This window comes from Anoxybacillus andreesenii, assembly GCF_030813005.1.
GTDB lineage: Bacteria > Bacillota > Bacilli > Bacillales > Cytobacillaceae > Robertmurraya > Robertmurraya andreesenii.
This window is the reverse complement of record NZ_JAUSTU010000009.1, coordinates 1-115,343: the sequence shown is the minus strand read 5'-3', so window position 1 is coordinate 115,343 and position 115,343 is coordinate 1. Positions and strand designations below refer to the sequence as shown.

122 protein-coding genes and 1 other annotated feature (1 of these 123 running past the window's edge) are annotated in these 115,343 nt (G+C 40.3%); of the genes, 25 read left to right on the top strand and 97 right to left on the bottom strand.

Annotation, left to right across the window (positions count from 1 at the left end):
* The 38 genes from carB to bshC form a co-directional block, all read right to left on the bottom strand.
* On the bottom strand, positions 1-1,899 hold the 5' portion of the coding sequence (gene carB / locus J2S07_RS11110; protein WP_307150467.1) for a carbamoyl-phosphate synthase large subunit. It extends 1,314 nt beyond the left edge of the window; 1,899 of the gene's 3,213 nt are visible here — the first part of the coding sequence; the start codon lies at positions 1,897-1,899; its stop codon lies off the left edge, out of view.
* On the bottom strand, positions 1,878-2,981 hold the full coding sequence (locus J2S07_RS11105) for a carbamoyl phosphate synthase small subunit (protein WP_307150466.1): 1,104 nt from the start codon (positions 2,979-2,981) through the stop codon (positions 1,878-1,880). The genes carB and J2S07_RS11105 overlap by 22 nt, the downstream gene beginning before the upstream one ends.
* On the bottom strand, positions 2,978-4,264 hold the full coding sequence (pyrC, locus tag J2S07_RS11100) for a dihydroorotase (RefSeq protein WP_307150465.1): 1,287 nt from the start codon (positions 4,262-4,264) through the stop codon (positions 2,978-2,980). The genes J2S07_RS11105 and pyrC overlap by 4 nt, the downstream gene beginning before the upstream one ends.
* Complete coding sequence (locus J2S07_RS11095; protein ID WP_307150464.1) at positions 4,227-5,159, bottom strand: aspartate carbamoyltransferase catalytic subunit; 933 nt, start codon at positions 5,157-5,159, stop codon at positions 4,227-4,229. Before J2S07_RS11095 ends, pyrC begins: the two co-directional genes overlap by 38 nt.
* Before the next feature lie 172 nt (positions 5,160-5,331).
* Positions 5,332-6,645 (bottom strand): uracil-xanthine permease family protein, encoded by a 1,314-nt coding sequence (locus J2S07_RS11090; protein ID WP_307150463.1) that lies wholly within the window; start codon positions 6,643-6,645, stop codon positions 5,332-5,334.
* 215 nt (positions 6,646-6,860) lie between these two features.
* On the bottom strand, positions 6,861-7,403 hold the full coding sequence (gene pyrR, locus J2S07_RS11085) for a bifunctional pyr operon transcriptional regulator/uracil phosphoribosyltransferase PyrR (protein ID WP_307150528.1): 543 nt from the start codon (positions 7,401-7,403) through the stop codon (positions 6,861-6,863).
* Positions 7,404-7,593: 190 nt separating this feature from the next.
* Positions 7,594-8,505, bottom strand: coding sequence for an RluA family pseudouridine synthase (locus J2S07_RS11080; RefSeq protein ID WP_307150462.1), 912 nt, complete (start codon positions 8,503-8,505; stop codon positions 7,594-7,596).
* Positions 8,477-8,971 carry a signal peptidase II gene (gene lspA / locus J2S07_RS11075; protein WP_307150461.1) on the bottom strand — a complete coding sequence of 165 codons (495 nt, stop codon included), beginning with the start codon at positions 8,969-8,971 and terminating at the stop codon, positions 8,477-8,479. The genes J2S07_RS11080 and lspA overlap by 29 nt, the downstream gene beginning before the upstream one ends.
* Before the next feature lie 71 nt (positions 8,972-9,042).
* Positions 9,043-9,330 (bottom strand): hypothetical protein, encoded by a 288-nt coding sequence (locus J2S07_RS11070; RefSeq protein ID WP_307150460.1) that lies wholly within the window; start codon positions 9,328-9,330, stop codon positions 9,043-9,045.
* 205 nt (positions 9,331-9,535) lie between these two features.
* Positions 9,536-12,301 (bottom strand): isoleucine--tRNA ligase, encoded by a 2,766-nt coding sequence (ileS, locus tag J2S07_RS11065; RefSeq protein ID WP_307150459.1) that lies wholly within the window; start codon positions 12,299-12,301, stop codon positions 9,536-9,538.
* A 66-nt stretch (positions 12,302-12,367) separates the two neighbouring features.
* Positions 12,368-12,601: a binding site (T-box leader), on the bottom strand.
* A 43-nt stretch (positions 12,602-12,644) separates the two neighbouring features.
* A complete protein-coding gene (locus J2S07_RS11060; RefSeq protein WP_307150458.1) occupies positions 12,645-13,157 on the bottom strand; it encodes a DivIVA domain-containing protein in 513 nt (170 codons plus the stop codon).
* A 98-nt stretch (positions 13,158-13,255) separates the two neighbouring features.
* The gene (locus J2S07_RS11055) at positions 13,256-14,029 is read right to left on the bottom strand and encodes a YlmH family RNA-binding protein (RefSeq protein ID WP_307150457.1); all 774 of its coding nucleotides are present in this window, start codon (positions 14,027-14,029) and stop codon (positions 13,256-13,258) included.
* Between the two features lie 66 nt (positions 14,030-14,095).
* On the bottom strand, positions 14,096-14,359 hold the full coding sequence (locus tag J2S07_RS11050) for a YggT family protein (protein ID WP_307150456.1): 264 nt from the start codon (positions 14,357-14,359) through the stop codon (positions 14,096-14,098).
* A 6-nt stretch (positions 14,360-14,365) separates the two neighbouring features.
* Positions 14,366-14,809, bottom strand: a complete 444-nt coding sequence (locus tag J2S07_RS11045; protein WP_307150455.1) for a cell division protein SepF — start codon at positions 14,807-14,809, stop codon at positions 14,366-14,368.
* A gap of 10 nt (positions 14,810-14,819) precedes the next feature.
* Positions 14,820-15,491, bottom strand: a complete 672-nt coding sequence (locus tag J2S07_RS11040) for a YggS family pyridoxal phosphate-dependent enzyme (RefSeq protein ID WP_307150527.1) — start codon at positions 15,489-15,491, stop codon at positions 14,820-14,822.
* Between the two features lie 5 nt (positions 15,492-15,496).
* Positions 15,497-16,315 carry a peptidoglycan editing factor PgeF gene (gene pgeF, locus J2S07_RS11035; RefSeq protein ID WP_307150454.1) on the bottom strand — a complete coding sequence of 273 codons (819 nt, stop codon included), beginning with the start codon at positions 16,313-16,315 and terminating at the stop codon, positions 15,497-15,499.
* A 75-nt stretch (positions 16,316-16,390) separates the two neighbouring features.
* Positions 16,391-16,654, bottom strand: a complete 264-nt coding sequence (locus tag J2S07_RS11030) for a YlmC/YmxH family sporulation protein (RefSeq protein ID WP_307150453.1) — start codon at positions 16,652-16,654, stop codon at positions 16,391-16,393.
* Between the two features lie 84 nt (positions 16,655-16,738).
* The gene (sigG, locus tag J2S07_RS11025) at positions 16,739-17,518 is read right to left on the bottom strand and encodes an RNA polymerase sporulation sigma factor SigG (RefSeq protein ID WP_307150452.1); all 780 of its coding nucleotides are present in this window, start codon (positions 17,516-17,518) and stop codon (positions 16,739-16,741) included.
* 171 nt (positions 17,519-17,689) lie between these two features.
* Positions 17,690-18,409, bottom strand: coding sequence for an RNA polymerase sporulation sigma factor SigE (sigE, locus tag J2S07_RS11020; protein WP_307150451.1), 720 nt, complete (start codon positions 18,407-18,409; stop codon positions 17,690-17,692).
* Between the two features lie 60 nt (positions 18,410-18,469).
* Positions 18,470-19,399, bottom strand: a complete 930-nt coding sequence (spoIIGA, locus tag J2S07_RS11015; RefSeq protein WP_307150450.1) for a sigma-E processing peptidase SpoIIGA — start codon at positions 19,397-19,399, stop codon at positions 18,470-18,472.
* Between the two features lie 213 nt (positions 19,400-19,612).
* The gene (gene ftsZ, locus J2S07_RS11010; RefSeq protein ID WP_307150449.1) at positions 19,613-20,749 is read right to left on the bottom strand and encodes a cell division protein FtsZ; all 1,137 of its coding nucleotides are present in this window, start codon (positions 20,747-20,749) and stop codon (positions 19,613-19,615) included.
* A 143-nt stretch (positions 20,750-20,892) separates the two neighbouring features.
* Positions 20,893-22,176 (bottom strand): cell division protein FtsA, encoded by a 1,284-nt coding sequence (ftsA, locus tag J2S07_RS11005; protein ID WP_307150448.1) that lies wholly within the window; start codon positions 22,174-22,176, stop codon positions 20,893-20,895.
* 137 nt (positions 22,177-22,313) lie between these two features.
* Positions 22,314-22,664, bottom strand: a complete 351-nt coding sequence (locus J2S07_RS11000; RefSeq protein WP_307150447.1) for a small basic family protein — start codon at positions 22,662-22,664, stop codon at positions 22,314-22,316.
* A gap of 2 nt (positions 22,665-22,666) precedes the next feature.
* On the bottom strand, positions 22,667-23,395 hold the full coding sequence (locus J2S07_RS10995) for a DUF881 domain-containing protein (RefSeq protein WP_307150526.1): 729 nt from the start codon (positions 23,393-23,395) through the stop codon (positions 22,667-22,669).
* 168 nt (positions 23,396-23,563) lie between these two features.
* Positions 23,564-24,265 (bottom strand): DUF881 domain-containing protein, encoded by a 702-nt coding sequence (locus J2S07_RS10990; protein WP_307150525.1) that lies wholly within the window; start codon positions 24,263-24,265, stop codon positions 23,564-23,566.
* Complete coding sequence (locus J2S07_RS10985; protein WP_307150446.1) at positions 24,240-25,109, bottom strand: cell division protein FtsQ/DivIB; 870 nt, start codon at positions 25,107-25,109, stop codon at positions 24,240-24,242. Before J2S07_RS10985 ends, J2S07_RS10990 begins: the two co-directional genes overlap by 26 nt.
* A gap of 90 nt (positions 25,110-25,199) precedes the next feature.
* On the bottom strand, positions 25,200-26,108 hold the full coding sequence (gene murB / locus J2S07_RS10980) for a UDP-N-acetylmuramate dehydrogenase (RefSeq protein WP_307150445.1): 909 nt from the start codon (positions 26,106-26,108) through the stop codon (positions 25,200-25,202).
* A gap of 49 nt (positions 26,109-26,157) precedes the next feature.
* The gene (gene murG, locus J2S07_RS10975; RefSeq protein ID WP_307150444.1) at positions 26,158-27,249 is read right to left on the bottom strand and encodes an undecaprenyldiphospho-muramoylpentapeptide beta-N-acetylglucosaminyltransferase; all 1,092 of its coding nucleotides are present in this window, start codon (positions 27,247-27,249) and stop codon (positions 26,158-26,160) included.
* A 125-nt stretch (positions 27,250-27,374) separates the two neighbouring features.
* Positions 27,375-28,475 (bottom strand): stage V sporulation protein E, encoded by a 1,101-nt coding sequence (gene spoVE, locus J2S07_RS10970; protein ID WP_307150443.1) that lies wholly within the window; start codon positions 28,473-28,475, stop codon positions 27,375-27,377.
* 172 nt (positions 28,476-28,647) lie between these two features.
* Positions 28,648-30,000 (bottom strand): UDP-N-acetylmuramoyl-L-alanine--D-glutamate ligase, encoded by a 1,353-nt coding sequence (gene murD, locus J2S07_RS10965; RefSeq protein ID WP_307150442.1) that lies wholly within the window; start codon positions 29,998-30,000, stop codon positions 28,648-28,650.
* Positions 30,001-30,975, bottom strand: coding sequence for a phospho-N-acetylmuramoyl-pentapeptide-transferase (gene mraY / locus J2S07_RS10960; protein ID WP_307150441.1), 975 nt, complete (start codon positions 30,973-30,975; stop codon positions 30,001-30,003).
* 153 nt (positions 30,976-31,128) lie between these two features.
* The gene (locus J2S07_RS10955; protein WP_307150440.1) at positions 31,129-32,592 is read right to left on the bottom strand and encodes a UDP-N-acetylmuramoyl-L-alanyl-D-glutamate--2,6-diaminopimelate ligase; all 1,464 of its coding nucleotides are present in this window, start codon (positions 32,590-32,592) and stop codon (positions 31,129-31,131) included.
* 125 nt (positions 32,593-32,717) lie between these two features.
* Complete coding sequence (locus tag J2S07_RS10950) at positions 32,718-34,688, bottom strand: stage V sporulation protein D (protein ID WP_307150439.1); 1,971 nt, start codon at positions 34,686-34,688, stop codon at positions 32,718-32,720.
* A gap of 90 nt (positions 34,689-34,778) precedes the next feature.
* Positions 34,779-36,941 (bottom strand): penicillin-binding protein, encoded by a 2,163-nt coding sequence (locus tag J2S07_RS10945; RefSeq protein WP_307150438.1) that lies wholly within the window; start codon positions 36,939-36,941, stop codon positions 34,779-34,781.
* Positions 36,941-37,306, bottom strand: coding sequence for a cell division protein FtsL (gene ftsL, locus J2S07_RS10940; RefSeq protein ID WP_307150437.1), 366 nt, complete (start codon positions 37,304-37,306; stop codon positions 36,941-36,943). Before ftsL ends, J2S07_RS10945 begins: the two co-directional genes overlap by 1 nt.
* 38 nt (positions 37,307-37,344) lie before the next feature.
* Positions 37,345-38,277, bottom strand: a complete 933-nt coding sequence (rsmH, locus tag J2S07_RS10935; protein ID WP_307150436.1) for a 16S rRNA (cytosine(1402)-N(4))-methyltransferase RsmH — start codon at positions 38,275-38,277, stop codon at positions 37,345-37,347.
* A gap of 34 nt (positions 38,278-38,311) precedes the next feature.
* Positions 38,312-38,743: a division/cell wall cluster transcriptional repressor MraZ gene (gene mraZ / locus J2S07_RS10930; protein ID WP_307150435.1), complete on the bottom strand. Its 432-nt coding sequence runs from the start codon at positions 38,741-38,743 to the stop codon at positions 38,312-38,314.
* Between the two features lie 139 nt (positions 38,744-38,882).
* Entirely contained in the window at positions 38,883-40,517 is a 1,635-nt protein-coding gene (gene bshC / locus J2S07_RS10925; protein WP_307150434.1) for a bacillithiol biosynthesis cysteine-adding enzyme BshC, read from the bottom strand.
* A 48-nt stretch (positions 40,518-40,565) separates the two neighbouring features.
* On the opposite strand from bshC, the gene J2S07_RS10920 reads away from it, so the two are divergent.
* On the top strand, positions 40,566-40,727 hold the full coding sequence (locus J2S07_RS10920; protein WP_307150433.1) for a hypothetical protein: 162 nt from the start codon (positions 40,566-40,568) through the stop codon (positions 40,725-40,727).
* Between the two features lie 173 nt (positions 40,728-40,900).
* On the opposite strand, the gene J2S07_RS10915 is transcribed toward J2S07_RS10920, so the two are convergent.
* From J2S07_RS10915 to J2S07_RS10900, 4 genes are all read right to left on the bottom strand, one after another.
* Positions 40,901-41,290 (bottom strand): DUF3397 domain-containing protein, encoded by a 390-nt coding sequence (locus tag J2S07_RS10915; protein WP_307150432.1) that lies wholly within the window; start codon positions 41,288-41,290, stop codon positions 40,901-40,903.
* A gap of 1 nt (position 41,291) precedes the next feature.
* A complete protein-coding gene (locus J2S07_RS10910) occupies positions 41,292-42,191 on the bottom strand; it encodes a 2-dehydropantoate 2-reductase (protein WP_307150431.1) in 900 nt (299 codons plus the stop codon).
* 117 nt (positions 42,192-42,308) lie between these two features.
* Positions 42,309-43,844: an acyl-CoA carboxylase subunit beta gene (locus J2S07_RS10905; protein ID WP_307150430.1), complete on the bottom strand. Its 1,536-nt coding sequence runs from the start codon at positions 43,842-43,844 to the stop codon at positions 42,309-42,311.
* Positions 43,845-43,875: 31 nt separating this feature from the next.
* Positions 43,876-44,088, bottom strand: a complete 213-nt coding sequence (locus J2S07_RS10900) for a biotin/lipoyl-containing protein (RefSeq protein WP_307150429.1) — start codon at positions 44,086-44,088, stop codon at positions 43,876-43,878.
* A 197-nt stretch (positions 44,089-44,285) separates the two neighbouring features.
* Between J2S07_RS10900 and J2S07_RS10895 the strand changes: the two genes are divergently transcribed.
* Positions 44,286-44,759 carry an N-acetyltransferase gene (locus J2S07_RS10895; protein WP_307150428.1) on the top strand — a complete coding sequence of 158 codons (474 nt, stop codon included), beginning with the start codon at positions 44,286-44,288 and terminating at the stop codon, positions 44,757-44,759.
* Between the two features lie 63 nt (positions 44,760-44,822).
* On the opposite strand, the gene J2S07_RS10890 is transcribed toward J2S07_RS10895, so the two are convergent.
* The 4 genes from J2S07_RS10890 to J2S07_RS10875 all read right to left on the bottom strand — a co-directional run bounded on the left by J2S07_RS10890 (position 44,823) and on the right by J2S07_RS10875 (position 47,203).
* Entirely contained in the window at positions 44,823-45,449 is a 627-nt protein-coding gene (locus tag J2S07_RS10890; RefSeq protein ID WP_307150427.1) for an RsfA family transcriptional regulator, read from the bottom strand.
* Between the two features lie 115 nt (positions 45,450-45,564).
* A complete protein-coding gene (locus J2S07_RS10885; protein WP_307150426.1) occupies positions 45,565-46,323 on the bottom strand; it encodes an enoyl-CoA hydratase/isomerase family protein in 759 nt (252 codons plus the stop codon).
* Positions 46,324-46,416: 93 nt separating this feature from the next.
* Positions 46,417-46,590: a 50S ribosomal protein L32 gene (rpmF, locus tag J2S07_RS10880; RefSeq protein WP_009791160.1), complete on the bottom strand. Its 174-nt coding sequence runs from the start codon at positions 46,588-46,590 to the stop codon at positions 46,417-46,419.
* Between the two features lie 82 nt (positions 46,591-46,672).
* Positions 46,673-47,203, bottom strand: a complete 531-nt coding sequence (locus tag J2S07_RS10875) for a YceD family protein (RefSeq protein ID WP_307150425.1) — start codon at positions 47,201-47,203, stop codon at positions 46,673-46,675.
* 162 nt (positions 47,204-47,365) lie between these two features.
* On the opposite strand from J2S07_RS10875, the gene J2S07_RS10870 reads away from it, so the two are divergent.
* Entirely contained in the window at positions 47,366-48,607 is a 1,242-nt protein-coding gene (locus J2S07_RS10870) for a nucleotidyltransferase (RefSeq protein ID WP_307150424.1), read from the top strand.
* A 6-nt stretch (positions 48,608-48,613) separates the two neighbouring features.
* On the opposite strand, the gene J2S07_RS10865 is transcribed toward J2S07_RS10870, so the two are convergent.
* Positions 48,614-49,642: a SepM family pheromone-processing serine protease gene (locus tag J2S07_RS10865; protein WP_307150423.1), complete on the bottom strand. Its 1,029-nt coding sequence runs from the start codon at positions 49,640-49,642 to the stop codon at positions 48,614-48,616.
* A complete protein-coding gene (locus J2S07_RS10860) occupies positions 49,643-50,428 on the bottom strand; it encodes a patatin-like phospholipase family protein (RefSeq protein ID WP_307150422.1) in 786 nt (261 codons plus the stop codon).
* Positions 50,429-50,647: 219 nt separating this feature from the next.
* Here J2S07_RS10860 and spoVV point away from each other — a divergent pair, with 219 nt between their 5' ends.
* Positions 50,648-51,868 (top strand): dipicolinic acid transporter SpoVV, encoded by a 1,221-nt coding sequence (spoVV, locus tag J2S07_RS10855; protein WP_307150421.1) that lies wholly within the window; start codon positions 50,648-50,650, stop codon positions 51,866-51,868.
* A 40-nt stretch (positions 51,869-51,908) separates the two neighbouring features.
* On the opposite strand, the gene coaD is transcribed toward spoVV, so the two are convergent.
* The 3 genes from coaD to J2S07_RS10840 form a co-directional block, all read right to left on the bottom strand.
* Positions 51,909-52,394 (bottom strand): pantetheine-phosphate adenylyltransferase, encoded by a 486-nt coding sequence (gene coaD / locus J2S07_RS10850; protein ID WP_307150420.1) that lies wholly within the window; start codon positions 52,392-52,394, stop codon positions 51,909-51,911.
* 47 nt (positions 52,395-52,441) lie between these two features.
* Positions 52,442-52,996 (bottom strand): 16S rRNA (guanine(966)-N(2))-methyltransferase RsmD, encoded by a 555-nt coding sequence (rsmD, locus tag J2S07_RS10845; protein WP_307150419.1) that lies wholly within the window; start codon positions 52,994-52,996, stop codon positions 52,442-52,444.
* Between the two features lie 446 nt (positions 52,997-53,442).
* Positions 53,443-54,864, bottom strand: coding sequence for a stalk domain-containing protein (locus tag J2S07_RS10840; protein ID WP_307150418.1), 1,422 nt, complete (start codon positions 54,862-54,864; stop codon positions 53,443-53,445).
* 146 nt (positions 54,865-55,010) lie between these two features.
* Here J2S07_RS10840 and J2S07_RS10835 point away from each other — a divergent pair, with 146 nt between their 5' ends.
* A complete protein-coding gene (locus J2S07_RS10835) occupies positions 55,011-55,400 on the top strand; it encodes a DUF7147 family protein (protein WP_307150417.1) in 390 nt (129 codons plus the stop codon).
* A 32-nt stretch (positions 55,401-55,432) separates the two neighbouring features.
* Here the strand turns inward: J2S07_RS10835 and J2S07_RS10830 are convergent, their stop codons facing one another.
* The 7 genes from J2S07_RS10830 to J2S07_RS10800 all read right to left on the bottom strand — a co-directional run bounded on the left by J2S07_RS10830 (position 55,433) and on the right by J2S07_RS10800 (position 59,449).
* Positions 55,433-55,708: a YlbG family protein gene (locus J2S07_RS10830; RefSeq protein ID WP_307150416.1), complete on the bottom strand. Its 276-nt coding sequence runs from the start codon at positions 55,706-55,708 to the stop codon at positions 55,433-55,435.
* A gap of 213 nt (positions 55,709-55,921) precedes the next feature.
* Positions 55,922-56,365 carry a YlbF/YmcA family competence regulator gene (locus tag J2S07_RS10825; protein ID WP_307150415.1) on the bottom strand — a complete coding sequence of 148 codons (444 nt, stop codon included), beginning with the start codon at positions 56,363-56,365 and terminating at the stop codon, positions 55,922-55,924.
* A 61-nt stretch (positions 56,366-56,426) separates the two neighbouring features.
* Positions 56,427-56,846, bottom strand: coding sequence for a hypothetical protein (locus J2S07_RS10820; protein ID WP_307150414.1), 420 nt, complete (start codon positions 56,844-56,846; stop codon positions 56,427-56,429).
* A 134-nt stretch (positions 56,847-56,980) separates the two neighbouring features.
* Positions 56,981-57,223 (bottom strand): YlbE-like family protein, encoded by a 243-nt coding sequence (locus J2S07_RS10815; RefSeq protein ID WP_307150413.1) that lies wholly within the window; start codon positions 57,221-57,223, stop codon positions 56,981-56,983.
* 5 nt (positions 57,224-57,228) lie between these two features.
* Positions 57,229-57,639 carry a YlbD family protein gene (locus J2S07_RS10810; protein WP_307150412.1) on the bottom strand — a complete coding sequence of 137 codons (411 nt, stop codon included), beginning with the start codon at positions 57,637-57,639 and terminating at the stop codon, positions 57,229-57,231.
* A gap of 142 nt (positions 57,640-57,781) precedes the next feature.
* Positions 57,782-58,753 (bottom strand): CAP domain-containing protein, encoded by a 972-nt coding sequence (locus J2S07_RS10805; RefSeq protein WP_307150524.1) that lies wholly within the window; start codon positions 58,751-58,753, stop codon positions 57,782-57,784.
* 261 nt (positions 58,754-59,014) lie between these two features.
* Positions 59,015-59,449 (bottom strand): CBS domain-containing protein, encoded by a 435-nt coding sequence (locus tag J2S07_RS10800; RefSeq protein WP_307150411.1) that lies wholly within the window; start codon positions 59,447-59,449, stop codon positions 59,015-59,017.
* A gap of 240 nt (positions 59,450-59,689) precedes the next feature.
* On the opposite strand from J2S07_RS10800, the gene J2S07_RS10795 reads away from it, so the two are divergent.
* On the top strand, positions 59,690-60,049 hold the full coding sequence (locus tag J2S07_RS10795; RefSeq protein ID WP_307150410.1) for a YugN family protein: 360 nt from the start codon (positions 59,690-59,692) through the stop codon (positions 60,047-60,049).
* A gap of 69 nt (positions 60,050-60,118) precedes the next feature.
* Here J2S07_RS10795 and J2S07_RS10790 read toward each other — a convergent pair whose 3' ends face one another.
* From J2S07_RS10790 to coxB, 6 genes are all read right to left on the bottom strand, one after another.
* Positions 60,119-60,586, bottom strand: coding sequence for a DUF420 domain-containing protein (locus tag J2S07_RS10790; protein WP_307150409.1), 468 nt, complete (start codon positions 60,584-60,586; stop codon positions 60,119-60,121).
* Between the two features lie 207 nt (positions 60,587-60,793).
* On the bottom strand, positions 60,794-61,693 hold the full coding sequence (gene ctaG, locus J2S07_RS10785) for a cytochrome c oxidase assembly factor CtaG (RefSeq protein ID WP_307150408.1): 900 nt from the start codon (positions 61,691-61,693) through the stop codon (positions 60,794-60,796).
* A 104-nt stretch (positions 61,694-61,797) separates the two neighbouring features.
* On the bottom strand, positions 61,798-62,130 hold the full coding sequence (ctaF, locus tag J2S07_RS10780; protein ID WP_307150407.1) for a cytochrome c oxidase subunit IVB: 333 nt from the start codon (positions 62,128-62,130) through the stop codon (positions 61,798-61,800).
* Between the two features lie 3 nt (positions 62,131-62,133).
* Positions 62,134-62,763 (bottom strand): cytochrome (ubi)quinol oxidase subunit III, encoded by a 630-nt coding sequence (locus tag J2S07_RS10775; RefSeq protein WP_307150406.1) that lies wholly within the window; start codon positions 62,761-62,763, stop codon positions 62,134-62,136.
* Positions 62,763-64,631, bottom strand: coding sequence for a cytochrome c oxidase subunit I (gene ctaD, locus J2S07_RS10770; RefSeq protein ID WP_307150405.1), 1,869 nt, complete (start codon positions 64,629-64,631; stop codon positions 62,763-62,765). Before ctaD ends, J2S07_RS10775 begins: the two co-directional genes overlap by 1 nt.
* 31 nt (positions 64,632-64,662) lie before the next feature.
* A complete protein-coding gene (gene coxB, locus J2S07_RS10765) occupies positions 64,663-65,733 on the bottom strand; it encodes a cytochrome c oxidase subunit II (RefSeq protein ID WP_307150404.1) in 1,071 nt (356 codons plus the stop codon).
* An 897-nt stretch (positions 65,734-66,630) separates the two neighbouring features.
* Here coxB and J2S07_RS10760 point away from each other — a divergent pair.
* Positions 66,631-67,608: a COX15/CtaA family protein gene (locus tag J2S07_RS10760; RefSeq protein WP_307150403.1), complete on the top strand. Its 978-nt coding sequence runs from the start codon at positions 66,631-66,633 to the stop codon at positions 67,606-67,608.
* 43 nt (positions 67,609-67,651) lie between these two features.
* On the opposite strand, the gene pyc is transcribed toward J2S07_RS10760, so the two are convergent.
* The 3 genes from pyc to J2S07_RS10745 all read right to left on the bottom strand — a co-directional run bounded on the left by pyc (position 67,652) and on the right by J2S07_RS10745 (position 72,860).
* Entirely contained in the window at positions 67,652-71,092 is a 3,441-nt protein-coding gene (gene pyc / locus J2S07_RS10755) for a pyruvate carboxylase (protein ID WP_307150402.1), read from the bottom strand.
* Positions 71,093-71,258: 166 nt separating this feature from the next.
* Positions 71,259-72,464: an FtsW/RodA/SpoVE family cell cycle protein gene (locus J2S07_RS10750; protein ID WP_307150401.1), complete on the bottom strand. Its 1,206-nt coding sequence runs from the start codon at positions 72,462-72,464 to the stop codon at positions 71,259-71,261.
* Positions 72,465-72,578: 114 nt separating this feature from the next.
* Positions 72,579-72,860 carry an Fpa/YlaN family protein gene (locus tag J2S07_RS10745; RefSeq protein ID WP_307150400.1) on the bottom strand — a complete coding sequence of 94 codons (282 nt, stop codon included), beginning with the start codon at positions 72,858-72,860 and terminating at the stop codon, positions 72,579-72,581.
* Positions 72,861-73,041: 181 nt separating this feature from the next.
* Here J2S07_RS10745 and J2S07_RS10740 point away from each other — a divergent pair, with 181 nt between their 5' ends.
* Positions 73,042-73,539 (top strand): peptidyl-prolyl cis-trans isomerase, encoded by a 498-nt coding sequence (locus tag J2S07_RS10740; protein WP_307150399.1) that lies wholly within the window; start codon positions 73,042-73,044, stop codon positions 73,537-73,539.
* 231 nt (positions 73,540-73,770) lie between these two features.
* Here J2S07_RS10740 and J2S07_RS10735 read toward each other — a convergent pair whose 3' ends face one another.
* The gene (locus tag J2S07_RS10735; protein WP_307150398.1) at positions 73,771-75,102 is read right to left on the bottom strand and encodes a PhoH family protein; all 1,332 of its coding nucleotides are present in this window, start codon (positions 75,100-75,102) and stop codon (positions 73,771-73,773) included.
* 179 nt (positions 75,103-75,281) lie between these two features.
* Between J2S07_RS10735 and J2S07_RS10730 the strand changes: the two genes are divergently transcribed.
* Positions 75,282-75,887 (top strand): YhcN/YlaJ family sporulation lipoprotein, encoded by a 606-nt coding sequence (locus J2S07_RS10730; RefSeq protein ID WP_307150397.1) that lies wholly within the window; start codon positions 75,282-75,284, stop codon positions 75,885-75,887.
* A gap of 55 nt (positions 75,888-75,942) precedes the next feature.
* On the opposite strand, the gene J2S07_RS10725 is transcribed toward J2S07_RS10730, so the two are convergent.
* A complete protein-coding gene (locus J2S07_RS10725; RefSeq protein ID WP_307150396.1) occupies positions 75,943-76,398 on the bottom strand; it encodes a pyridoxamine 5'-phosphate oxidase family protein in 456 nt (151 codons plus the stop codon).
* A 186-nt stretch (positions 76,399-76,584) separates the two neighbouring features.
* Here J2S07_RS10725 and J2S07_RS10720 point away from each other — a divergent pair, with 186 nt between their 5' ends.
* The gene (locus tag J2S07_RS10720; RefSeq protein WP_307150395.1) at positions 76,585-76,785 is read left to right on the top strand and encodes a YlaI family protein; all 201 of its coding nucleotides are present in this window, start codon (positions 76,585-76,587) and stop codon (positions 76,783-76,785) included.
* An 89-nt stretch (positions 76,786-76,874) separates the two neighbouring features.
* Here J2S07_RS10720 and J2S07_RS10715 read toward each other — a convergent pair whose 3' ends face one another.
* The 3 genes from J2S07_RS10715 to typA are packed head-to-tail and all read right to left on the bottom strand — an operon-like array spanning position 76,875 to position 79,350.
* Positions 76,875-77,162: a hypothetical protein gene (locus tag J2S07_RS10715; protein WP_307150394.1), complete on the bottom strand. Its 288-nt coding sequence runs from the start codon at positions 77,160-77,162 to the stop codon at positions 76,875-76,877.
* A gap of 11 nt (positions 77,163-77,173) precedes the next feature.
* Positions 77,174-77,485: a YlaH-like family protein gene (locus tag J2S07_RS10710; protein WP_307150393.1), complete on the bottom strand. Its 312-nt coding sequence runs from the start codon at positions 77,483-77,485 to the stop codon at positions 77,174-77,176.
* 26 nt (positions 77,486-77,511) lie between these two features.
* The gene (typA, locus tag J2S07_RS10705; protein ID WP_307150392.1) at positions 77,512-79,350 is read right to left on the bottom strand and encodes a translational GTPase TypA; all 1,839 of its coding nucleotides are present in this window, start codon (positions 79,348-79,350) and stop codon (positions 77,512-77,514) included.
* Between the two features lie 198 nt (positions 79,351-79,548).
* Here typA and J2S07_RS10700 point away from each other — a divergent pair, with 198 nt between their 5' ends.
* Positions 79,549-79,734, top strand: coding sequence for a YlaF family protein (locus J2S07_RS10700; protein ID WP_307150391.1), 186 nt, complete (start codon positions 79,549-79,551; stop codon positions 79,732-79,734).
* 31 nt (positions 79,735-79,765) lie between these two features.
* Here J2S07_RS10700 and J2S07_RS10695 read toward each other — a convergent pair whose 3' ends face one another.
* Positions 79,766-80,560, bottom strand: coding sequence for an inositol monophosphatase family protein (locus tag J2S07_RS10695; protein WP_307150390.1), 795 nt, complete (start codon positions 80,558-80,560; stop codon positions 79,766-79,768).
* Positions 80,561-80,754: 194 nt separating this feature from the next.
* Positions 80,755-80,949 carry a YkzI domain-containing protein gene (locus J2S07_RS10690; protein ID WP_307150389.1) on the bottom strand — a complete coding sequence of 65 codons (195 nt, stop codon included), beginning with the start codon at positions 80,947-80,949 and terminating at the stop codon, positions 80,755-80,757.
* A gap of 188 nt (positions 80,950-81,137) precedes the next feature.
* Between J2S07_RS10690 and J2S07_RS10685 the strand changes: the two genes are divergently transcribed.
* A complete protein-coding gene (locus J2S07_RS10685) occupies positions 81,138-81,758 on the top strand; it encodes a YktB family protein (protein WP_307150388.1) in 621 nt (206 codons plus the stop codon).
* Between the two features lie 47 nt (positions 81,759-81,805).
* Here J2S07_RS10685 and J2S07_RS10680 read toward each other — a convergent pair whose 3' ends face one another.
* Positions 81,806-82,075 carry a UPF0223 family protein gene (locus J2S07_RS10680; protein WP_307150387.1) on the bottom strand — a complete coding sequence of 90 codons (270 nt, stop codon included), beginning with the start codon at positions 82,073-82,075 and terminating at the stop codon, positions 81,806-81,808.
* A gap of 181 nt (positions 82,076-82,256) precedes the next feature.
* Between J2S07_RS10680 and J2S07_RS10675 the strand changes: the two genes are divergently transcribed.
* Together J2S07_RS10675 and J2S07_RS10670 are read left to right on the top strand one after the other, a co-directional pair.
* The gene (locus J2S07_RS10675) at positions 82,257-83,726 is read left to right on the top strand and encodes an aminotransferase class I/II-fold pyridoxal phosphate-dependent enzyme (protein WP_307150386.1); all 1,470 of its coding nucleotides are present in this window, start codon (positions 82,257-82,259) and stop codon (positions 83,724-83,726) included.
* A gap of 193 nt (positions 83,727-83,919) precedes the next feature.
* Positions 83,920-84,036 carry a GapA-binding peptide SR1P gene (locus J2S07_RS10670; RefSeq protein ID WP_307150385.1) on the top strand — a complete coding sequence of 39 codons (117 nt, stop codon included), beginning with the start codon at positions 83,920-83,922 and terminating at the stop codon, positions 84,034-84,036.
* A gap of 63 nt (positions 84,037-84,099) precedes the next feature.
* Here J2S07_RS10670 and J2S07_RS10665 read toward each other — a convergent pair whose 3' ends face one another.
* Entirely contained in the window at positions 84,100-84,399 is a 300-nt protein-coding gene (locus tag J2S07_RS10665) for a DUF3055 domain-containing protein (RefSeq protein WP_307150384.1), read from the bottom strand.
* Between the two features lie 257 nt (positions 84,400-84,656).
* Here J2S07_RS10665 and J2S07_RS10660 point away from each other — a divergent pair, with 257 nt between their 5' ends.
* A complete protein-coding gene (locus tag J2S07_RS10660) occupies positions 84,657-85,091 on the top strand; it encodes a DUF1885 family protein (protein WP_307150383.1) in 435 nt (144 codons plus the stop codon).
* A 35-nt stretch (positions 85,092-85,126) separates the two neighbouring features.
* Here J2S07_RS10660 and J2S07_RS10655 read toward each other — a convergent pair whose 3' ends face one another.
* On the bottom strand, positions 85,127-85,948 hold the full coding sequence (locus tag J2S07_RS10655; protein ID WP_307150382.1) for a polysaccharide deacetylase family protein: 822 nt from the start codon (positions 85,946-85,948) through the stop codon (positions 85,127-85,129).
* Between the two features lie 467 nt (positions 85,949-86,415).
* Here J2S07_RS10655 and J2S07_RS10650 point away from each other — a divergent pair, with 467 nt between their 5' ends.
* Positions 86,416-86,790 (top strand): small peptidoglycan-associated lipoprotein, encoded by a 375-nt coding sequence (locus J2S07_RS10650; protein ID WP_307150381.1) that lies wholly within the window; start codon positions 86,416-86,418, stop codon positions 86,788-86,790.
* Positions 86,791-86,861: 71 nt separating this feature from the next.
* Here J2S07_RS10650 and lpdA read toward each other — a convergent pair whose 3' ends face one another.
* From lpdA to J2S07_RS10625, 5 genes are all read right to left on the bottom strand, one after another.
* Positions 86,862-88,274: a dihydrolipoyl dehydrogenase gene (lpdA, locus tag J2S07_RS10645; protein WP_307150380.1), complete on the bottom strand. Its 1,413-nt coding sequence runs from the start codon at positions 88,272-88,274 to the stop codon at positions 86,862-86,864.
* 3 nt (positions 88,275-88,277) lie between these two features.
* Positions 88,278-89,567 (bottom strand): dihydrolipoamide acetyltransferase family protein, encoded by a 1,290-nt coding sequence (locus J2S07_RS10640; RefSeq protein ID WP_307150379.1) that lies wholly within the window; start codon positions 89,565-89,567, stop codon positions 88,278-88,280.
* 102 nt (positions 89,568-89,669) lie between these two features.
* Positions 89,670-90,647 carry an alpha-ketoacid dehydrogenase subunit beta gene (locus J2S07_RS10635; RefSeq protein WP_307150378.1) on the bottom strand — a complete coding sequence of 326 codons (978 nt, stop codon included), beginning with the start codon at positions 90,645-90,647 and terminating at the stop codon, positions 89,670-89,672.
* 3 nt (positions 90,648-90,650) lie between these two features.
* Positions 90,651-91,760 carry a pyruvate dehydrogenase (acetyl-transferring) E1 component subunit alpha gene (pdhA, locus tag J2S07_RS10630; RefSeq protein WP_307150377.1) on the bottom strand — a complete coding sequence of 370 codons (1,110 nt, stop codon included), beginning with the start codon at positions 91,758-91,760 and terminating at the stop codon, positions 90,651-90,653.
* Between the two features lie 433 nt (positions 91,761-92,193).
* The gene (locus tag J2S07_RS10625; protein WP_307150376.1) at positions 92,194-92,862 is read right to left on the bottom strand and encodes a YkyA family protein; all 669 of its coding nucleotides are present in this window, start codon (positions 92,860-92,862) and stop codon (positions 92,194-92,196) included.
* Between the two features lie 223 nt (positions 92,863-93,085).
* On the opposite strand from J2S07_RS10625, the gene def reads away from it, so the two are divergent.
* The 3 genes from def to rnjA all read left to right on the top strand — a co-directional run bounded on the left by def (position 93,086) and on the right by rnjA (position 96,032).
* Positions 93,086-93,640, top strand: a complete 555-nt coding sequence (def, locus tag J2S07_RS10620) for a peptide deformylase (RefSeq protein ID WP_307150375.1) — start codon at positions 93,086-93,088, stop codon at positions 93,638-93,640.
* A 508-nt stretch (positions 93,641-94,148) separates the two neighbouring features.
* Positions 94,149-94,361, top strand: a complete 213-nt coding sequence (locus J2S07_RS10615; RefSeq protein WP_307150374.1) for a DNA-dependent RNA polymerase subunit epsilon — start codon at positions 94,149-94,151, stop codon at positions 94,359-94,361.
* A gap of 3 nt (positions 94,362-94,364) precedes the next feature.
* On the top strand, positions 94,365-96,032 hold the full coding sequence (gene rnjA, locus J2S07_RS10610; RefSeq protein ID WP_307150373.1) for a ribonuclease J1: 1,668 nt from the start codon (positions 94,365-94,367) through the stop codon (positions 96,030-96,032).
* Positions 96,033-96,132: 100 nt separating this feature from the next.
* Here the strand turns inward: rnjA and J2S07_RS10605 are convergent, their stop codons facing one another.
* From J2S07_RS10605 to J2S07_RS10570, 8 genes are all read right to left on the bottom strand, one after another.
* A complete protein-coding gene (locus J2S07_RS10605) occupies positions 96,133-96,795 on the bottom strand; it encodes a potassium channel family protein (protein ID WP_307150372.1) in 663 nt (220 codons plus the stop codon).
* Between the two features lie 136 nt (positions 96,796-96,931).
* Positions 96,932-97,387, bottom strand: coding sequence for a TlpA family protein disulfide reductase (locus tag J2S07_RS10600; RefSeq protein WP_307150371.1), 456 nt, complete (start codon positions 97,385-97,387; stop codon positions 96,932-96,934).
* Positions 97,388-97,432: 45 nt separating this feature from the next.
* Positions 97,433-97,981: a peroxiredoxin gene (locus J2S07_RS10595; protein ID WP_307150370.1), complete on the bottom strand. Its 549-nt coding sequence runs from the start codon at positions 97,979-97,981 to the stop codon at positions 97,433-97,435.
* 378 nt (positions 97,982-98,359) lie between these two features.
* Positions 98,360-99,481: an N-acetyldiaminopimelate deacetylase gene (locus J2S07_RS10590; RefSeq protein WP_307150369.1), complete on the bottom strand. Its 1,122-nt coding sequence runs from the start codon at positions 99,479-99,481 to the stop codon at positions 98,360-98,362.
* Between the two features lie 58 nt (positions 99,482-99,539).
* Positions 99,540-100,244 (bottom strand): 2,3,4,5-tetrahydropyridine-2,6-dicarboxylate N-acetyltransferase, encoded by a 705-nt coding sequence (gene dapD, locus J2S07_RS10585; protein WP_307150368.1) that lies wholly within the window; start codon positions 100,242-100,244, stop codon positions 99,540-99,542.
* A 90-nt stretch (positions 100,245-100,334) separates the two neighbouring features.
* The gene (gene ccpC / locus J2S07_RS10580; protein WP_307150367.1) at positions 100,335-101,219 is read right to left on the bottom strand and encodes a transcriptional regulator CcpC; all 885 of its coding nucleotides are present in this window, start codon (positions 101,217-101,219) and stop codon (positions 100,335-100,337) included.
* Between the two features lie 67 nt (positions 101,220-101,286).
* Positions 101,287-101,727: a cyclic-di-AMP-binding protein CbpB gene (gene cbpB, locus J2S07_RS10575; protein ID WP_307150366.1), complete on the bottom strand. Its 441-nt coding sequence runs from the start codon at positions 101,725-101,727 to the stop codon at positions 101,287-101,289.
* A gap of 181 nt (positions 101,728-101,908) precedes the next feature.
* Positions 101,909-102,145, bottom strand: coding sequence for a YkuJ family protein (locus tag J2S07_RS10570; protein ID WP_307150365.1), 237 nt, complete (start codon positions 102,143-102,145; stop codon positions 101,909-101,911).
* Between the two features lie 190 nt (positions 102,146-102,335).
* On the opposite strand from J2S07_RS10570, the gene J2S07_RS10565 reads away from it, so the two are divergent.
* Entirely contained in the window at positions 102,336-103,286 is a 951-nt protein-coding gene (locus tag J2S07_RS10565; protein ID WP_307150364.1) for an MBL fold metallo-hydrolase, read from the top strand.
* A gap of 28 nt (positions 103,287-103,314) precedes the next feature.
* On the top strand, positions 103,315-103,557 hold the full coding sequence (locus J2S07_RS10560; RefSeq protein WP_307150363.1) for a glutaredoxin family protein: 243 nt from the start codon (positions 103,315-103,317) through the stop codon (positions 103,555-103,557).
* Between the two features lie 193 nt (positions 103,558-103,750).
* On the opposite strand, the gene fadH is transcribed toward J2S07_RS10560, so the two are convergent.
* The gene (fadH, locus tag J2S07_RS10555; RefSeq protein WP_307150362.1) at positions 103,751-104,515 is read right to left on the bottom strand and encodes a 2,4-dienoyl-CoA reductase; all 765 of its coding nucleotides are present in this window, start codon (positions 104,513-104,515) and stop codon (positions 103,751-103,753) included.
* Between the two features lie 179 nt (positions 104,516-104,694).
* Here fadH and J2S07_RS10550 point away from each other — a divergent pair, with 179 nt between their 5' ends.
* A complete protein-coding gene (locus J2S07_RS10550) occupies positions 104,695-105,576 on the top strand; it encodes a metallophosphoesterase (protein WP_307150361.1) in 882 nt (293 codons plus the stop codon).
* A 67-nt stretch (positions 105,577-105,643) separates the two neighbouring features.
* Here J2S07_RS10550 and J2S07_RS10545 read toward each other — a convergent pair whose 3' ends face one another.
* Positions 105,644-107,752: a sensor domain-containing protein gene (locus tag J2S07_RS10545; RefSeq protein WP_307150360.1), complete on the bottom strand. Its 2,109-nt coding sequence runs from the start codon at positions 107,750-107,752 to the stop codon at positions 105,644-105,646.
* A 268-nt stretch (positions 107,753-108,020) separates the two neighbouring features.
* Between J2S07_RS10545 and J2S07_RS10540 the strand changes: the two genes are divergently transcribed.
* Positions 108,021-108,485 (top strand): YkyB family protein, encoded by a 465-nt coding sequence (locus tag J2S07_RS10540; RefSeq protein WP_307150359.1) that lies wholly within the window; start codon positions 108,021-108,023, stop codon positions 108,483-108,485.
* Between the two features lie 44 nt (positions 108,486-108,529).
* Here the strand turns inward: J2S07_RS10540 and J2S07_RS10535 are convergent, their stop codons facing one another.
* Positions 108,530-109,435 carry a chemotaxis protein gene (locus J2S07_RS10535; RefSeq protein ID WP_307150358.1) on the bottom strand — a complete coding sequence of 302 codons (906 nt, stop codon included), beginning with the start codon at positions 109,433-109,435 and terminating at the stop codon, positions 108,530-108,532.
* 219 nt (positions 109,436-109,654) lie between these two features.
* Positions 109,655-110,086, bottom strand: a complete 432-nt coding sequence (locus tag J2S07_RS10530; protein WP_307150357.1) for a universal stress protein — start codon at positions 110,084-110,086, stop codon at positions 109,655-109,657.
* A gap of 159 nt (positions 110,087-110,245) precedes the next feature.
* Here J2S07_RS10530 and J2S07_RS10525 point away from each other — a divergent pair, with 159 nt between their 5' ends.
* Positions 110,246-111,403: an aminotransferase A gene (locus J2S07_RS10525; RefSeq protein WP_307150356.1), complete on the top strand. Its 1,158-nt coding sequence runs from the start codon at positions 110,246-110,248 to the stop codon at positions 111,401-111,403.
* A 29-nt stretch (positions 111,404-111,432) separates the two neighbouring features.
* On the opposite strand, the gene J2S07_RS10520 is transcribed toward J2S07_RS10525, so the two are convergent.
* The 3 genes from J2S07_RS10520 to J2S07_RS10510 all read right to left on the bottom strand — a co-directional run bounded on the left by J2S07_RS10520 (position 111,433) and on the right by J2S07_RS10510 (position 114,389).
* A complete protein-coding gene (locus tag J2S07_RS10520; RefSeq protein WP_307150355.1) occupies positions 111,433-112,311 on the bottom strand; it encodes an NAD(P)-dependent oxidoreductase in 879 nt (292 codons plus the stop codon).
* A gap of 93 nt (positions 112,312-112,404) precedes the next feature.
* A complete protein-coding gene (gene ptsP, locus J2S07_RS10515; protein WP_307150354.1) occupies positions 112,405-114,123 on the bottom strand; it encodes a phosphoenolpyruvate--protein phosphotransferase in 1,719 nt (572 codons plus the stop codon).
* On the bottom strand, positions 114,123-114,389 hold the full coding sequence (locus J2S07_RS10510) for a phosphocarrier protein HPr (RefSeq protein ID WP_307150353.1): 267 nt from the start codon (positions 114,387-114,389) through the stop codon (positions 114,123-114,125). Before J2S07_RS10510 ends, ptsP begins: the two co-directional genes overlap by 1 nt.
* Positions 114,390-114,718: 329 nt before the next feature.
* On the opposite strand from J2S07_RS10510, the gene J2S07_RS10505 reads away from it, so the two are divergent.
* A complete protein-coding gene (locus J2S07_RS10505) occupies positions 114,719-115,099 on the top strand; it encodes a hypothetical protein (protein ID WP_307150352.1) in 381 nt (126 codons plus the stop codon).
* The last annotated feature ends 244 nt before the right edge of the window (positions 115,100-115,343 follow it).

Genomic DNA, 115,343 nt, shown 5'->3' with positions numbered 1-115,343 from the left:
CTGAACAACGACCCCGATGGGCTTCTCTATATCGATAATGTGCATCACATCTTCAATCGTTAGTGGCTCAAAGTAGAGCTTATCAGAAATACTAAAGTCGGTTGAGACTGTTTCAGGATTGTTATTAATGATAATCGCTTCATAGCCTGCTTCCTTAATTGCCCATACGGCATGAACTGTAGAGTAGTCAAATTCAATTCCTTGTCCGATCCGAATTGGCCCGGAGCCAAGGACGACAACACTTTCACGCTCAGTCACAACCGATTCATTCTCATCCTCATATGTTCCATAGTAATAAGGTGTTTCCGATTCAAACTCTGCGGCACATGTATCCACCATTTTATAGATTGGAACAATTGAATTCTCCTTGCGCCAATCGTATACTTCTCTCACGCTAGCATTCCACAGATCTGCTAGAACACGATCAGCAAAGCCCCTTTCCTTCGCTTTTCGTCCAACTTCCAAATGGAACGGATTTGCCGCAATCTCCTTTTCAAGGGCTACTATCTTCTCCATCTTATGAAGGAAAAAGAGATCAATTTGGCTCCATTCATGAAGGGTATCGATGCTGACCCCTCGTCGTAACGCTTCCCCGATATAGAATAATCGTTCATCACCGGCTTTGCGGATGCGTTTTTCGATGAGGTCGTTATCAATCTCCCCTGCATCCTTTAATGCTAAGTGGTAAACTCCCGCTTCAAGTGAACGAATCGCTTTTAAAAGGGATTCTTCAAAGGTGCGCCCAATCGCCATAACCTCACCTGTCGCCTTCATTTGTGTTCCTAATGTACGATTAGCGGAATCAAATTTGTCAAAGGGCCAGCGTGGAATCTTAGTAACGACATAATCTAGGGCTGGCTCAAAGCAAGCATAGGTTTTGCCAGTGACCGGGTTCATCATTTCATCCAATGTGAGACCGACAGCAATTTTCGCTGCGAGCTTTGCAATTGGATAGCCTGTCGCTTTTGAAGCAAGGGCAGATGAACGGCTGACCCTTGGATTCACTTCGATGATGTAATATTGATAGCTATTTGGGTCGAGGGCTAATTGAACATTACAGCCACCTTCAATTCCGAGAGCACGAATAATTTTTAGAGATGAATTTCGAAGTAGCTGATATTCACGATCGCTTAATGTTTGACTTGGTGCAACGACAATCGAATCACCCGTATGGACGCCAACCGGGTCAATGTTCTCCATATTACAGACGACTATGGCATTATCGTTCGCATCTCTCATAACCTCGTATTCGATCTCTTTGAAGCCTGCTATGCTTTTTTCAAGGAGACATTGTGTTACTGGACTATATTTTAATCCGCTTTGGACAATTTCAATGAGTTCCTCTTCGTTATGACAGATACCGCCACCTGTCCCTCCTAATGTGAATGCAGGACGAACAATTACAGGGTAGCCTACTACCTTGACAAACTCATAGGCTTCCTCAAGATTATGGATGATTTCACTTTCTGGGACCGGCTCACCAAGCTCGTTCATGAGGCTACGGAAGAGATCGCGGTCCTCTGCCTGCTCAATGGCGGACAGCTTTGTTCCGAGAATCTCTACGCCACACTCCTCAAGTACGCCCGATTTCGCTAACTCAACAGCCAGGTTCAGCCCTGTCTGTCCACCTAAGGTTGGGACTATTGCATCAGGGCGTTCCTTACGAATAATTCGACTGACGAACTCAAGTGTAAGTGGTTCAATATAGACGACATCCGCCATTTCTGTGTCGGTCATGATGGTCGCAGGATTTGAATTCACAAGGATGACGCGATAACCCTCTTCTTTAAGAGCGATGCACGCTTGTGTTCCAGCATAATCAAATTCTGCCGCTTGACCGATGACGATGGGTCCAGAACCGATGACTAGGATACTGTTTATATCTGTACGTTTTGGCATTCGTCTACACCACTTTCCTTAGATTCTATTAAGCTCAAAAATTGGTCAAATAAATCATTAGCATCCTCTGGTCCAGGCGATGCCTCTGGATGATACTGCACCGTAAATGCAGGGTAATCTTTATGCTTCAGTCCTTCGACCGTCCCATCATTTAAGGCGATATGTGTAACCTCAAGGCATGTTCCCTCGATCGATGCCTCTTCTACAGTGTACCCGTGATTTTGTGAAGTCAAAGCAATTTTTCCAGTTGCAAGGTCTTTCACTGGATGATTCGATCCTCTATGACCAAACTTCATTTTTTCTGTATTCGCCCCACATGCAAGAGCAAAAAGCTGGTGTCCTAAGCATATCCCGAAAAATGGTACTTTGCCGAGGATCCCTTGAATCATGCTAATTGCTTCTTTCACATCTTTTGGGTCTCCAGGTCCGTTAGAAAGCATCACACCATCAGGACTTAAATTCATAATATCCTCCGCTGTCACATTATAAGGAACAACAATGACATCGCAGTCACGCTTATTCAGCTCTCTCAAAATCCCATGCTTCATTCCATAGTCAACAAGGACAACCCTTTTCCCACGGCCTGGGCTCGCATATGGTCTTTTTGTGGATACCTGCTTTACCTGATCAGTTCTTATTTCGGTTGCTTGAAGGCGCTCCAATACACTTTCCACATCTTCATCCATGCTTGCAAATGTGCCTTTTAGCGTTCCGTATTTCCGAATTATCCTTGTAAGCTTTCTTGTATCAATCCCAGCAAGTCCTGGGATGCCCTTGTTTCGCAAGTACTCATGCAAAGAAAGCTCATTTCTCCAATTGGAGGGGAAATCGCAGGCTTCTTTAACAATCAGACCATGGATCGCCGGGGTTATCGATTCAAAATCATCGCGATTAATTCCATAATTTCCGATTAATGGATAAGTTAATGTTACAATTTGTCCACAGTAGGAAGGGTCGGAAAGAATTTCTTGATAGCCTGTCATTCCAGTATTAAAAACAACCTCTCCAATTGTCGTATGTTCACTTCCAAATCCCTCACCAATAAAAACAGTTCCATCCTCCAAGACTAATTGCCTTTTCATGCCTTTACACTCTCCCTGCTCCATGCAATTTTTCCTCCAACCATTGTTAGCACTGGCCAGCCTGCACATTCCCAACCACCAAACGGTGTATTTTTTCCTTTAGAGACAAAGGACTGAGGATCAATTGCCTCAACATGCTTTAAATCGATTAGTGTGAGATCCGCTTCTTTTCCTACTGAAATTGAGCCATTGGGCAAACCAAACACCTGAGCAGGCTTTTCTGTTAAAAAGTCTACTAATTGCTTCAAAGTGATTAACCCTTTTTTCACAAAATGAGTGTATAAGAGCGGGAATGCCGTCTCCAAGCCCACGATTCCAAACGGAGCAAGTGCCATCCCCTCTGCCTTCTCTTCTGCAGTATGCGGCGCATGATCAGTTGCAATCATATCGATGGTCCCATCCAACAAACCTTCGATTAAGGCTTCGCGGTCAGCAGCACTCCTAAGGGGTGGATTCATCTTGTAATTCGGGTCAAGTCCTGGAATATCATCCTCACATAATAAGAGATGATGTGGAGTCACTTCAGCCGTCACTTTGATCCCCGCCCTCTTAGCATCCCTTACGACACGGACCGATTCCTTCGTACTAATATGGCATACGTGATAATGGCAATTCGCTGCTTCTGCTAAAAGAACATCTCTCGCGATATGTACCGATTCACAAACAGATGGAATTCCATTAATACCATGACTTCTCGAAAAATTCCCTTCATGTACAGAGCCTTTATTGATCAAAGTGTTTTCCTCGCAATGGGCCACAATCGGCATATCAATTTCGGCTGCCCGCTTCATCGCCGCAAGCATCATAGAGGCATCCTGCACACCAACACCATCATCAGTGAAAGCAAAGGCTCCTGACTCCTTAAGTTCCTCAAAGTTAGTCAATTCCTTTCCAAGCTCGCGTACTGTAATAGAGGCGTAGGGTAGAACACGAACTACAGCAGTTTCTTCAATTCTTTTTTGCAGCCACTCCATTTGCTCCTTTGTATCAGGAACGGGTCTTGTATTTGGCATTGGCGCAACCGTAGTAAAACCGCCCTTTGCCGCGGCAAGGGTCCCCGTCGCAATCGTTTCCTTCTTCTCCCCACCTGGCTCGCGGAGATGAACATGGACATCAATAAAGCCTGGGGCAATCAAAAGTCCCTTTGCGTCAATGGTTTCGTCCGCTTTTACTGTTATTGACTTTCCAATTTCTTGAATGATCCCATTGTCTATGAAAATATCAGCCTCTTTAAGATTTCCTTCATTAGTAAGCAACTGACCATTTTTGATGATGATGGACATGTTCATTTCCCCCTTTTATTAATGCTCTCTTCAATACTGCCATTCTTACAAATACACCATTCTCCATCTGCTTAAAAATTCTAGAACGCTCACATTCTACCAACGTATCGGCAATCTCGACATCCCGATTGACTGGTGCAGGATGCATGATGATGGAACCAGGCTTCATTTGTTGCTCTCTTTCTTCTGTTAGCCCATATAACAAATGATAATTCTCTTTAGAGAAGCTCTCTTCTTCTCCATGCCGCTCATGCTGAACGCGGAGCAGCATGACCACATCTGCTGTTTTAGTTGCCACATCAATATCCTCATATGTGCCGAAATCTATTAAGCTCTCATCGAACCACTTCTCTGGACCAGAAAAAACAACCTCCGCACCTAACCTCTTAAGTACAGACGCATTGGACCGTGCTACCCGACTATGTCGGATATCTCCGATGATGGCCACCTTCAAACCGATGAAATGGCCAAATTCCTGCCTGATGGTGAGTAAATCAAGAAGGGACTGTGTAGGATGATGTCCACAGCCATCTCCAGCATTCAATATGGAGAGATTCACTCTTTCCGTCAATTCCATAAAATAATTGTCGATGCTGTGACGTATCACAACCGCTCCTACACCAATGGATTCCAATGTTTTCACCGTATCGTAAAGCGTTTCTCCCTTTAACACACTTGAAGCATTTACCTCAAACGGAATGACCTGTAATCCCAGCCTTCTTTCCGCAACCTCAAAGCTGCATTTCGTTCTTGTACTCGGTTCAAAAAACAGGTTTGCTACAAATGTCTGTTGTTCCGGCTGCCATGCTGCTCCTTCGGAAAAAGCTTGAGCTTCATCCAAAATTTCTCTAATCTCTTCGATGGGTATATCCGTTGTAGTTAATAAATGCTTCATGAGAGAAACCCTCCTTTTTGATAAAAAAAGCACCCTGACATGAATTCAGGGTGCAGTTAATAAACATCGGCAATGTAGAAGAAATGCATCACACATCCCCTTCTCCATTTGCCAACCTATTCAACACCCTTATAAATCTCTCTGGATTTACTTAAAAGGTTATTTCGTGTTTTTAAGCTACATGGTCTTCAAACTCTTCATCCGACAAGCCGCTATTCTTGTCACGACCAGGGAGAACGAGATTCAGAATGACACCTACAATGGCAGCTAGAGCCATTCCTTCAATGCTCAAACTTTCAGTCACCCGGAAGGCTGCTCCGCCTATCCCAAGCACTAAGATAACAGATGCAATGACAAGGTTTCGGTTGTTGCCAAAGTCAATGTTGTTCTCCACTAACATTCTTAGTCCACTTGAAGCGATAATCCCAAATAACAGGATTGATATTCCACCTAGAACTGCTGTTGGAATCGTTTGGATTAAAGCCATAGCTGTTCCGATGAAGGAGAACAAGATAGCAATGATTGCTGCGCCTAAGATAACATATACGGAATATACTCTTGTAATCGCAAGTACCCCAATATTTTCACCATACGTTGTTTTTGGAGGTCCACCGATAAACGCACTGACAAGGGTTCCTAATCCATCCCCAATAATAGAACGGTGAAGACCTGGGTCTTTAATATAGTTGCGACCCACAACCTTTCCTAATACTAACTGGTGACCAATATGCTCTGAAATTGTCACTAGTACAATTGGAACCATGGCTAGAAAAATGGTGGAGCTTAGATTAAAATCATAGTCAATCCCAGGAATCAAGAATTCAGGCATTGCAAACAGCTTTGCTTCTTTTACCTGTGTGAAATCGACAATTCCAATGATTGCGGAGTAAATATAGCCAATAATGAGGCCAAGCAATATCGGCATTGCACTTAAGATGTTCTTGAAGTAAACCGTAAAGATAATGGCTGAGAAAAGCGTTACTAGAGCGGCAGAGAAGTGCAGGAAGCTGTACTCTCCATTGACATTCATCGCCATATCTACAGCTGTTCCTGATAATCCTAAACCAATTACCATAATTACTGGTGCCACCACAATCGGTGGTAAAAGGCGCATCAGCCACTTATATCCTGTCTTCCAAATAATCAAGGATACAATTCCGTACGTGATTCCCACGGCCATTGCTCCAATCATGGCATTTCCAGGGTTAACACTCATCCCGTTATCATCCAAACCACCTGCTGCAATCAAAATTGGTGCGATAAAAGCAAAGGATGAGCCTAGATAAGCTGGAACTTTGAACTGTGTAATTAGCAAAAAGATAATCGTTGCAATCCCACTTGTTAGGAGAGCAATTGCTGGGCTTAAGCCTACTAGCTTAGGCACCAGGATGGTTGAGCCAAACATCGCAAACATATGCTGAAAGCTTAGTGTAATCGCTTGTGTAACCGTTGGTTTATCGTTAATATCAAGTACTGGTCTATTCATTTCGCATCTCCCTATTTTTATCTCTTTAGGAGAAATGGTAGAGTGTGGTCACTTTTACCAATTCCCTTTATTAGCCTCACTGGACTAATTTTAAAAGGTGAATCTTTTTATAAAGTTAATCCTTATGCCGCCTTCTGTGTATGGGTTCACTTCGTTGCTCATCCCGAGCAAAACACGTTCACTCCATACACAGAAGGCTAGAATCAACACTGCACTTATTTATCATAAATACTTACTTGTTCATTTTCATCAATTTCTACTAATTCAACGACAATCTTTTCTGAGCTTGATGTCGGAATGTTTTTTCCAACATAATCTGCTCGTATCGGAAGCTCTCGATGTCCTCTATCTACTAAAACAGCAAGCTGCACAGAGGAAGGTCTACCAATGTCCACTAAGGCATCAAGTGCTGCACGGACTGTTCTTCCTGTATATAAAACATCATCCACTAAAATAACCTTTTCGTTGGTGATTTCTACAGGAATATCAGATCCCTTCACTAAAGGCTCTTCATTCTCGGTTAATTTGGTTAAATCGTCGCGGTATAATGTGATATCTAGTTCTCCAACAGGGATTTGAGCACCTTCGATTTGTTGTATGCGCTCCGCTAATCGCCTTGCCAGGAAGATTCCCCTTGTTCGAATACCAACTAAGACGCAGCCTTCTATGCCTTTATTCTTCTCAATGATTTCATGAGCTATTCTTGTCAATGCCCTGCGTATCGCCTGCTCATCTAATACAACAGCCTTTTTTGTCATTTCTTCACTTCCTCTCAAAAAGTCCATTAAAAAATCCTCTCACCAAGGGCGAGAGGATAGACGAATCCATACTTAATGTAAGATGGGCATAAAAATCCCAGCTCACTATCCGTTTCCTTCTCAGCCTCTCTGGACTGTTTTTAAAGGACTTATTAAACTATAGTCATCTTAATTCACTGCGGAGCCTTTGTCAATGATTATTTCGCAGCTTGTCCAATAATTCGACAAAGTACTTTGGAAGCGGGGCTTCAAATTCAAGATATTCCTTCGTTCGAGGATGCTCGAAGCCCAGAACTCCTGCGTGCAATGCCTGCCCGTCTAGATCTAAAGTTTTTCGGGGGCCATATTTTGGATCCCCTGCAAGCGGATAGCCAATATACTTCATATGAACCCGTATTTGATGGGTTCTTCCTGTTTCTAACTGACATTCCACGAAAGTGAAATTCTGAAAGCGTTCCAGTACCTGAAAATGTGTAACCGCATGCTTGCCATTATCTACAACCGTCATGCTTTGTCGATCTTTCGGATCACGAGCGATTGGTGCGTTGATCGTTCCATAATCATGGGGAATATTTCCGTGAACAAGAGCCCGATATTTTCTTGTTACCGTCTTTTCTACAAGCTGATTAACAAGGCTTTCGTGGGCCAAGTCATTTTTCGCAACCATTAATAGACCAGATGTGTCTTTATCAATTCGGTGAACAATCCCTGGACGGAGTACCCCATTAATCCCAGATAGATCCTTGCAATGAGCCATTAGCCCATTAACAAGGGTCCCTGTCAAATGACCAGGGGCAGGATGCACAACCATTCCTTTTGGTTTATTCACAACGACTACATCCTCATCCTCATAATAAATATCGAGATTCATTTCCTCTGGAATCACATCTAGCACTTCAGGCTCTGGGATTAGAATCTCAATAGCATCATTCATGCTGACCTTATAATTTGTCTTAACTGCTTTTCCATTGACAAGGATATGGCCTTCTTTAATCCATGCCTGTATCTGTGTTCTCGACCACTCTTCATTCAAAGAAGAAAGCACCTTGTCAATTCTTTGACCAGCCTCTTCCTCAAGAATGATGTGTTCCTTTTTCTCCATGGGACTTCTCCTTTGCTTGTCGCTCTTCGCGAAACATTTGTATCATTAGTAATGCAACCCCTACCACCAGGCTTGAGTCCGCCACATTAAAAATAGGAAAATCATAGCCAAAAATATATGTATTCACAAAGTCAACCACTTCTTTACGGAAAACCCGATCAATGAAATTTCCGATGGCTCCACCAAGCATTAAGCCAAGAGATACACCTAGCAATCCTTTTCCTTTTGCAAACTTTGCCATATAATAGACTATTCCGATAATAACAATAATGGTAATGACATAGAAAAACCACATTTGTCCTTGTAGAATTCCCCATGCGGCTCCTCGGTTTCGATGGGAGGTAATGTATAGGAAATCCTCAATCACCTTAAAGCTTTCCCCTATTTCCATATTTTTCACAATCAACCATTTTGTCCATTGGTCCAATGCAATAATGAGCAGTGCAATTATGTAATAAAAAAACACAAAGGTAACCTCCAGCTCCAGCGTAATTGTTACCTTTGCATTTTAGCATACTACACATAAAAACGATAGCATCATGAAAAAATCGGTTTACAATAATACCTGTTGATTTCATTCACATCTTCTATGGATTTAATTGTTGGAACCATGTATAAATAAGCATCAGGTATAAGTTGTCCCGAAAACTCACAAAGTCCAAACTTACCTGCTTCGATTTTCTCTAAAGTTTCTTCGATATCCTTAAGTTCTTCCTCAACTATAGGCGCAATCTCTGGTGAACATTTTTCATGTATAAGACTTTCCAGTAATTCGTTTTTGATCGTACGGAGTTCTGAATAGAGCTTTTGTAGGTTGGCTTCCATATCTTAACCTCCGTGTTCAATTTTGTTTTAGATTTTGTTTTCACTTATTATCTCCGAAGGTCATTTTCTGACACAGGAAAACATTTGACATTGAGCACAACGATTTACGGACCTGGAATAATCCCCCTATAATCTATTATATAAGAGCATGACTAAAGATGTTAAAAACCCTCCGGACAGACGTGTCGGAGGGTTTTGTTTTATCCTAAATATGATAATGTTCTTTTACTATATGGGCACAACGAGGACATACTGTTGGATGATCCTGATCCTGTCCAACCTCAGTTGTCACAACCCAGCAACGTTCACAGGTTTCACCTTCAGCCTTTGAAACCACAATCGCAGCTGTATCCAGCTTAAGCGCTTCTTCAGGTGCCCCTTCGTAAGTACCAGCAACCTCAAAGCCAGATACAATAAAGATTTGCTGTAGATTCTCAGAGATAGAATCGAGCAAGTCCTTTGTCGCTTCGTTTACGTATAGGCTAATTTTTGCCTGTAACGACTTACCAATTACTTTGGCATTTCTCGCTTCCTCTAATGCCTTAAGAATATCATCACGAAGTTCCATAATTTTTGTCCATTTGTCAACAAGCTGCTCACTATTAGATAATTCCTTGAAAGTAGGCATATCGGTTAATTGAACACTTGCCTCTGTAACGTTTGGAATGTATCCCCAAACCTCATCAGCTGTATGAGGAAGAATAGGAGTAACAAGCTTTGTTAGTACGACCAAGCATTCATAGAGTACAGTTTGAATAGCCCTGCGCTCTTGATTATTTTCCGCTTCAATGTATAAAACATCCTTGGCAAAGTCTAGATAGAAGGCACTTAGATCAAGTGTACAGAAATTGTTAATCGCATGATAAATCGCTGAATATTCATAGTTTTCATAAGCATTGAGCACATTTTTAATCAGGCTATTTAATTTTACTAAAATAAACTGGTCCACTTCTCTTAAGTCTTGATATGCGACCTTATTGGTCTCAGGGTTAAAATCTGCAAGGTTACCGAGTAAGAAGCGGAATGTGTTGCGGATTTTGCGGTACACCTCTGCCACCTGTTTAAGGATCGCATCTGATACCCTCACATCTGCCTGATAATCAACAGAAGCAACCCACAGGCGTAAAATATCGGCGCCAAGCTGGTTCATGACCTTAGCAGGTAAAATCGTATTTCCAAGTGATTTACTCATTTTTCTACCTTCTCCATCAAGAGCAAAGCCATGGCTCAGCACTCCCTTATAAGGTGCCTTACCTGTGACAGCAACAGCTGTTGATAAAGAAGAGTTAAACCAGCCACGATACTGGTCAGAGCCCTCTAAATAAAGGTCTGCGGGACGCTGTAGGTCCTCTCTTTCCTCTAATACAGCTTGATGGGATGAACCGGAATCAAACCAAACATCCATAATATCGGTTTCTTTCGTGAAAAGACCATTTGGACTTGACTCATGGGTAAAGCCTTCTGGCAGTAAATCCTTCGCTTCACGTTCGAACCAGACATTTGAACCATGTTCACGGAATAGATTTGAAACTTGCTCGATAGTTTCGTCCGTAATGATTGGTTCACCATTCTCACCGTAGAATACAGGAATTGGTACGCCCCATACACGTTGACGAGAAATACACCAATCGCCACGGTCTCTTACCATATTGAAAAGTCTTGTTTCTCCCCAAGCAGGTACCCATTTCGTTTCTTTAACCGCTTCAAGAAGCTCGCCCCGGAAATCCTTAATGGAAGCAAACCATTGAGCGGTAGCACGGAAGATGACCGGCTTTTTCGTTCTCCAATCATGCGGATAGGAGTGGGTGATAAAATCTAATTTTAACAAGGCTCCAACCTCTTGAAGCTTTTCCGTAATTGGCTTATTCGCAGTGTCATAGAACAAACCCTCGAAACCTTCCGCTTCGCTTGTAAAGACCCCTTTATCATCCACTGGACTTAGGACATCAAGGCCATATTTCTTTCCAACAAGGAAGTCGTCCTCCCCATGTCCTGGAGCCGTATGAACACAGCCTGTTCCTGCATCAGTCGTAACATGCTCGCCAAGCATCACAAGAGAATCTCGATCATAGAGAGGATGTTTGGCAACAATATACTCTAACTCAGAACCCTTAACTGTTTTTAAAACAGATGGATTTTCCCAACCAAGTTCTTTTGCTACAGTCTCCAAAAGGTCTTTTGCGATAACATATTTCTTCCCGGAAGCCTCAACAACAACATAGTCTAAATCACCGTGTACCGTAATTCCTAGATTCGCTGGAATCGTCCAAGGAGTTGTAGTCCAAATGATAATTTGCGTATCAGTATCTAATACATCTTTGCCATCCTTTACATCAAATGCCACATAAATGGATGGAGAGCGTTTGTCCTTGTACTCAATCTCCGCTTCAGCAAGCGCCGATTCACTGGATGGAGACCAATAGACAGGCTTAAGGCCTTTATAGATATAGCCCTTTTTCGCCATTTCACCAAAAACCTTAATTTGCTGGGCCTCATATTCTGGCTTTAACGTAATATAAGGGTTTTCCCAATCTCCTCGAACCCCGAGGCGTTTGAACTGTTCGCGTTGGTTATTAATTTGCTCATTAGCATATTCTTCGCAAAGCTTGCGGAACTCCGCAACAGAAAATTCTTTTCTTTTCACACCTTTATTTGCTAACGCCTGTTCGATCGGAAGTCCATGTGTGTCCCAGCCCGGAACATACGGAGCATGGTATCCGCTCATCGATTTAAAACGAACGATAAAGTCCTTCAAAATTTTATTCATTGCATGACCCATATGAATGTCGCCATTTGCATAAGGAGGTCCATCGTGTAAGACGAACATTGGGCGCCCCTTTGTTCGATCCTGAACCGCTTGATAAATGTCCATCTCTTTCCATTTTTCCTGAATCTCAGGTTCCCTCTTTGGCAGGTTGCCACGCATTGGGAATTCCGTTTTTGGCATTAACAATGTGTCTTTATAATCCATTTCCTTTCCTCCTAAAAAACTCTCTTACTATTCTTGCCAATAAAAATAAAAAACCTCCTCATCCCAAAAAGGGACGAGAAGGTTTAAATCCCGCGGTACCACCCTAGTAGATAGAAAAATCTATCCGCTCAATAAAATTCGTAACGTGAATGACTCGCCAAAGCCTAATAGCAATGTAATTACGTTCAGCCCGGTACTCAAGGGTGATCTTCCAATCCTTCATCTACGTCGAACTCCCACCATCTTCGACTCGCTAAAGTAGTACCAGAAAAATTGTACTGTCCCTCTCATTGTATTAATTATCATTATAATACCGTATTATATGCTTTTTCGGTCTTTTACGTCAAGCTAGGGAATCTTCTTCTGCAGATTTTAACTCGGATGCATCGACCTCATATTGTAGTAAATGATCCCAATCATCATTATTCAAAAGGTCTAGCTGTGCTTCAATTAGCATCTTAAATCTCGTGCGGAAAACCTTCGATTGCTTCTTCAGATCCTCTATTTCAAGGGCAATTTTCCGGGCTTTAGATAATGATTCATTAACGATTCTATCAGCATTTTTCTCCGCTTCCTTGATGATCAGCTTTGCTTCCTTTTGCGCATTTCTCTTCACTTCTTCAGCTGCTTCCTGTGCGATCACAATCGATTTATTCAAGGTTTCCTCAATGCTAGAGAAATGGCCCAGACGTTCATTCAAATCATTGAGCTTTTCCTCCAGCTCTTTCTTTTCACGGATAATAATTTCATAATCCTTAATCACTTGATCAAGAAATTCGTTTACCTCATCCTCATCATAACCACGGAACCCTTTATTAAATTCCTTGTTATGTATATCTAAAGGTGTTAATGGCATAAGGCCACCTCCAAAATTATTATAATCCTATGTATTTTCGATTATATGCAAATATTCGACATAACCATAGCTTTTCCTGCATATTTTTTTAATTTCCCCTATTTTTGTTTCCCAGCCACAATCCGCCATTTATCCTTCTTTGTTTTCCCTTCCAAAGAAACAAGCTTGGCTCTCCCATAGCCACGGACGGAGAGAATATCCGCCACATCACAGATAAATCCGGAATTCTCGATGGTTGTCCAATTCACCTTCACAAGCCCATGCTTAATATACTCCTGAGATTTCTGCCTGGAAATATTGAAGATTGCTGATATGACCGCATCTAATCGAAGCGATGAAACTGTAGCTGACAGCTCAATCCAGCTATCACTTACAAGAATCCCCTCTGTTAAAGGAACTTCCTTCAGAGTAACGGAGGCACGTCCAATTTTTGTGAGCTGAAGCTGAATATAATCACTAACCTCTTTTCCCACCAAAAACTGCACACGCTCATTCTTGACGAGGATATCGCCGAATTTCCCTCTCTTTAATCCTAATGACATCAGACTTCCAAGAACCTGAGGATGTTCAATCGTGATAAATTTCGCTGGATAGTCAACTTCAAATAATTGAATTTGAAAATCACTTTCCTCGACGGTGTAATAGTCAGGGAAAATAAGGGCTCTTTTTCGTTCATTTGAAACAAGCCCACCAGAAAAATCAACCTTAACATCTGACTGCGTACCGATGATCGTTTGAACAATCTGCTGCTCCCTCGGGTCTAGGAAATCGGTGAGCTTGGGGCTATAAGAATTCTCCACATATTCCTTCCATTCTAGAACTTGATCGATAAAGTCATGCTCTTCACTGCGGAAATGCTGATAAATATTCATTTCATCACCCTTAGAAAGTAAAAAAGGGGAGTCAAATTGAGCCCCTTTTTTCAATCATTCATAATCTTAAATTACCCATCTAAACACTTGCTCTAGCCCATATCCAGCGAAACGTAAAACCAATATCGCCACAATCGGAGAAATATCAATCATCCCAATCGGCGGGATAATTCTACGAAAAGGCTCTAAATAAGGTTCACAAATTCTTGTCAAAAATTGTCCTATTGATGTTTCTCTTGCATTTGGGAACCAGGACATCAAAATATAGATAATGAGCGCCCATGAGTAAATATAAATTAGGTTAAACAGTATAGAAAAAACAAATCCCATGTGAAGCTACCACCTCGAATCTTCAAAATCTGTTTCTTGGAGTATTTGTGAAATACTTCCAGATACCTCCACGTTATCTGGAGTACAAAGGAAAATATCAGTACCAATTTTCTGAATATCGCCACCAATCGCATAAACCGTTCCACTTAGAAAATCAACAATCCGCTTCGCCTGATCGCGATCAATTCGCTGCAGGTTGACGACAACGGCACGGCGATTCTTTAATTGATCCGCAATATCCTGTGCCTCTGCATATACACGCGGCTCCACTAAAACAACCTTGGATGACTTCTGCACACTTTGCAGACTCACCACATTCTGTTTTTGCACTGCAGGCTGATGCTTCTGTGATCTCGCAGGTGGCACCTCTTCCTCATACATTTCTTCATCATCATAATCATATTCATCATCAAGAAAAAAGAATGTCTTTATTTTAGACTTAAGACTCATCCTTACACCTCTATTCACCGACTAATGCGGTCCCGATTCGAACCATTGTTGCACCCTCTTCGATGGCAATTGCAAAATCATTGGACATCCCCATAGAAAGTTCAAGGCATGGTGCATAGTCCAAATTCAGCTCTTGTATTTCCCTCTGCAAATTCTTTACAGTTCTAAAGCAATCCCTCAGCACCTGCTCATCATTCGTGAAGGGTGCCATGGTCATTAAACCAACTACTCTTATTTTTGAAAAATCATTCAGTTCTTTAATAAACGGAAGTACTTCTTCTGGAGCAAGCCCATGCTTCGATTCCTCTTCAGATGTTTTCACCTGTACAAAACAATTGAGCGGCTGATTTGCCCGTTTATTAATTTCCTTTGCCAAGGATAATCGGTCCAATGAATGGATATAATCGACCTTGTCAATGATGTTCTTGACCTTCCTAGTTTGGAGGGAGCCGATAAAATGCCATGTAGGCTTGTCCCCAAGCGCCTCCCACTTTACCTGAATTCCCTCTTCCCGGTTTTCACCAAGATGAGTGATCCCTGCTTCTAGTGCTTCTTTTGCTCGCTCGATCGAAACATATTTCGTTACAGCGATAATTGTTATGTCATTTGGATTGCGACCCGCTTTTTCACAGGCCTCCGCAATTTGTTTGTTAATTTGAGTAAGATTATCTGTGACTTGCATCTGAACTATTGCAAATCCTCCTTCCAAGCAAGAAAGCTCATCATGCGACCAGTTTTTCCCTTATCACGCCGGTGAGAGAAAAATTGTTTTTCTTGGCAGCTGGTGCATAAATCTGATACTTGAATATTTTCTTCCTTAATACCTGCCTTCATCAAAATCAAGCGATTTGCTTCTTTTAAGTCAAGCTGGTATTGATTGCCACTAATTAGATTATATGGTTTTTCTTCGACATCTTCTAGTCTATTTTGAACAAATTTGATAACGTAGTCGTCCACTACATAACAATTTTCGCAAATTGATGGACCAATCACAACAAAAATGTCTTCTGCTCTTATATTCTCTTCCTCAAAGACACGAATCATTTCGCTTCCTATCCCTTTAACAGTGCCCTTCCAGCCCGCATGTGCTAGACCAATTGCATGAGCTTTTGGCGCATAAAAGTATAAAGGCACACAATCAGCATAACACATCGTTAAAAGGATGCCAGATTCCTTTGTGAAAAACCCATCTGTGCCTTTGAAGGAATCTGAGTATGATGTCGCTCCTCTTCCTGCGTCTTCCACTGTGACCTTCATGATCCTTGCATCATGAGTTTGCTCGGCAGCAATCCAGCGATTTAGGGGGAAGTCAAGAAGCTCCGAAACTATTTTTCGATTATGTAAAACGGAATCGGGAGCATCATTGACATGGTATCCTAAATTTAAGGTAGAAAAACCCCCCTCGCTTCTCCCACCATTCCTCGTTGTAAATCCAGCCACTAGATGATCTTTCATCCAGTCCTCAATTAGATAAAATGATTCATTCTTTAAAAAGAATGGCTCCATGTTTTGTACCCTCATTCTGTTTTTATATAGTGTAACACAGAAGACACTTTCCTCACAGTAAAACTAATTTAAATTCTATTCTTCAATATATTTGATTTCCGCTATATCTTTATAACGAACTAGGATAACATCCTCTCCTACCTTGAGAATATTTTTCCAAGAGATCGTAACTTCTTCGTCTCTTCCAAATAGACCGAGCACTTTCCCAGTGCCTGCAATAATAATCGCTTCGATCTTACCCGACTTTAGATTAATGTCTACATCTGAAATATTTCCTAGTTTTTTTCCATCCGATATATTGATAACATCCTTCATTTGAAACTCAGAAATTCTAACCATCACGATCAACCCCCATGATTTCTCTTAACTATGTATATGAGAGATGGGAGTTGAAAAATGAATAAAGCTGCCAAAAATGGCAGCTTAGCTCTGTATATGTTTATTCATTTGTTTGATGGCAGCCTTTTCTAGACGAGATACTTGGGCTTGTGAAATTCCAATTTCCTCTGCCACTTCCATTTGTGTTTTTCCTTGAAAAAATCTTTTTCTAAGAATGAGTTTTTCCCTTTCGTTGAGTCGTCTCATCCCTTCCTTTAAGGCAATTTCTTCAATCCAATTAATATCCTTATTCCTTTCATCACTGAGCTGGTCCATCACATAGATCGGGTCTCCGCCATCATTGTAGATCGGTTCAAACAAGGATACAGGATCTTGAATCGCATCTAGAGCAAAGACGATTTCTTCATGGGGAACATCGAGCACCTTGGCGATTTCTACAGCCGTCGGTTCCTTTGAAGTCTCACTCATTAATTTTTCCCTCACCTGCAGTGCTTTGTAAGCAATATCTCTGAGTGAGCGTGATACACGAATAGGGTTATTATCCCGTAAATAGCGTCTAATTTCTCCAATAATCATCGGAACAGCATAAGTAGAAAACTTTACATTTTGACCTAAATCAAAGTTATCAATTGATTTCATCAGACCTATGCAGCCTACCTGGAATAGGTCATCAACAAACTCGCCCCGATTATTAAAGCGTTGAATCACACTTAAGACGAGACGTAAATTCCCATTGACGAGTTTCTCACGTGCGGTAGTATCCCCATTTTGCATTTCTTTGAAGAGCTTTCGCATTTCTTCATTCTTTAATACTGGGAGCTTTGATGTGTCTACACCGCATATTTCAACTTTATTTCGAGTCAATTCTTTTCCCTCCTCATAGGAGTTGCTGTACAAAAAACAGTATCTCCTTGAAGAGGAAAAATATGCACCTTGCACCAAGTGGAAGAGTGTCGAAAGTTGTCGGAAAACAGATAGAAATCTGATGTCGATTGAGTTAAATATCAATAAAAATTTTTTACAGAACTGGATCCATTAGACCATTTTATTAAATTCTTTCTTCAATCGTTTGATGATCCGTTTTTCCAGGCGTGAAATGTAGGACTGGGAAATACCAAGCATATCTGCGACGTCCTTTTGTGTCTTTTCCTCCTCGCTGCCAAGACCAAATCTCAACTCCATAATTTGCTTTTCCCGATCAGAGAGCTGATGGAGTGCTTTTAGGAGGAGCTTTTTATCCACCGTTGCCTCTAGATTTTTCGTAATGATATCCTCCTCTGTCCCCAACACGTCGGATAAGAGAAGCTCGTTCCCATCCCAATCAATATTTAAAGGTTCGTCAAAAGATACCTCCGACCTGATTTTATTGTTTCTTCTTAAGTACATCAGAATTTCATTTTCAATGCATCGTGAAGCATAGGTAGCCAGTTTGATCTTCTTTTCTGGATTAAATGTATTGACGGCTTTAATGAGGCCAATGGTTCCAATGCTAATCAAGTCCTCAATATTGATTCCAGTGTTTTCAAACTTTCTAGCAATATAGACAACGAGACGCAAGTTTCTTTCAATCAAAATTGATCTGGCTGCCTTATCACCATTAGGCAGCTTTTGCAGCAATACTTCTTCTTCTTCCTTCGATAATGGAGGAGGGAGAGCTTCGCTTCCACCGATATAGTATATTTCATCCGTTTTTAGACGCAATTTTATTAATAGCTTATACCAATAGTATGATAAGCGAAGTTTAAGTTTTTTCATCTGTTGTCCTCCTTCAAGACTTTGTCAATTTATTAAGCTGTTTTAGCAAAGAGCCAATTATTAACCTACTTTGATCGTTGTTTGATAAGTTCCTGTTAACATTTTAGGATGAACAATACATTGGAAAGCATCGTCAGAGGAGAGCTGTTGGCTCGTAAAACAAACAAGTCCTTTGTCCACAGCCCATGCTTTATCTTTGCTTCTAATGAAAATTTCATCTGGCTTAATGCCGATTACAAGCTGATGCTCCTGTCCAACGACCTTATAAGGAATAATGCGCATCCTCTTTTCCCAATTTAACTCAAGTGTCCTTTTTCCTAGAATAATATCTTCACTATTACCTCCGAGCTGAATAAGCGCTTCAGGTAATTTTTCTATTTTATTAATTGAAACAAACATAACCGGCATTTTGGAGATAGGATCATAGAGCTGGTTTCCGCTGTCTATAAGTCCTTTGAAATTCAATTCATACTCGTCGATCTTTATGATAACATCAACAATTTGCTCATACTGAATCTTCGTAACCTCCATTTTCTCCAATGTTGACTTTGAAAAATGCCAGGCTAAAGGAAAACCAATAAACACAAACAACCAGCTAATTGGGTCGCCAAAACCATGAATACTTTTTAAAGCAACATCCGTTGCCAGTTTGAAATCAAATTGAATAAAATAATGGACTCCTATTATTGCACCCCCGGTCAGAAAAGTAACAAGATAGAGGGTCATTAAACCACTTAAGAAATAAGACAACCTTTTATATCCAAAGACAGCAAGCACCATAAGGAACGAAAAAAATAATTTTGACATTGGATGGTTGGAATAGGTATGTAATGGAGTAATCGTTAATAAAATGATGATTGAGCCGGTAAATCCACCTAATATAAGTCTCGGAACCTTGATCCTCCTCTTTAAAAGAATTGCCGTTAAATACAAGAGCAGGGTGTCGAACAGGAAATTGAGTGCCCAAATGACATCCAAATAGATCGTCAACCGCTCTCCTCCTTTTTGTACATTGGAAATCTATCAATCCGTTACGAAAAAGTATAGCGTACATCCATTATGAAAGTGTGTCACTTCTTGAAATAAAAAAGCAGTAATTTTCACATATTCATTCGGATTTTGTCATTTTTTCATCATCAGCAAAAACAGAGGAATTAAAAAAGCATGACCCAGTTGGATCATGCTTTTTTCTTATTTATTTCTCTATTGTCTTCTACGGTTACGGTTTCTTAGGAAAGTAGGGATATCTAATGTATCCTCCTGCTGTGTTACCGTTCTTACTTGTTCAGGTGCTTCTTCCTCTCTACGGACCTCTCTGCGTCCCTTATCATAGGAAGGTGATTTGACCTGTCCCATCGTCGGTCTTAAGTTCTTCGGCTGAGCGACTTCCTCATTAAAACCTGTAGCAATGACCGTTACAACAATTTCATCTTTCAAATCTTCATTGATAACTGAACCAAAAATCATGTTGACTTCCTGGTCTGATGCTGTCGCAACAATATCAGCTGCTTCTTGAACCTCATATAGGCTCAAATTGGAGCCACCTGTAATGTTCATTAGAACACCCTGAGCACCATCAATGGATGTTTCTAGAAGTGGGGAAGAGATCGCCTTCTTCGCAGCATCAGCTGCACGGTTTTCACCTGAGGCAACACCAATCCCCATAAGAGCTGACCCTTTATTAGACATTATCGTCTTAACATCGGCAAAATCCAGGTTAATTAGTCCAGGCACAGCAATTAAATCTGAAATTCCTTGAACCCCTTGACGTAATACATTATCAGCTTCACGGAATGCCTCTAGCATTGGTGTGCTCTTATCTACAATTTCAAGCAGTCTATCATTAGGTATGACAATCAATGTATCTACTGCTTGCTTCATCGCTTCGATTCCACCTGCCGCTTGAGTGGATCGCTTTCTTCCCTCAAAGGTAAATGGACGAGTGACAACCCCCACAGTAAGTGCGCCTAAATCTCTCGCAATTTGAGCGATGACTGGAGCAGCACCTGTTCCGGTTCCCCCACCCATTCCGGCTGTTACGAACACCATATCCGCTCCTTGTAAGGCTTCTTCAATCTGTTCCTTGCTCTCTTCAGCCGCTTTCTTACCGACCTCCGGGTTCGCACCAGCTCCAAGCCCACGGGTTAGTTTCCCACCAATTTGCATTTTCACCTCAGCCTTTGAAAGGTTCAAAGCTTGAGCATCTGTATTAACGGCAATAAATTCAACACCTTGGACCCCGTGTTCAATCATCCGGTTTACCGCATTATTTCCGCCTCCACCGACGCCGATTACTTTTATAGTTGCTAATGAATCTAAATTTGTATCAAATTCCAACATCACAAATCCTCCTAATTCGTCGATATTCCTGATGACTGTTCTCACGATTTCGGTTAATGCAATGATCCTAATGTCGACCATTTCTCTATCAAGTAAAATAATTGAACTAGTTTCATAGCATTAGGTTTCTAATAATATTCTAATTATTCAAAAAAGTAACCAAGGAATTTCTTTACTCTTGATGTAATTTTTTCATCTGGTTGTTTTTCCGCTTTTGCTTTTGTTTGTGATTGCTTTGGCACCCTTTTTTCTTTCATCTCATGAATTGCAGGTTGACTACTTAAGCTTCTGCCCTGTATTTTTGCATTCTTATAAGCAAATTTAATCAAGCCAACCGCAGTTGTATATTGGGGCTCTCGTACACCAATATAATCAGGAATAGCAATACGAACTCGATTTTGAAAAATAACTTGAGCCAATTCTAGTATTCCACCAGTGTTCGCAACTCCTCCAGTTAAGACATATCCACCTGGTAAATCATGAATTCCCAATCGCTTAATTTCCTCTTGAATCAAATCAAAAATTTCTTCCATTCTAGCTTCAATAATATCAGCAACCTCTAATTGACTAAATTGTTGATGCTGATCGCTGCCAATGATTGGGACGCTAAAAATCTCCTCTTCTGAAGCTAGATCATAAAAGGCATGTCCATGTTTGAGTTTGATTTTTTCCGCATCCTCCGTCGACGTACGAAGCCCAATGGATAAATCCTTCGTAAGATGGTCTCCCCCGAGTGGAATCACACTGGTTGCCTTCAAGAACCCATTTTCAAAAACAGCAATGGAGGTAGAACCTCCGCCGATATCAACTAGAGCAACTCCCAAATTCTTTTCGTCCTTTGAGAGAGCAAAAGCTCCAGCTGCTAGTGGTTGTAGAGAAATATCTAATATTTCGAGACCTGCTCTTTCTACACATCGCAATGTGTTATGTAATACTGTCTTTAATCCTGTAATGATTGTTCCTTCCATTTCAAGACGAACACCGATCATCCCTCTTGGGTCCGTGATCTCATCTAAACCATCTACAATGAATTGTTTTGGTATACAATCGATGATTTCACGTTCTGGAGGAATAGATACAACCTGCGCTGCATCAATCACTCTTGTAATATCGTCATTTGTTATTTCACGATTTGCACTTGAAACCGCCACTACCCCATGACAAGGCTGGAGATGAACATGGTTTCCTGTAACACCGACAATCACTTGGGTAATTTCCATCCCTATCATTCTTTCAGCCTGTTCCACAGCCCTTTTAATAGAATGAACGGTTTCATCTATATCAACGATAGAGCCTTTTCTTAAGCCTTCGGATTTTACATTACCTACTCCAATAATATTCAAAGCATCATTGACCATTTCCCCAATGATGACTTTTACACTGGATGTACCGATGTCAAGACTTACATATATGTCGTTGCTGTTCATTCCCACTGGCACCTCCTCTTAAGCAATTCAATTTACAGAACAACAAACATTTAATATTAATTTATTTATATTAATTGTCGTTTCCTAAAATTATTCGGCAAAATTGATATTTTCCCTTTTAATAAAATCAATTTTTTCTAATTTTCTCGTTTAGTTGACCATTTCGTTAATAATATTCTGCGGATCACTGCAATGTTCTGGAATAACCTTACCCCAAAAGCAAAGACTGCTGCTAAATACAAGTCTACACCAAGATGGACACCTAGAAAAGCTAAACTTGCAGCCAATGCAATATTAAAGAAAAACCCAGAAACAAAGACTTTTTCATCGTATATATTCTGAAGATAAGCTCTGATCCCGCCAAATAGCGTGTCTAAAGCTGCCAGGATAGCGATTGATAAGTAGTTTGAATACTCATCCGGTATGCTAAAATCGCTCAATAGACCTAAAAAGACCCCTATCAAAAGTCCTAGTAACGGAAGCCACATTTCTAACTTCCTCCTTTATCAGCTTTCACTGACTCAATATTTCTAATTCGAATCGCATCCTCATACGCAGGAACTGATATTTTCATTTCAGGTTGTTGCACTTTAACTTGTAAATTGTCGATAAAAAATTCTTCGACAGCTTTTGAAACGATCATTCGATTGTATAATTCTTTTGCTGATTGGAAATCCTCCGTTACAACCAATACTTCCAAGGGGAAGGCCCTAAGCGAACGGCCATTTATTTTTGCTTCACCGGCAATTTCTCTTATGACTGTTGTATTAATGACTCTTTGACCACCGATGGAGACGTGCTTCGCTCCATACATATTTAATTCATTTAAGAGCCTTCTTAGCAAATCAGGAGATAGAGTGGCCTCCACATTTTCCAAAACCAAAGCCTCATCTATTCGGCTTATGACGAGCTTCACCCCTGGCCCAGTTACTTCTGTCAATCCCGCTTCTTCCTTCAGTTCCTCCAAGGTTTTGCGTAAGGTTTGCTCTCGTCCTTGTTTTCGAGAATGTTCATATTCAGAAATTTTCGTTTCATTCGATCTAATTTCCTTGATCAAATTTGACTGCAGCTCCATCTCCTTCTTCAAATCCTCTCTCAGCTGCCACGTATCACGCGTATCTCGAACCTCAGGCTGCTTGACCGAGTGGAATTGAATGGCTAGCATGAAACCAATGATCATTAATATCAATGTAAAGCTCATTACTTTTTTATTGCCCACCAAATCACCTAACCTTCTATTATTGTGGACAAGAATTCAATTCTTAACATTATTGATATCCAGCCTTATATGTGTGCGTGAACGTGTTTTATTCGGTACGAATAACTTAATGAACGGACACATATAAGGCGGTATAAAAGCAACAATATAGTTTTAAAGAAACTTGTTCTAAGAACCAAGAATAGGGTCAAGAATAATTTCATCATTTTCTTCTAGCTTGAAGGTAATGTTCTCATTCACAAGCATGTCCTTTACTCCACCAGTAATGTTCAATGCAGAGGATAATATGTCTGGGTCACCAATCGCAGTTATGACGAAAGGGGCTGGATGAGGATTTCCATCGACCTCAATGACAGGTCCATTACAAACGATGTACGAGTTATGTGAAAGCCTCTGGCCATTGATCGCAACAGCAGTTGCACCAGAAACATACAGCTCATTAATAACATTGAACACATGATGCTCATGAACAATGTAATTGTTGATATTTTCTTCACGTGGATCATATTGACCATCCTCAAGAGTAACGGTAACTCCCTTGCCTTTTACCTTAACCTTGCCAAGAAAAATCCGGTATTTTTCAGCGTCTTCAGCAAGATTAAAAAATACTTGCTCCTCCTGAGACAGATCTTTTTCGATTTCCAGTAATTTGTTTTGTTTTTTATTCAACTCTTTTTGTAGCTCACGGTTCGTTTCCTCTTGGGCGATTAATTGATCCCGGAGCTTGACATCACGTTCCCACTGGCTATTCGAAATCGTTTCCGGTTGTTTTTTTAGCGTAATTTGATAGGAAAAAGCGATCATATATCCCAAAACCAAACAAACCAAGGAGAGAATGACATGCCTACCTCTCTTCCTCATTGTTATCATTCTCCTCATTAGCATCCTCTAACTGATAGGGTCTGAAATACGGTCCCAATTCCATGTCGATAACCCCTTTTACATTTGGATCGAGCTGACTGACGATCGCCGGGTAATGAGCCATTTTTTCAGCAAAGCTTCTAATGGTAGCACTGACCTCAAACCCATCATTCATATAGAGGGTAATATGTAATTTATCCGTTTCTTTTGGAGTATGATGAATTTCGGAAATTGAATTTAACACCTCTGTTGGGAGTTGATTAAGCGCAGCAATCATCTCCTCGGTTGCTTCCCCCCCAGAAAAGCCCATAAGAACAGGTGAATTTACCGGGATCGTACTTGTTTCCTGCTTCAGAATTTCTCCATTTTCAAGAATTGGCCAAAAAACCCCATCTTTCATCATATAGGCGATCCTGTCCCATTCCTTTATCGTAATTAAGAAATTATTAGGAAACTCCCTCTTTAATTTGGCTGATTTAACCTCTGATAATGCTTTTAGCTTAGTTGCTATTTTCTTCTTATCAATTCTCCAAATATTGGTTTGTTTTGTTAAACCCGTTTGAGCAATCAATTGATCTGTTGTATAAGCCTTATTTCCAACAACCCTTATCTTATTTACATGGCTTAAAGGTGACTGGAAATAAACAACACAACTGATCAAAGTAAAAAACAGAAGCAGTAAAAAAATAAGTCTCTTATTCGCTTTTCTCCTTCTTTGTTGTTTAAGCTTAGGAACCCGATCCTCAAGCGATACGATCTTTCCTTTTCCCAATCCCTTCACCTCGATTTCCCTGAGCCAAGTATTATCCAAAAATAATATTATAAAAGAGAAAACAACGGCACGAACACTCATGCCGTTATTCCTCCTGTTTATCCAGAAAATATGTGATCTCTAGTGATATATTATACCATAAAATTTGGCAGAAGTAAGGAAAAAATAGACTTATTTGCGGCCAATTATTTCCACTTCTGTCTCCATTTTGATTTGTTTGCTTTCATAGATTTTATCCTTTACAAATTGGATCAAATTAAGAACATCTTCTGCCGTTGCACCACCGTTATTAACGATGAAATTCCCATGCATTTCCGAGATCTTTGCTCCACCAATTGAATACCCCTTTAAACCCGCTTCTTCAATAAGCTGACCAGCATAATTCGGCAATGGATTTCGAAAAATACTACCTGCACATGGAAGATTCCACGGCTGTGTCACTTTACGATAATCTTTATTCTTCTTCATTTCCGCCTGAATGCTCTCCCTGTCTCCTTCAGTCAGTTGAAAGACTGCACGAACAACGACCCCGGGGCGTTTTTTCTGTAGGACGGACGTTCGATAGGAGAATTCCATTTCATCATTGCTCAACCACTCCAGCTCGCCGTTTTCAAATAAGACAAGAGCCTTTGACAGGATTCTCGAAATATCTGAGCCATGTGCACCAGCATTCATATAGACTGCACCACCTACAGACCCGGGGATACCGCTAGCAAACTCCAATCCTGAAAGTCCCTTCTTGCTAATTGAGGTTGCCAATGCAACTAATGAGTAACCACTATCCACTGTTAATTCTGTCCCATTTAATTCAAACTGATCTAGGCCAGACCCCAGTTTGATCACGATGCCTTCGATGCCCCGATCGGAAACGAGTAAATTTGAACCTCTTCCAATTGCTCGCCATGGCACATTATACTGCCGAATAAGCTCCATCGTTTTTTGTAAATTTTCAACCGATGACGGCTCCACAAAGATATCTGCTGGTCCACCAATTTTTATGGTGGTATGATTCGCAAGCCGCTCGTTTTCTTTTACATTGCCTACATTCAGTTCTTTCAGCTTCGATATAAGCTCGTTCATGTTGACCTCCCTTTCATACTTGGGTTATTTAATTGTATGTTGACGTGGACTAATTTGCTAAATCAATCATCACCTGATAGAGTCTCCCAGCTGCGTCACGTACTCCAAGATCCTCCGCTGACTTCTTCATGGATTGAAGCAAATCCTCATCCATGAAAATTTTGTCAATTTCCTCGACGAGCCTTTTACTTGTTAAATCCTTCTCAAGTAAAAGACGAGCAGCACCATGTTCACTTAAGGATCGGGCATTTTTTTCTTGATGATTATTTGTTACGTAAGGACTAGGTATTAATATGCTCGGAATTCCGAGGGCAGTTAATTCAGCAAGAGTCGTCGCTCCAGCCCGGGCTACTGTTAAATCAATTCCTGCCAGAACCTCAGGCATATTGTGGACAAACGGCTTAATAACAACATTATGAGGGCTTCCGACTAGCTCTACTTCCTTCTTCACGGCATCAAAGTGGGCATCCCCTGTAACATAAAGTACCTGATATGGCTTTCCACTAAATTCCGAGAAGGATTTGATTACCGCTTCATTGATCGGCCTTGCCCCCCTGCTCCCCCCAAAGATCAACACAGCAGGTACATCGAGCCTTAAGCCCACTGATTCTCTTCCTTGCTTTCCATCCTGGTTCAACACCTCAGATGCACGTGGGTTCCCTGTAAATACCACCTTCTCCTTTGGAAAGAAGCCCTCTGCCTCTTTAAAGCAAATCGCAATTTTATCGACGTAACGGCTTAAAAATTTATTAGTTAATCCAGGAATGCTGTTTTGCTCGTGAATAATCGAAGGAATACCTAGCTTGGCAGCCGCATAAACAACGGGACCACAAACATAACCCCCAGTACCGATAACAACGTCAGCATTAAATTCCTTCAACAATTTCTTACTTCTTGATACTCCCTTTAAAAATCGATAGATGGTCTTCACATTTTCAAAGGACAATTTTCTTTTGAAGCCTGTTATATGTATTGATTCAAACGGAATGTTCTCTCTTCGAACTAGCTTCCCTTCTAACCCCTGCTCCGTCCCAATATATAGAAACTCAGCATCCTTATTAACCTTTTGAATTTCTCTAATCAAGGCTAAAGCCGGATAGATATGACCTCCGGTGCCTCCACCGCTTACAACAATTCGCAATTCTATCACCTCTTTCAACATTTTACTAAAAAAAAGCTATGCTTTACTAGTGAAACGGGAAAAGTCCGGAAAAAGAAAGAAGCCCTGATGTCAGGGCAAAATAAAGGGTTGAAGAAAAGACAGCATTAATATCTCGAATGTCTGCTTATATTTAAAAGAACCCCGATAGCAAGAAGCATTAAGGTTAAGGAAGAACCTCCATAGCTGAGGAATGGCAAGGTGATTCCGGTAACAGGCATGAGGCCAGTCACCACACCTATATTAATCATCACCTGGATCGCAATCATGGCGATGATCCCCACTGCCAATAAGCTACCAAATAAATCGGGTGCACCCAAGGCAATTCTAATTCCCCTCCATAATAACAAGGCAAATAAGAGAAGAACAAAGGAACCGCCAATAAAGCCTAGTTCTTCTGCCAGAATAGCGAAAATAAAATCTGTTTGTGGTTCAGGTAAATAGAAGAACTTCTGTCTACTTTGTCCAAGTCCTAAGCCAAACAAACCACCTGGACCAATGGCGTACAAAGATTGGATAATCTGGAACCCACTATTTTGAGCATCTGACCACGGATCCAAAAAAGAGGTAATCCTCTTAATTCGATAAGGAGCAGAAGCAATAAGCCCGACGAACCCAAGAAGTCCAAGAACACCTAGACCAACAAAATGACTGATTCTCGCCCCAGCAATAAAAATCATCACAATACATGTCCCGACCATCACAGTTCCAGTTCCAAGATCAGGCTGCAGCATAATCAGCCCAAATGCTAAAAATACAAGACCTAATGATGGAAAAAGTCCTTTTTTCAATGAGGTAATGTTCCTTTGATTTTCTGATAAAAATTTCGCCAAAAAAGCAATCATCGCAAGCTTCATAAATTCCGAGGGCTGAATGGCGAAGGCTCCTACTCCAATCCAGCTTCTTGACCCATTTCTCCATTCCCCAATCCCAGGAATGAGAACTAAAACTAAAAGGACAAAGCAGAAAATCAAGATGCCCTTAGCAAACTTTCTCCATGTCCAATAATCAATATTCATCACAAAAAACATTGCTACCACTCCAACTCCTGCAAAAAGCATTTGTCTTTTAGCAAAAAAGAAGGAGTCTTCAAATTTATAATCAGCCCAAACGGCACTGGCACTATAGACCATAATTAGGCCTAGGGCAAGCAATGATAACGTGACAATGATTAGAATAAAGTCAGGAGTCGTTTTTTTTGTCGGCAATTTGAACACACCTCGAATGCAAGTTTGAAGGGCCGAGTTGTTCTCTGCTAAAAATGCTTCTGCAGATGCCTATGCACCTTATGCATATATGTTCCCTTCGTTACTCGCACCGAGTAAAACCCGTTCACGGTATACATAAGGCTGAAATCAGCAAAGTAATCTGGACTAGCCCTTACTTAAGCTTATGCACCGCATGGACAAAAATGTCTCCCCTAACCTCAAAAGTTTTGTACTGATCCCAGCTAGCACAGGCTGGTGATAAAAGGATCACATCACCTGGGCTTGACAACTGGTAGGCTACGGGAACGGCTTTCTCAACATTATCGACACGCTCGATCTGTTTTATTCCTGCCTCCCTTGCGACTCTTTCAATTTTCCCAGCGGTTTGACCGAATGTCACAACAGCCTTGACATGCTTCAAGGACGGAATCAGCTCATCAAATTCATTCCCCCGATCGAGCCCACCTGCAAGCAGAATGATAGGCTCCGAAAATGCTGCGAGAGCCTTTGTCGTGGCAAGAATATTTGTTGCCTTTGAGTCATTATAGAATTTTCGTCCATCAATTTCTGCAATGTACTGGAGGCGGTGCTTCACTCCCTTAAAGGAATGTAAGACCCTGTAGATCGCTTCATTATCAACACCTGAAAGCTTTGCTGCAGCAATAGCGGATAAAATATTCTCGAGGTTATGCGCACCCGGAAGAACTACATCACATAGCTCCATAACCCTTTCATTTCGGAACCAAATCGAACCGTCCTCCACATATGCCCCATTATCAACAATCTTTGTCGTTGAAAAAAGAATGATCTGTGCATTCGACTGCTTCGCGATCTCAAGCACCTGCTCCTGATCAGCATTCACAATAAAATATTCATGTTCTGTTTGATTTTTCGTAATATTAGCCTTGGCCTTCCAATAGGCATTAAGATCCCCATGATAGTCTAAGTGGGCCTCATATAAATTGGTGATAATAGCAATTCGAGGGTTGAACTGATCGATTCCCATTAGCTGAAAGGAAGAGAGCTCGATGACAATATGGTTCTCAACTGTCGCCTCACGTGCTACATCGGAAGCAACCGTCCCGATATTTCCTGCAATTAGAGGAGATTTGTCTCCCTCTTTTAGCATTTCAAAAATAAGCGTTGTCGTGGTCGTCTTCCCATTTGTTCCCGTAATCCCGATGAATGGCGCTTCTGACACCTGGTAGGCAAGCTCTACCTCGGTAATAATCGGAATCCCTTTTTCCATCGCTCTTTGGATCATTGGATTGTGGTAGGGGATTCCTGGGTTCTTGACGATTAATTCAAAGCCTTCGTCAATCAACTCAACTGGATGCTCACCACAAATAACCGTTATCCCTTGTTCGAGTAACCCTAGTGCCTCGGGATTCTCGGATAACGGTTTCTTATCATTAATCGTGACAAATGCCCCTAATCTATGCAAAAGCGAGGCTGCACTGACCCCGCTCTTAGCTAATCCAAGCACCAAAACCTTCTTATGATGATATGTCTTTATGTTTTTCACTTACAACCACACCTCAATATAAATTCCAAGCACGGCAAAAATTAATCCTACTACCCAAAAAGTCACGACTACTCTCCACTCTGACCATCCTATAAGCTCATAATGGTGGTGCAGCGGACTCATGCGGAATATCCGTTTGCCAGTTGTTTTAAAGGAAATCACTTGTAGTATAACCGATAATGTCTCAATGACAAAGACTCCACCGATAATAATTAGCAGAATTTCAAGCTTCAAGAGAATCGCCACTGCTGCAATCGCTCCACCCAACGCAAGGGAACCGGTATCTCCCATGAAGACCTTTGCAGGATGTGCATTAAAGACCAAAAAGCCGAGCACGGCCCCAACAACAGCAACGGAAAAGACCGCAATCTCAAGCTGTGATAGATTCCAAGCTAGCACGGCAAATGCGCCGAAAGCAATCGCTGCGGTTCCAGATAAAAGGCCGTCAAGACCATCTGTGAGATTGACAGCATTCGAAAATCCTACGAGCCAGAAAACGATGAACAGTACATAACCCCAGCCTAAATCAAATGAGATATTCGTGAGCGGAATAGAAATGACTGTAGAAAAATCATAATGCTGCAAAATCAAGAAAAATACAAGCGCAACAATGATTTGCCCGAATAATTTTTGAAGGGAGGTCAGCCCTAAATTTCTCTTTAATGCCACCTTTATAAAATCGTCTAAGAAGCCTAATAGACCATACCCAAATGTAACAAAAATCAATAAATATGTATGGATCGTTGGCGCACCGTACTTGCTAATCATAATAAAAGTAGTGACAACGATAGAAAGTAGGATCACCAAACCACCCATTGTAGGTGTTCCAGATTTTTTCTTATGGGATTTAGGCCCTTCTTCACGAATGCTTTGTCCAAATTTCAACCTTCTTAAGAAAGGAATAAAAATGGGAGAAAGGATAACGGAAATGAGAAACCCTAATAAAATCGTAAAAAATATAACTTGCTCAAGCATTTTTGATTCCTTCTCCTCTCAAATACAACATGTGCATGTTCTTCACTTCCATTACAGCATTATCATATGTTTCATAAAAATCTTTAAGAAGTTTTTCATCGAAAAAATGAAAAAATGTCTTGTCCTTTTTCTCATGGGAATGATTGCATGGATCTATCCCTTATTTTGTATCGCTTCTTTTGCGATGAATCGATCATCAAAATCATATACTTTATCCCCGATGATTTGGTAGGTTTCATGACCTTTTCCAGCGATTAAAATGATATCATCGGCATGAGCACCCTGCACGGCCTGCTGAATCGCTTCCTTGCGATCAACGATCACTTCGTAATCCTTGCCTTCTACACCAGACTCCATATCCTTTAGGATGCTAGAAGGATCCTCACTCCTTGGATTATCGGATGTAAAAATCGCTCGGTCACTATACTCACATGCAATTTGCGCCATTAACGGCCGTTTCGTCCGATCTCTGTCTCCCCCACAGCCAACTACCACGGAGATTTTTCCCTTGGCAAATTGCTTAATGGTCTTAAGGACATTTTCGAGACTATCCGGTGTATGAGCGTAATCAACGATCACAGTAAATTCCTGGCCAGCCTGCACCAGTTCAAATCTACCGGCAACCCCCTTCACGCTTTCCAGGGAAGCAATTGCACGCTCAAGGGGATATCCTGAACACAGGGCTGCTCCTAGGCTTGCAAGAACATTATAAACGCTGAATTTCCCAATCAATTGGATTGAAACCTTATGTACTCCAAAAGGGCTCAAAAGCTCAAACTCAGTCCCTTTCGCTGACATGTGAATATTTACCGCCTGCAGATTTGCTTTGTTATCGATTCCATAGGTTAAAATATGGGCACTGGTGGACTCCATGTACATATTACTTGCTTCATCATCCACATTCAGAACCGCATATTTCGGCTTTTCATATTGGTATGTATTGCCTAACTGAGAGAACAATAAGCTTTTTGCCCTTTTATACTCTTCCATTGTTTGGTGATAATCCAAATGATCCTGAGTGAGATTCGTAAACACAGCCACATCAAAATCAGTTCCGTGAACCCTTCCCTCCACTAAGGAGTGAGAGGACACCTCCATCACAGCTGTTTGAACGCCTGCCTCAACCATTTGATGAAAGGTTCGTTGCAGCGTGAGGCTTTCTGGTGTTGTATTTTTCGTTTCCAGTTGCATATCACCAATTTTGGTATACATCGTTCCGATTAAACCTGTAGCTTGACCGGCATCAGCAAGAATTTTTTCAATTAAATGACTCGTTGTCGTTTTCCCATTTGTTCCCGTAATCCCGATCAAATGAAGCTTATGACTCGGCTGGCCATAAAATGCATCAGCAAGCACGGCCATCGCCCTTCTCGTGTCTTCGACGACGATAACAGGAACATTTAATGCTAAAGGTCTTTCTGCGAGGACAGCAACCGCCCCTTGCTCCACAGCCGCTTCCGCAAAATCATGACCATCCACCGTGTACCCCTTTATACAAATAAATAAGCTTCCCTGTGAAACCTTACGATTATCATTCTCGATTGAAGAAATATCCGGATCATCTTTGATTTCATGATTTAATAGGCGAAGATGACTTAGTAGTGTCTGTAATTTCATTTCGATCAAATCCTCTCTAGAAACTCGCGCCTTTTATTTTACATGAAAACCAAACATTTCGCTATTAATTCTAGAAAGAGGGTAAAAAAATAGGGAGGCGAACCTACCATTGCCCCCCGCCTAACTCATTCTTCCTTATCCTTTGATTGTTCACCCTTTTTGCTTTTACTCTTCGTCTCTGGTTCGTCAAAATATAGTCTGATTGTCGAACCTTCCTTTAGCTTGATGCCTGCTTGTGGGGATTGCTTCACAACCGTATTGCCCTCACCGCTAGCATCGATCTTAAAGTTGACAAAAACCTCGCGAATTTCTTTTTTCGTCAATCCAACAAGATTAGGGACTTCAATCATGACGGGATCTTCCCATGTCTTCCTTACCTTGTCAATTTGATCCTTCCTTTGTTCCACTCCCATTGCTCTTAGGCTATCACCGATAATATTACCTACGATTGGGGCTGCAACGAAACCTCCAAATTGAATCGTTCCCTTTGGATTATCCACTGCGACATATACAACAATTTGTGGATCGTCAGCTGGTGCAAAGCCAATGAAGGAGACAATATGGTTGTTTTCCATATATCTGCCGTCTTTAACCTTTTGGGCTGTACCTGTTTTCCCCCCAACTCGGTATCCCTCCACAAATGCTCTTCCCCCAGTCCCTTGGGCGACAACAGTTTCGAGTGCATATCTAATTTTGTTTGAGGTTTCTTCGGAAATGACCTTTCTCTTCGCAACAGGAGATTTCTTCATCACGATTTCCCCTGTGACTGGGTCAACTAACTCTTTGGCAATATATGGCGTGTATAGGGTTCCACCATTAATGGCTGCCGACAAGGCCGTCACCTGTTGGATTGGCGTAACAGAAACCCCTTGGCCAAAAGCCGTTGTTGCCAGTTCAACTGGACCCACTCGCTCTAAGTTAAATAAAATCCCTTTGCCCTCACCCTGCAAATCAATTCCTGTTTTTTCACCGAACCCGAAATTCCTAATGTACTTAAACAGCGTATCCTTGCCAAGACGTTGTCCTAATTCAACAAAGCCTGGGTTACAGGAGTTTTGGACCACCTCTAAAAAGGTTTGATCACCATGTCCTCCTCTTCTCCAGCAACGTAGAGTAGATCCGTCAACCTTTACAGAACCAGAATCATGGAAATGCTCTTTTTCTAAATTGACCTTTTCTTCCTCAAGTGCTGCGGCAAGGGTAATAATCTTAAAGGTAGACCCAGGCTCATAGGTGCTCCAGACAGGTAGATTTCTGTTGTATACCTCTGGGGCGACATCCTGATAATTAGTCGGGTTAAAGCCAGGTCTCGAGGACATCCCTAATATTTCCCCTGTATTCGGATCCATAGCAATGGCAATCAGCCCATCGGGATTGTAGGTTGCCTCCGCAATATCAAGCTCCCTTTCCATGATGGTTTGCACCTTAGAATCAATCGTTAGCTTCAAATCAAGACCATCGACTGGCGCTTGATAATCATCGGCTTTATCATTCATGCGATGATGCTTGGCATCTGCGTAGAATTGAACAGAACCCCTTTCCCCCTTTAACTGTTTATCATAAAAGAGCTCTAGTCCCATTAAGCCTTGATTATCTATTCCCGTAAAACCTAATACATGTGATAAATAGTTCCCAAATGGATAATATCTTTTGGAATCTTCTCCAAGATAGACACCAGGTAGGTTCAATGCTCGAACCTCAGCGGCCTTCTCATTAGAAATTTTTCTTCCAGCAGATAATCTTACATTAATCTCTCCTTTTGTAATCTCCTTGTATATTTGCTCCTTAGATCCATTTAGGACAGCGGCTAACTTTTCTGCTGTCGCAGCTGGATCTTCGATTTGTCTTGGAAAAACATATACAGTTGGAGCACTCATATTGGTTGCTAAGGCAATTCCATTACGATCAACGATTTCGCCTCGTTCTGCTTCAAAAGGAATTTCACGATTCCATAATTCTTCAGCACCATCGGTCAGCCAGTCTCCAAGAAGAAATTGAACATAACCGAGCCTTACATCAATTATTAAAAATATGAAGAAGCCTACTAACAAGGCAATCGTTAGCCGCTTCCTGACTGTCACATTTGATACCCTCATTGAACGATCCTCCCTCTAGTGTGGCTCGTTCCAATATATGCTTGTACAAAAACAAATAGAACGCACCAAAATGGGTGCGTTCTATTTGTTTTAACCTCCATTAGGAGTTTCTTCTTCCTCGCTTGGTTCTTCTTTTTCATCAGGTGTTTGCAGAAGGACAACTAAATAATCTCCTTCATTCATTTTCGTCCCCACCTGGAGATTTTGCTTCGTTACATATCCACTGCCCGTTATATTCAGCTCTAATTTGGCTAAGTTGGCAATCTTCATCACATCACGAAGCGACCATCCTGTCATATCCGGAATCGTGATATCACCATCTGTTTGAATCACAACCTTTTCCCCTTCTAATAAAGGCTGCCCCTTCTCCGGAAGCTGTTTGATGATATTATTTCCATTTCCGAGCACAACCGTGTGAACGCCTAGCTTACTGAGTACTTCTGAGCCGCTTTCTACACTCATTCCCGTTACCCCAGGAACGTTGATTGTCTTTGCAGCTTCTATCTCTGTTGGTTGAATGCTCAAATATTGAAGGCTGTTTTTCATGACCTGTTTAAAAATCATCGAAACAGGCTTTGACCCCTCCGAAGAGCTTTCAATTTGCGGCTGCTGAACAGCCACATAGACAATCAGCTGTGGGTCTTCTGCTGGTGCCATCCCTAAGAAAGAGAACACATAATTATTTTTTCCGTGAACATATTTCCCATTTTCCGTGAAATTCGCTGTCCCAGTTTTACCTGCTACATTATAGCCTTCAATATTATATTTTTCATGACCGGTCCCTTTCGGTGATGTGATAACCGTTTCCAACACATCACGAACCTGCTTGGCTGTCTTTTCCGAAATTGGATGTCCTACTACCTCCGGTTCGGTTTCTTTCACAATCTTCTTTGTGTTTGGATCGACAATTTTGTCGATAATATGTGGCTTTAACATTTCACCATTGCCAGCAACAGCAGTTGCTGCCTGAATTTGTTGGATCGCCGTTATCGCTGTCCCTTGCCCATAGCCTGTTGTGATTTTGTCAAGAGGATAATTATAAACGATTTTGCCCCCGACCTCATTAGGAAGTTCAATTCCTGTCGGGTCTTCAAAGCCAAATTTCGTTAAATATTCACGGTACTTGTCAAAGCCTAGTTTTTCGTTAACAATTTTTGCTATGGCTACGTTGGAGGAGCGCTGGATTCCCTCTAAATATGTAATCGGTCCCCAGCCAACCTTATTATGGTCGCGTATCGCATCAGATTTTTTCGTAACTTTATATGAACCAGATTGATAATATTCTCCCAAGTTCAGAACCTGTTCCTCAAGTGCCGCAGCTAATGTGAATATCTTCATTGTGGATCCTGGTTCAAAGGATACTTCAACTGCTTCATTGAGCCAAGTCTTATCAATGCCTTCCTTCGTTTTTGGGTGGAAGGTAGGACGCTGCCCCATTGCTAGAATATCGCCCGTCTTTGCATCAGCAACAATCGCTACCATCTTCTTCGGTTTGTATTCTTTATCCGCTTGCGTGAGTGCATCTTCTAAGAAGGTTTGGATTTTTTTATCCAATGTAAGATACACATCATTCCCATCCTGCGCAGGTGTTACCTTTGCCTCACTATTTGGCAATAAGTATCCCCAAAGGTCACTATCAAAATGAATGGAGCCATTTTTCCCCTTTAAGATGTCATCTAATGACTTCTCAATTCCGAGCTGACCTTCGTTTTTGTCAACAAATCCAATCAAATGAGAGGAAAATACCCCGTTTGGATAAAACCGCTTTGATTCCCTATTAAAGATAATCCCCGGTAATTCCAGCTCCTCTATTTCTTGTTTCGTTTGCAGGGAGATGTCCTTTCCGGCACGTCCAAATTCAACCTGGAAAGGGCCATTCTCTGTTTTCTTTGAGAGGATTCTATAAATTTCCGATTCCGGCATATCGATGTACTTCGCTAGCTTCTTAGCTGTCCCCTTTTTATCAGAGACGTAGTTCGGCTTCATGCTTTTATCTAGAATAGCGACAAGTGTATAGGAGGAGGTGTCTTCCGCAATAACCTCGCCATTCCGATCATAGATCGTTCCTCTCTTAGCCTCCAGTACATCCTTCTTGCTATAGATTCGTTCAGCCTTTGCAGCCAGTGGTTGCCCTGCAGCTTCACCTGTAATTTGAATGGACAAATACCGAAACATCAAGATAAAAAAGAGCAGGCAAAAAATAATAAACAAGATTGCTGCTCCCACATTCATATTAGACTGTTTTTTTAACATTAATCTTGCACAACCTTAACATTATTCTCATTAAGATTTAGACCCAGTTCTTTCGCCTTGGCCCAGATTCTTTCATATGTACTTAACTCTTCTACCTGCATCGAAAGATCAGCGTTCACTCTTTCCTGGGATTGGATTTTTGCAGAGGTTTCCTGAATGTCTTTATTAATTTCGTAGATTGCCGCTTGATTGGAGATCATTTGGACAGCACCAAAACAAAGAGCTGCACTGAAGATTAACCCCAAAATTTTCTCTCCTGGTGAGAAGGAAAATCGATTCTTTTTCGCTTTCTCAATCGCTTTTTTTTGTTTTTGTTGCTGAACTTGCTGTTGTTCCTGTTGCAGCTTCCTTGCCAAGTTTCCCATTCTGTTCCCTCCTTGGAAATTTAGATATGGCACTATTCTTAGATTTTCTCCGCGATTCTTAATTTTGCGGATCTTGCACGATTATTTTCCTCTAGTTCTTCGTCTGTGGGGACGATCGGTTTTCTCGTGATGAGCTTTAAGATTGGTTTGTATTCATCAGGAATGACTGGTAGACCTGGCGGCAAATTAGAAACTTCGCTTGCCTTTTTAAATGTAACTTTACAAATCCGATCCTCTAAGGAATGAAAAGTTATTACACTTATTCTTCCACCAGGCGAAAGCAGCTCGATTGCCTGATGCAGCGATTTTTCGAATACCCCTAATTCATCATTAACAGCAATTCGGATCGCCTGAAAAATTCGTTTGGCTGGATGGCCACCTTTTCTTCTTGCAGGTGCTGGAATCGCATCTTTAATTAATTCAACAAGCTCACCGGTTGTTTCGATGGGCTTTTTCTCTCGTGCAGCTTCAATTTTTCTGGCAATTTGCTTTGAGAATTTCTCCTCGCCATATTGATGAAATATTCTCAAGAGATCACCAAAGCTCCAATGATTGACGACATCATAAGCGGATAATGATGCTTCCTGGTCCATCCGCATATCTAGAGGAGCGTCATGGTGATAGCTGAAGCCCCTTTCTGGTGTATCGAGCTGAGGGGAGGAAACCCCGAGATCATAGAGAATTCCGTCAACCTGCGTGATTCCTCTTAGATTCAGTTCCTCTTTTAAATGGAGAAAGTTACTCTTAATAATGGTCATTTGATCACTGTATTGAGATAGCCTTTCTCTTGCATTCGCTATAGCCGTTTCATCCTGATCAAAGGCGATTAGCTTCCCTTCAGGTGAAAGCTTCGATAGGATGAGGGACGAATGCCCTGCCCCACCCATCGTGCAATCGACATATATGCCATGAGGCTTGATATTCAAGCCATCTACTGTTTCATGTAAAAGAACTGTCTTATGTTCAAACAAAGCTGTTCACTCCAATCGTATTCATTGGTTCCAACTAGATATCAAAACCAATCATATTCTCTGCAATTTCCGCAAAGGATTCCTCTGACTCTGTAAAATAGTCTTCCCAAAGATCCTTACTCCATATCTCAATACGATTGGAAACACCTAAAACAACGCACTCTTTATCAAGTTTTGCGTATTGCATGAGGGGAGAGGAAATATTGATCCTTCCTTGCTTATCCAGTTCACATTCTGTGGCACCAGAAAAGAAAAATCGGGTGAAGGCACGAGCATCTTTTTTTGTTAAAGGTAAGCCTTTCAGCTTCTCCTCAATAAGAGCCCATTCAGAAATGGGGTAACCAAACAAGCATTGATCCAAGCCGCGAGTTAACACAAAGGTATCACCTAGATGTTCACGGAACTTGGCAGGCACGATCAAACGGCCCTTCGTATCAACATTATGATGGTATTCACCCATGAACATGCCTACTACCCCCACTCTCCATCCTAAATGTACCACAATCCCCCACTTTCCTCCACATATTTTTATTAATTCTACTAATTGTTAAAAATTCCTTCCAAAAAATAAAAAAAGACTTCATCCGAAGATAAAGTCCTTTCGTTTAAATCCTTACTATTTTATGCTTTCCATCAAATTCAAATGGAAGGTTCGTCAATTGCTCCACAAAATTCAAGCCGTATTTATTTAGGAAGTAGAAGATATTTAATGTTCTTTCCTGTGGGCCACCATTTGGTCTTAATGAATTTTCAATTTGAGCGTATTTGCGCATGGTGACATCATATTTTAGCTTCAGCGCCTCTTCAAATTTTCCTTCCATAAACATAATTTGTTCTAAAAGAAGTTTTTCATTTTTTTGCATTAATGGAATGAGACCTCGGTAGTCCTTTTCGGCATGCTGCTTTATTTTTCCATAATTCTCCGCGAACAGATTTTTTGTTTCTGTAAACAGATGTACTAGATTTGGGTCTTTAACCGATTCCATAAAGGTATTTACTTCTTCTGTGAGACCGTTTTTCAGGACATGTTCAAAATCTAATTGCATCTGGGCCAAATCTGCCGCAATATCTCTTTCCACTAACGTAATGTTAATCCTCGGAATGATCGGTGGCATTTTCATCCCAAATTCTTCAAATGCTTGTTTTAGCTCTGCCCAGTAGGCTATTTCTCCCGGCCCTGCAACGAAGGCCAATGTCGGAAATAAATTTTCCTGCATTAGTGGTCTTGTGACAACATTATTGCTTAGGCGCTCTGGATGCTTGTTAGCGAGGGAAAGAAGCTCATCCATTGAAAAGGAGAGCGAGCCATTTTTACCTGTAAACAGATGTTGCTCGCTGTCAAATTCGAGAAGAATCCTTTCAAAATGCTCCTCATCATAATAGAAGAGATTTGCTGCATTTTTGGACATATCTATGGTTTTACTGTATCCATGTTTGTCGAGCTCCGCTTGCTGTCTCCATACGGCTGAGGTAATTTGTTCAGCCTTGTTAATTTGTTCAGCAAGGATTTTTTTCTCAAGCTGTCTCAGCTCTCGATTTCCTGAATCAACAAGAAGCAATCCAAACTCCTTAAACAGCTCCATCACAATGTAGGCAAAGAAATCAACAAACGTTTCAGAAACGTCAATGGCCCTTTTTGAAAAAGCAATCAGTTCCTTTGTATGATCCGTTTCTCCAAAGGTGGCAATCACCTCTTGAATCCACGTTTGACAGAGCTCTTTATTTAATGGACAATCCGTGACCATTCTTTTGTCCATTATTTTATTAGGATACACCCATTTCTCCAGCTTGCGATCATTTTCCAAATAAATATGGTTGACCTCAGCATAATCATGGTCCTCCCCAGCAATCCAGAAAATCGGTACGACAGGAACACCAAGCTCTTCTTCCTTTTGCTTAGCAAAGGCGATAATAGAAATGACTTTATGTATGGAGTACAAAGGGCCTGTTAGAATTCCAGCCTGCTGTCCACCAATGACAACCACACTATTTGATTGTTTGAGCTTCTCAAGGGACTCCTTTACCTTAGATGAGGTTGGAAAGGGCTTCATGAAGGATGCGATATGGTCAGCTAGCTCCTCCCTCATAAATATACGTTCCGACAATTCATTCAAACGCTCGGAATAATGAGCCCCGTCTTGATAATTATAGTGAAAAAAGGACTTGATTTCCTCAGTCCCATAATAGTATTCGCTGGCAAACTTGTTTGTAGCTGGGAGCGATAGATCCGCTATCTCCATGTATGAACTTCCTTTCTAAGCGACAGTTTTCTACGTATGAGTATAGCATTGAATAAAAAGAAAGAAAAAAACTTTGCTTACAAGAAAAGCGGAAGCGCCTTGGTCAGCCCCGACAAGCATAAGACAAGCTGGCATGGAGGTTTGCTTTTTAACCTCCTTGACGGATTGGCTTATGACCTCGAGGGGCTAGGCGCTGGAGCTAGACAATAAGAAAAGCGGAGAGCGCTTGCCCATCGGCGACAAGCACAAGACGAGCCGGCATGGAGGTTTGCATTTCAACCTCCTTGACGGATTGGCTTGTGACCTCGAGCCGATAGCGCTCGGAGCTAGACAAAAAGAAAAGCGGAGAGCGCCTTGGTCAGCCCAAACAAGCGGAAGCCAAACTATGATACCGCACTTGAAACGCTTTGAACGATGCCGATGATCAGCAAAATGGTATACAGCGAGAAGAAAACAAGAAAGTTGAAGCGCCAAAAACCTCGGAAGACCTTTGGATAATCAATCTCTTCTTTCACCTTCCAATGGACAAATACAACAATAATTCCTATACAAAGCATAAGTAAAATAATTGCCCAAAGAAGCGAAACCTTCCATATGGCTATAATTAAATAATGAACAGAAAGAATAAATAATAAAGTGCTCCCATCTAATGCGATTTGAACGGATCGACGGTGTTTCTTCGTTACCATTTTGCTTATCACAAAGATTAGAATATAGCCAAGTATGGGGATGGTCACAAACGCTGCTGCCAAATTTGAAAAAATTGCAGACATTCTACTTCCCTCCTTTTTCCAGCTCGTTTCCTTTAATAAGATGAAAGAGAGCGTTTATGAGTGGTGCTTGCATATTTTTCTCGTTTGCCTGCTTAATCAGATACCCTAAGATGGCATCTATTTCTGTAGGACGGCCTTCCTCTACATCCTTTAGCATGGAGGATCGATTTTGGCTCGTATTTCTACAAACCTCTACAACGTTTTGATAATATAATTCTTCCTTCTCTAACCTCAAAATTCCTTTAATTTCGACAAAAAGTTCCCGAAATGTTTGAAAAAAATGTGGATTTTCAATGAGAGCCCCATTTTGAACCTTTAAAAGCGCAGTAAGTGGATTAATAATCGCATTCACAACGAGCTTCTTCTGAAGCATCTCCTTGAAGTCATCCTCTTTTTGAAATGGAAAGCTTTGGTGAAAGGGTTTGATTAATGTATCTAAAAACTCCTGATCCGCACCCTTATAGAAAGCGATCCTGGTCTGACCTTCCCCTTTATGTACGACACTGTCATCATCGGTACGGTATGCACCATGTTCCACAGCTCCAACAAGTACAAAGCGCAAATTCAATCTATCGATATATTCCAGATGACCCATTCCATTTTGAAGAAAAAGCAGTGGATGATGGGCTTCGATTTTTTTATTCTCAAGGAGTGATTGTAAATGATACTGTTTAACACAAATAATAGAAAGGTCCTCACCACCTTTTCCCCATTCAGAGGCTAATCTAACCTCAACTTTCGTGCTAAAGGAGCCTTGGTGATTCGTTAAATGTATCCCTTTTGCTTGAATCCTATCCCTTTGTTGTATATTCCTGACATATAATACAACTTCATGATGCTGATTAAGGTAAAAGGAAAACAATAGACCGATGGCTCCGCCCCCAACAATCGCTATCTTCATCCTATCGCTCCGTTTCTTTTTATTTACATTTTATCAAACAGAAGAGAGGTTTGTCCGAGTAATGAGAAAAGAGCCGATAAAAAAAGAAAAACCCCTTATTTAGGGGTTCAATCTTCCTTAAACTGGGTAAACCGGGTGTTTTTTAACGGTGGTGACAACGTCCTTCGTCTCATAATAGCATAGTCTTTTCATTAAGGTGTCTCTTAATTGGGACGGGGCCACAATGTCATCCACGATTAATTCAGAAGCTAATTTGTAAATATCAATATGCTCTTTATACTCCCGTTCCTTTTGTTGAATAAAAGCGATTTTTTCCTTAGGATCCTCTATTTCATTAATTTTGTTTGAGTAAACAGCATTGACAGCCGCCTCTGGGCCCATAACAGCAATTTGAGCCGTTGGCAGTGCCACACAATAATCTGGCTCAAAGGCCGGGCCAGCCATGGCATAGAGTCCTGCACCATAGGCTTTTCTAACAATAACGGATATTTTGGGTACGGTTGCAGAGCTCATCGCAGCAATTAGCTTTGCCCCATGACGAATGATTCCTGCGCGCTCCACCTTCGTTCCGATCATAAAGCCTGGAACATCCGCCAGGAAAATAAGTGGGATATGGAAGGCATCACATAATTGAATGAACTTCGCCCCTTTATCGGCGGAATCAACGAACAATACCCCACCTTTTACCTTTGGCTGATTGGCAATAATCCCGACTACCCGTCCATCGATTCGAGCAAGTCCCGTAATTAATTCTGGAGCAAATAGCTTCTTGATTTCATAAAAGCTCCCCTCATCAATGAGCGAGTCAATGCACTCATACATATCAAATGGAGCATTTTGGTGGCTTGGAATAATCTCATCAAGCGCTCTTCCTGGTTTTGGGTCTAATGAAGGCAATCTCTTTGGCCGCCCTTGAAAGTTTGCCGGGAAATAAGAAAAATATCTTCTTGCCGATTCAATAGCTTCCTCTTCACTAAAGACAAGAACATCCCCACAGCCACTAACCGTACAGTGTATCCTTGCTCCGCCCATTTCTTCTAAAGTAACCTTTTCACCAATCACTTTTTCAGCCATCCGTGGTGACCCTAGATACATGGATGCATTCTGGTCAACCATAATGACAATATCACAAAAAGCCGGAATATAAGCGCCACCTGCTGCAGATGGCCCAAATAATAGACAGATTTGCGGAATCATTCCTGATAATTTGACTTGATTATGAAAAATCCGCCCTGCTCCCCTTCGATTAGGAAACATGTCTAGTTGATCGGTGATTCTTGCCCCAGCCGAATCGACTAAATAAAATAATGGCACCTTCAGCCTTTCTGCTGTTTCCTGAATGCGAATGATCTTCTCCACCGTTCTGGCCCCCCATGAACCAGCCTTAACAGTCGAATCATTCGCCATCACACAAACGGTTTGCCCATGCACCTTGCCGATTGCAGTGACCACACCATCAGCCGGAAGATCCTTAGCCTCATAATTTGCATAGAGGCCATCCTCTTCGTATTGTCCGTCATCAAAAAGAAGCTCGAGTCGCTTGCGGACAAAAAGCTTTTTTTGTTCTTTCAGTTTTTCATGATATTTCGGGGCTCCACCCGCCAATATTTTCTGTTTTTTGTCAAGTATCGTTTCTGATAATGTATTCCGCATCCTACCCCTCCTAAATGATCCTTGGAAATTTTTACTCTATGATAAGCAAAACATCTCCTTCGTTGATGAAATCTCCTGCATTGACCTTCACTTCACTAATTACCCCTTCTATATCAGTTTCTATCGGGATTTGCATCTTCATTGATTCTATGATGACCACCTCTTGTCCAATTTCGATGGCATCCCCTTTGCCAACAAGCACATTCGACACGATGCCCGCCATTGTGGAATTGATCGTTTTCATGACATCCCCTCCATTACATGTTTTCCTAACTTCATTTCTACACAATTTCGCCATTTCCCTTCTTTATTTTGAAAACGCTTCCTCTTTTTATAGGTATTTTCGAAATTCTTGTTATATAATGAATATAAGTATTACTCAATTATTATATGAAGCTAACAGATTGAACATGATTCTAGATTGGCTAAGGGGGATGGAACATGGAATACAAAGTAGAGAAACTAAGGGTAAACTACAAAACATTAGAAGAATTTAAAAGGTTTAAAGAGTATGGTTTGCAGGAGCTTTCAATGGTTGAGGATTTGGAAGCAAATATTATTGATAATGATAGCGAATCGCCATTTTACGGGATCTATTTTGGCGATACTTTAGTTGCTAGGATGAGCTTATATAGGGTAGAAGCGAAATTCAATCGTTATTTCGAGCCGCCCCATGATTTTCTCGAGCTATGGAAGCTTGAAGTACTCCCTGATTATCAAAACAAAGGCTATGGCAAGGCGCTTGTCAACTTTGCAAAAGAGATGGGCCTTCCAATCAAGACGAATGCAAGAATGAAATCACGCGGTTTTTGGGATAAAATGGGCTTTACCTCTGTTCATTACGAAATGGCTCGAGATCGAGGAGAGAATCCTCTTTTCTGGTTTCCTGAAGGCTTTCCGATCGAAAAAGATTAAGACTTTTGCAAAAATTCCCTAATATATAGAGAAAGCGGACAATAGTCCGCTTTCTCTGTTTGTCTATTTTTCTATTCTTTCTAGATTCCCATTTTTGTCCATTTGAAATTTGACCTTTTGTTGCCGATCCTCCTCCTGCAGGACAACCATTTTCCTCGCCCTCTCCATGATTTCTATGAGAGCCTTGTAATCCTGTTCAACGATTTGAAATTCCTTGGACAGCTTCTCATTTTCCGCTGCCAAGTATTCATTTCTTTTCTCCAGCTCCTGAGCCTTTTCCTCATATTCTTTCAATTTTTCTAATTGTTCATTTGACTTTTCAAACTGCTCATACATTTCCTTGAAAAATCCAACCAATTCATCGAAGCTTATATTCGGCCTCCATGTCGCATTGCTTTCTTGTGGAGTGCTTTCGCTCTGCATCTCCACTATCTTTTCGTCCTCTACGACCTGTGCTTGCTTCCTTAATTCTTTGCGCTGCTTTTTTGCTAGTTCAATCCCTGATTTGTATTGCTTGCGAACATAAGAATTCCAACGAAATCCGCAGGCAGCTGCGGTTCTGGATAGCTGCTTTCCAACTTCTTCGAAAGCCTGCAGCTGGGTGCCACCCTCACGAATATGACGCAAAACTACTTCCGCAAGTAGTAAATCTTCATCATTAGACCAAGCATCCTGGCGGTTTGTGGGCAATGCTAATCCCTCCTAGTGGTATGTTATTATTTATACATATGCACTTACTAGAAGAGATAGACTTATCATACATATTTATCCGGAGCCAATTTTCGAATCGAATCTATGGACAGGACTACTTTTTATTTTCCACGAACTTTGCTACCTGCTGGTGATGGGCCTCACTTTCCCAAAGAATAGCGCATTTTCGGACCTCTTGTTCTATTCTTTCTTTTAAGTTTTGATCCCATTTTCGAAGGAGCATCTCCTTGTAAGCCCCTAGCACATTTTTTTCTAGCTGAAAGGTTTTTCCTAGAGTTGTCCGAAGTCCTGCGAGAGGCTCTCCTTCATATATGTACTGGACAAATCCTAAGTCAAGTAGCTCATCCGTTGTATAAATTCTTGCTTCCATCAACATCTTCAAGGCATTGGACATAGGGAGCCTCTCCAACAGCAGAGAGCCACCTCCCCATCCTGTTGTAATAGCTAGATTCCCTTGTACAAAACCAGCTCTAATTCCTTTCCTGGCAACACGAAAATCGCAGGCAGCAGCGATTTCACAGCCTCCACCAACAGCCGTACCATTCATTAGAGCGATGGTTGGCTTGGGGAGAATGGCTAAATCATATAAGATCCTGGCCATTTTTGAAAGCATTTGATAGGCCTCATCCTCAGTTCGAAGCTCATGAAATACCGATAAGTCCCCACCAGAGCAAAATGCTTGGTCCCCTTCCCCAGTCACAACAAGTGCCTTGACGGATGGGCTCTGGGCCGCTGTAATGGCTTCTGCTAGACCCTCCATCACTTCATAATTGATCGCATTTCTTTTTTCTTCTCTTGTGATTCGAAATATTAGCACATCGTTTTCCCATTCTCTTAATTCATACGCTCCCACGGAACCACTCCCCCATCATTCTATCCTCGTGACATTATCCAAAAAACGACAAAAGCACAGAAATCAAGTTTCTGTGCTTTATCATTAGAAGTATTAGTCATTTACGACTTCTTTTCCTTTGTATGTTCCACAAGCTTTACATACACGGTGAGCAAGCTTCATCTCACCACAGTTTGGGCATTCTACCATACCTGGTACCTGTAGTTTAAAATGAGTACGACGTTTTCTCTTCGCAGTTTTAGAAGTTCTTCTAAAAGGTACAGCCATTATTCCCACCTCCTTAAAGAGTATAAAGAAAGGCGTGAAGTCTAGATACTAGCTCTCCACCGTCTTAATGCTTCTCCCAGTTTTATGAATTGGGGGAAGGATCATTCTGATCAAGTAATTTAGCAAGTCCTGCCAATCGCGGATCAATTTTTGCAGTTTTTTCCTGCTCATGAATAACCTCCCAATCTTGTCCAGATTGTGGAGCACCTTCTTCACTCGATCCATCGTCGCAGAAAACTTGAATAGGTACTTCAAGCAAAAGGATTTCCTGTAAGACCGGCTTCAGGTCAATCACTTCTCCTTTTACCTGATGGACCTCCTCCTCATCAGCTTCATAGTCAAAGCCTCTTAAGAGAAAGGTTTCAGTTGTTTCTACATCAATTGGATAATTCACATCTACCAAAGTTCGAGAACAAGGAAGGATAAGTGAACCCTTAATCCGAAGATGAAACGTCACCTTTTTTGAGTCGATATCAGCCCGACCTGTTATATGGATAGGAGATACTTCTCGTATCGTCTGGTCGATCTCCTTTATCTCGTCAAGATTAACCATTTCATCAATGAGAAAATCCTTGTTTCGATTTTTTTGTAACTGACTTAACGTCCATTTCATACGAATCACCCCAAGGCAACAAAGGTTATTATAGCTTTACTATAAATATTTGTCAATATTTTTTCTTTACACTATAATGTAGACATTATAAGGATACTTTAACCAAATGTACATACTTTTCGGATCAATTAGGTGGGTTAAAGGCGATTTAAGGAGAAGAATATGCAGGCTACTGGGATTGTTGTTGAGTATAACCCTTTTCATAACGGACATGCATTTCATTTAGAAAAGACGAAAGCGATTACAAAGGCAGAGATTGTGATCGCGGTCATGAGCGGACAGTTTCTACAAAGGGGAGAGCCAGCCTTACTTCCAAAATGGATGCGAGCGAAGATGGCTCTGCTCGCTGGGGTCGATATTGTAGTCGAGCTGCCCTATCAGTTTGCCACACAAAAGGCTGATACCTTTGCCTTTGGCGCCGTATCGTTGCTTGGAGCGATGGGTTGCGAGAGTATTTGCTTTGGAAGTGAGTCTGGAGAAATAGAGCCCTTTCTCACAACCCTTCAGTTCCTTGAAGAGAACAAGGAGGAATACGACAACCAGATAAGGGACTATCTTGATCAGGGATTCAATTACCCAAGCGCATTATCACATGCCTTCCTAAGTTTACATCCTAACGATGCAGTCGTTGACCTTTCAAAACCGAACAACATTCTAGGATTTCAATATGTTAAGGCGGTGAAAGAATTAAAGCTATCAATGACTGCACACACCGTTGCCAGAACAAGTACTGACTACCACGATCAGGACTTCTCTTCTGACACCATTGCCAGTGCGACCAGTATTCGGAGAGCCCTATTCTCAGAAGATGGAACGCTTGAGAAGGTCCTGCCATATATCCCGGAGACAACCGCTCTCGTTCTCCAGGATTACTTAGAGCATTATCAGCATTTTCAACAATGGGAAAATTATTGGCCATTTCTAAAATATAGGCTTATACAAGCAACCGCTGGGGAGCTTAGTAACATCTATGAGGTCGAGGAGGGTTTGGAAAATCGGGTGATGAGGGCCGCACTTGAAGCCAGTTCTTTTCAGGAATTTATGACGAAGATTAAGACAAAACGATACACTTGGACCAGGCTTCAGAGAATGTGCGTCCATATCCTCACAAATACAACCAAAAAAGAAATGGAAGCAAGAATGGACAAAGCCTCCTATATTCGTCTACTCGGTATGAATGAAAAAGGGAGGACCTACTTGAATAATTGGAAGAAAAATGCTTCCCTTCCCCTTGTCTCAAAATTATCAGCCTTGGATTTTGACGATGTCGCCCTTGATGTTCGCGCATCGCGCATCTATTCTTTAGGTGCAACGGAACAGATGGCACAAAACCTATTGGAGCTTGAATACAAACAGCCACCGATTTATATTAAGGAACAAAAAGAAATAGAAGCTCTCAAATAGAGCTTCCTATTTCTTTTCCTTCAAGCCATCTAAATAGCTGATGGCGTCATCAAATTGATCAATTGGCACGATTTTCATTTTCGTTCCGATATCTTTAGCCGTCTTTACTGCTGCACGATAGTTCGAGTCCTTCGCTCCCTTTTCATTTGGGGCAAAGAAAATCTCCGCCCCTGCTTTATCAGCAGCAACAATTTTTTGTTCAATTCCACCAATTCTTCCTACTGTCCCATCCGGAGAAATCGTCCCTGTACCAGCGATTTCATAGCCTTTCGTTAAGTCTCCCTTTGTCAGCTGATTGTATATTTCCAGAGAGAACATAAAGCCTGCAGACGGCCCACCTATATCTTCTGTATTGATTTCAACCTTTGGCTCTACATGGAGCTCCTTATCGTCGACCAGTCCTATTCCAACTCCAACACGAGTTGGTTCCTTTGGAAAAGGCTGAACCTCAACCGTGACTTCTCCTTCTTTCCCTCTCCGGATATAGGTTAACTTAATTTTATCCCCAACTGATTTTCCACCCACATATTCGATGAATTTCTCTGAAGAAGGGAACTCATGTCCATCTACCTTAAAAATTCGGTCACCTGGCCTTAGCTTGCCCGCAGCCGGCATGTCCTCCTCAATACTTAATACATACACTCCCTTATAGTCATATCGAGTGGGAAGCCCAGCCTTCTTATAAGCAACCTCAATCGCAGCTTGCTTAGAATTTGCCATCATATGCAGCTGTCTTACATTATATTCTTCTTCCGTTTCCTCTTCGCTGCGGATCGCCTCAAGAGGATAGATTTCTTGATATTTGCTAACATGGGCCATTAAATACGAATAAATATTTGCTTTCCCCATGCGAATGGTTGTTAGCATAAAGCTACCTTCTTCATCTTCATATCCATTTTCCACTTCAATGATAGGTTCTAGCTCCTTCGCCATTCCTGGTTTGGACACGTAATAGGGTAAAGAGTAAAAAGAAACGAAGAAAAGAAATAGGACCAAGAGGATTAAAATTAAGCGAAAATAGAACCTTTTTTTCATCTAATGCTGCTCCTTCCACTGCTCGATTAAGCCATGTATCTTTTGAATATGCTTTTTTGTTTCTTCTTCTCCAATCGCAATAATCTCGTCTATATTGGTAAAAGCTCTTGAGTTATACATTTCCACTGGTGGCCTAATCATGATATCCGAGGCGATTGCTCTATTTGCAACAGCTTCCATTTGGAGAATATCAATGCTTTGCATGATCACATCAAAAATCGAAGTGATTTCTGTATTTTGCTTCACATGAGAAACATCGACGGCAATAATAATATCTGCACCCATCTCTTCAACAACCGAGACAGGAACCCGATCAACCACTCCACCATCAACTAATAGCTTATCGTTTAATTTCTCAGGTACAAATATGCCTGGAATAGAAATGCTGGCTCTAACAGCATCGGCAATCGGACCTTCTTTAAAAATAACCTTGTCTCCTGTCATTAAGTCGGTCGCAACCACATGAACCGGGATATCTAATTCTTGCAAATTCCTCCCGAATGTAAAGATACGAATGAGCTCCTTAACCCGATTTCCAGCAATAAAGCCCATTTTAGGTAGGGTAAAATCCAAATAATACTTTCTTCTAAATACCTTTGATAAAGTATACAGTCTTTCAATGTCTAACCCCGCCCCATAGAAACAACCAACCATAGCCCCCATGCTGCTCCCGGCTATCATATCAATCGGAATCTTTTCATCAAGTAATGTTTTGATAACCCCCACATGAGCAAACCCTCTTGCCCCTCCGGAACCAAGAGCCAATCCAATCTTAGGACGATGCAAAACAACAGCACCACCTTTTCCTTCAGTTTACACTTTTCTTTTTCCTTCACTGGGAGCTTCACTACCTACCGTATATTCAATCTTATGGTCTAATTTTATTTTCTATGAGTATATTGATTTATATGAGGACAAGACCGTGAAGGCATTTTTTTCTAATATATCTTAGCACTTTTTCCGTCATTATGCACTTTCAGTAAATCTCTGAGGGAGGATTTATGCGTGGTAAAATCTAGACTAAAAACAATCATTCTTGCTACATCCGTGACCATTCTGGCCATCTCCTTAATTTCGTTCCCGCAGGAATCTGTCAATGCCTCCATTAGAGGATTAGATATGTGGTGGAAAATTGTTTTTCCTTCCCTTTTACCTTTCTTTATCGTTTCAGAAATGCTGATTGGCTTCGGTGTTGTTAAATTTGTCGGAGTAATTTTAGAGCCATTAATGCGGCCCCTTTTTCGAGTACCAGGAGTTGGGGGTTTTGTTTGGGCGATGGGAATGGCCTCTGGTTATCCCGCTGGTGCCAAGCTCACGGCACGTTTAAGACAAGAGGAGCAGCTTTCAAAGGTGGAGGCTGAAAGGCTCGTTTCCTTCACGAATTGCTCCAATCCTTTATTCATTTTTGGAGCGGTATCGGTCGGATTCTTTTACAATGCGAAGCTCGGAATTATACTTGCTGCTGCCCATTACCTCGGGAACTTCACGGTTGGGATTATCATGAGGTTTCATGGAAAAAATAACTCTCCTTCAACTAACCAAAACGTAAAATTCTCGATAAAGAACGCTTTAAGAGAATTACATAGAACAAGAATTAGAGAAAATCGTCCAATCGGCAAACTATTAGGGGATGCTGTCATGTCCTCGATTCAAACCCTGCTCATGATCGGCGGCTTCATTATCCTATTTTCTGTCCTAAATCAATTGCTCTTTCATTTGGGAATCATTCAACTCATTGGGGATGGCGTTGGCATAATCCTAACGATTTTTCACTTATCAGAATCCTTTAGCATCCCCTTTGTTTCAGGACTATTCGAAATTACATTAGGCAGTCAATTAACAAGTCAGGTTGAGGATACAACCTTAATGCAGCAAGCGATTATCACAAGCATGATCTTAGCCTTTAGTGGTTTTAGCGTTCAAGCACAAGTTGCAAGTATATTAGCGGAAACAGATATTAGCTTTAGACCATTTTTCATCGCAAGAATTTTTCATGTATTCTTGGCCGGCTTCTACACTCTTCTTTTATGGAAGCCTATTTATGAAGGCTTCATTCAATCTGGTGATGACCACTCAAAAACAATTCCAGTAGCTTTCTTTGAGGAAAGCTCTTGGATTAACCAATCGATACAAATTCTAAAGGATACGGGTCCAATCATTACCCTCTTGTCATTAATGGTTTATATCATTGTATTTGCGAAGCGAACGTACAAAAACGAGCACTAATATTTAAGTGCTCGTTTATCTTCATTTGGGATATTATCAGTTATTTACTAGAAAATTTACTTCTAAGCGCCTCTTCAACCACAGATGGAACCAGTTCAGAAATTTTCCCATGATACTGGGCAACCTCTTTAACCATACTTGAGCTTAGGAAAGAGTATTGATTGTTGGTCATGATATAAAACGTCTCAATTTTGTTATTCAAAAATCGGTTCATCGATGTAAGCTGCATTTCATACTCGAAGTCAGATACAGCCCTAAGCCCACGAATAATCGCATTAGCACCTATTTCTTGCGCATAGTCTACCAATAATCCATGAAAGGAATCAACCCGTACATTTGGGATATTCTTTGTGACTTCCCTAATGAGCTCCACCCTCTCCTCAACCGTAAAAAGTGGCTTTTTAGAGGAGTTATTAAGGATGGATACATACACCTCATCAAATACTTTTGCTCCCCTTGTAATGATATCTAGATGACCGTTTGTGATCGGATCGAAGCTGCCTGGACATACCGCAATACTTGACATCATCTTCCCCCTTTAAAATATGTCTTCATCCTTGCATCAAGGTCTCCTTAGCTTGACCAAGAATAAATAGAAATGGTGATAATACCGTATGTTTCTTCCTTTATTTGCGTAAGATGACCGACTGTTTTCGGCATTTCTACCTCGGAGCTATGTTCACAAACAATGACCCCTTCGTTATTCAATAGCGTATTTGTATCAATGATCTCTAATATCTCTTGGAGCTGCTGTTTAGCGTATGGCGGATCTAGAAATATGTAATCAAAGCTGATCTCTCTTTTTCTGATGGCTTTTAAAGCACGTTTAAAGTCATTACGATAGACCTCAGCCCTAGACTCAAGATCGCAGGTCTTAAGATTATCGTAGATAGTATGTATTGCTTTTCCATCACGGTCAACAAATATCGCCTTCTCGGCTCCTCTACTTAATGCCTCTATTCCAAGACCACCACTTCCTGCAAATAGGTCGAGGCATATACCGCCATTAAAATATGGCCCAATGATGTTAAAGATGGCTTCCTTCACTTTATCTGTTGTTGGTCTTGTCGAATTTCCTGGTACGGCCTTCAGGGCTTTCCCTTTATAACGACCAGAAACTACTCTCATCGATGATCACCCGCTTCCTTACCATCCTAACATTACCGAAAGAAAGTGCCAATGACAAGCATTTCGCGAGAAAATTATATTAAAAATGTATAACCACTTTTTTTATGGAAATAATGAAGGTAACAACATCTATTCGAGGATGTTGTTGCCAACCGCGGAGAAGACTTACGTTTCCCCATAAGTTCTTCCTCCGGTTTCTCCTCTCCCTTTGCCTTCTTTCCTTAAAAAAGGAGATGGAAGGACCCTGCAGTGATCTGCAGGGTTTTCTTTTTTATAGGCTGTGTTAATGTTCAGTGTTGATATTAGCCATATGTGCATGGTGTGAACGGGTTTTGCTCGGCACGAGCAACGTAGTGAACCCATGCACATATGGCGGTATCAAGAGCAACATTTATATTTAACAGCGCCTTTTTATAAAAAAACCCGTAGGTAGTCCCACGGGCCAGTTAATAATCGAGTGTGAGCTTTATCTCATCCTCCGATTCTTGTATATGGATCTTAAAAATCTTTTTCAGCCAATTGCTCTCTAAGTATACTTTTCCATTAATCAAATGTAAGGGATTCTCGAGCAAGCCATAGTCCTCTTCATTATAAATAAAGATGTTTTGATTCACAAAAAAGCGGTATGTATTATTCCCCTTATTCAAAAGGATCGTCTCATTATCCGCCAATGCTTTCACCTCAAAGCCTAATGCCTCAAGGGTTTCGATAAAAGGATAATACTTTTTGCCTTTAACTAACAATAACTCAAGATCCTTTTGTGGCTTATCCTGAATGAAGATCTTTCTTCTATCCGTATAATAAAGTGGAATGAGTCTCGTTTCTTCATTCTTATTTAAAGTGAAATATTGAGTCGATTTGCCCGCAATGGAACCTAGAAGTTCATCCAAGCTTTCGGGTGTTAGTGTATTTTCCTTTAAAACTAAATCCATAAATGATGAAAGCTCTTCTTCCGTATGCTTTTCTCTCAAATCCGCCAAAAATTCTACTCCTTTAGGAACCTTGCTCTCCTGCCCAGTCAATAACGATGTTAGAACATCCATTAACCATCGTTCTTCTAACGGCAAATTCTTCGCTTTCTCCAGAAAATAATTATAAACTATTTTCCGCTCCAAAAGCTCCGTTTCAATTGTAGGCTTGGCAATCATCAGCGCGTTGCCATTCGTTTCGGCAAAGGACTCTGTAAGAATAATGGATAATCCTTTGAAATTGGCTAGTTTTTTTAGCGACCCAAAGGAAAGGCTTTTCTTATCAATGGGATTCACAGAATAAAACTGAATACCCTGTTCGCCCTGGATATGCTCCATAGCCTGTGGCTGCCAATACAATGAAGCATTATTTATATTCCCTTCAAAAAAATAATAATCGATTAAATCAAGTTTTTTATGGCCTTTTAAAGGCAGTCCTGCCACCCACGTTCCCTCTCTTCTCGAGGAATCTACCACTTCAATCGATGTTTTCTTCATTTCTACATCTGGAAGAATGCCATTCCAGTTATTTAATAGAAAAGGAGACTGAGAGAGTTCAATATTGTATTGTAAGGTTATGGAATGGTTATCAGGCAAGAATGATGACGGATTGTCATCAATCGAATCACAAGGGTTATCATCTGCTTTGACACACTTCCATTCGGAAATCGTATCTGGCATACTAATCCGATATTCCTTGTCAGACTTCAATCCAGTAATCACTTGGGTAATTGATAGGAGATTTCCCTTCGATTTAACCGTTATTTCCTGAATTGCCGTCTCGTTTTCCTCAGCTGTTGCTAAGGTATTATTTTCTGAATAGACATTCCATTGCCAAAAGAGCATACCGCCAATAATTGAATTTAATAGGATAAGCAATGTGAATGAAATCTTCCACATATTGATTCCCCTTAACGCTTTCTTACCATAACAATAACATAAATTAGGTAAATCGTCTCAATAAATTAGACTGAATGATAGAGTTTATCGAGGAAGCATGATAAAGTATTCATGAAATATGATTTAAAAAGGTAGGAGGAAACACCGTGATACAGCGATTTATTGAATTAGGAGAAGGTTATTCAGATATATATGAATTGATTGAGTTAGCCAGAGCAAATCGGGAACGGCTTCTACATTTAATGGCCTTTCATGCAAACGTAAGGAATCGAGATGTGACCTCATTGGTTGTTGTATTAAAGCCAACAACAGAAGGTGATTTTCAAGCTCTTTATATCTGTCGAGAAGGGATCCCAAATCCAAAGGTAATGCCAAATAAGCGCTTCGATTTATTTAAGTCCCTTGCAGACGAGCTGGAAAAGGAAATAATTGAATTAACGGTAAAGTCTTCTGAGCAATTTGCTGAGAAGGAGCTTTATTATCAATATTTAATCGGGATCCTAAGACTGAACCACTATATCTTACCACTTCAATGAATTAAAAAAGGTGGGGCCTTGAGAGCTCCACCTTATATTCCCATACGATAATCATATTCTTTTGCTTTATCGGGTTTAGAATTTTCATATTCTGTTTTTAGAAAGGGCTTAAAGGATGGTTCCACCTTTTTAACAAAAGACAGACTCTGAATTTTCTCCATAATGGTCTCTGTGTCCTCTAAGTCACAATAGAGAACCACATATTTTAATCTCTTGGAAACAAAATGAACATTTCCAAACTTTCTTAGCAGCTTCGCCTGCTTCAAAGAGTAAAGCCATACGATTATTCCTTGACGTTGCCCTAGCATACTCATTTTCCCCTTCAATCACTTAGTTGTTTTTAGTCTAGCAAACAACTCCACATATTTCAATCATCCTTATGCATGTGGTAAAGGTTGAAGGTTGCGGTTGACACACTTTCACTTCGCTGTTGCTCTACAGAACAAGAGCAAAGGCTCGTTCAAGTATGCCAGCCGACAAATTTGTCGCACAAAAAAATTGAGATTTAAGAAACTCGACACCTATGAGCAACCGCAGCTTCCGCCTGAACCACAGCCCCCGCCACAGCTTGAAGAGCTATCGAAAAAAGGATTTCCCGTTGGAACCTTGATATGCTCAGAAACAGATTTTCCAATAATGGTGCTGATCTCGTCTAATAAGGCTTGCAAATCATTTTCAGCCTTTTTGAACTCAGCAACATGTTCATCAAGATCCATTTCTCTTTTTAGTTCACGTATCTTCCTCATCACCTGCTGATAATCAGGATGGTAACGTCCAAACCTCTGAACCTCTTCATAGAGCTCTTTCGCTTCTGTAAAAGCTTTAATCTTACGAAGAGTTTCCTTATTTCTTCTTATATTATTTAAACACGAATAATAATAATCGACGATCTCTGATTGTAGAATCATGCTTGAAAGCTGCTCTGATGTATCCAAGATTTGCATTCTTTCTAACGTAGCAAGCAATGTCGCTCACCTCCGTCCCTATTTTAACACGGATATAGGGAAAAACGAAGTGAGAGAATTCTTAAGGAATGGATACCGTAAATTCTTTTTGCAGATGGTAGGGCTCATTCTTTAAATTTACAACTTCTAGACGTATCTGGTGATTCCCCTCAGGTAAGCCTTTAATAATAAATGCGGCGGTAGTAATTTCCTCCTTTTTCTTTCCATCAACATAAAGGATGATTTTCCCTTGATTCGGGCTATTTTCTCTAAAAGTTATATCCGGCAAAATACATTCGACAAAGACGCGATCTTCTTTAATATGATGCTGAACCATAAATCTGTCCTGGCCCTTCTCCATCAATACTGGTAGATCATCCTCCGCATGGACAGTGGCCATCGGGATCACTTTGAACTGCATTTCCGGCTCAGGGATATCCTTTTTGCATCCAAATAGCATTTGTAAAGCTAACAGGATGGTAATCATATAGGCAATCTTCATCATCTGTCCTCCTATGCTGGTCTGTGAACAAACTTTCCTGGGACGAATAAACATTGTTATTGTTTGTCAACCATGGATATTTTACTCGCTTCAGCAAAACAAAAACAGCTTCCCCTCATAACGAAGAAAGCTGCTTATGTTTGATTACTATTCATTGCTTGAAACATCCCCATCATCATGGAAGCCATTTGGACTCCATTCGAAAATTTTTCGACTTGATGGGGAATGGTCTTTCGATAATAATGCATGGCTGCGATTTGAAAGGTTTCAAACTCATTAGGATTTCTTGAAAGTTTTCTGTACCAAATAGGCTGTTCTCGCAAAAATTTGATGAGATCTGGGTTCGCCCTAATATAGTCCATTACATCTTTCCTCATACTTACTAGTCCTTCCTAAATTGAAAAGGATGCTGGGGCTGATTGGTGGGGTTGGTGCTTTGTGCAGGTGATTGATTTCCTTTTTGAAACTGTGTAATTAGACCTTGAATCGCCCCCAATGCCTGGCTAAGGCTCGCAATATGTCCCTGTAGCTGATTTGCATCCATATTTTTGATCACGTTCATAACCTGAGGAACCCAATCCTTTTTCCCTTCCTCCTTTTCATCCTTTGCTACTGATTTTTCCACGTCAGTAAATTCCTCCCATCGCGCATCTTCTTCCCCAAGTAAATACCATTCCTCAAATAAGTCCTGCCATGTAGTTTTCCCCTCTCGCACTTGCAATACCATTCCTGGATGGTTCTTGACAAATTCTTTGAATTTTTGAACAGAGGGATGAAGTTTTTTTTCAGACATAAAAATCACCTCAGCTATAAAGGCTTGTATATATGACATCTTTTGGTAAGCACGATATATGATTTCAATCTCCTATGGTACGATATGAAAAGGCATCATAATATGTGAAAAATAAAAAAGAACGAATTCCCTCGTTCTTTTTTCATTCTGCCCACTTCTGAATAAAATTTTGAGTATAATGCCGTTTATAAACACCTACACCTAAATGGGTAAATTCACTGTTTAACAGAGTTTCACGATGTCCTTTACTATTTAGCCAACCCTCCATCACTGCTGGAGCATCTGCATAATTAGCAGCGATATTTTCCCCCGCTAACTGATAAAAAACATCTCCAGCTTCTAGTCGATCTGCTAATTCTCCATTTACTTTAGAAGTATGAGAAAAATCATCATTCTCGTACATATCGACGCTATGAGCCAATGCCACCTCGGTCAGTTTCTCATCCCAATCTAATGGTTTTAAATGATGACGAATGCGCATAATATTCGTAATATCTAAAATTTGCTTGGCATTTCCTTCAGAGATCCTTGCTTGCTCATCTTCTCCCGTTGGACTTGGTTCCAACAGCGTGCCAAGATAGACAAGTTCATAGGGTTGAAGCTTCAACAGAGTCTCCGTATCCATAAACCGAATACTTGAGATCGTCCCATCGAATTTATCTACATTAATTTGTGCAAAAAACTCTCCCATAGGGATTAATGGGCGAGAATTCATATCATTCTCTGTCAATTCAAAGCGATAAGAGCTTCCCTCGTATTCAAGATTCACTTCAGGCTCATACGAAATATCAGAGTAAATTTCATCGATTGACTGTCCAATCGAGAACGGTGAAACATCTACGTCAGAACCGATTGCATATAAAGTCACGACTCTCTGATTATGGACACCCACCTGCATGTAATGGGATAAGTCTTGCTTATAAATCCACCAGTCATAACCGTAATCAGATGGATCAATTCGCTCCGGTTGACCAAATTGTTTCACTAGAACCGAAATATCTTTTCCAATCAGTGTTGCCAGCCCTTCCTTCGGTGCCTCCAGTCCTTGCTTGTCATTCTTCGTGTCCTTTGCAAGGGATTCATCCTCCTGAGGTAGATCAGGCTTGTCATTAATGAGGATATTATTCTCAAATGAGAGATTTAAATAGAATACAACAGCTAATACTGCTGCAATTAATAATAGTATCCGAAAAAGTGCTCGCAGAGGCTAACCTCCTCTCTATTAATTATTTCTATTATTCTATGTATTTATATAATTATATTATACCATCTATTATTCCTTTTTTGATTTCCAGAAAAGAAAATTAATTTTTGAAAAGACTCTTTTCTCAAGGCTAGTTGCTTTTCAACGAAGAAAAAGAGAACCAATGGTTCTCTAATGCTGTATTTGGTCATTTTCTGATTCAGAAATTTCAGAAAGGGCTCTTCCAGCTTGGCTATCTGTGAGCTTTCTAACTGCGAAATCTCCAAGCGATACAATTCCCACAAGCTTATCCCCCTCGACAACCGGAAGTCTCCTAATTTGATGCTTTGCCATCAGCTCAGCAGCTTCCTTAGAGTTTGTGTCAGGTGTTATAGTAATCAAGACATCACTCATAATATCCTCGACCTTCGTTGAACCTGGACGTTTTTCAGCTACGCCTCGAACAACGATATCACGGTCGGTGATCATGCCCACTAATTTTTCATCATCTACGATGGGAATCGCCCCAACATTCCATTCCTTCATTTTCACAGCCACTTCATACACATTATCAAGTAATGTACAACATTCTACATCATCGCTCATGATATCTCTAATCTTTTCCACAATACCTCAACCTCCTAAATGCTCTTTCTCAAATTATCTTTTCCTTCTTCTTACAAAATATGAGCCTTTTCAAGATGCCAAGGAAAGAGGATCATTTGTGAAAGAACTGTGTTTTCTTTTAGGTTGTCATTGCAACTTTTTTACTTTTGCACTATTATTAAATTTGGGATTCATTTATTAAAAATTCTACATAATGAGCTGTAAAGTGAGTCATTCGTGTATTGTTTTAGGAGGGATCATATGAAGTTTGAGAGTTATGGATTCGAAAACGTTAAGGCTGACTTAAGAAGACTAGATGATGTGATGGCTGAATATGGCTTAGTTCGTGAAGAGCAATGGGATTATGAACGTGTAGCCTACGATCGCAAATTCGAATTAAAAGAAGGTGTATTCTATCTTCGCATCCTCGGTTATGCCGTTGAGGGAGATGTAGGCGCTAACAGGGCCGTTATCAAGCTTTTAACACCTTTACTTGGAAAGCATTACTATCCTCATGGAGTTGAATACGGCGAGGATGAAGTTTTCCCTAAATCACTAGTTAGTCAATGTGAAAAAATCCTTTCAGAAGTGAAAGCAAAAGTAGATACGTTTGCCGCATAATCCAAATGAAAAAGTGCCTTAAACAGGCACTTTTTTGTATGAAATAAACCGTCTCTTAAGATTATATTTTTAGAATCCCAAAATTGCTTTAATGACAGAGGTTGTCTCTCCTCCGTGATAGAAAACATATAATAGCAAGTAAACAGCTACTCCAGTTATCGCTGTAAAAAACCAAACAAAACTAGTTACCGGACCTATTTTCCGGTGAAAAGCAAAGTTTTTCTTAAAGCCTGAGATTAGGGAAATAATCCCTAGCACCGCTCCAACAGTAGCAAGTGTAATATGAAACACTAAAAAGATCGTATAGTAAATCTTAATATTATCTGGTCCCCCAAAAGCGGTGTTCCCGATAAAAATAGTTCTTGATGCATAGATGACAAAGAAAATTATGGCGAAAATAGCTGCCAATATCATCGTTTTTTGATGCGCTTCCCTCTTACCCTTTCTAATTTGTCCCCAACCAATCGCCACTGTGATGGCACTCAGAATAATGAATGTCGTACTAATTGTCGGTAAAATTGGCAGTGAAAGATTCATAATGTTTTCCTCTCTATTTTCTAATAGTGATATACATCCGTTTTAATTGTAGTTGACTCAAACCCCATTTTCAATCTACAAAGCCGGTATATTCCAAAATGATCTAATTCTGTCATATTTATTTCAAGAAATGTGATATTTTCCATAGTCATACGCAGCCCTCAAAAAAAGCACCCATATCATTCATACCATTGGGTGCTAAAGAATCTATTCATTTAACTGTGGTTCAAGACGATGGAGCTTTTCCACCTCTGTTTCCTCTTGCTCTTTTTGGTACCATTCAAAGAAAACCTGGAATAGTACAACCCCATAAATGATTTCCTGTAAGACCTTCATTAATACGCCACCTAGCTGCTGATCGTGGAGTAAGGACATAGAGTTAAACATTTCAGGGCCACTTAAGCTTAAAGTAGAGAGAATGGTTGGTGATACACAAAGCTCTAGCGATGCTGCCCATGCCGTAGGGTCGGAAAAGGTACTATACATTGGCACATCCGCAAAGATAATCAGTGCACAGGCTGGAGTCAGCAGGATTCCATCCGCAAAAATATACCCAATCTTCTTCAACCCAGTTAACCTTGATTCAACCTGATTCACTAGCGGCCACCACATAATAGTCGCCATCACGAAAAGCACCGACGTGTAAGCTGCATGAAGGAACACATCCGTCTTGATAAAATCAAAAATTAATGGAATATGATAGAAAGAAAACATTCCATTAAAGAAAACTAAGGCAATAATGGGTCTGGTGAGAAATTTAAACAATGGTTTGACAATAGGAAATTGAAGAATCTTTTTCCAAACCCATTGCGGAATTCCAATGATAAACAATTGTGGAATAATAAGGTATAGTACCGCCATTTGAATCATATGAGCATAGAACATTAAATGTCCCATTAAATCAATTGGTGAACCCTTAATGACATACAATAGCACAATTGCGATTGAAAAAATGACCCCTTGTTTTACCGTTAAAGGTGCGGTGTCTTTGAATTTTTCTCGAAACTTCACCGTGAGGAGAAAATAGCCAACGAGAACCCCAACCAATGCCAATAGAAAATATGGACTCCATAATGCATTAAATCCAAACATACTTAACGAAAACATTGACTCTTCACCTCTCTTAGTTGCTGACTTGGAATCAATAATTACGTCCGTCAATTTTTCATGAAAAAGAAAACCGGCCCAAAAAAGCCGATTTTCTATTCCAGTTACCACCAGATAATCGTTAAATAGGCAATGATCATCACAATGGCAAAAAATACACCTGAGAACATGAATAGCATTGGTGCTTCATGTCCTTTATGATTCATATGCATGAAGTAAAAAAGCTGGAAAGCCACTTGCACAGCTGCTAATACAAGGATGAACGGAACCGTAAACCAAGCTGAAAACCCAGCTCCAACAGCGACAAACGCAATAATGGTAAATAAAATCATTAACGCAAATGAGATGACTTGATGTCTCATTTCCTCAGCGTTTTGCTTCCTCCGAAAATCAAGATCTATTTTTGGATTGCTAGTATTCATTTGATTATTTTCCATCGTTTATCCCACCATTCCCATTAGATATACTACTGAGAAGATAAAGACCCATACAACATCAATAAAATGCCAATATAGGCTTGCTACATAAAACTTTGGCGCATTGTATAGATCTAACCCTCTCTTCGCATTACGGATCATAAGCGCTAGGATCCAACCAAGTCCAAAGGTAACGTGAGCTCCGTGAAAACCTACTAATGTATAGAAGGCTGAACCAAATGCACTGCTAGTAAAAGTATGACCGTACTCATGAACATAATGGTTAAATTCATAGATTTCACAGCCTAAGAATGCAAATCCAAGTAGAACAGTGACGCCTAACCATAGCTGCATCTTTTTGAAATCAAAGTTCTTCATATGATACATCGCATATACACTGGTTAACGAGCTAGTTAATAAAATCATGGTCATTAAGAACACAAGTGGGATTTCAAAAAGGTCCTTCGCTAATGCATGGTCCGGACTTGGAACCTTATCCTTTAAAGCAAGGTAAGTGGCAAAGAGAGAAGCAAACAATACTGTCTCTCCGCCAAGGAAGAACCAAAAACCTAGAAATTTATTTTTTGCTTCAAGGGTCTGTCTTTCAGGCGCAGCAGGCCATTGTTCCAATGTCATTTTTTCTTCAGCTTGCATTATGCCTCAACCCCCTTTTTGTCATCATCCTGTAAGTCTTCCTTGTGAATGTGGAAGCCATGGTCATCCTTGAGAGAACGATACAGCATAGAACCGAATGTGATCACAAGTCCGATAATAATAACCGGTAGACCCCAAGCGTAATCTTCACGGTACATAACCCCAAACGCAGCCACGAATAATCCAAGAGAAATCATCACTGGTGTAAAGGAAGAGTTAGGCATATGAATATCCCCTAAAGGCTCTGCAGGAGTCATTCCTTTTCTTCCTTCCATTTTTTCAATCCAGAAAGCATCTAAGCCGCGAACTAACGGAAGCTGCTTAAAGTTATAGAATGGCGGTGGTGATGGAAGTGACCATTCTAGTGTGCGACCGTCACCCCATGGATCGACACCAACCTTTTTGTTCTTAACACTTGTTACAATGACGTTAATGAGTAAAACAATCGTCGCTGCTGCCATAAAGAAGGCACCGACAGTACTTACAAAGTTACCTGTTTCAAGACCTTGACCCTCTAAGAATGTAAAGATTCTTCGCGGCATTCCCCAAAGACCTAAGAAATGCTGGATAAAGAAGGTTAAGTGGAAACCAATAAAGAACAACCAGAATGTAATCTTACCCAATGTTTCATTAAGCATGGTTCCGAACATGAGCGGCCAATAGAAATGAACAGCGGCGAAGATTCCAAATACAACCCCACCAACTATAACGTAGTGGAAGTGCGCTACAACGAAATAGGTATCGTGATATTGATAGTCAGCAGCTGCGGCAGCGACCATGATTCCCGTTACTCCTCCAAGTAAGAAGGAGGGAATAAAGGCAACACCCCAGTGCATTGGCACCGTAAATTTGATACTTCCTCCCCACATCGTGAAGAGCCAGTTAAAGATCTTAATACCCGTTGGTACCGCAATGGCCATTGTTGCTACGGCGAAAATCGCATTGGCAATTGGACCTAGACCAACTGTGAACATATGGTGGGCCCATACCATGAAGCCTAAGAATCCAATTAATACTGTCGCAAAGACCATTGAGGAATATCCGAACAATCTCTTTCTAGAGAAAGTAGGAATAATCTCCGAGAATATTCCGAATGCAGGAAGAATGAGAATATATACTTCCGGGTGACCAAAAATCCAGAAGAAATGCTCCCATATAATCGTATTTCCACCTGCAGCCACATCAAAGAAATTAGCTCCGAACAAGCGGTCAAACATTAATAGAAAAATCCCGATTGTAAGTGGTGGGAATGCGAATAAGATTAATGCCGATGCAATAAATGTTGTCCAAGAGAATAACGGCATACGCATATAGGTCATCCCTGGTGCACGCATATTAATGATCGTTACAAGGAAGTTGATTCCACCCATCAACGTTCCGAAACCAGAAATTTGCAGTCCTAATAAATAGAAATCAATCCCATGTCCTTCTGACGCAAGTGATAGAGAAGCATAAGATGTCCAACCAGCGTCAGGTGCACCGTCCAAAAACCATGATAGGTTTAGAAATAATCCTCCGAAGAAGAACAGCCAGAAGCCAAGTGCATTAACGAATGGAAAAGCTACGTCCCGTGCACCAATTTGGAGCGGCATGACCGCATTCATAAGACCGAGCAAAATTGGCATGGCTGCTAAGAAAATCATTGTCGTACCGTGCATCGTCAGCATTTCATTATAAAATCCTGCGCTGACAAAATTATTATTTGGCACTGCTAACTGAATCCGGATGACCATGGCTTCGATACCGCCAAGAAGGAAAAAGAATCCGCCGGCCATTAAATAAAGCTTCGCAATTTTTTTATGGTCAACCGTTGTTAAATAGTCCCAAAGCGTTGCTCCGAATCCCTTTTTTTGAGCGATCGTACTCACAGTTTTACCTCCCTCTAAAACTAATCCCCTTTTATTTCTCAACCTTCAATCCCATTAAATATGCAGTAAGTGCATCAATTTGATCTGGAGTTAATTTACCATAAGTGCCCGTCATTTTGTTGGCAGGCTTTACAGTTTCAGGGTCATTTAGCCATTTCTTAATGTTTTCTTCATTGTTTTTCAAAATTCCAGCAACGTACTCACGATCCCCAAAATCAGCTAAGTTTGGAGCTCTACGTGCTGCCTCTGGTGTTTCATTCGAAGGTGTAACAGCATGACAGCCGATACAACTCTTAGTAAAAATTTCTTGTCCTTCCTGAGCTAACGCTGTTTCAGGTACGGCCGGCTCTTTCACACCTTGCATGGCAGCAACCCATGCATCAAACTCAGCCTTTGGAAGAGCTTTTACCTTAAAGTCCATTAGGGCATGAGATGGCCCGCATAGCTCTGCACATTTTCCATAAAATACACCGTTAGTATCCTCAGCTGCCTCTGAATCAAACACGAGCCAGAATTTGTTTATGTTATCTGTGTTTGTGTCCATCTTCCCGCCGGCAGCTGGAACCCAGAATGAGTGCTTCACATCAGATGCTTTAAGATTAAAGTACACCTTTTGATCGGTCGGAACCACAAGCTCCTGACTTGTTACAATTTTCTCATTTGGATACTCAAATTCCCACCAGTAGAGATTGGCCCTTACATTGATGACAAGTGCATTCGGGTTTCCGTCCTCATCCTTCTTATCCATTGCGGACACATCTGCTAATCTAAACGTTTCAAGAACCGTTGGAACTGCAAGAATAAGTAGGAGAATAATCGGGATGACTGTCCAAATAATTTCTAACTTATGATTTCCTTCAACTTGTTTCGGAATTTTGTCATCCTTACGTCTGAAACGGAAAAGGACAATAATGAAAATAATCGTTACGACAGCGATTACAATTACCATAATTACTGTGCTCAAAATCATTAGATCATATTGTCTTTTCGCAACCTCTCCAGCAGGGCGAAGAGTTGATAAGTACGGTTTCCCACAACCAGAAAGGAAGAGCGCCATTAACGTAAATAGTGAAAAAAGACGCCATTTTGCTAGCCTTTTCATAGCTTAAACATACCCCTCTTTCATAAGAAAATAATAAATGTTTTATAGATAAATCCCCTTTACTGCTTGTTACGTAAAGAAAAATTCTACCCAAAAAGATAATAGGTGTGACAAAAAACACTGATACATTCATGATAGTCATTTATATTTATGTATATACAGAGTGTCCATTCTTCATTTCATGTACTCTCTTCCACTTTCCTCCTTATTTTCCATCACAAATACTTCAAATAGAAATAAAGCCAACTCTACATACATTTGACCCCTTTCTCCATATTTGCAATCGTTCACAAGGCAAAGAATGTATCAAATTTTTTACGATAATATTTCCACTGTATTTATAGTGTTAATATTAACATATAAAACAGTTTAGTTGATTCCCTTCATCCTTATTAAACCATATTCTTATCGTATTTGTGAACATTTTTTGAATTTTTTTTGACCAAAGTGTGAACTTTTGTATTCCCAGTGTTTTTTGGGTCGTTGTTTTCTTAAAATAACTTCATATTTCCACAGATTCTGTTCTTTTATGTACTTGTCTTATTTCTACAAACATATAGAAACACTAGGCAAATCTGCTCCTGTCCCTCCTTCTTGATGAATCTTTCCATTGGTAAATATGGGAATACAACTCTTATATATTTCTAGCAAACTCCGATCTATTTTGCAACCTTTTTACTATAATAACGGTGATTAATTTATATTCCGTTGTAAAATGAGCTTTTTTTGTGTACTATCATAAAAGTGACTAGTTAAAAGACTCTTTTGCTGTCATTTTCACAAAATATTCGTTATATTGGTAACAAACAGTTGGTCGATTCCTATCACTCATATTATTAAAATCAACATAATTTATGTGACAAAAAAAGAAACTTTCATTGAAGAAGGTGTTTTATAATGAGGCGATCGCTAAAATGGTTTGCAGTACTAACCACGATCGGAATGCTGTTCATCCTTTTAGGGGGAGCACTGGTTACAAAAACTGATTCTGGGATGGGGTGTGGCCGTTCATGGCCGCTTTGTAACGGGGAAATCATTCCAACCGACATCACGGTGGAGTTAGTTATTGAGCTAGCTCATCGAGTGGTTTCAGGTGCTGTAGGTCTATTGGTGCTGATTCTGTCCTATTGGTCATGGAAATCAATTGGATATATACGAGAGACGAAATTTCTATCTCTGCTTTCGATCATATTTTTAGTTTTGCAAGGACTTATTGGTGCTGCAGCTGTCGTTTGGGGCCAATCAGATTTCATCCTGGCGGCGCACTTTGGCATTTCACTTATTTCTTTTGCTGCTGTCTTTCTATTAACTTTATTGATTTTCGAAATTGACAAGAAGTTTGAGGCAGAAAAGCTCGTTCTTGATCCCCAGATGAAGAAGCATATTATTGGAGTAACGATTTATAGTTTTATTGTGGTGTATACAGGAGCACTAGTGAGACATGTGAATGCAAGTCTTGTTTGTCGAGATTGGCCTTTTTGCATTAATGAAGAGCCTGGAATCCCTGTTTCCTTTCATGAATGGGTTCAAATGGGACATCGGTTTGCGGCTGGATTAATTTTCATTTGGATTGGCTACATAACATTTCTTGCCATCAAGAATTATAAACATCAAAAGGTCGTCTATTGGGGTTGGATTGTTTCATTTATCCTTGTTTCTCTACAGGTTGCAGCGGGTGCGTTAGTGGTGATCACGCAATTGAATCTCTATATTGCCTTAGCCCATGCTTTCTTCATTTCATGTTTATTTGGCGTTCTTAGTTACTTTATTCTCCTCACGTCTAGAAGCAAGAAAAATGAAGCCCTGCTTCATGAAAAAATTGAAGGCTCTGAAAAAATAAATATCCAACCAACATTATCAATCAGACCTGAGTAAACGAAAAGGTTGTAGGATTTTCTCCTACAACCTTTTCTTATTGTTACTTTGATAATTCGATTAATAGATCTCCTGTTTGAATCGCTTCTCCATTTGTCACATAAATATCCTTCACGATGCCTGAGAAAGGAGCTTGTACGGTTGTTTCCATCTTCATCGCTTCCGTGATCATGAGATGGTCTCCCCTTTCAACCTTTTCCCCTTTTTCTACAACAACCTTGATGACAGTTCCCGGCATCGTTGCTGCGATATGATGTTCGTTCTTCGGATCGGCTTTCGCCTTTGTAGCAACCGTCGCTTTGATGCTTTCATCCTTCACAACCACTTCACGGGGTTGGCCATTGAGTTCAAAATAGACGACTCGAGTTCCATCAGCCTGTGGCTGACCAACTGAAACAAGCTTAACAATTAACGTCTTACCTGTTTCGATCTCAACTTCGATCTCCTCGCCCAGTCTTAACCCATACAGGAAGGTTGGCGTATCTAACACGGAAACATCACCGAATTTTTCTACTGTAGCTAAGTACTCCTTAAAAACTTTAGGATAAAGAGCATAAGTGATACAATCGAAGCTTGTTACTGGTCTGCCTAAGTCCTTGTAAAGCTCAGCTTGGATCGCTTCAAAATCGACTGGCTCTAGAAGCTCACCTGGACGTACTGTAATCGGATCCTTTCCTTTCAGTATAATCCTTTGAAGTTCTTGAGGAAATCCTCCTGTTGGCTGGCCCAAGTAGCCTTCAAATAATTCTACAACAGAATCTGGAAAATCAAGAGTATTACCGCGCGCCATAATATCCTCTTCAGACAACTCATTTTGCACCATATAAAGAGCCATATCTCCTACTACCTTAGAGGATGGAGTTACTTTAACAATATCGCCAAACATTTGATTCACTCTGGCATACATTTCTTTTACTTCGTCCCATTTTTCACCGAGTCCTACCGCTTTGGCCTGTTGCTGTAAGTTACTATATTGCCCTCCAGGCATTTCATGCTGGTAGATCTCGGTATGAGGAGACATCATGCCACTTTCAAAATCCTGATAGTACTTTCTGACATCCTCCCAATAATGAGAAAGCTTCTCCAAACTGGCAATTTCAATGTTTGGCTTACGCTCTGTACCTTCAAGGGCATAATATAAGGAATTAGCACTTGGCTGTGACGTTAGACCGGCCATCGTACTTAGGGCTACATCGACAATATCCACACCTGCATCAATCGCTCTTGCATAGGTGTATATTCCGTTTCCACTCGTATCATGAGTATGCAGGTGAATAGGAATATTCACTGTTTCCTTAAGTTCTGAAATTAATGTATAAGCAGCCTGTGGCTTCAGAAGCCCTGCCATGTCTTTAATTCCTAGAATATGTGCTCCCTGCTGTTCAAGCTCACGGGCTAAATTCTTATAATAATTAAGATCATATTTGCTTCTAGTCGGATCAGAAATATCTCCCGTATAACAGATGGCGGCCTCGGCAATCTTTCCAGTCTGCCTTACTGCATCAATGGCAACCTCCATCCCTTTGACCCAGTTCAAGCTGTCGAAGATTCGGAAGACATCAATTCCCGCATGGACAGATTTTTCAACAAACTCGCGGATGACATTATCCGGATAATTCTTGTAGCCTACAGCATTTGAAGCCCGGAGCAGCATTTGTAGAAGGACGTTTGGCATCTGTTTTCTAACTGTTAGTAATCTTTCCCACGGATCTTCCTTCAAAAAGCGGTAGGCAACATCAAATGTTGCTCCTCCCCACATCTCAAAGCTGAACATTTCCGGAAGAAGCTTTGCTGTCTGTTCCGCAATATGCTTAATATCAGTCGTTCTTACCCTTGTCGCAAGCAAGGATTGGTGGGCATCCCGGAAGGTAGTATCTGTCAGCAATACCTTTTCCTGCGATTTCACCCATTCAACTAATCCATCCGCTCCTTTTTCATCAAGGATTTGCTTCGTTCCATTTTGGTAAGGAGTCCCTGGCTTTAATTTTGGAATTCTAGGAGTATCGAAAACTGGACGCTTTTTCTTCTCTATTCCAGGAAAGCCGTTCACCGTCACATTTGCAATATAGGTGAGCATCTTTGTTCCACGGTCTTTGCTCACTGGGAATAGGAATAGCTCTGGAGTCTTGTCGATAAATGATGTATCGTACTCTCCTGAACGAAACTTCTTGTGCTTAACTACATTAATCAAGAACGGAATATTCGTCTTAATGCCCCGAATCCGGAATTCTTGAAGATTTCTAACCATTTTGGATACCGCGTGCTCAAATGTTAGGGCATGTGTAGAAAGCTTAACGAGCAGGGAATCATAGTATGGTGTAATGATAGCACCTTGGAACCCATTTCCAGCATCAAGGCGAACACCAAAGCCTCCACCGCTGCGGTAGGCATTAATTCTTCCAGTATCCGGCATAAAGTTATTGAGCGGATCCTCTGTTGTCACACGAGACTGAATCGCATAGCCATGAATTTTGATGTCCTCTTGCTTCGGTATGCCAACCTCATCAGAATGAAGGGAATGACCCTCAGCAATGACGATTTGTGATTGAACAATATCTATGCCTGTGATCATTTCTGTGATCGTATGCTCCACCTGTACACGAGGGTTAACCTCAATGAAATAAAACTCCTCATTTGCCACCAAGAATTCAACTGTGCCCGCATTCAAATAATCGACGTTTTTCATCAGTCTGACTGCTGCTTCACAAATCTTCTCTCGAAGTTCAGTTGAAATAGAAACACATGGAGCAACCTCTACCACCTTTTGATGACGTCGCTGAACAGAGCAATCCCTTTCATAAAGGTGAACAATATTGCCAAATTCATCACCAATGATTTGTACCTCAATATGCTTTGGATTCTCGATGAATCTTTCCACATACACTTCATCATTACCGAATGCCGCTTTTGCCTCTGATTTAGCACGGTCATAGGACTCCTTCACTTCCCCAAGGCTTCTCACAATTCTCATCCCACGGCCACCACCGCCTAAGGAAGCCTTAATGATGATTGGGAATCCATATTTCTCCCCAAATTCCTCCACTTCACCCACATTCTTTACCGGTCCATCACTGCCAGGAATGACTGGAATGTTCGCAAGCTGGGCCTGTGTTCTTGCCTTGACCTTATCCCCAAACATATCAAGATGCTTTGATTTCGGACCTATAAAGATGATTCCTTCTTCTTCACATCTTCTAGCAAAATGGATATTCTCTGACAGGAATCCATATCCAGGGTGGATCGCATCGACATCACTAGCTTTAGCAATTTCTATGATTCCATCAATATCCAAGTAGGCATCGATTGGCTTTTTCCCTTCCCCTACTAAATAAGCTTCATCAGCCTTATAACGATGATAGGAGCCCGAATCTTCTTTTGAGTAAATAGCGACAGTACGAATATTGAGCTCCGTGCACGCTCTAAATACTCGAATGGCAATTTCTCCCCTGTTTGCAACTAATACTTTGTTGATTTTTCTAGCCATATGAAAACACCTCGTCTTTTTAAAAATAGTTTCGCTTGTGTTCACCATATTTCAAATAACACACTTAATATTTTAGTGATTTAAAGTATCATAGCACAAACTATAGTGAAAAATAAATTACTAATTTTTGAAATTTATATTTTTTACAAAAATATATTTTAACAGGTTATCGTTCAAACCCTCTCCGAAACTGCTTTGGTTTAGTATTCCATTGCTTTTTATCCTTTGATTTATATTTTTCTTCATAATTGACAAACATAGAGACATTAACCAATATCCCCATGGCAATGGACAATTGCAGTAAGGAGGAACCACCATAACTCACAAATGGTAATGGAATCCCCATTAATGGAAAAATCCCCGAAATTCCCGCTAAATTTATGAAGGTCTGAATACCGATCATACTTGATACACCTATAGCTAATAGAGAACCAAACGGGTCCTTCCCCTTCAATCCAATAAAAATTCCTTTGAGGACTATGAACGCAAGCGACAAGAGCACGAATAATACACCATAAATCCCCAATTCCTCCGCAATGACTGCCATGATAAAATCCGTGTGCGGTTCAGGCAAGTACCCTAGCTTCTGGACGCTTTGGCCAAGTCCAAGACCATTTACACCCCCGCTGCCAATTGCATAGAAGGAATTTATTAGTTGGTAACCACTACTATCGGCCACTCCATCGGCAAATGGGTTTAATAAAACCATAAATCGATCAAGGCGTTTTACAGAAAAGATCTTATCTGAGAAAAATAGGAGAATGGGAATAAACATTAAGGTGCCTAAAAAGGCGAGCTTTAAGATGCTTTTGAAATTCATCCCAGATGAAATGATAATGGTGCCGGAAATCAACACAATTATTGCTGCCGTTCCATAATCTGGCTGCAGAATAATCAGAAAGCAAGTTAGAATAATGAATACTAGAGGCGGTAGCACTCCTTTGTTGAATTGATTTATGTATGGTTGTTTCTTAGCATAAACCGCCGATAAATAAACGATGACGGCAACTTTTACAAACTCAGAGGGCTGAAGGCGCACGGGTCCAATATCATACCAGCTCAAAGCATTTCCAGCAACAGTCCCAAACTTAAATAATCCAATTAATGAAGCGAACGAAATCAACACAATGGCTACTAGCACTTTGTTATTTAAATAGAGCTTGTACGGAACGATGGCAAAGAATATGAATACAACTCCAGAAGCGAGTAGAAACAGTCTTTGCCTGACAAAATAGTGGTCACTTTCATATCCCCATTTTTGAATGGCCCACACACTGCTTGCACTATAGACCATCAGAAGCCCAAAAATAGCTAGGAGTACAACGGCAATGATTAATGAATAGTCATATGATTTTACAATTTTTTTTAACATGCTACCCTCGTCCCTATCTTCTTCATATGTATTGAAACCACCCATTCATTTATTTCACAAATAATATGTAAAAAACTCAAACGTTCGTTCGGAACGTTTGAGTTTTCCTATTTCTTATTTCTTTTGAGAAGCCTCATGCAGCGAAGAAAGTTCCCTCTCCAGCTTATCTAGGATAGCTTTTCCTTCCTTGTCCTCGATTAAACCGAGGCGAACAGCAAAATCTATTTCACGAGATAACCCAAACATTTGCGTATCTAACACTTCTTCGTATAGAGGACATTGAGGCATGGTCAAGTTATCCATCTGCACTTTAATCAGCTTTAATATTTTATCAGCGTCCGCCCTTAACAAGGCATTTGCTTTTTCACGATGATCCACTATCATTTCGGACGTCAACATTGATCCCCCCGTTTCCGAGCGATTATCCTATCTTTAAATTTTAACCTCATCAGGTGAAAAAAGCAAGAATAATAGGATGATGATAGACTGTTTTCCTATGGTTTTCCTTAGCTTCAGGATATGACAATTCTTTCGTTCTTCGCTATACTTAGGTCATAAAGGACATAGGGGGACTAGCATGGACAATATTATTTTGATTATAGGCAAGGTAAAATTTCCAATCACATTGGATCCAAGCGTATGGATATTTGATGATAGAAAACAGGATTTGCATTCATACTTTCATACGAAGGATGAAAAAAACAATCCACTTGAAGAATATACAAAATCCATTTCTAAGCATTGGGATCGGGAAATCGTAGAAGGAGCTGTCTTTCCCCCAACGCTAAAATCCGAAAAAAAGTTCCTAAAGGAAAAGCTTTTAACTGGGACCTTCTGTATTGGTTTTGAGCCATTTCTTAAAAATGCCGAAATCCAAGAGGATGCAGAGTATTTAGTGATTGAAACTAGAGATTCTGAGGTTAAAATTCCGATCGCTGAAGCGAATGAACTTGTGCTCGGATTCTCTAAAGATGGCAAACCTTTAACCGAAGATGGCCCTATCCATATTTATTTTGGTGATGGATCCAATTTTGAGGACCCAATCAAATTTGTTAAGGCTTTTCGTGTAGAGTAGATTCGAAATTTCCATCAGTTTGATACTGATGGATTTTTTATAATGGCTGTTTTCGCACGGATTGTGGTTCTGGAATGTCCCTAATACCGCCCATTCCACTTCATACTAGGCGAGCGATACGCATAGATTGAGCAGCGCTTTTCTCCGTTGATTCTACAGATAGACTGCATAAACAAGAGTTTTGTCTAATTATTTTTTGTTCAAAAGCAACAATGTTTGAGAAAAGAGCCTTTATAATAAATCTGCCGCAAGCTGTGCCAGACCAGATCGTTCCCCTTTAAAAAGCTTCACATGGCCAGAGATGGACTGGTTCTTAAACCTTTCCACCACATACGTAAGACCGTTATTATAGGCATCTAGATAGGGGTGGTCAATTTGTTCTGGATCCCCCATCAGGACAATTTTGCTTTTTTCTCCCACTCTCGTGAGAATCGTCTTGATCTCATGCTTCGTTAGATTCTGTGCCTCATCAATGATGATAAATTGTTCCGGAATGCTTCTCCCTCTAATATAGGTTAATGCCTCCACCTCGATCGAACCCATACCAGCTAAGATCGCATCCAGTTCTCCTGGTTTTTTTACGTTAAATAGGTATTCTAGATTATCATAGATTGGCTGCATCCACGGACGTAGCTTTTCCTCTTTTTCACCAGGTAAAAAGCCAAGATCCTTACCCACAGGTACGATTGGCCTTGCAACAAGAAGTTTTTTGTAATTGCCAAAATCCTCTGTCTGCATCAATCCCGCAGCTAACGCTAGTAATGTTTTTCCTGTACCCGCTTTACCAATTAATGTAACAAGCGACAAATCTCGTCGAAGCAGCAGTTCGATTGCCATCGATTGCTGAACATTTCTAGACCGAATCCCCCAAATATGATCTTGCTCAAAGACGAGCTTTTTGACGAGTATTCCTTGCTGATCTACCATACCAATTGCAGAAGCAGATGAGCCGAGAGAGTCTTTCATCAGCACAAATTGATTGGGATAAAGAGGATTGCTGTTTGGAAATTCAGTTAAAGGAATTTCTTTTTTTTCATAAAACCGATTTAATAATGCAATATCAACAAATTGCTCGACAATTCCAGTATAAATATGGTCATTTTCCACCACTCGATCACTTAGAAAATCTTCCGAATAAAGTCCGATGGCATCCGCCTTTACGCGAACAAGAGCATCCTTGCTAACGAGGATAACACGTCTACCATCCTTTTTAGTTTCTTCCTCTAGGGAGAGGTTTTTGGCAACAGCAAGTATTCGATTATCATTTGTCTTTTCCACAAAAATATCCTGCAGTTGCTGAAAGGACCGATGATTTAATTCAATGCGCAAGGCTCCTCCATTTTCAAGGGGAATTTTTTCATGAAGCTTTCCGGTCTGTCTTAGACCGTCAATGAGTCTTGATACTTGTCTTGCGTTCCTGCCGATTTCATCCATATTACGCTTCTTTGAATCCACTTCTTCCAATACAACTGCTGGAATGACCACTTCATTATCTTCAAATGAGAATATGGAATATGGGTCCTGCAACAAGACATTTGTATCTAACACATATATTTTCGTCAAGTCTTTGCCTCCTACGCCTTTTTGGTCTTTTTTTCTTATTTCTAACCGTTGGATAGGTTTTAGCTTTTGTAAAATATATGTTTTCTCGAATAAAGATAGAAGAAGTTTTACACAATAATCATAACGAACCCGAATGAATGATGATTTTCTGCATGCCCAATATTTTTGGAGGTGACAACATGAGAAAATGGCTGAACATTATTTTAATATTAAGTCTTGTTTCAGGTTGTGGAATGACGAATAACAATAACGAAGCAGAAGAGGGTGCTGGAAATCAGCAGCAAATCATCCATGTAAAGAACAGCACAATTCAAAATGTCGACCGAAAAAGCGGTCAAGAAATTTCACAGCATCTTGTCGATTTAGCGACGAGTATTCCAAATGTCAATGATGCGACCGCTGTTGTATTAGGAAATTATGCCCTTGTAGGGATTGATGTAAAGGAGGACATCGAGCGCTCTCAAGTTGGAGCGATCAAATATTCTGTCGCAGAGAGCTTGAAAAAAGATCCTTACGGTGCCCGTGCAGTTGTAATTGCGGACCCAGATATGACAGCACGAATTAGAGAGGTAGCTAATGATATTCGTGACGGAAAACCAGTTGCCGGGATTATGAATGAGCTTGCCGATATATCCGGTAGATTAATGCCTGAAGTACCTGCTGATTTGGTTGATCCGAATCCTAGGGAACATACAGTAGATAAAGCCAAGAACAAATTAAACGAGACTGAAACAAAACAGTTGGAGAAGCAGCAGAAAAAACAGTCCAATCATCATCTTGATTAGAAATTACATCATGAGAAGCTCTGTTCTGGCAGATGAAGCTTAGTCACTTATGTGACTAAGCCTTTTTCATCGCTTCCATTACCTGCCTGTCAAGACGCGCTGCCGCTTCCAGGTCATAGGTCTTGTCATACTTAGGTTCGACAATGATTTTCGATCCATAAAACATCACATCTCTTACTTCCTGGACCTTTATCGAAACTAAAGCAAGCTTTAACGGAATCCCTTCAATTTTCTCACTTACAAGGGACGCCTCACCACTTATGGAATATGTACTTTCATTCGCAATAATGTTCACAACCACTTGGTTGTTTTCCTGGATGTTCTGGATGATTCTTGAACGATTGTCTACAGCGAAAATGATCGTTCGTTCATCCCTTGCATAAATCCATGAAATCGCACTAACATTTGGTCCTCCGGTCTCAAAATCAACGGTTGCAAGTGTAACGAATCGTTCCTTTTGAAGCTCATCAAACAATGGTTTGATTAAGATGGGCTCAACACGATTGGCCATAATGCATCCCCCCTAAAATCTGCATCTACTAGATATATACAATGTTACCACAATTTTCGCCTAAAATTTCTATCCTATAGCATATTTATACTATTCCTTATTTTGATGATTTAATCCCACCATTCAAAGACATTTATCCGATGGAATGATATACTAAAGCAATGAAACAAGTTAAGAGGTGTAATGATGAGAGTCAAATGTGTCATTTGTGATCAAATTGAAACCCTTGAGGATGATTCATTTCAAGCAAAAAGATTGCGAAATCGTCCTATTCATACATTCATGTGCAAAAAATGCGAAGCTAGAATTACGGAAAAAACCCAAGCGCGAATCGCCACAGGAAATTTTCGGCTATACCGTTCCGCAACGGAGGAAGATGATTGGTAAGCCAACCAGTGACAAAAAATCCGCTCTACGTGAGAGCGGATTTTTCATGTTTTAGCTGTTTCACAAAAGTAGCAGTTAGGCAAATTTTTTTATTCGCTAAAGTTTCGATATTTCTCAGGCTCTTTCTGAATCTGCTTCAGCATGACTTCAATCAATTCCCGAGGGAATCTCTGCTTTTTTCTTTCTCCCTTTTGGTCGTATTCCACATAGTACATTTCCTCATCTGTTGTCACTTCGATATTCGTCAAATGATGGTTGTCCAATAAAATATCATAGAACATTTTTTCGGTTTCAACCGCCGCCGTATCATCTGGGCGCTTGTCAATAACCACCTTAATCGTCAACCAATTATAAAGTGCATCCTGTAATGAGTTCATACTGTTCCCCTTTACGCTTCTTTTCCTTGCTGCTTTCTCTCTTGCTTGAGACGAATTTTGTAAATAATAAGGATAAGCGCTGCGACCATTAGCCCCTCAATAATTGGTAAGCCAACGGCAAATAATGAGAGGATGGTACATCCAAAAATCAAAAAGCTATATATGACAATATTTTTTAACAGGGAAAGCTTTCGAGCAAATCCTAATTTAAACACGATGATTGATAGGATCACCACCGTAATGTATAGAAGCCACATACCTACTTCTGGATTTTCGCGGACATTATATAGTTCTGCAAAAAAAGTCATATTATTAATATCCATACTCCGATCCTCCCATTAACAACGCACTAGTTCATCTCTGCATATTTCTTCTTCTTCGCCACTCTTTCCCGCTCACTCTTATCAAGAATTTTCTTGCGGAGGCGAATCGATTGTGGGGTTACCTCACAATACTCATCCTCGTTCAAGTACTCTAGAGATTCCTCTAATGTCATGATTCTTGGTTTTTTCATCACTGCGGTTTGATCCTTTGTGGCCGAACGAACGTTTGTTGCATGCTTTACTTTGGTGATATTTACGGTGATGTCATTCTCTCGATTATGCTCACCAACAATCATTCCCTCATAAATTTCCGTTCCCGCATCCACGAAGATAACGCCACGGTCCTCCACCTGCATAATGCCGTAGGTTGATGCTTTCCCCGTTTCCATCGAAACGAGAACTCCTTGTCTGCGTCCTCCAACCTGTCCTTGTGCCATTGGTTGATAGCTATCAAAGCTATGATTAATGATTCCATAACCACGTGTTAAGGTCAAGAATTCAGTCGTATAACCGATTAATCCTCGAGCAGGTACCATGAAAATCAATCTTACTTGACCAGACCCGTTATTAATCATATCAAGAAGATCACCCTTGCGAGCACCCATGGACTCCATAATGGCTCCGGTATTCTCTTCGGGTACATCGATTTGTACGCGTTCAACTGGTTCACAGCGAACTCCATCGATTTCCTTCACAATAACCTCAGGCTTACTAACCTGCAGCTCATAGCCTTCACGACGCATATTTTCAATCAAAATGGATAGATGCAATTCACCACGACCAGATACAATCCAAGCATCTGGAGAATCGGTGTTCTCAACGCGCAAGCTTACATCCGTCTGCAGCTGTGCACGTAATCTTTCTTCGATTTTTCTCGCCGTAACAAATTTTCCTTCCCGACCGGCAAAAGGACTGTTGTTCACAAGAAACGTCATTTGAAGGGTTGGTTCGTCAATTCGAAGAACTGGTAGAGCCTCTTGATGCTCAATTGGGCAAACCGTTTCCCCTACATTGATATCTTCCATTCCTGATACGGCCACTAAATCTCCCGCATAGGCTTCCTGCACTTCCTCACGCTTCAGCCCAAAGAAGCCGAATATTTTTGTAACCCGGAACTGCTTCACAGATCCATCTAGCTTCATAAGAGCAACTTGCTGTCCTGCCTTCATTGTACCACGGAATACTCTTCCGATCCCAATTCTTCCAACATAGTCATTGTAATCCAATAATGCTACCTGGAACTGAAGTGGTTCTTCTTTATTATCAATCGGTGCTGGAATTTGCTCCACAATCGTATCATACAGCACCTGCATATTTTCATCCTGTTTCTCAGGGTCTAAGCTTGCCGTACCATTAATTCCCGAAGCATAAACCACTGGAAACTCCAGCTGTTCCTCATTCGCATCCAATTCAATGAATAAATCTAGTACTTCATCTACAACTTCCTGTGGCCGAGCAAAGTCACGATCTATTTTATTCACGACGACAATTGGCGTTAAATTTTGCTCTAATGCTTTTTTTAATACAAAACGGGTTTGTGGCATACAGCCTTCATAGGCATCGACTACGAGTAAAACGCCATCCACCATTTTCATAATTCGTTCCACTTCACCGCCAAAATCGGCATGCCCAGGAGTATCCAAAATATTTATCTTCGTATTTTTATATTGAATCGCTGTGTTTTTCGCTAAAATCGTAATCCCACGTTCTCTTTCAATATCACCTGAGTCCATAGCTCTTTCTTCCACATGTTCATTCGAACGGAAGGTACCAGATTGTCTCAACAATTGGTCTACTAACGTTGTTTTTCCATGATCAACGTGAGCAATAATAGCGATGTTGCGTATATCCTCTCTGATCTTCAAAAATTCCACTCCTACCTTTATTCATCTAGGCCCTATTTTCACACATGCGAAAATTGCCCACTTCTTAGATGTAGTATTATTTTGTAGTCTAACTGAAATATTATAACACAAATGAGGTAGAAACTTAAAAGCTTTTTATGTAAAATAATTATTGGATGAAAAAATTTTGAGAACTCGGTGGAATCAAGGGGGAATATGATGAGGGGAATAAAATGGCCATTCTTATGCTTAGCATTAGCAGCTACCCTCTCCATGATGGGGATAGGTATTGCCATTGGGGTTCGAAGCCCCCTTTGGATTGCTGTAACGCTTTTTGCCTTTATTAGCGTGATGGGGTTGGGCTTTATGACCAAGAGGAAAATGCGAGAAAAAGGAAATCTATAGAACCGGGCAGCTGCCCGGTTTCGCATTTATACTATATTTTACCGTAAAGATAGTTCTTAAGTATTTGTTCGTGCAGACCTGGCCTAGAGATAAATATCGTATTTTGTTCAAGAAGCTGTATCGGTTCACCTTTTAATGTGCTAGCGACTCCTCCTACCTCTTCGATGAGGATTAACCCCGCCGCAAAATCCCAAGGAGATAATCTTAACGTCATATAAGCATCCAATCTCCCAGCCGCTACCTGTGCAATTTCAATCGCTGCCGAACCGTAAGACCTTGTCCCCCTTACATCACGTACAAGAGCCCCCAATATCGACGGATCTATTCTTCGATTTGGTGTTACCCATGTAGCATTTAGACCGATTATAGCCTCCGAAATGTTGACACTCGTCAGTTTGGGCAATGGTACCCCGTTAAAAAACGCCCCTTTTCCTTTTAATGCATAATAAAGCTCATCTTGCACGACATCATAGATTAATCCGATCTTCCCTACCCCGTCCTCATATATTCCGATCGAGATTGCAAAATTACGATGTTGGTGAATAAAGTTCATAGTTCCATCAATGGGGTCAATAATCCAAACGATTCCTTTAAGCTCTTCCAATCGATCCCCGTTTCCTTCTTCCCCTAAGACTCGATGCTTTGGATATTTTTCCTTAATCTTAGCAATAAAGAATTTCTCTGTGTCCTTATCGATATTCGTTACTAAATCATTTGCATTGGTTTTTGTTTCTATACTTAAGGTTGTTTGAAAGGACTGTACAATCCGCTCTCCAGCTTCCTTTATCCAAGTTGTTGCATTGGTTAAAATTTCGTTTTCCTTCACCCTTTATCAGCTTCCTATCCTCGTATACTCAAGCTTTTATCTTAGCGTAATAGAAATGGGAAAATGGTTCAACTAATTTTACTTTTCCCACTTCAAAAAATAAAAAACGAACACCTAATTTTTCTAGGAGTTCGCTTTAAGAAGAATTGAACACAAAACTCATGATCACCATATTTCAGTTCTCCCTGCCAATATTATAATGCCTTAAGCCTTAATAATTCCGTTCTAATTTTTTCAAGCTTTTCTTTGCTTTTCGCTTTTTGGATTTCATTCTTTTCCATCATTGCATCGAACAATGTTAACAATTCATAATCCATCTCCATCCTTAATACTGCCTTACGTTCCTTTTCAAAATCTCTTTTTCGCAGCGTATTCATTAATTGTTTCATTTTTCCCACTCCTTTCCATTAATCTCATGGTCTCATTCATTTTTTTATATCATATGAGCGCTTTTCTTCAGTTGTAACAAATTTGTGCCTTTGCCTAATTTTGACAAAAAACCTGATAAAAGCCGGTATGTTTTCCGTTTTTTCCTGTATATGCTACAATATTTGACAAAGGGATAAGGAGGATTAGAATGACTTTTGTAGGCTTTACGAATACGGATTTTAATGTATTTAAAATAGATGGGTTCGAAAGTAGAATGGATGCATTGAAGGCAAATATTCGACCAAAGCTTGAAGCATTAGGCGAACATTTCGCTCCAACATTGTCTTCATTAACCGGCATGGAAATGTTTGCTCATGTTGCGAAACACGCAAGAAGAACGGTTAACCCTCCAAATGATACATGGGTTGCCTTTTCTAGCAATCCAAGAGGGTATAAAATGCTGCCGCACTTCCAAATTGGGCTCTGGGAGACTCATGTCTTTATTTGGTTTGCGATGATTTACGAGGCGACGAATAAGGTGGAATTGGGGAAGAAATTAGCGGCAGAGCTTGATTTCATCTATCAATCAACAAATCCTGATTTTGTTTGGTCTGGTGATCACATGAAGCCCGATGCTCATTTGCATAGTCAAATGTCCAAGGAAGAATTACAGTCACTTTTTGAGCGGCTACAATCGGTCAAGAAGGCAGAAATCCTCTGCGGATACCACATTCCAAGAGAAAAGGCTGTGACCATGTCCGCTGAAGAATTTATGGCTACAGTAGATCGTGTATTTAAACAATTACTACCCTTATATAAGCTTGCTTAAACGTTTAATGCCAATAAGAATGTAAAAACCCTCTAGGCAGAGGGCTTTTACATTCTTATTTTCGTATTGGCATCGGCATCCTTCGCTTTTTTCATGACTCTGTAGATCGAATAGCCACTGGTTTCCTCAAATTCATGATCAAGCTTTTTTTCCTCTGCTTTGCTCGGAACAATTTCTTTAAAGCGGCGATAAGCGCTCATTAAGACTTCGCGATCGATGCCTTTTTCGTAGGCTGCTTCCACCTTTTCAAAAAAATGTACGACATCCACGATTTCCTCTGTCGTCCAATGATAGTCAATTGGGTATTGATATTCCATTTTTTCACCTGCTTAATTGATTATTTTGCACTTTTCATGTGTATTTTCCTCTTACCTTCAAAAACTAATCTTGAAGTCTAAATTCTATATCTATGCAGAGAAAATGAATAGTGCTATAATTCTTTTGTTTTATGCTACTTTATATGAACAAAATTATCTTGTAAAGAGGTGTTAGGAGAATTTGTCGCAATTAGAAACGCCGCTCTTTAGCGGACTTGTTGAACATGCAAAAAAAAATCCGATCCAATTTCACATTCCAGGACATAAAAAAGGGGCAGGAATGGATTCGGATTTCAGAGATTTTGTTGGGGGCAATGCTTTATCAATTGATCTGATAAACATTGGTCCATTGGATGATTTGCACGCTCCGAAAGGAATCATTAAGCAGGCACAGGATTTGGCTGCAGAGGCCTTTGGGGCTGACCATACATTTTTTTCTGTCCAAGGAACAAGCGGTGCTATTATGACAATGGTTATGGCCGTGTGTGGACCCGGAGATAAAATTATCGTTCCACGCAACGTTCATAAGTCGGTTATGTCTGCGATTATTTTCTCTGGAGCTATTCCTGTTTTTATCCATCCAGAGGTTGATGTAGAGCTTGGAATCTCCCATGGCATTACAACACATGCGGTGGAGAAGGCATTAAGTCAGAATCCAGATGCTAAAGGACTCCTGGTGATTAACCCAACCTATTTCGGCATATCCGCTGATCTCAAAAAAATCGTAGAAATCGCTCATTCTTATCATGTCCCCGTCTTAGTCGATGAGGCACATGGTGTTCATATCCATTTTCACGATAGCCTGCCGTTATCTGCGATGCAGGCGGGCGCAGACATGGCTGCTACGAGTGTTCACAAGCTCGGAGGCTCTATGACACAAAGCTCGATCCTAAATGTCAAGGAAGGGCTTGTCTCTCCAAAAAGAGTTCAGTCCATTCTGAGCATGCTTACAACGACTTCAACCTCCTACCTCCTGCTTGCATCTCTTGATGTAGCAAGGAAGCAGCTTGCAACAAAAGGTCATGAATTAATTGAGCGAACAATTGAGCTTGCTCAGAATATGAGAAGAGAAATCAATCAGATCGATTATTTGTACTGTGTCGGTGAAGAAATCCTTGAAACAGAGGCTGCCTATGATTACGATCCGACTAAATTAATCATCTCCGTGAAGGAGCTTGGTCTAACTGGATACGAAGTCGAAAAATGGTTAAGAGGAATGTACAATATTGAGGTTGAACTATCTGATTTATATAATATTCTGTGCATCATCACACCAGGAGACACACATAAAGAGGCGGATATCTTATTAGAAGCTCTCAGAGATCTCTCAAAAATGCGGACCGAAAAGAAAGAGCAAGCACAAACAAAGGTTCTCTTGCCAGAGATCCCCTTGCTCGCTCTAACACCAAGGGATGCTTTTTATGCGGAGACTGAGCTGGTCCCTTTTGATGAGTCTGAAGGAAGGATTATTGCGGAGTTTATTATGGTGTACCCGCCAGGGATCCCTATTTTTATCCCAGGGGAAATCGTCACAAAAGAAAATCTCCTCTACATTAAGAAAAATATTGAAGCTGGATTACCTGTACAAGGACCGGAAAATTTCGATGCAAGAATGCTCCGTGTCATCAAAGAATATAAAGCAATTAGATAAAAATCGGCCGCTATGGCCGATTTTTTGTTTGCGGATTGGGATGAGTTGGTCATACCTTTACGAGAAAAAAACCAAATGTGTTATACAATTTATGCTTGATTTTCGAATAATGTTATATTATTATGTAATTAAAGATTATTAAACGCTTTCAAGTCATCATGCAAGATAACCTAACACAAAGGAGAAATGAAAGATGGGTACAATCGTTTGCCAAACATGTGAGTCAACAATTGATCATTATGAAGATGAAAAGGTAACAGTTCTTTACGCAAAATGCAGCTGCTGCCACCCAACAAACGAAGAAAAATAATCTTATCGCATAATAATAACGAGCATACTCTAATGAGTATGCTCTTCTTTTGTCCACTTCCTTTTATTCATACTGAGGTTCAAAGGGCAGAATTGGCAAAGCAGTTTTGAAGAATTCAATTAAATCAATGGCTTGCTGCTCGTCTTGAATCCGAAAAGCAGATTGGATATACTCGATATCTTCGAGGTCTTTTGGGTCGAGGAGTGTAGAGCGGCCAGTTTGCATACAAATGACAAGAGGTTTGCCAAAAAACAAACTTGTGTAAACAATGCCAAAATCATAGCGGGTGGACTCAGTTGTAAATCCCACAAAGCGAACCTTTGACTTTTCTTCCTCATCATATAATTTTTCAAATAGATCCATATGGAGCCTCCTTTTTATTTTAATTTTTAGAATTTTATTATAATTTATTTCGACATATTATTCAATGACTTTCATTAATATGTCATATAATTGCCATAACCTAATCTTCGAGAAAAAGTCCTCATTTATGCTACTTATTTATGCAAAGTGGATTTTTCACTCTGATTGTTGTCACTTCTTTTAAAACTTTGATAGAATAGAATAGAAACAAAGGTGGGTTATTTTGCAAAAGTATGTTAGAAATGGGGGAAGTTTCAATGCCAAGCAATGCTTACATAAAACTCGTTCCTGAATCGGAAAAGGAAAGCGTTACCACAGAAGATGTGATAGAGCTATTCCATTATTATAAAGACATTACAGGTAAAACAGGCATGCAGGTAGATTGGGAGTACAAGGAAGCATCCTTTCCTTATGAAATTATCGAAAAACCAGAGGGAAAGGGAAAATGGTTCTATTTAAAGTCCCACGAAAATAACTACAATATCATTCTACTCGGTGTTGATAAAGAAAAACTCACCGATGACGATGGAACAGAACGCGAGCAGGCCTACATTCAGATTACCCTTCCAGAGACCTCAACATTTGGGGATAAAGGGAAAGCAAATGAATTCTGCAAGTTCCTTGCCAAGAAGCTTAAAGGAGAGCTTCATCTTTTCAATGGCAGAATCATGTACTATTATCCAAGGAAATAAACGAAAAGGACGGCAAAGCTGTCCTTTTCGCTTATTTATTCTATTGTTCTAATAAGATTCGGATCCACCATTTCAAATCCTTTTGCTTGAATTCCTTTTACGATATCTGCAAGAGCTTCATTTGTCCAAGCCCGATCGTGCATAAGTAAATTGGCACCATTTTTGAGAAAGGGGGTATTAACCATAATATCCGCTAATGCTTCCTTGGATTGATAATCCTTCTCCCAATCATAGCCATAGGTCCAATTCATCAAAATCATTTTCTCATCAGCGACAACCTTTCTTGAGACATCTGTATTCACCCCAAAAGGTGCTCGAAAGAATTTTGGCCTTTCACCAATTATTTCTTCAACTCGATCATTTACAGATATAATCTCTTGGATTTGCTCCTCTTCATTTAAGTCCTTTAAATTACGATGTGAATAGGTGTGATTTCCGATTGGAAACCCTAGATTATGAATTTCCTTTAAAACATTGGCCTCTTCCTCTGTATCAAGAAAATGGCCATTGACGAAGAAAATTGCTTTCACTCCTAACCCGCTCAGGGTATGGGCCATTTCTAAAGCATGCTTATCAGGCGCATCATCAACCGTTAGCAAGACAATATGCGCATCTGCGTCTCCAATCGGTACCACAGACCAATTTTTTTGATTGATTTCATAAAGTGGTTCTATCTTTGTAACTTCCGTAACGACGGTCTCAGCCTCCTGCTTCGTTTCATCATCCTTGACCACCTGTTGTTCTTGAACCTTACTGGCAGGCTCACTTGTCTTTTCCTTTTTCTCTTCCTTGGACTGTATGTTGCTGCAGCCAGCCATTAGTGCAATTAGAGATAAGACGATAAGCAATTTTTTCAATCTAGTCACTCCTACATATTCAGCTAGTTATCTCCTCTATTGTATTAGAAAATAATAGCCATCGACTAGATAAAATTTAAAATGGTATGAATAAATGTATAAATAACTAGGCTTGACAAGGTGAGAATGAACGTTTTTCTTAAAGAGCGGACTATAGTATTTGCTGAAATGATCGCAATATAGAGAAATACGCAAAACATGAGAAAATTATATAAGCCCTGGTCATGCTTCGATAGCCATTCAATAAGCGTATAACCACTCCATATCATTAACTGAATTACCAAAACAATATAATTCTTCATCGAGCAACCACCTAATTTAAAGATTAATTCATTCTATGATAAAAAGAAGGTTGATATTTTTCATTTGTGTAACATTTAGGTGACATTGAATGTTTAAAAAATTCTCTATGATAAGATAGAAAGTAATGGTTCTCGGTAGTAATATATGAAAAGTGAGGCTATAAGATGAGAGTCTTACCGGTTATCATGATAATTCTGTCTCTTGTAACGGCTTGCCAGCATTCAGAGGATGCAAATCTTCAGTTTGAGAGGAACATAAAACAAGTTGTATTTTTATCCAATGAATCTAAGACAGCGGATCTTCAAATTGAAGCTCCATATTATGATGCCATTATTGAACTGAGACAACAGTTTCCAGAGGAATTTCGAAATATGAAGACGATGTCTCCCAATAAAGCAGGGGAGCATTTATCTGTACTTAAAGGAACGGATTGCCCAGCTCTCATTGTCGTTTACAATGAGAAGATTGTGGCTAAGGTTGATGGTGAGAATACAAAAGAGGATATCATTCAACCTATAACGGCTGCTCTATCAAATTAGGACCGCTTTTAACTATACTAGAGAAAAACAAAAGTCCTCTCTCATTTGTGCGAGAAAGGACTTTTGTTTGTTTATTTTACGATATGAATTGGGCTGCCAAGAGCAACCTCTGCTGCTTCCATTGTAATTTCTCCAAGAGTTGGATGAGCATGAATGGTTAAGGCTAAATCCTCTGCAGTCATGCCTGCTTCAATCGCTAGGCCTAATTCAGCAATCATGTCTGAAGCGCTTGGTCCGGCAATTTGTGCACCAATAACTAATCCATCCTCTTTGCGAGTAACAAGCTTTAAGAAGCCATCTGTGCTATTTAATGACAAAGCACGTCCATTGGCTGCAAATGGGAATTTCGCAGCTGCAACTTCGATTCCCTCTTCTTTTGCTTGAGCTTCTGTGTAGCCAACTGATGCAAGCTCTGGATCAGAGAAAACAACTGCTGGAATTCCAATATAATCAATTTGTGAATTATGTCCAGAAATGGCTTCAGCAGCAATTTTTCCTTCATAAGAGGCTTTATGTGCTAACTGTGGACCTGCAACGATATCCCCAATCGCATAAATATTAGGGACATTTGTCCGGCATTGCTTATCAATCGCAATTAGACCGCGATCTGAAAGCTCAATACCAGCCTGTTCAAGACCCATTTCATCTGTGTTAGGACGACGACCAACCGTAACAAGAACATAGTCTGCCTCGATAGATTTCTCCTCACCTTTTGCTTCATACGTAACAACGACGCCGTCTTCTTTCTCTACGACACCTTTTGCCATTGCATTTGTTACGATTTCTGCACCTTTTTTCTTCAGGTTACGTGAAACAAGGGAAGACATTTGCTTTTCAAACGCACCAGCAAAAAGCTCTGCGCTACCTTCAAGAATGGTTACTTCAGTTCCAAAGTTAGCATAAGCTGTACCTAGCTCAACCCCGATTACACCGCCACCAATAATGACTAGTTTCTTAGGAATTTCCGGTAAGCTTAAGGCACCAGTTGAGTTAATCACACGGTTAGAATATTTAAAGGTTGGTAGCTCGATTGGACGAGAACCTGTAGCAATAATTGCATTCTTAAAGGTATAGGTTTGTGCTGAGCTTTCCGTCATTACACGCAATGTGTTTGCATCGACGAAATATGCTTCACCACTAACAATATCCACTTTATTTCCTTTTAATAATCCTTCTACACCGCCAGTTAATTTCTTAACTACGCTGCCCTTCCATTCTTGAACCTTCGAAAAGTCGACTTTCACATTCTCAGCCGTGATTCCCATCGCAGCTGATTCTTTTGCAGTTTCATAACGGTGTCCGGCAGCGATTAGTGCCTTAGAGGGAATACATCCAACATTTAGACAAACTCCACCTAAAGTTCCTTTTTCAACAATGGTTACCTTTTGTCCTAATTGTGCGGCACGAATGGCTGCCACATATCCCCCAGGACCTGCTCCAATTACAATTGTATCTGTCTCAATAGGAAAATCTCCAACTACCATTTATTACGCCTCCATTAGCATTAATTCTGGGTCATTTAATAAGCGCTTGATGTGATTTAATGCATTTTGAGCAGTCGCACCATCGATCATTCGATGATCAAAGCTTAGTGAAACAGCAAGGACTGGAGCGGCTACAATTTCACCATCTTTAACGATTGGCTTTTCTGCAATGCGGCCGATTCCAAGGATAGCTACCTCAGGGTGATTAATAACTGGTGTGAACCACTGGCCACCTGCGGAACCAATATTAGAAATCGTACAAGATGCGCCCTTCATTTCATCTGGAGCTAATTTTCCATCACGTGCTTTTGCAGCAAGTTCATTAATTTCCTGAGAAATGGCAAAAATAGATTTGCGGTCAGCATCCTTTACAACAGGAACTAGTAAGCCTCTATCCGTATCTGCTGCAATTCCAATATTGTAATAATGCTTATGAATAATTTCATTTGTTGCGTCATCTAGTGATGTGTTGAACACTGGATATTCACGTAATGCACTTGTTAGAGCCTTCACAACATATGGAAGGAATGTAAGTTTAATTCCCTTACTTGCAGCAACTTCCTTGTATTTCTTACGGCTAGCAACAAGCTTGGTTACATCCACTTCATCCATTAAAGTAACATGTGGAGCTGTATGCTTGGAGTTCACCATTGCCTTCGCAATCGCTTTTCTAATTCCACTCATCTTCTCACGAGTTTCAGGATATTGTCCTGCTGGGATTGCTGCAGCAGCTGGCTTTGTCTCCTCGGCTTTTGTCTCTGCGACAGCAGCAGGGGCCTCTTGTTGTTGAGCAACATTTCCTCCACTTAAGAAGGCATCGATATCCTCTTTTAAGATGCGGCCATTATTGCCCGAGCCTTGAACCTGATGAATATCGATCCCTTTATCACGCGCATACTTACGAACAGAAGGCATCGCAATAATACGACGATTTGGATCTACCGCTTCCGCTGCAGGGGTAGCTGCATTTTCCACTGATTCTGCTTGTGGCGCTTCTTCAGCAGCCTGTGGAGTCTCTTCACCTTCGTCTCCTTTGAACTTCAGGTCCTCATAACCCGGTGCATCAAACGTAATAAGCACTTGTCCAACGGTTGCAACCGTACCTTCAGAAACTAGAACCTCGATTACTGATCCTTCAACTGGTGAAGGGATTTCGACAACAGCTTTATCGTTTTGAACTTCACATAAAACATCATCTTCTTGAACCTTGTCCCCTGGTTTTACAAACCATTTAACGATTTCGCCTTCATGGATACCCTCACCAATATCAGGCAATCTAAATTGGAATGCCATTGATTCATCCTCCTATATTGTTCATGTTGTCAAATGTCCGATCAAGTTTAAGGGCAAATGGAAAAACCATTTCCCTTATCCGATCGATTTTGAATGGTATTCTTAGAAATTAAGTACTTTCTTACTCGTCTCAATAATATCTTTAAAATTAGGAAGCCACACAGATTCTGCTTGTGGGAATGCAAAAACAGTATCTGGAGCTGTTACACGCAATACTGGTGCTTCTAAACTTAGAATTGCACGATCGTTAATTTCGGCAACAACATTCGCTGCTACTCCTGCTTGTTTTTGTGCTTCTTGAACAACAACCGCACGGCCCGTTTTTTCAACAGAAGCAATGATCGTTTCAATATCAAGCGGACTCACAGTACGTAAATCAACAACCTCAACAGAGAATCCTTCTTTTTCTAATTCTTCGGCTGCTTTCAGTGATTCATGGACCATAGCACCGTAAGTGATGATCGATAAATCAGAACCTTCACGCTTCACTTCTGCTTTTCCAAGAGGAATCGTGTACTCGCCTTCAGGTACCTCTTGGCGGAAGGAACGGTATAGTTTCATATGCTCAAGGAAAATAACCGGGTCATTATCGCGAATGGCAGAAATTAATAAGCCCTTCGCATCGTAAGGAGTTGAGGGAATAACAACCTTTAATCCTGGTTGCTGTGCCATTAAACCTTCTAAGCTATCGGCATGCATCTCTGGTGTGTGAACACCACCACCAAATGGTGAACGAATCGTCACAGGTGCATTATAGCGCCCACCAGAACGGTAACGCATACGTGCTAATTGGCCAGAAATAGAGTCCATTACTTCATAGACGAAACCAAAGAATTGAATTTCTGGTACTGGACGGAAGCCCTGTAAGCTTAGCCCAACTGCTAATCCACCAATTCCTGACTCAGCTAGTGGCGTATCAAATACACGGTCCTCACCGAACTCTGCTTGAAGACCTTCAGTTGCACGGAATACACCACCGTTTACGCCAACATCTTCTCCGAAAATTAATACGTTCGGATCATTTCGTAATTCTGTGCGTAACGCATCCGTGATTGCTTGAATCATTGTCATTTGCGCCATAGCTTACTTCGACTCCTTCTCTTGATAAATTTCATATTGCTCCTGTAGGTTATATGGGAGCTCCTCATGCATGATGGAAATTAAATCCGTAACCTTCTGCTTAGGAATATTATCTGCTTCTTTAATCGCAGCTTTTATATCTTCTTTTGCTTTTTCAATTGTTTCGTTTTCCATTTCTTCATTCCATAGACCTTTTTTCTCTAGGAACTTACGGAATCGAACAAGTGGATCCTTCTTTTCCCACTCATTATCCAAATCGGAAGTACGGTAGCGAGTTGGGTCATCCCCAGCCATTGTATGTGGACCATAGCGATAAGTCATGGTCTCAATCAAGGTTGGTCCTTCTCCATTAAGCGCACGCTCACGAGCATCTTTAACTGCAGCATATACTGCTAATGGATCCATACCATCTACTTGAACTCCAGGAATTCCAGCTGCAACGGCTTTTTGTGCTAGAGTCTTAGCTGCTGTTTGCTTTTCACGCGGGGTTGAAATTGCAAATTGGTTATTCTGAACGATAAAGATCGCAGGAGCTTTATAAGCACCAGCAAAGTTAATTCCTTCATAGAAGTCACCTTGTGATGTTCCGCCGTCACCCGTATATGTAACAGCAACAGCCTTCTGACCCCTCTTCTTCATTCCAAGAGCAACACCAGCCGCTTGTACATACTGAGCACCAATAATAATTTGCGGTGGAAGTACATTTACTCCCTCAGGGATATCTCCACCTTTGAAATGTCCTCTAGACCATAAGAATGCCTGAGAAAGTGGAAGTCCATGCCAGATGATCTGTGGCACATCACGGTAACCTGGAAGAATGAAATCCTCTTTTTCAAGAGCAAAATGAGAAGCAAGCTGGGAAGCCTCTTGTCCAGCAGTTGGTGCATAGAAGCCTAAACGTCCCTGTCTATTTAAAGAAATGGAGCGTTGATCGAGAATTCTCGTATAAACCATGCGCTTCATCAATTCTTGAAGCTGTTCTTCACTGATATCAGGCATAGCCGATTCGTTAACGACCTCACCCTCCTCATTTAATACCTGAATCGTTTGAAACTGTTCTTCTACAACTTCAAGCTGCTTTTTTGCATCAACTTTTTTTGTTTTAGAAGCCAATTAAAGTCACCCTTTCATACTAAATATCATTAAGTAAAAGTTTGGTTCCTTAATAAAAATTTGGAAAATAAACATACTTCTAATGTAGTTTTCCACATTTGTGTTAAAAAAAACACTCCGGTGAAAGTTTAGCTGTACTATTAGTTTCTTCATAAAAACTGATACAACTTTTATATCACGTTTTTAGTTTACAACAAGGAAAATGCACTCGTCAATCAATCTGCACCAAGTTTTTAACTTAATCACAGTTTTTAATGTAAATTAAATTTCAAAAACTGTATTACAAATTCCATATAACTGTTCTATAAAAAATTTCAATCCTTCGATCCTGTTATAATAAAGATAATTATTTAAAAATAATTCTAACAAAGGTCTCCTCTCTGTTTTTATCTAAAAAAGAAGAACCGACATTGACGTCGATTCTCCTTTTTCGTTACTTTTTGTCATCCTCTTTTATTTCAATTCCAGCGACTTTATAAAAATCAAATTTTATATCGTTATATTTTTGTGTGAATTCATTAAAGGATTTGTTTGAATCCAGAACCACCTTATAGGTATCATTTATTTTCTTTATTTGCTCCTCAAGCTGGTCGATGGAAAGATCTTTTTTCTGAAACATTTGGTACAGCTCTTTATCATATTCTAAGCCCTTTGTATAATTCTCATACAACACATCATGCGCTTCATATCTTTTGAGCATCGTGTCCTGAAGTTCTGTTGCCTTTTTCTTTAATTTAGCATCCTTTAACTCCTCAATCAAAGGCTTGAGTTTTTCGAATTCCTTTTTTGAGGATTCAATGCTATCTTCTTCTTTTTGCATATGTTCTTTGCGCTTGTCTACAATCCCCAAAGCCTCATTCGAAAGTGACACAATTTGATCGTATTCCTTCATCCCGAGTGTGATGATTTTGCCGTAGATTTCCTTTTCCTGTTTTTCTAAATCCACTAAAGGATCTTGTTGTTTCTCAAAAGTCTGTTCTGATTCTACTACTGACTCTAGTAGTTCATGGATTTTATCAACCGTCGATGATTTGTTGAAGCAACCAGCAAGTACGATTGAGCCGATAATTAGTAGCAAAAATAAAATAGTTCTCTTTACCAATACGTAACCCCCCTAATATCACAATTCTACTATATCTATTGTTGTATCAGAAGACAATAGATCATGGAGCAACTAAAGAAGATCGTTTCATGCATGAATATTTTATTTTATTCAAATCTAGCAAAAATTATGACAATGGATAAACCTGTCTTCAACTGTACTGACATGTAGATTTCTGATAAAATAAATGAATGAAAATGGATACAAAGCAGGAGTGAAAGCAATGATAACAATGGAAGATATTATAAGGGACGGCCATCCTACCTTACGTCTGATTGCAAAAGAAGTGCCACTTCCAGCATCAGATGAAGATAAAAAAACTCTAAAAGATTTGCTAGAATATGTTAAGGCTAGTCAAAACCCAGAAATTGCTAAGGAAAAAGGGCTACGTCCAGGAATCGGACTTGCAGCCCCACAAATAAATGTATCGAAACGAATGATTGCCATTCATGTGACTGACGAAAAGGGCCAGCTTCATAGCTATGCACTTTTCAATCCGAAAATTATTAGCCATTCCGTTGAGAAGACCTATTTATCCAACGGTGAAGGATGTCTATCTGTTGATGAATCCATTCCGGGCTATGTTCCGAGATATAAAAGAGTAACGGTCACAGCTACAACACTCGAAGGTGAAGAGGTCAAGCTTCGTTTAAAGGGGATACCTGCGATTGTCATTCAACACGAAATCGACCACCTAAATGGGATTATGTTCTATGATTATATAGACAAACAACATCCATTTAAACCAATTGAAAATGCTGAACCAATCAACAACTAGTAGATATTTTCTTATCAGGCATATAGTAAATGCCTGATTTTTTCTTTTCATGAGGAATGAAATACCATCAATATCCATGAGAATAAAGCCTGTGCTTCCATATACTAAGTGTAAATTAACCATATGAAAAGGTGAATTTTACTTTTACTTTGGACGAGGATCGTATAAAATTAGAAGTGAGGAGATGATCCACCATGTTAAAGAAGCTTAAGAAAAAGCTTGTTAAACAGTGGAAGGAATTGCTTCGAAAAAAATCAATAGCATAAGAAAAGCGACGCTAGACCGAACTTCAACTCAAAAATTGCTTTCTTATCGTTTATTTAGAGCCCTTCAAGCTTGCGAAGGGCTCATTCTTTATAGTAAATTGGATATTGTTGCTTATTTTTGAATGTATTAGAAGTATTTTTTATATATAATAGAAAAAGTCACAATCGGAAGTCGCTTTTCTTAGACAAGTTGCAACCGAATAATATAAAAAAAAGCATATATCAGAAAAGGAGAGTTTTTTATGATTTTCAAGGTTTTTTATCAAGAATCCAAAACAGAGATACCTGTCCGCGAAAAAACAAAAACCTTATTTGTTAAAGGGGAATCGGAAAGAGAAGTACGTCGAAAATTGGCAAACTACCCATATAATATCGAGTTTATTACTTCCGTTGAAAGTAAATTCTTAGAGTATGAACAAAAAAATGAAGATTATAAAGTATTGGAGATTGAATAATTTATGAAATTTGTTAAAAACGACCAAACGGCTGTGTTCGCACTTGGAGGTTTGGGAGAGATCGGAAAGAACACATACGGTGTTCAGTTTCAGGATGAAATCATTTTAATTGACGCTGGTATTAAATTCCCAGAGGATGAACTGCTTGGCATCGATTACGTGATTCCTGATTATACCTACTTAATAAAAAACGAAGATAAAATTAAGGGTCTGTTCGTAACACACGGACACGAGGACCATATTGGGGGGATTCCTTATTTATTAAGAGAAGTGAACATCCCTATCTATGGTGGGAAGCTTGCTCTAGGCCTCATCAGAAATAAATTGGAAGAGCATGGATTACTAAGACAAGCGAAGCTCTATGAAATCCAAGAGGATGATGTGATTAAGTTCAGAAAAACATCCGTCACTTTTTTTAGAACTACGCATAGTATCCCTGACAGCTACGGTATTGTCGTAAAAACACCTCCTGGACAAATTGTTCATACTGGAGATTTCAAATTTGATTTCACTCCTGTTGGAGAGCCAGCAAATTTAACAAAAATGGCTGAGATTGGCAAGGAAGGCGTGCTGTGCTTGCTTTCAGATAGCACGAACAGTGAAGTCCCTGATTTTACAATGTCAGAGCGAAAAGTCGGAGAAAACATCCATGATATTTTTCGAAAAGTTGATGGCCGTGTTATCTTCGCCACGTTTGCCTCGAACATTCATCGCCTGCAACAGGTCACAGAAGCAGCTGTCGCAAACGGAAGAAAAATTGCTGTCTTCGGTCGTAGTATGGAGGCTGCCATTAATATCGGTCAAGATTTAGGATATATTCGCGCTCCGAAGGATACATTTATTGATGCCCAGTCAATCAATCGCCTACCAGCGAATCAAGTAACCATTCTGTGCACAGGAAGTCAAGGCGAACCAATGGCCGCCTTATCACGGATTGCCAACGGGACTCACCGTCAAATCCAAATTATCCCTGGGGATACTGTTGTATTCTCTTCCTCTCCTATCCCAGGGAATACCATTAGTGTGAGTCGTACGATTAATATGCTATTCCGTGCTGGAGCGGACGTCATTCACGGGAAGCTTAGTGACATTCATACTTCCGGACATGGCGGGCAAGAAGAGCAAAAGCTCATGCTTCGCCTCATTAAACCAAAATTCTTCATGCCGATTCACGGGGAATACCGCATGCAAAGAATGCATATGAAGCTTGCTACAGATTGCGGTGTTGAAGAGGAAAACTGTTTTATCATGGATAATGGAGAGGTTTTAGCGCTTAGTGAGAGCTCAGCGCAAATCGCAGGAAAAATACCTTCTGGAAATGTGTACATCGATGGCAGCGGTGTTGGTGATATAGGAAATATCGTCCTTCGTGACCGCCGTATCCTGTCTGAGGAAGGCTTGGTCGTCGTCGTGATTAGCATTAATATGAAGGACTTCAAAATTGCTGCTGGCCCAGATATTATTTCAAGGGGCTTCGTGTATATGCGTGAGTCAGGCGATTTAATAAGCGATGCTCAGACCCTCATATCTAAGCATTTGAACAAAGTGATGGAAAGAAGAACAACACAGTGGTCAGAAATTAAGAATGAAATTACAGATACTTTAGCTCCATTCTTATATGAGAAAACAAAACGCCGTCCGATGATCCTCCCGATCATTATGGAGGTGTAAGCAAAGCGCAAGCGCCTTGCTAATGACTATCTAACAAAGAAAAAACAAGCATTTCGCTTGTTTTTTCTTTGTTAAGAGCGCTTTTCCTGCATAAGAAAGCTTAAATACTCATGAGCTTTTTTTCAAAACGATTAATATCAGAATCTGCTCCGATCACGATCAAAATGTCATTTTTGAGGATCATTTCGCTTGCTTGAGGAGAAACATTAATTTCATCCCCTCTCTTAATGGCAACAATATTAATTCCATATCTGGCGCGAATGTCCAACTCTATAATCGTATGACCAACCAATCCCTCACCTGCCACAATCTCCACAATGCTATGCTTATCAGATAGTTCCAAGTAATCTAGTATACTATTAGAATTCAATTTATGAGCGATCCTTCTTCCCATATCTCTTTCAGGATGGACAACGGTGTCTGCTCCTATTTTTAGAAGAACCTTTTCATGATAATCATTCTGAGCCTTAACGGTTATATTTTGTACTCCTAACTCTTTCAAAATGAGAGTCGTTAAAATACTAGCCTGGATATCGTCCCCAATGGCAACAATCACATGATCAAAGTTGCGAATTCCTAGGCTCTTAAGGACCGATTCATCTGTCGTATCACCCATTACAGCATGGGATGCAATCATCGAATATTCATTCACTCGTTCTTCTTTATTATCGATCGCCATTACCTCTAAGCCTTGCTTTGCTAGCTCTCGAACAATACTACCTCCGAAACGTCCTAAGCCAATTACTGCAAATTCTTTTTTCACCTAGATTCCCCCGTGTAAAAATGATGCTCTCATTTTAGCATATTATGTTAGAACAAAGTACATCTGATTCCGAAACATCGATATAAAAAAAAACCAAGCGCAGTTTACGAACTTGGTTTCTTTCATCTAGACAATATTATTCACTTTTTTCCATTTCATCTAATACACGGTTAACCCGCTTTTCAAGCATCTTCATTCCGCTACCTCCAGCTTGAAAATGACGGAGCTTTCCATCCTTGTCAAATACATAATAGGCAGGTACATATTGATTTTCGAATGCCTCTGTTAGCTTATGCTCGCTATCTACAAAAATCGGCTGTGTAATTTCGTGCTTAGCAGCCACCTTCTTTATTTCTTCAAGGTTCAAATCATCCTCGGAGCGAGGCATATGAACAGCGACAACATTTAATTTATCTTTGTATTGATCCCGAAATTGATTCACCTGTGGCATGGCCTCTTTACATAGATGACAGCTGATGGACCAAAAATGGATCAAGGTTGGTTTCGTTCCAACAAGCTCTTCCTTTGTAACCTGTCCATTTAACCACTCAGTAGCGCCTGCTAATTCTGGCATGGGTTCACGAAGTTTCATTCAAAATCCCCCTATTTGTTAGGCCTCATTTCTTATTAAGAGGTATTACACGTTTAAAGTTGCTTGTCCAGGCTTCCAGTTCGCTGGGCAAAGTCCGCCAGTTTGAAGCGCTTGTAGAACTCGTAGTGTTTCGTCTACGTCACGTCCGATATTGTTGTGGTTCACAACCTGATACATTAATTCACCCTCTGGGCTAATGATGAAAAGACCGCGAAGAGCAATCCCTTCTTCTTCAATAAGAACCCCATAGTCACGAGAAACGACATGGTTATGATCAGCTGCTAAAGGATAGTTCAAGTCGCCTAATCCGTTGTCCTTGCGATCCGTTTTGATCCAAGCTAAATGAGTGTGAATGGTATCAGTCGATACTCCAATTACTTCAGCATCTAGATCTTCAAACTCATCATAGCGGTCAGAGAGAGCTGTGATTTCAGTTGGACATACAAAGGTGAAGTCCATTGGATAGAAGAATAATACTGTCCATTTGTCATTCTTCATGTTTTCCTCTAAGCTTACTTTCCCAAATTCCTTGTTTGACATTACAGCATCCATTTCAAAACGTGGTGCTTGTTTTCCTACTAAACGTTCTGCCATGTTTATTCCCTCCAATATGATAATCATAAATGAGAAATGTTCTATGTAATCTCACTGAACCAATAATCAACATCTCTCATTATAGGCGTACCAAATTTCCTAGTCAAATTTTCCAATAATAAACTCCATTTAATATTTATTATTATGAAGCAAATATCTTACTAACTTGTTTTTCCCTTTTTCACTAAAAATAAACTAGGGTTTCCCTGCAATGAATGGTATTTTGAAATTCTCCTATATGCTCAGAATATCACTTATTCCTATCGGATAAAAATATTAACCTTAACAAAACAATTATTTCACAAAAAATTCGTGAAACTGTCAAAAAATAGACATATTTCATTGTTTAAATGTCTATTCGTACAAAAAAAATCCACCTTAACTTTGGTTCCCTTTAAATTCAATATACTTTGAAATAAACGAAATCGCTTTATCTATTGCCCCCTCATTTGGGCAAAGCTTTGCATGATGAAGCCCGAACTTAGAATCTACCCCGAGCCAGAACATAAAGCCTGGAATTTCCTCAAGCATGTATCCGAAATCCTCACCTGTCATTGCCTTTTCACATTCGATGACATTCATATCTGTGTGGCTACGAACATATTCCATGAATTCCCGAGTTAGAGCAGCTTCATTGAAGACCTGTCGATACATACTCCCAAAATCAATTCTCGCCTCACACTCAAAACCAATTTCAATTCCTTTCACAAGTGCCTCTACTCTTTTCTTCACTTCATTCATAGACTCAACGGATAAAGTACGAATGGTGCCTTCAATTCTCGCAGTTTCTGCGATGATATTCTGCACAGTTCCCCCATTAATCTTCCCAATTGTTACGACCGCACTATCTAAAGGATTCACATTCCTTGCCACAATCGTTTGTAGCTGGATAACAAGAGAGCAGGCGGCTACAACCATATCATTGGTCAAATGAGGGTAGGCAGCATGTCCTCCCTTGCCCTTGAGGTCGATAAACAGCTCTGAGGTGTTGGCAAACAATAGCCCTTCTTTAATAGCAATTGAGCCCACTGGATATTCAGGAGCGATATGGAGAGCAAGGATCATGTCAGGCTTCCATTCCCGCATAATGTCGGTTTGTAGCATCGGTTCCGCCCCACCTGGTCCTTCCTCTGCCGGCTGAAAAAGAAAAAGCAGATGATCGTCCACTGGATGAAAAACGAAATGAGTAAGCACTCCTAAGGCAATGCTCATGTGAACGTCATGTCCACAAGCATGCATTTGCTCTGGATGCTCTGATGAAAATGGCAGGTTTGTCCCCTCAACAATGGGAAGGCCGTCCATATCCGTGCGATAGCCAATTGTTTTTCTTGGGTTTTTTCCGATAATTCTTGCAAATATCCCGGTTTTCCATGTTTTTATCTGCAAACGCTCCTGAGGGAGGGATTGCAAATAGCTCAATAAGTATTCCTGTGTTTTAAATTCCTGAAAGCCGAGCTCAGGAATCCGATGCAAATCTCTTCGGATTTGTACAAAGTTCATATGAAAGCCCTCCAGTTAGTGAAAAAGCGTGGATTAGCATCCACGCTTTTTATCAACATTATAAATTTCGCAATGCCTGGATAATTTCCGTTTTCGATAATGTCTTGTCATCAATCTCTTTAATGACTCGAGCCGGTACACCTGCAACCACTGTGTTGGCCGGTACATCCTCAATAACAATGGCTCCTGCTGCTACACGTGCACCTTTCCCAATAGTCACGCCCTCTAAAACAACGGCATTCGCCCCAATAAGTACATCATCTTCAATCACCACTGGCTTTGCAGAAGGCGGTTCAATGACCCCAGCTAGCACAGCACCAGCTCCAATATGACAATTCTTTCCGACAGTTGCTCTTCCACCGAGAACCGCATTCATATCAATCATCGTTCCTTCTCCAATGACTGCACCAATGTTGATGGATGCGCCCATCATCACAACCGCATTTTCTCCAATTTCAACCTGATCGCGAATAATCGCTCCTGGCTCAATTCTACCCTTGATGTTCTTCAGATCGAGAAGAGGAATCGCAGAGTTGCGGCGATCATTTTCTACTACATAATCCTCAATTTTCGTCCGATTAGCCTCTAGTGCAGCACGAATCTCACTCCACTCTCCGAAAACAACTCCCGAATTACCTGTAACGAATGCTTTGGAATTCTCACCAAATTGAATGCCTTCCAAATCTCCTTTTACGTATACCTTTACTGGTGTAGATTTTTTACTATTGGCAATAAACGAGATAATTTCGTTTGCGTCCATCATCTTACTTATAATACCCCCTAAAAAGCTTGGATGCTGTTATTATGTACATTCTGAGATCTTCTTTTTCAAAAAGGGAGTAAAAAGCAATAACTATTTTCTTTCTCCCTTAATATGCTCCTTAATTAAGCTTACAAAAGCTTGGACATGCTTAAGCTGAAAAGCCGACTCATAGCCCAGTAACCAGGTATCTCTCTTCAGCGGCTCATCGTTTTCATCAAGCAAGGGAATTTTGAAAATATCCTGTTCCCCACCATTGAGGGTTATAGCCGGTAGAATCGCGTAGCCTATACCATTGAAGGCCATTTGTTTGCAGGTTTCGATTTGATCAACGACAATGGTTCTCTTAGGCAACGCCTTAAACTGCCGATGCCACCAGTCTTGAATTTCCTGATAATAATTGGAATCACTTTTAAATTGAATAAAGGGTCGATCCGTTTCAAGCACCTGTTCTGGCGAAGTTATTTCTTTATCCACCATAAAAAGATGGTCTTCGAACAAGTGAATTTTTACCCCCTTCCAATCCGGGGTTCCACGGATGATTCCAATATGAACATGATCCTCATAAAGTGACCGCAAAATCTCACTGCTCCAACCAGTGACCAATGAGATCTTGGCATGAGGATAACGTTCAACAAATTTCTTCAGTACCTTCGGAAGCCAATTTTGACCTACGATCGAGGCTACAGCGATTTTCAACGTCCCATAGACCTCTGAATTCATTGCACTAATGGCTTCTTTAACCTTCTCTTCCTTGTCAAGTACCTCATTCACAAACTTAACAACGATCTCCCCGGCAGGAGTAAGGGTTAACCCCTTTTGCGAACGGATGAAGAGCTTCGTACCCCATTCCGCTTCAATCGATTGAAGGCGTTGACTCAGAGCAGGCTGCGAAACAAATAATCTTTCCGCCGCTTTGCGCATATTCATTTCAGATGCTAAAACGGACAAAAGATGAAAGGTAGATAAAGATGACAACGAACCACCTTCTCCTTAAGTTAATTTAATCGAAAAATTGAGCCTCCTAAATTGTAGGAGGCTTTCATCAATCTTTACTTGGGAGCCAGTTTTTCATTTGTACAAGAACAGATCTTCTTGTTAAAATTCCTTCAAAAAAACCTTCCGCATTTTCAACGCAAAGAAAAGGATGATCGATTAAAAGATTTAGGCATGTTTTAAAGTCCGCATCTATTTGAATTCTAGGAATTTCTTGATTCATGACTTTTTCAACTGGCTGTTCCTCTAATTTTTCGAACTCAATTCTTTCGATTCCAAGAATGGCGTCCATAATTAAAGGGGTACTGATAAGACCATGCAATCTGTACCCTGGATCCAGTACTGGTATCGCCGTATAACCACTACGGGTTAAAACCAATAAGGCATGTTCTAAACTATTCTTTATCTGTACATGTGCAACTCGTTCTGAAGGGATCATTAATTCCTTAATATTCAGTTCCAAAAACTCTCCACTGTGAAGACTTATCATAGTCGAAATCTCCCCATATATGTTTTCATTCAACTATATTTTATCACAGTTTCTTATGGGATGCTTTTAATAAATCCCCTCGAATTCAGAAATGGTGAAAAACGGTATCTTCGACTTGCTTTGACTTGGAGCACATTTTTTAAGGAGACCATGCTTGGTCTCCTTCGTCGCAAAAAAATCGTTATTGAATCAAATCAAAAATCTCAATCGTAATCATGTCAATATTATCAAATTGATAACGCTTGGGCTTATCTTTGTCGTTATATACCTCTAACTCAAAAGTTTCTGTCTTAGGGTGGTATGTAACCTGGCACTTTCTTTCACCATTCACTTCAAAAAAGCGCTGAGCTGACTCTCCTCCGCTTCCTTGCTCTTGAAGGCTTTTTAAACGAGTGATAATTCCTTGAAGTTGTGACATGTTCCCTCTCCTTTCCAAACAAAACCAAGTATACGAACACTATACACTTAGGTTTCTCTTTTGACATGTTTCTATCCACATGGATTAATTTCTGAATATTCAAGCCGAAACCTTTACATGTCAATATTAACAGAATAAAATAAGACATAAGATTTTTACAAGAAAAAGCTGTAAAAAAGGAGGTTTTTTTTTGAAAAACGTAGAAAAGCTCATGGAAAACATCTACTTGATTGATGGTTTTGATTTAGGTATGAAAGAGAGAACAGGTGCCTATGTCCTTACAGAAGCTGAATTGACGCTTATCGAAACGAGTGCAAGCCCCTCTGTTCCATTTATTATTGATGGTTTGAAGGAATTGGGATATACCCTTGAGGATTTAAAATACATAATCGTCACACATATTCACCTTGACCATGCGGGTGGAGCAGGTCTATTATTACAGCAGTGTCCAAATGCTAAAATCATCGTTCACCCCAAAGGCTTCAGACATCTATCGGATCCTTCAAGATTGATTGCAGGAGCAAGGGCTGTCTATGGTGAAAAATTTGATTCCTTATTTGATCCGATTCTCCCGATTCCTGCTGAACGGCTCATAGCCATGAATGATCAGGATGAGTTAACCATTAGCGCGGATTGCACCTTAACATTCTATGATACCCCAGGGCATGCAAACCATCATTTCAGTATTTATCATCCGAAGGTCAATGGGATGTTTACGGGGGATACGGTCGGGATTCGATATGCTACGCTAATTCCAGAAGACATCGAATTCTATCTCCCATCCACCTCACCGAATCAATTTGATCCTGGTAAAATGCTTCAGTCCATCGAATTATATAAAAGTCTCAACCTAAGTTATATCTTTTTTGGACATTATGGAGTTTCAAATCATCCATCAGAAGTATATAAACAGGTATCCTATTGGATCGGGGAATTTGTCCAGGCTGCCAGAAATGGCTATGCAGCTGGTCAGACACCTGAACAGCAAATGCAGCTTACAGGAGAGGAACTGTTGCAGAAAATATATGCAAACCTTCGTGAACAGGGAGTACCAGAAAACCATGATGTTTTTGAAGTATTACGGCTTGATCTAGAGGTTTGCTCCATGGGACTCATTGATTATCTTCACAAACAAAAATAGCTTGAAAAAACAACAGGAGGAAGAAATCTTGACGCAAATTATTATTTATACCCAGCCCGATTGTCCACCTTGTGAAATCGCCAAACGTTTCCTAACAGAATACGGGTTTTCCTTTGAACTAAAGAATATAAAACGAGATCAGAAGGCACGTGATGAACTCATTCACCAATACAATTCTTACTCCACGCCCACATTTGTTATTAATAACGAACAGGTTGTTACCGGGTTTGAAATAGAAAGATTGAAAGAAATATTAAATATAGAATCATAGAGGCCTGAGTACGAGGCCTCTTTAATATTTTCGCAAAGGCAATGTGATTTACAACCTACCTCTTTTTTTAGAGACTCTGTTATAGTAGGTTTTTTGATTAGTATACCGCCTCATACGTCTACATTCTCTACGTTATTCGTACCGAATAAAACCCGTTCACGTAGGCGTATAAGGCTAAAATTAACACAGCTTTTTAAAATGGATATTGGTTCAGCCATGCACCGCCGTCCATGGTAATGCATTCTCCATTTATATAGGCAGCATGATCAGAGAAAAGAAAATAGCTGAGCTCAGCAATTTCTTCAGGTGTTCCAAGGCGTCCAAGGGGAACACTAGCTATTGTTCTCTTTGCCGCTTCTTCAGATTCCCAAAGTTTCCCCGCACCACCTGTTCTTTCAATTGGACCAGGAGCAATGGCATTTACTCGAATCCCATATTTCCTTCCCCACTCAACTGCCAAGGTTCTTGTTAATGATAAAACTCCGGCCTTTGCAGCGGCGGAATGGACCACACCCGGACCCGCATCCCATGCATATGTAGCGACCATATTCGTGATGCTCCCCTTTATGCCCTTCTCAATCCAATACTTTCCTACCTCACTGCTGCAGTAGAATGTACCATTTAAGACGATATTGATAACGGAATTCCAGCCATTAACAGAAAGCTCTTCGGCAGGGCAAATGAAGTTGCCTGCAGCATTGTTAACGAGAAAGTCGATTCTACCATATGCCTTATCGGTTTCTGCGACCATATGCTTCACATGATCAATTTCTCTAACATCCATTTGTATCGTGAGAACAGAATCCGGTGAAACCTCGATCTCTTTTTTTGCTTCTTCCAGTCTTTCTTTATCTCTTCCTGTAATGACCACTTTTGCTCCTGCTTTAGCAAATCGCTTGGCCATATGCTTCCCCATCCCACTAGAGCCGCCTGTCACAATGACAACTTTGTCCTTCATAACGTGTTCCCCCTTTATAAATGAATGACCATTCATTTATGATTGTAGCATAATTGTTAGAATCTTCATACAAAAATTAACGAAATTGATATCGAGTTCCACCTTCTTTTTCACGACGATCTTTGTTAGTATTAAGAAGGTAAATGGGAAAATAAATAGAAGATAGGTTGGGAGAGGCAATGCCAAAAAAGGTTTCAAGAAGATCGTTCCTAAAAAGATTTATGGGAACGATTTTGACAACATTAGGTGTGTCAACTGGAGGATATGTTTATGCAGGAAAAATTGAACCGATTCTATTAAAAATCAATAATCATAAGCTCGTGCACTCTAATATTCCATCCAGCTTTGACGAATTCAAGATCGTTCAATTTAGTGATACCCATTTAGGTTTTCAATATACGTTAGAGCAGTTAGCTAAATTAGTAGAAAAAATCAACTCAATACAGCCTGATATTCTTTTTTTTACAGGTGATTTGCTTGATGCACCCAACCAGTACCGTGAAATCGATCAGACCATTTCGATCCTAAAAAAATTGCATGCCCCTTTTGGCAAGTTTGCTGTGTATGGCAATCACGACCATGGCGGATATGGAACAGACCTCTACCGAGATATAATTGAGAAAGCTGGATTTACCCTTCTCTTAAACGAATCAACTCGCATTCAAATGAACGAAAAAGAACATATATATGTCATCGGTATTGATGATGCCATGCTCGGAAGGCCTGATCTCCAAGCAGCTATTTCGGAAGTCCCTGACGATGCCTATAAAATTCTCCTTTCGCACGCTCCAGACTTAGCAGATTACGCAACGAACTTTAATATACAAGTACAATTAAGCGGGCATAGCCATGGTGGACAAATCCAACTTCCTTTTATTGGAGCGCTTGTTAAGCCCCCCTTTGCCGAAAAATATTTTGAGGGATTCTATAGAATCGGGAGTACGAATCCGCTAACACTGTATGTGAATCGTGGATTAGGCACTACCCGCTTACCGTTCCGATTTCTTTCAGTACCTGAACTAACCGTTTTTACGTTAAAACAAGAAAAAGCAGCCGAATAGCTGCTTTTTCCTATTTTAGAAAGTTTGTTTGCTAGGATTGTTATGCGCATTGAACCTATGCAGCAATTTATTCTAAGACAAGCCTTACCTTATTGTTAAAGATCAATCGTTCAACATCTTGAGCAGGAATCGGTCTCGAAAATAAAAACCCCTGGCCCTTTTGGCAATTTGCAGCCTTAAGAAAATTGACCTGCTCCTTCTCTTCAATCCCTTCAGCTACCACCTCAAAGCCGAGACTATTACCTAAGTGAATAATCGTCGTCGTGATCGCAGCATCTTTGTCACTATTCATCACATCCCGGACAAAGGACTGATCAATTTTGAGAACATCAATTGGAAATTGCTTTATGTAATTTAAAGATGAGTAACCTGTCCCAAAATCATCAATAGAAATGGTTATTCCCAATTCCTTCAAGCTTTTCAGGATTGGAGATGTTTCTTTCGTATCCTGCATAGCCCCTTCAGTAATTTCAATTTGAAGCAGCGAAGGGTTTATTTTGTATTTTTTGATCGCCTCTTTAATGGTTTCCACTAATTTTGGCTGTAAAAACTGCTTAGGAGAAATGTTAATGGCGATCTTTACCCCATTGTTTCCAAATTTAGACCATTCTTTAATCTGCTTACAGGCTGTATCTATGACCCAGTTTCCAATCGGAACAATCAAACCTGTATCCTCGGCAAGGGGAATAAAATCTCCAGGAGACACCATCCCAAGGTCCTTGCTATTCCACCTAATCAACGCCTCAAAGCTATTGATATTCCCCGTCTGTAAGTCTACCTGGGGCTGATAATAAAGAATGAACTCATCCCGTGCCAGCGCCTTGCGCAAATGAGTCTCTAGTGAAAGAATTTGGGAAACTGCGGCATTCATTTCTGTACGATAAAACTGGTAGTGCGCCTTTCCTCTTTCCTTCACGCGAAATAAAGCTTCATCCGCATTCTTAATAATATTTTCAGCATTCTTCCCGTCATGGGGAAACATGCTTATGCCTATGCTAGGCGATAGGAAATACTCCTGATAGTCCAGGTAAAAGGATTTTGCAAAAATAGATAATATTTTCTGTGCAAGCTGTGCAGCACCATGTCGGCTTCCTTCGAAAAGAATACTAAATTCATCTCCACCTTGGCGATACACCTTAATATTGTTCTTGCTGAATTCGCTCAAACGATCAGCAACCTGAATTAATATTTGGTCACCAGCCCGATGGCCTAATGTGTCGTTTAAATATTTGAAGCGATCAAGATCAATGGACAATAACGCAAAGGTTCCCGAATTTTTAAGCCTTTGGATCGATTCTTCTAAATCATCCAGCAATGCACGGCGATTAAATAGACCTGTAAGGTGATCATGAAAGGCCATATATTTGATCGTTTCAGCATTGTCAGCTTGCTCCGAAATATCTCTTGCTATGACGTAAACACCTGTTATCTCTAAGTCAATGAAAATCGGTACAGTTTTCAAATGAATGGTGAAATTATAGCCCTTCGAATGGGTGAACCGGCAGTCAAGAGATTCTAGCGAAATACCTTGTAGGGTCTTATGAAATAACTCTTTAAAGTCTTCCACATCGTCATCCGGTATTAAATCAAAAAATGAGCGGCCTGTCATCTGCTTCTCTGAATAACCGGAAAGCTTCTGACCTGCTGGATTCACTTCAAGGATCTTCCCTTCTAATGAAAGAGTAAACACACCATCTAAATTATGGTCTACAATGGAGCGATACTTCTGTTCTGCCTGGATAAGGAGATTTTTTTCCATTACGAGCTCCGTAACATCCCTTGTCACCGCAACAATGTACTTTATTTCATTGCTCTCATCCCTTATGGGAGTTAATAGAGATTCTGTATAGCCCATCTTACCATCAGGAAACATAATTTGATCGGAATAGGTTACAGGATTTTGAGTTTTAAGTACGCGTTCATACTGTTTTCTTATTTCTAGAACCCTCTCAAACGGAAGGACATCTTCCATTCTCTTTCCTATTGCTTGTTCAGTTAGGCCCGCATACTGCAATCCCATTTCATTGACAAATAAATAGCGGAAGTGGGGGCCCTTCTCCACCAGCATGACATAAACCATATGCTTAACGTAATTAAAAATCAAATTATAAATGATCTTCTCGACAGTTCTATTGACTGTTGTATGTTTATCTTTTTTTATCTCTAGCTGTTTCATCTTATCAACCTCATTCCACTTAAAAAGGTCGTTCAATATCCCCTTTATTCGACAACTTTTCCGCGATTCCCTTTCTATTTTCGAAATATATCAATAATTGTAATAGCATTATAACATGATTATTTTCGAAACTGCAAAAAACCTAGTATTCCTTCAAATCTTATATCCCAACATAGATCCGAATAATCTTATCCCTTCTCCTCTTTCCTTTTCTGTTGAGAAGAGGGTATAATAGGAATGTATCCATGAATTGAAAGGAGTTAAAACGTTGAATCGAGATAAGAGGCAATCTCCCCCACTTAACCTAACCATTGATAACCTCTCACAAGCAATCTTCATTGTAAATCGTCATGCAAAAACGGCTCCTAATCCAAAATTTCTCTATAGATTAAAGCATGATGCCTTACAAAAATTATTAAGAGAAGGGAAAGCAAAAAAAGTAGGACTTCATTTTTCAAACAACCCCAAATTAAGTCAACAGCAATCGGATGTATTAGTGGTATGCGGAAAATATTCTTTTCATTTGCCACCATCAAAAAGCGACTTTACCCAATTACCTCATTTAGGCAAACTGCAAGAAAATGTTAGAAATCCAAAAGCCTATCTTTCCTTGAGTGAAGCGAAGAAATTACTAACTTCTTATACAGGTTTAAAAGAAGAAGAGATGAATCCTCCGAAAAAAAGGCGATACGAGAAACCCGTTTTTAAAAGGCTCGGGGAAAATTATTATTGATAAAAAAGCAAAAGAAGCTGAATTCTATCAGCTTCTTTTGTTCTTTATAGTGCATATTCATCTATAAGCAAGACTAATTCAGCAATTTCTGGCTTACTCACCTGGGCATTGGCCCCTACCATTTGCCCCTTATGTCTTAGGTCATCCGTAATTAACGAGGAGAAGATAATAACAGGAAGCTTTGTAAGCTCCTTATGCTCCTTAATTCGCTTTGTTAAATGATGGCCATCCATTTGCGGCATTTCAATGTCGGTGATCACGAGCTGAACCATTTCAGTAACATCCTTGCCTGAATTGGCCAAATTCTCGAGATAATTCAAAGCATCCCGACCATTTTCAAAGAATTCCACCTGATGAAAGCCTGCTTCAGCCAATGTATCATGAAGTAGCTTCCTTAGAAGTGGAGAATCTTCTGCCACTACTAATCTCTTTGTCGAGCGTCCACGCTCCCCTAGCTTCTTGACCTGTTGAATATTAATGCCTGATTCGGGATTAATTTCGACGACAATTTTTTCAAAGTCTAGGAGCAGAATCATTTCTCCATGCAGCTTGATAACTCCGATTACCTGACTGTCTGCACCTTGATACATTTCAGACGGCTTTTCAATCTCATTCCAAGAAATACGATGAATTTGTGTAACCGTTTGAACATGAAAGACAACCTTTTGTTTGTTAAATTCAGCAACAATAAATTTGTCTTGAGCTGGATTATCTGATTTCGTAAAACCAAGGGCCGCAGCAACGTCCACAACCGGCAGAACTTCACCCCGAAGCTCAATAATTCCCTCCACATTAGGATGGGCATGTGGAATTTGTGTGATCGGTACAGGATTAATGATTTCCTTCACCTTAATAACATTAATTCCAAACTTATTGTTTCCAATGCTAAATTCCACAATCTCTAATTCATTTGTTCCACTTTCTAATAAAATCCCTTTACTAGACTCCATTCCCGCTTCGTCCTTCCTGATCATAAATCACTTTTATTGATCTACTTATCGCCTTATACGTGTACGTTCTCTACGTTATTCGTACCGAATAAAACCCGTTCACGTACACGTATAAGGCTAATATCAACACTGTACATTAAAAACGCTTTGAAATAAATATACCATGAATCAACCATCTTCCTGATGGCAAATTTTTAACATTTCGGCAAAAAATCTCTTTTAATTATATGGAACAATCGTCACAGGACATGTCGCCAAATGGATCACGCTGTATGTAACACTTCCAAGTGCATTATTCACAACTGGACTCATTCCTTTTGAGCCCATGTATATTGAATGGACAGAAAAATCCTTGGCCACCTTTGTAATTTCAATAGCAGGTAACCCGATTCTCACAATCTCCTCCAATTCAATTTGAGCGTCTTTCAAACAATCCTTGGCAGCATCTAAAACCTTTTTTCCCTCTTCTAGATAGTAGGAATCTAGCTTTTCTCTCGAAACATTTCCAAACATTTCAAGCCCCTCATACTGAGGCTTTTGTACATTTATTAAAATCATGCGATCCTCTTCCTTTGCGAGAGATAATGCAAAAGTAACCGCTTGTTTAGAGGATTCCGATCCATCAAATGGCACAAGCAAAGTTTTTTTCATTATTTTTCACTCCTTTACGTCAAGGTAACTTTTTTTCTGAACTTTTACAAGCATTTTCCTCATGTTTCATCAAATTTCCCATTTTGCTTCCCTTCCCATTCGATGTATCATTATAGAATACACTTTACTACAATGGTTCTACTCCGGGAGGGGAACAAGATGGAGCATCTAATTAATCACAATGTAAAAAACATCGAGATATCAGGAATTCGAAAATTTTTCAATCTTGTTGCAGGGACAAAGGATTTAATTTCTTTGACGATTGGCCAGCCAGATTTTCCAACTCCAGAGCATGTCAAAATCGCTGGTAAAAAAGCCATCGATGAAAATTTCACTTCTTATACTCATAATGCGGGGATTTTCGAGCTTAGGGAAGCTGCGGCCCAATTTGTGAAGGAGAAATATGACCTTGAGTACGATGCAGAAACGGAGATCATCACAACCGTTGGAGCGAGTGAAGCCATCGATATCACTTTTCGAACGATTTTGGAAGAGGGTACAGAGGTCATTCTGCCAGGGCCTGTCTATCCTGGCTATGAGCCTATTATTCGCTTATGTGGGGCAAAGCCGGTTCACGCGAACACGACCGCTAATCAATTCCGCTTGACAGCTGACATTATTGAAAAATACATAACAAATAAGACACGTTGTATCGTCTTGCCCTATCCGTCCAATCCTACAGGGGTAAGCTTAACAAAGAAGGAAATCACTGACATTGCAAACTTGCTCAAGGACAAAGACATTTTTATTCTAGCAGATGAAATTTATAGTGAGCTTGTCTATAATGCGGAGCATTTTTCAATTGGTACGATTCTTAAAGATAAGACAATCGTTATAAATGGGCTTTCAAAATCTCACTCAATGACAGGATGGAGAATCGGTTTTATTTTCGCTCCAGCCTATTTGGCCCAGCATATTCTGAAAGTGCACCAGTATAATGTTTCTTGTGCCACCTCCATATCCCAGTATGCTGCTCTAGAGGCCTTAACAAATGGAAAAAATGACGCACTCACTATGAAAAATGAGTATCTGACCCGAAGAGATTATGTCTATGAACGGCTTACGAAAATAGGTTTAAAAGTTGTCAACCCAGATGGAGCCTTTTATTTCTTTGTGAAGCTTCCTGACCGTTATCCTAATTCCTTTGACTTTGCTCTAGCATTAGTTGAAAAAGCCAGAGTGGCGGTGGTACCGGGTAGCGCTTTTTCCAGCTATGGGGAAGGCTATTTCCGCTTGTCCTATGCTTATTCCATGGATACCTTGAAGGAAGCATTAGATCGAATAGAGAAATTTTTTGCAGAAGAAACGAGAGCCTAATTATGCTCTCGTTTCTATATGTGCTCCGTTTAATTTTCCCAGTATTTAAAAAGGGCCTGTGTCCCGCTGTTTTCTTCTCCTCTTTCGGCCAACTGCTTATAGAGGGAGAGGGCCAATGCTAAGCCCGGTGCTTCCATTCCCATCTGCTCTGCTTCTTCAAGGGCAATCGTCATATCTTTAATGAAATGCTTAATATAAAAACCTGGTTCAAAATTACCTTGAATCATTCTAGGAGCTAAGTTTGATAACGACCAGCTTCCTGCTGCTCCAGAGGAAATACTTTTTAGAACAGTTTCCGGATCTAAACCAGATTTTTTTGCATAGGCCATCGCTTCGCTCACACCAATCATGTTAGAAGCAATAACGATTTGATTGCACATTTTTGTGTGCTGCCCAGCTCCTGCCTTTCCCTGATAAACAATATTTGTCCCTAACACTTGAAAAATTGGCAGAACCTTTGTGAAGTCCTCCTCGTCCCCTCCAACCATGATAGAGAGCTTTGCTTCCCTTGCCCCAATATCTCCACCTGATACTGGCGCGTCTAATGCATGCTTTCCTTTTTCTTTTGCTGCTTCATAGATTTCTTTCGCTAGGCTAGGAGTTGAGGTCGTCATATCAATCAAATATGTATGCTCTCTTCCATTTGGAATTAAGCCATTTTCCCCCAAATAGACTTCTTTAACATCGGATGGATAGCCGACAATGGTGATGATCACATTTGCTTCCTCCGCCACTGTTTTCGGAGAATCAGCCCATTTTGCCCCTTTATCAAGTAAGCTCTGCGCCTTTTCCTTTGTGCGAGAATAAACCACCACAGGGTATCCAGCATCCATTAGATTAGTCGCCATGCTTTTCCCCATTACTCCTGTACCAATAAACCCAATTACTGTATTTTCCTTCGTCAACATGTAGAGCCCCCTTCTGTTATTCTAAATTCATTCTATCATTTCTTTTAAATACAGATCACAAAAAAGATCAAACCCGGAGGCTTGATCCTTTTGTTACTTTGTATTTGTGGCTTCCTTCACCAATTCGATAACCTCTTCAGTCGTCGACATTTGCAAGGCTTTCTCAGCCATTTTCTCCATATCAGCTCTACTTAGCTTCCGAATCAATGAACGAGCCTTAAGGATGGAAGTCGCACTCATCGAGAATTCGTCAAGGCCAAGGCCGAGCAAAATCGGAATGGCGGTCTCATCTCCAGCCATTTCGCCGCACATGCCCGTCCATTTTCCTTCCTTATGGGAAGCATCGATCACCATTTTAACTAATCGTAAAATCGATGGATTATAAGGCTGGTACAGGTACGAAACTCTTTCATTCATCCGGTCTGCTGCTAGCGTATACTGAATCAAATCATTTGTACCAATGCTAAAGAAATCGACCTCTTTCGCAAATTGATCAGCAAGCACCGCAGTAGAAGGAATTTCAACCATTATTCCAACTTCAATCGTCTCAGAAATTGCAACGCCTTCTTTTAGAAGCTTTTCTTTCTCCTCATCAAGGATCGCCTTTGCTTGTCTAAATTCTGCAATGGTTGCGATCATTGGAAACATGATTTTCAAGTTCCCATACGTGCTAGCACGTAATAGAGCCCTAAGCTGTGTTCTAAAGATGTCCTGTCTTTCAAGACAGAGGCGAATCGCACGGTAGCCTAGGAATGGATTCATTTCCTTTGGCAAACTCAAGTATGGCAGTTCCTTATCTCCACCAATATCTAATGTTCGTACCACTACTGGCTTACCTTCAAGTCCCTCTAAAACGGCCTTATAGGATTCAAATTGCTCCTCCTCAGTCGGAAGCTGGTCCCTACCCATGTATAGGAATTCCGTCCTGTACAAACCAACACCTTCACCGCCATTACTCTTCACACCTGCAAGATCATTCGGTGTTCCAATATTGGCCACTAATTCAACTTGATGGCCGTCCGCTGAATAAGACTTTTCATTCTTAAGCTTCGCCCACTCGGCCTTTTGTGCTTCGTACGCTTCGTTTTCCTTTTTATACTGCTCAAGCAGCTCCTGGGTCGGATTAATATGTACCTGCCCCTTCAATCCATCGACAATAATGAAATCGCCGTTTTCAATATCCTTTGTAGCCGTTTTCGTTCCTACTACAGCAGGGATTTCAAGAGAGCGGGCCATAATCGCCGAATGGGAGGTTCTTCCTCCAATATCAGTTGTGAAGCCCTTAACAAACTGGCGGTTTAATTGCGCTGTATCAGAAGGCGTCAAATCCTCCGCAACGACGATAACCTCCTCAGAAATCATGCTTGGATCGTTCAATTTTACTCCAAGTAAATGAGAAAGGACACGCTTTGTCACGTCACGAATATCTGCCGCTCTTTCTCTCATATATTCATTATCCATTGCTTCAAACATTGAAATGAACATATCAGCCGTTTCTTTTAGCGCAAATTCACTATTTACCTTGTCAGATTTCACTCTATCCTTGATAGGTGTTAGAAGCTCTGGATCACTAAGAACAAGTAGATGAGCTTCAAATATAGCAGCCTTATCAGCTCCTAATTTTTCTCTCGCATGATCACGAATGACTTCCAATTCGCTTTTTGACTTAGCAACTGCTGCCTCAAAACGTTCAACCTCAGAATCTGCATTTTCAATGGTTATCTTGGCAAAGGATAAATCGGGTTCAACCAATCGATACGCCTTGGCCATTGCAATACCACTTGAAGCCGCAATACCATGTAAGAAGCTCATTATTCTGCTAACCCTTCTTTTTTCATCAATTCTTCAAGACTAGACAATGCCGTTTGCTCATCTCCGCCTTCAGCGATGATCTTAATTTCCGCACCTTGTCCAACCCCAAGGGCCATAACACCCATAATCGATTTTAAGTTCACTTTTTTCTCTTTATATTCAAGTTGAATATCAGATTCGAATTTACTTGCTGCTTGAACTAATAATGTTGCTGGACGGGCATGAATCCCTGTTTCAGCAATGATTTTAAATTGTTTTTCAACCATTACACATCAAACCCCTTATCAATTATTAATATCTGCTGTGATAAAAACCTGTTGTCATTTGCTTCCCAATTAAAAGGGTACCTACCTCCATTATTCTTAACAAAAATTATCAATTCATGTGTAAAATAGAGTCTTTTGAACCCTGTATCAAACAAGATACAGGGTACAAAAAAATGATAACAGATTCTTAGGTCAAATACAAAAATATTACTCTGATTAACTTGCCAAATATGTGAAATTTTGAACAAAAATCTTCTTGAGGATTGAATATTTTGTTAAATATAGTTATGATTTTGTTAACTATTTCCTTTTTGCTAAGGTGTGATTGCATGTATTATAGAAGAGATGAGGCATTTCGTTTTATATTTGGGCAGCCAATCAAGGCAACCTTCAAGATTGTCAAAGTGGATGGAAGAGATGGTTCAGCCAATGAAGCATCTGCTCTGATCCTGGATTTAAGCCCGAATGGAATAAAATTTTCATCTGAGTTAGATCTACCTATTTATGAAAAACAGCTCATCCTTGAAATTTATTTTAGCTTAAATGAGAAAATGATTTCCATGCTTGCAGAACCAAAGTGGAAAAAACGAATGAGCCCTTCCTCCTTCACCTATGGTCTTGTTGGTTTGGACAATGAAGAGACAAAAAAGGAGGTTATTGAGGAATTAAAGGAATACGTAAGAAAAAATAAAACAAGCAATAATAATTGAGCATTTGCAAAGCGCTTTCAAAAAATAGGTCATTCGAGAATAGAATTCTCTTATTATCCTTTACGAATGACAAATTTTAGTGCAAACTGTTAGTTATAAATGTAGTTTAACCTACGCTGTTAAAAGCCTTTTAATAGCCAATTGGGGGAAAAAGTCCTGCGGTAATATGTCAAGCCCAAAAATCTAAGGAATTGGAAATTTTAAACCCACCAGCATCTAAAAAAGGCAATACTAAAGAAACCCA

What these genes read in the sequence shown, in the direction of transcription:
- J2S07_RS11105 (WP_307150466.1), bottom strand. Translation starts at nt 2,981, where the DNA reads ATGAAAAGGCAATTAGTCTTGGAGGATGGAACTGTTTTTATTGGTGAG.
- pyrC (WP_307150465.1), bottom strand. Translation starts at nt 4,264, where the DNA reads ATGTCCATCATCATCAAAAATGGTCAGTTGCTTACTAATGAAGGAAAT.
- J2S07_RS11095 (WP_307150464.1), bottom strand. Translation starts at nt 5,159, where the DNA reads ATGAAGCATTTATTAACTACAACGGATATACCCATCGAAGAGATTAGA.
- J2S07_RS11090 (WP_307150463.1), bottom strand. Translation starts at nt 6,645, where the DNA reads ATGAATAGACCAGTACTTGATATTAACGATAAACCAACGGTTACACAA.
- pyrR (WP_307150528.1), bottom strand. Translation starts at nt 7,403, where the DNA reads ATGACAAAAAAGGCTGTTGTATTAGATGAGCAGGCGATACGCAGGGCA.
- J2S07_RS11080 (WP_307150462.1), bottom strand. Translation starts at nt 8,505, where the DNA reads ATGGAGAAAAAGGAACACATCATTCTTGAGGAAGAGGCTGGTCAAAGA.
- J2S07_RS11070 (WP_307150460.1), bottom strand. Translation starts at nt 9,330, where the DNA reads ATGGAAGCCAACCTACAAAAGCTCTATTCAGAACTCCGTACGATCAAA.
- ileS (WP_307150459.1), bottom strand. Translation starts at nt 12,301, where the DNA reads ATGGATTATAAAGACACATTGTTAATGCCAAAAACGGAATTCCCAATG.
- J2S07_RS11060 (WP_307150458.1), bottom strand. Translation starts at nt 13,157, where the DNA reads ATGCCATTAACACCTTTAGATATACATAACAAGGAATTTAATAAAGGG.
- J2S07_RS11055 (WP_307150457.1), bottom strand. Translation starts at nt 14,029, where the DNA reads ATGAATATTTATCAGCATTTCCGCAGTGAAGAGCATGACTTTATCGAT.
- J2S07_RS11050 (WP_307150456.1), bottom strand. Translation starts at nt 14,359, where the DNA reads ATGGGATTTGTTTTTTCTATACTGTTTAACCTAATTTATATTTACTCA.
- J2S07_RS11045 (WP_307150455.1), bottom strand. Translation starts at nt 14,809, where the DNA reads ATGAGTCTTAAGTCTAAAATAAAGACATTCTTTTTTCTTGATGATGAA.
- J2S07_RS11040 (WP_307150527.1), bottom strand. Translation starts at nt 15,491, where the DNA reads ATGCAAGTCACAGATAATCTTACTCAAATTAACAAACAAATTGCGGAG.
- pgeF (WP_307150454.1), bottom strand. Translation starts at nt 16,315, where the DNA reads ATGGAGCCATTCTTTTTAAAGAATGAATCATTTTATCTAATTGAGGAC.
- J2S07_RS11030 (WP_307150453.1), bottom strand. Translation starts at nt 16,654, where the DNA reads ATGGTTAGAATTTCTGAGTTTCAAATGAAGGATGTTATCAATATATCG.
- sigE (WP_307150451.1), bottom strand. Translation starts at nt 18,409, where the DNA reads ATGAAAAAACTTAAACTTCGCTTATCATACTATTGGTATAAGCTATTA.
- ftsZ (WP_307150449.1), bottom strand. Translation starts at nt 20,749, where the DNA reads ATGTTGGAATTTGATACAAATTTAGATTCATTAGCAACTATAAAAGTA.
- ftsA (WP_307150448.1), bottom strand. Translation starts at nt 22,176, where the DNA reads ATGAACAGCAACGACATATATGTAAGTCTTGACATCGGTACATCCAGT.
- J2S07_RS11000 (WP_307150447.1), bottom strand. Translation starts at nt 22,664, where the DNA reads ATGTGGCTTCCGTTACTAGGACTTTTGATAGGGGTCTTTTTAGGTCTA.
- J2S07_RS10990 (WP_307150525.1), bottom strand. Translation starts at nt 24,265, where the DNA reads ATGATAACAATGAGGAAGAGAGGTAGGCATGTCATTCTCTCCTTGGTT.
- J2S07_RS10985 (WP_307150446.1), bottom strand. Translation starts at nt 25,109, where the DNA reads ATGAGTGTTCGTGCCGTTGTTTTCTCTTTTATAATATTATTTTTGGAT.
- murB (WP_307150445.1), bottom strand. Translation starts at nt 26,108, where the DNA reads ATGAACGAGCTTATATCGAAGCTGAAAGAACTGAATGTAGGCAATGTA.
- mraY (WP_307150441.1), bottom strand. Translation starts at nt 30,975, where the DNA reads ATGCTTGAGCAAGTTATATTTTTTACGATTTTATTAGGGTTTCTCATT.
- J2S07_RS10955 (WP_307150440.1), bottom strand. Translation starts at nt 32,592, where the DNA reads ATGAAATTACAGACACTACTAAGTCATCTTCGCCTATTAAATCATGAA.
- J2S07_RS10950 (WP_307150439.1), bottom strand. Translation starts at nt 34,688, where the DNA reads ATGAGGGTATCAAATGTGACAGTCAGGAAGCGGCTAACGATTGCCTTG.
- J2S07_RS10945 (WP_307150438.1), bottom strand. Translation starts at nt 36,941, where the DNA reads ATGTTAAAAAAACAGTCTAATATGAATGTGGGAGCAGCAATCTTGTTT.
- ftsL (WP_307150437.1), bottom strand. Translation starts at nt 37,306, where the DNA reads ATGGGAAACTTGGCAAGGAAGCTGCAACAGGAACAACAGCAAGTTCAG.
- mraZ (WP_307150435.1), bottom strand. Translation starts at nt 38,743, where the DNA reads ATGTTCATGGGTGAATACCATCATAATGTTGATACGAAGGGCCGTTTG.
- bshC (WP_307150434.1), bottom strand. Translation starts at nt 40,517, where the DNA reads ATGGAGATAGCGGATCTATCGCTCCCAGCTACAAACAAGTTTGCCAGC.
- J2S07_RS10915 (WP_307150432.1), bottom strand. Translation starts at nt 41,290, where the DNA reads ATGTCTGCAATTTTTTCAAATTTGGCAGCAGCGTTTGTGACCATCCCC.
- J2S07_RS10910 (WP_307150431.1), bottom strand. Translation starts at nt 42,191, where the DNA reads ATGAAGATAGCGATTGTTGGGGGCGGAGCCATCGGTCTATTGTTTTCC.
- J2S07_RS10905 (WP_307150430.1), bottom strand. Translation starts at nt 43,844, where the DNA reads ATGCGGAATACATTATCAGAAACGATACTTGACAAAAAACAGAAAATA.
- J2S07_RS10900 (WP_307150429.1), bottom strand. Translation starts at nt 44,088, where the DNA reads ATGAAAACGATCAATTCCACAATGGCGGGCATCGTGTCGAATGTGCTT.
- J2S07_RS10895 (WP_307150428.1), top strand. Translation starts at nt 44,286, where the DNA reads ATGGAATACAAAGTAGAGAAACTAAGGGTAAACTACAAAACATTAGAA.
- rpmF (WP_009791160.1), bottom strand. Translation starts at nt 46,590, where the DNA reads ATGGCTGTACCTTTTAGAAGAACTTCTAAAACTGCGAAGAGAAAACGT.
- J2S07_RS10875 (WP_307150425.1), bottom strand. Translation starts at nt 47,203, where the DNA reads ATGAAATGGACGTTAAGTCAGTTACAAAAAAATCGAAACAAGGATTTT.
- J2S07_RS10870 (WP_307150424.1), top strand. Translation starts at nt 47,366, where the DNA reads ATGCAGGCTACTGGGATTGTTGTTGAGTATAACCCTTTTCATAACGGA.
- J2S07_RS10865 (WP_307150423.1), bottom strand. Translation starts at nt 49,642, where the DNA reads ATGAAAAAAAGGTTCTATTTTCGCTTAATTTTAATCCTCTTGGTCCTA.
- coaD (WP_307150420.1), bottom strand. Translation starts at nt 52,394, where the DNA reads ATGTCAAGTATTGCGGTATGTCCAGGCAGCTTCGATCCGATCACAAAC.
- rsmD (WP_307150419.1), bottom strand. Translation starts at nt 52,996, where the DNA reads ATGAGAGTAGTTTCTGGTCGTTATAAAGGGAAAGCCCTGAAGGCCGTA.
- J2S07_RS10840 (WP_307150418.1), bottom strand. Translation starts at nt 54,864, where the DNA reads ATGTGGAAGATTTCATTCACATTGCTTATCCTATTAAATTCAATTATT.
- J2S07_RS10830 (WP_307150416.1), bottom strand. Translation starts at nt 55,708, where the DNA reads ATGCTAGGGCAACGTCAAGGAATAATCGTATGGCTTTACTCTTTGAAG.
- J2S07_RS10820 (WP_307150414.1), bottom strand. Translation starts at nt 56,846, where the DNA reads ATGAAGATTGCCTATATGATTACCATCCTGTTAGCTTTACAAATGCTA.
- J2S07_RS10815 (WP_307150413.1), bottom strand. Translation starts at nt 57,223, where the DNA reads ATGAGGAAAGATGTAATGGACTATATTAGGGCGAACCCAGATCTCATC.
- J2S07_RS10810 (WP_307150412.1), bottom strand. Translation starts at nt 57,639, where the DNA reads ATGTCTGAAAAAAAACTTCATCCCTCTGTTCAAAAATTCAAAGAATTT.
- J2S07_RS10795 (WP_307150410.1), top strand. Translation starts at nt 59,690, where the DNA reads ATGAAGTTTGAGAGTTATGGATTCGAAAACGTTAAGGCTGACTTAAGA.
- J2S07_RS10790 (WP_307150409.1), bottom strand. Translation starts at nt 60,586, where the DNA reads ATGAATCTTTCACTGCCAATTTTACCGACAATTAGTACGACATTCATT.
- ctaG (WP_307150408.1), bottom strand. Translation starts at nt 61,693, where the DNA reads ATGTTTTCGTTAAGTATGTTTGGATTTAATGCATTATGGAGTCCATAT.
- ctaF (WP_307150407.1), bottom strand. Translation starts at nt 62,130, where the DNA reads ATGGAAAATAATCAAATGAATACTAGCAATCCAAAAATAGATCTTGAT.
- J2S07_RS10775 (WP_307150406.1), bottom strand. Translation starts at nt 62,763, where the DNA reads ATGCAAGCTGAAGAAAAAATGACATTGGAACAATGGCCTGCTGCGCCT.
- coxB (WP_307150404.1), bottom strand. Translation starts at nt 65,733, where the DNA reads ATGAAAAGGCTAGCAAAATGGCGTCTTTTTTCACTATTTACGTTAATG.
- J2S07_RS10760 (WP_307150403.1), top strand. Translation starts at nt 66,631, where the DNA reads ATGAGGCGATCGCTAAAATGGTTTGCAGTACTAACCACGATCGGAATG.
- pyc (WP_307150402.1), bottom strand. Translation starts at nt 71,092, where the DNA reads ATGGCTAGAAAAATCAACAAAGTATTAGTTGCAAACAGGGGAGAAATT.
- J2S07_RS10750 (WP_307150401.1), bottom strand. Translation starts at nt 72,464, where the DNA reads ATGTTAAAAAAAATTGTAAAATCATATGACTATTCATTAATCATTGCC.
- J2S07_RS10740 (WP_307150399.1), top strand. Translation starts at nt 73,042, where the DNA reads ATGGACAATATTATTTTGATTATAGGCAAGGTAAAATTTCCAATCACA.
- J2S07_RS10730 (WP_307150397.1), top strand. Translation starts at nt 75,282, where the DNA reads ATGAGAAAATGGCTGAACATTATTTTAATATTAAGTCTTGTTTCAGGT.
- J2S07_RS10725 (WP_307150396.1), bottom strand. Translation starts at nt 76,398, where the DNA reads ATGGCCAATCGTGTTGAGCCCATCTTAATCAAACCATTGTTTGATGAG.
- J2S07_RS10720 (WP_307150395.1), top strand. Translation starts at nt 76,585, where the DNA reads ATGAGAGTCAAATGTGTCATTTGTGATCAAATTGAAACCCTTGAGGAT.
- J2S07_RS10715 (WP_307150394.1), bottom strand. Translation starts at nt 77,162, where the DNA reads ATGAACTCATTACAGGATGCACTTTATAATTGGTTGACGATTAAGGTG.
- J2S07_RS10710 (WP_307150393.1), bottom strand. Translation starts at nt 77,485, where the DNA reads ATGGATATTAATAATATGACTTTTTTTGCAGAACTATATAATGTCCGC.
- J2S07_RS10700 (WP_307150391.1), top strand. Translation starts at nt 79,549, where the DNA reads ATGAGGGGAATAAAATGGCCATTCTTATGCTTAGCATTAGCAGCTACC.
- J2S07_RS10690 (WP_307150389.1), bottom strand. Translation starts at nt 80,949, where the DNA reads ATGAAACAATTAATGAATACGCTGCGAAAAAGAGATTTTGAAAAGGAA.
- J2S07_RS10685 (WP_307150388.1), top strand. Translation starts at nt 81,138, where the DNA reads ATGACTTTTGTAGGCTTTACGAATACGGATTTTAATGTATTTAAAATA.
- J2S07_RS10680 (WP_307150387.1), bottom strand. Translation starts at nt 82,075, where the DNA reads ATGGAATATCAATACCCAATTGACTATCATTGGACGACAGAGGAAATC.
- J2S07_RS10670 (WP_307150385.1), top strand. Translation starts at nt 83,920, where the DNA reads ATGGGTACAATCGTTTGCCAAACATGTGAGTCAACAATTGATCATTAT.
- J2S07_RS10665 (WP_307150384.1), bottom strand. Translation starts at nt 84,399, where the DNA reads ATGGATCTATTTGAAAAATTATATGATGAGGAAGAAAAGTCAAAGGTT.
- J2S07_RS10660 (WP_307150383.1), top strand. Translation starts at nt 84,657, where the DNA reads ATGCCAAGCAATGCTTACATAAAACTCGTTCCTGAATCGGAAAAGGAA.
- J2S07_RS10650 (WP_307150381.1), top strand. Translation starts at nt 86,416, where the DNA reads ATGAGAGTCTTACCGGTTATCATGATAATTCTGTCTCTTGTAACGGCT.
- lpdA (WP_307150380.1), bottom strand. Translation starts at nt 88,274, where the DNA reads ATGGTAGTTGGAGATTTTCCTATTGAGACAGATACAATTGTAATTGGA.
- J2S07_RS10640 (WP_307150379.1), bottom strand. Translation starts at nt 89,567, where the DNA reads ATGGCATTCCAATTTAGATTGCCTGATATTGGTGAGGGTATCCATGAA.
- J2S07_RS10635 (WP_307150378.1), bottom strand. Translation starts at nt 90,647, where the DNA reads ATGGCGCAAATGACAATGATTCAAGCAATCACGGATGCGTTACGCACA.
- def (WP_307150375.1), top strand. Translation starts at nt 93,086, where the DNA reads ATGATAACAATGGAAGATATTATAAGGGACGGCCATCCTACCTTACGT.
- J2S07_RS10615 (WP_307150374.1), top strand. Translation starts at nt 94,149, where the DNA reads ATGATTTTCAAGGTTTTTTATCAAGAATCCAAAACAGAGATACCTGTC.
- rnjA (WP_307150373.1), top strand. Translation starts at nt 94,365, where the DNA reads ATGAAATTTGTTAAAAACGACCAAACGGCTGTGTTCGCACTTGGAGGT.
- J2S07_RS10600 (WP_307150371.1), bottom strand. Translation starts at nt 97,387, where the DNA reads ATGAAACTTCGTGAACCCATGCCAGAATTAGCAGGCGCTACTGAGTGG.
- J2S07_RS10595 (WP_307150370.1), bottom strand. Translation starts at nt 97,981, where the DNA reads ATGGCAGAACGTTTAGTAGGAAAACAAGCACCACGTTTTGAAATGGAT.
- J2S07_RS10590 (WP_307150369.1), bottom strand. Translation starts at nt 99,481, where the DNA reads ATGAACTTTGTACAAATCCGAAGAGATTTGCATCGGATTCCTGAGCTC.
- dapD (WP_307150368.1), bottom strand. Translation starts at nt 100,244, where the DNA reads ATGATGGACGCAAACGAAATTATCTCGTTTATTGCCAATAGTAAAAAA.
- cbpB (WP_307150366.1), bottom strand. Translation starts at nt 101,727, where the DNA reads ATGATAAGTCTTCACAGTGGAGAGTTTTTGGAACTGAATATTAAGGAA.
- J2S07_RS10570 (WP_307150365.1), bottom strand. Translation starts at nt 102,145, where the DNA reads ATGTCACAACTTCAAGGAATTATCACTCGTTTAAAAAGCCTTCAAGAG.
- fadH (WP_307150362.1), bottom strand. Translation starts at nt 104,515, where the DNA reads ATGAAGGACAAAGTTGTCATTGTGACAGGCGGCTCTAGTGGGATGGGG.
- J2S07_RS10550 (WP_307150361.1), top strand. Translation starts at nt 104,695, where the DNA reads ATGCCAAAAAAGGTTTCAAGAAGATCGTTCCTAAAAAGATTTATGGGA.
- J2S07_RS10545 (WP_307150360.1), bottom strand. Translation starts at nt 107,752, where the DNA reads ATGAAACAGCTAGAGATAAAAAAAGATAAACATACAACAGTCAATAGA.
- J2S07_RS10535 (WP_307150358.1), bottom strand. Translation starts at nt 109,435, where the DNA reads ATGGAGTCTAGTAAAGGGATTTTATTAGAAAGTGGAACAAATGAATTA.
- J2S07_RS10530 (WP_307150357.1), bottom strand. Translation starts at nt 110,086, where the DNA reads ATGAAAAAAACTTTGCTTGTGCCATTTGATGGATCGGAATCCTCTAAA.
- J2S07_RS10525 (WP_307150356.1), top strand. Translation starts at nt 110,246, where the DNA reads ATGGAGCATCTAATTAATCACAATGTAAAAAACATCGAGATATCAGGA.
- J2S07_RS10520 (WP_307150355.1), bottom strand. Translation starts at nt 112,311, where the DNA reads ATGTTGACGAAGGAAAATACAGTAATTGGGTTTATTGGTACAGGAGTA.
- ptsP (WP_307150354.1), bottom strand. Translation starts at nt 114,123, where the DNA reads ATGAGCTTCTTACATGGTATTGCGGCTTCAAGTGGTATTGCAATGGCC.
- J2S07_RS10510 (WP_307150353.1), bottom strand. Translation starts at nt 114,389, where the DNA reads ATGGTTGAAAAACAATTTAAAATCATTGCTGAAACAGGGATTCATGCC.
- J2S07_RS10505 (WP_307150352.1), top strand. Translation starts at nt 114,719, where the DNA reads ATGTATTATAGAAGAGATGAGGCATTTCGTTTTATATTTGGGCAGCCA.